The sequence below is a fragment of the Streptosporangium sp. G12 genome, from assembly GCF_052983175.1.
The window spans coordinates 56,240-170,881 of record NZ_JBRIQO010000005.1 but is presented as its reverse complement, the minus strand read 5'-3'; the positions used below and the strand labels follow the sequence as shown (position 1 = coordinate 170,881).

Annotated in this window: 99 protein-coding genes; 47 read left to right on the top strand and 52 right to left on the bottom strand. The window is 70.3% G+C overall.

What is annotated here, in order from left to right; genetic code table 11:
* Positions 1-207 precede the first annotated feature (207 nt).
* On the top strand, positions 208-2,199 hold the full coding sequence (locus tag ACVCAG_RS09840; protein WP_440085064.1) for a hypothetical protein: 1,992 nt from the start codon (positions 208-210) through the stop codon (positions 2,197-2,199).
* 258 nt (positions 2,200-2,457) lie between these two features.
* Here the strand turns inward: ACVCAG_RS09840 and ACVCAG_RS09835 are convergent, their stop codons facing one another.
* The 4 genes from ACVCAG_RS09835 to ACVCAG_RS09820 all read right to left on the bottom strand — a co-directional run bounded on the left by ACVCAG_RS09835 (position 2,458) and on the right by ACVCAG_RS09820 (position 8,213).
* The gene (locus ACVCAG_RS09835; RefSeq protein WP_440085063.1) at positions 2,458-2,736 is read right to left on the bottom strand and encodes a hypothetical protein; all 279 of its coding nucleotides are present in this window, start codon (positions 2,734-2,736) and stop codon (positions 2,458-2,460) included.
* Between the two features lie 183 nt (positions 2,737-2,919).
* The gene (locus ACVCAG_RS09830) at positions 2,920-3,858 is read right to left on the bottom strand and encodes a MerR family transcriptional regulator (RefSeq protein WP_440085062.1); all 939 of its coding nucleotides are present in this window, start codon (positions 3,856-3,858) and stop codon (positions 2,920-2,922) included.
* A 62-nt stretch (positions 3,859-3,920) separates the two neighbouring features.
* Positions 3,921-4,574 carry a LysE family transporter gene (locus ACVCAG_RS09825; RefSeq protein ID WP_440085061.1) on the bottom strand — a complete coding sequence of 218 codons (654 nt, stop codon included), beginning with the start codon at positions 4,572-4,574 and terminating at the stop codon, positions 3,921-3,923.
* 183 nt (positions 4,575-4,757) lie between these two features.
* The gene (locus ACVCAG_RS09820) at positions 4,758-8,213 is read right to left on the bottom strand and encodes a S8 family serine peptidase (RefSeq protein WP_447189752.1); all 3,456 of its coding nucleotides are present in this window, start codon (positions 8,211-8,213) and stop codon (positions 4,758-4,760) included.
* A gap of 173 nt (positions 8,214-8,386) precedes the next feature.
* Between ACVCAG_RS09820 and ACVCAG_RS09815 the strand changes: the two genes are divergently transcribed.
* Complete coding sequence (locus ACVCAG_RS09815; RefSeq protein ID WP_440085059.1) at positions 8,387-9,355, top strand: helix-turn-helix domain-containing protein; 969 nt, start codon at positions 8,387-8,389, stop codon at positions 9,353-9,355.
* 81 nt (positions 9,356-9,436) lie between these two features.
* Here the strand turns inward: ACVCAG_RS09815 and ACVCAG_RS09810 are convergent, their stop codons facing one another.
* The 3 genes from ACVCAG_RS09810 to ACVCAG_RS09800 form a co-directional block, all read right to left on the bottom strand.
* Positions 9,437-10,336, bottom strand: a complete 900-nt coding sequence (locus tag ACVCAG_RS09810; protein WP_447189751.1) for an NmrA family NAD(P)-binding protein — start codon at positions 10,334-10,336, stop codon at positions 9,437-9,439.
* A gap of 120 nt (positions 10,337-10,456) precedes the next feature.
* Positions 10,457-10,663, bottom strand: a complete 207-nt coding sequence (locus ACVCAG_RS09805; protein WP_440085057.1) for a DUF397 domain-containing protein — start codon at positions 10,661-10,663, stop codon at positions 10,457-10,459.
* Positions 10,654-11,481, bottom strand: a complete 828-nt coding sequence (locus tag ACVCAG_RS09800; RefSeq protein ID WP_440085056.1) for a Scr1 family TA system antitoxin-like transcriptional regulator — start codon at positions 11,479-11,481, stop codon at positions 10,654-10,656. The genes ACVCAG_RS09805 and ACVCAG_RS09800 overlap by 10 nt, the downstream gene beginning before the upstream one ends.
* 291 nt (positions 11,482-11,772) lie before the next feature.
* On the opposite strand from ACVCAG_RS09800, the gene ACVCAG_RS09795 reads away from it, so the two are divergent.
* Together ACVCAG_RS09795 and ACVCAG_RS09790 are read left to right on the top strand one after the other, a co-directional pair.
* On the top strand, positions 11,773-11,931 hold the full coding sequence (locus tag ACVCAG_RS09795) for a hypothetical protein (protein ID WP_440085055.1): 159 nt from the start codon (positions 11,773-11,775) through the stop codon (positions 11,929-11,931).
* Between the two features lie 42 nt (positions 11,932-11,973).
* Positions 11,974-12,450, top strand: coding sequence for a hypothetical protein (locus ACVCAG_RS09790; protein ID WP_440085054.1), 477 nt, complete (start codon positions 11,974-11,976; stop codon positions 12,448-12,450).
* A gap of 13 nt (positions 12,451-12,463) precedes the next feature.
* Here the strand turns inward: ACVCAG_RS09790 and ACVCAG_RS09785 are convergent, their stop codons facing one another.
* Positions 12,464-14,458, bottom strand: coding sequence for a hypothetical protein (locus ACVCAG_RS09785; RefSeq protein ID WP_440085053.1), 1,995 nt, complete (start codon positions 14,456-14,458; stop codon positions 12,464-12,466).
* A 19-nt stretch (positions 14,459-14,477) separates the two neighbouring features.
* On the bottom strand, positions 14,478-14,786 hold the full coding sequence (locus ACVCAG_RS09780) for a hypothetical protein (RefSeq protein WP_440085052.1): 309 nt from the start codon (positions 14,784-14,786) through the stop codon (positions 14,478-14,480).
* A gap of 210 nt (positions 14,787-14,996) precedes the next feature.
* Between ACVCAG_RS09780 and ACVCAG_RS09775 the strand changes: the two genes are divergently transcribed.
* The 6 genes from ACVCAG_RS09775 to ACVCAG_RS09750 all read left to right on the top strand — a co-directional run bounded on the left by ACVCAG_RS09775 (position 14,997) and on the right by ACVCAG_RS09750 (position 20,298).
* Positions 14,997-15,293, top strand: coding sequence for a hypothetical protein (locus tag ACVCAG_RS09775; protein WP_440085051.1), 297 nt, complete (start codon positions 14,997-14,999; stop codon positions 15,291-15,293).
* A 191-nt stretch (positions 15,294-15,484) separates the two neighbouring features.
* Positions 15,485-15,943 carry a helix-turn-helix domain-containing protein gene (locus ACVCAG_RS09770; protein WP_440085050.1) on the top strand — a complete coding sequence of 153 codons (459 nt, stop codon included), beginning with the start codon at positions 15,485-15,487 and terminating at the stop codon, positions 15,941-15,943.
* Between the two features lie 483 nt (positions 15,944-16,426).
* The gene (locus tag ACVCAG_RS09765) at positions 16,427-16,987 is read left to right on the top strand and encodes a hypothetical protein (RefSeq protein ID WP_440085049.1); all 561 of its coding nucleotides are present in this window, start codon (positions 16,427-16,429) and stop codon (positions 16,985-16,987) included.
* On the top strand, positions 16,984-17,595 hold the full coding sequence (locus ACVCAG_RS09760) for a hypothetical protein (protein ID WP_447189750.1): 612 nt from the start codon (positions 16,984-16,986) through the stop codon (positions 17,593-17,595). The genes ACVCAG_RS09765 and ACVCAG_RS09760 overlap by 4 nt, the downstream gene beginning before the upstream one ends.
* 247 nt (positions 17,596-17,842) lie before the next feature.
* Complete coding sequence (locus ACVCAG_RS09755) at positions 17,843-19,876, top strand: phosphocholine-specific phospholipase C (RefSeq protein WP_447189749.1); 2,034 nt, start codon at positions 17,843-17,845, stop codon at positions 19,874-19,876.
* Positions 19,877-19,932: 56 nt separating this feature from the next.
* A complete protein-coding gene (locus ACVCAG_RS09750) occupies positions 19,933-20,298 on the top strand; it encodes an MmcQ/YjbR family DNA-binding protein (protein ID WP_440085046.1) in 366 nt (121 codons plus the stop codon).
* 294 nt (positions 20,299-20,592) lie between these two features.
* Here the strand turns inward: ACVCAG_RS09750 and ACVCAG_RS09745 are convergent, their stop codons facing one another.
* Both ACVCAG_RS09745 and ACVCAG_RS09740 read right to left on the bottom strand, forming a co-directional pair.
* On the bottom strand, positions 20,593-21,045 hold the full coding sequence (locus ACVCAG_RS09745) for a hypothetical protein (RefSeq protein WP_440085045.1): 453 nt from the start codon (positions 21,043-21,045) through the stop codon (positions 20,593-20,595).
* Between the two features lie 615 nt (positions 21,046-21,660).
* A complete protein-coding gene (locus ACVCAG_RS09740; protein WP_440085044.1) occupies positions 21,661-22,911 on the bottom strand; it encodes an amidohydrolase family protein in 1,251 nt (416 codons plus the stop codon).
* 237 nt (positions 22,912-23,148) lie between these two features.
* Between ACVCAG_RS09740 and ACVCAG_RS09735 the strand changes: the two genes are divergently transcribed.
* The 3 genes from ACVCAG_RS09735 (at position 23,149) to ACVCAG_RS09725 (ending at position 25,415) form a co-directional block, all read left to right on the top strand.
* The gene (locus tag ACVCAG_RS09735; protein WP_447189748.1) at positions 23,149-24,720 is read left to right on the top strand and encodes an RICIN domain-containing protein; all 1,572 of its coding nucleotides are present in this window, start codon (positions 23,149-23,151) and stop codon (positions 24,718-24,720) included.
* A gap of 154 nt (positions 24,721-24,874) precedes the next feature.
* The gene (locus ACVCAG_RS09730) at positions 24,875-25,105 is read left to right on the top strand and encodes a hypothetical protein (RefSeq protein ID WP_440089815.1); all 231 of its coding nucleotides are present in this window, start codon (positions 24,875-24,877) and stop codon (positions 25,103-25,105) included.
* Positions 25,095-25,415, top strand: a complete 321-nt coding sequence (locus ACVCAG_RS09725; protein WP_440089817.1) for a type II toxin-antitoxin system PemK/MazF family toxin — start codon at positions 25,095-25,097, stop codon at positions 25,413-25,415. Before ACVCAG_RS09730 ends, ACVCAG_RS09725 begins: the two co-directional genes overlap by 11 nt.
* A 125-nt stretch (positions 25,416-25,540) precedes the next feature.
* Here the strand turns inward: ACVCAG_RS09725 and ACVCAG_RS09720 are convergent, their stop codons facing one another.
* Together ACVCAG_RS09720 and ACVCAG_RS09715 are read right to left on the bottom strand one after the other, a co-directional pair.
* Positions 25,541-27,031 (bottom strand): pyridoxal-dependent decarboxylase, encoded by a 1,491-nt coding sequence (locus tag ACVCAG_RS09720; protein ID WP_440089818.1) that lies wholly within the window; start codon positions 27,029-27,031, stop codon positions 25,541-25,543.
* Between the two features lie 114 nt (positions 27,032-27,145).
* Positions 27,146-27,403: a hypothetical protein gene (locus ACVCAG_RS09715; RefSeq protein WP_440089819.1), complete on the bottom strand. Its 258-nt coding sequence runs from the start codon at positions 27,401-27,403 to the stop codon at positions 27,146-27,148.
* A 366-nt stretch (positions 27,404-27,769) separates the two neighbouring features.
* Here ACVCAG_RS09715 and ACVCAG_RS09710 point away from each other — a divergent pair, with 366 nt between their 5' ends.
* Positions 27,770-29,035: a hypothetical protein gene (locus ACVCAG_RS09710; RefSeq protein WP_440089820.1), complete on the top strand. Its 1,266-nt coding sequence runs from the start codon at positions 27,770-27,772 to the stop codon at positions 29,033-29,035.
* Positions 29,036-29,100: 65 nt separating this feature from the next.
* On the opposite strand, the gene ACVCAG_RS09705 is transcribed toward ACVCAG_RS09710, so the two are convergent.
* From ACVCAG_RS09705 to ACVCAG_RS09690, 4 genes are read right to left on the bottom strand one after another with little or no spacing between them, the layout of a single operon-like run.
* Positions 29,101-30,102, bottom strand: coding sequence for a LacI family DNA-binding transcriptional regulator (locus tag ACVCAG_RS09705; RefSeq protein WP_362851128.1), 1,002 nt, complete (start codon positions 30,100-30,102; stop codon positions 29,101-29,103).
* A 43-nt stretch (positions 30,103-30,145) separates the two neighbouring features.
* On the bottom strand, positions 30,146-31,024 hold the full coding sequence (locus ACVCAG_RS09700; protein ID WP_440089821.1) for an ABC transporter permease subunit: 879 nt from the start codon (positions 31,022-31,024) through the stop codon (positions 30,146-30,148).
* Complete coding sequence (locus ACVCAG_RS09695) at positions 31,024-31,926, bottom strand: ABC transporter permease subunit (protein ID WP_440089823.1); 903 nt, start codon at positions 31,924-31,926, stop codon at positions 31,024-31,026. The genes ACVCAG_RS09700 and ACVCAG_RS09695 overlap by 1 nt, the downstream gene beginning before the upstream one ends.
* On the bottom strand, positions 31,923-33,233 hold the full coding sequence (locus tag ACVCAG_RS09690; protein ID WP_440089825.1) for an extracellular solute-binding protein: 1,311 nt from the start codon (positions 33,231-33,233) through the stop codon (positions 31,923-31,925). The genes ACVCAG_RS09695 and ACVCAG_RS09690 overlap by 4 nt, the downstream gene beginning before the upstream one ends.
* A 361-nt stretch (positions 33,234-33,594) precedes the next feature.
* On the opposite strand from ACVCAG_RS09690, the gene ACVCAG_RS09685 reads away from it, so the two are divergent.
* A complete protein-coding gene (locus ACVCAG_RS09685) occupies positions 33,595-35,616 on the top strand; it encodes a beta-galactosidase (protein WP_440089826.1) in 2,022 nt (673 codons plus the stop codon).
* Positions 35,617-35,708: 92 nt separating this feature from the next.
* Positions 35,709-37,235, top strand: a complete 1,527-nt coding sequence (locus ACVCAG_RS09680) for a glycosyl hydrolase 53 family protein (RefSeq protein WP_440089827.1) — start codon at positions 35,709-35,711, stop codon at positions 37,233-37,235.
* A 203-nt stretch (positions 37,236-37,438) separates the two neighbouring features.
* On the opposite strand, the gene ACVCAG_RS09675 is transcribed toward ACVCAG_RS09680, so the two are convergent.
* The 3 genes from ACVCAG_RS09675 to ACVCAG_RS09665 form a co-directional block, all read right to left on the bottom strand.
* The gene (locus ACVCAG_RS09675) at positions 37,439-38,878 is read right to left on the bottom strand and encodes a pectate lyase family protein (protein WP_447189747.1); all 1,440 of its coding nucleotides are present in this window, start codon (positions 38,876-38,878) and stop codon (positions 37,439-37,441) included.
* A gap of 268 nt (positions 38,879-39,146) precedes the next feature.
* Positions 39,147-40,010 carry an NAD(+)/NADH kinase gene (locus ACVCAG_RS09670; protein WP_440087697.1) on the bottom strand — a complete coding sequence of 288 codons (864 nt, stop codon included), beginning with the start codon at positions 40,008-40,010 and terminating at the stop codon, positions 39,147-39,149.
* Positions 40,011-40,171: 161 nt separating this feature from the next.
* Entirely contained in the window at positions 40,172-40,606 is a 435-nt protein-coding gene (locus tag ACVCAG_RS09665) for a hypothetical protein (RefSeq protein WP_440087696.1), read from the bottom strand.
* Positions 40,607-40,848: 242 nt separating this feature from the next.
* Between ACVCAG_RS09665 and ACVCAG_RS09660 the strand changes: the two genes are divergently transcribed.
* The 4 genes from ACVCAG_RS09660 (at position 40,849) to ACVCAG_RS09645 (ending at position 45,926) form a co-directional block, all read left to right on the top strand.
* A complete protein-coding gene (locus tag ACVCAG_RS09660) occupies positions 40,849-41,733 on the top strand; it encodes a sulfotransferase family protein (protein ID WP_447189746.1) in 885 nt (294 codons plus the stop codon).
* Positions 41,730-42,929 carry a glycosyltransferase gene (locus tag ACVCAG_RS09655; protein ID WP_440087694.1) on the top strand — a complete coding sequence of 400 codons (1,200 nt, stop codon included), beginning with the start codon at positions 41,730-41,732 and terminating at the stop codon, positions 42,927-42,929. The genes ACVCAG_RS09660 and ACVCAG_RS09655 overlap by 4 nt, the downstream gene beginning before the upstream one ends.
* Positions 42,930-43,417: 488 nt before the next feature.
* A complete protein-coding gene (locus ACVCAG_RS09650) occupies positions 43,418-44,803 on the top strand; it encodes a family 2B encapsulin nanocompartment shell protein (protein WP_440104321.1) in 1,386 nt (461 codons plus the stop codon).
* Between the two features lie 82 nt (positions 44,804-44,885).
* Positions 44,886-45,926: a family 2 encapsulin nanocompartment cargo protein polyprenyl transferase gene (locus ACVCAG_RS09645; protein ID WP_440087692.1), complete on the top strand. Its 1,041-nt coding sequence runs from the start codon at positions 44,886-44,888 to the stop codon at positions 45,924-45,926.
* 158 nt (positions 45,927-46,084) lie between these two features.
* On the opposite strand, the gene ACVCAG_RS09640 is transcribed toward ACVCAG_RS09645, so the two are convergent.
* Positions 46,085-47,236 (bottom strand): acyl-CoA dehydrogenase family protein, encoded by a 1,152-nt coding sequence (locus ACVCAG_RS09640; protein ID WP_440087691.1) that lies wholly within the window; start codon positions 47,234-47,236, stop codon positions 46,085-46,087.
* A gap of 178 nt (positions 47,237-47,414) precedes the next feature.
* On the bottom strand, positions 47,415-48,149 hold the full coding sequence (locus ACVCAG_RS09635) for a hypothetical protein (protein ID WP_440087690.1): 735 nt from the start codon (positions 48,147-48,149) through the stop codon (positions 47,415-47,417).
* Positions 48,150-48,485: 336 nt separating this feature from the next.
* Here ACVCAG_RS09635 and ACVCAG_RS09630 point away from each other — a divergent pair, with 336 nt between their 5' ends.
* The 4 genes from ACVCAG_RS09630 to ACVCAG_RS09615 all read left to right on the top strand — a co-directional run bounded on the left by ACVCAG_RS09630 (position 48,486) and on the right by ACVCAG_RS09615 (position 53,224).
* A complete protein-coding gene (locus tag ACVCAG_RS09630) occupies positions 48,486-50,123 on the top strand; it encodes an ATP-binding cassette domain-containing protein (RefSeq protein WP_440087689.1) in 1,638 nt (545 codons plus the stop codon).
* Positions 50,124-50,208: 85 nt separating this feature from the next.
* Positions 50,209-51,189: a LacI family DNA-binding transcriptional regulator gene (locus ACVCAG_RS09625; protein WP_362681620.1), complete on the top strand. Its 981-nt coding sequence runs from the start codon at positions 50,209-50,211 to the stop codon at positions 51,187-51,189.
* A 471-nt stretch (positions 51,190-51,660) separates the two neighbouring features.
* Complete coding sequence (locus tag ACVCAG_RS09620) at positions 51,661-52,212, top strand: hypothetical protein (RefSeq protein ID WP_440087688.1); 552 nt, start codon at positions 51,661-51,663, stop codon at positions 52,210-52,212.
* Positions 52,213-52,273: 61 nt separating this feature from the next.
* Positions 52,274-53,224: a hypothetical protein gene (locus ACVCAG_RS09615; protein WP_440087687.1), complete on the top strand. Its 951-nt coding sequence runs from the start codon at positions 52,274-52,276 to the stop codon at positions 53,222-53,224.
* Between the two features lie 63 nt (positions 53,225-53,287).
* Here ACVCAG_RS09615 and ACVCAG_RS09610 read toward each other — a convergent pair whose 3' ends face one another.
* Complete coding sequence (locus ACVCAG_RS09610) at positions 53,288-53,803, bottom strand: hypothetical protein (RefSeq protein ID WP_440087686.1); 516 nt, start codon at positions 53,801-53,803, stop codon at positions 53,288-53,290.
* A 130-nt stretch (positions 53,804-53,933) separates the two neighbouring features.
* On the opposite strand from ACVCAG_RS09610, the gene ppgK reads away from it, so the two are divergent.
* The 3 genes from ppgK to hrpA all read left to right on the top strand — a co-directional run bounded on the left by ppgK (position 53,934) and on the right by hrpA (position 61,498).
* On the top strand, positions 53,934-54,665 hold the full coding sequence (gene ppgK / locus ACVCAG_RS09605) for a polyphosphate--glucose phosphotransferase (protein WP_440087685.1): 732 nt from the start codon (positions 53,934-53,936) through the stop codon (positions 54,663-54,665).
* Between the two features lie 378 nt (positions 54,666-55,043).
* Positions 55,044-57,344 carry a glycoside hydrolase family 6 protein gene (locus ACVCAG_RS09600; RefSeq protein ID WP_440087684.1) on the top strand — a complete coding sequence of 767 codons (2,301 nt, stop codon included), beginning with the start codon at positions 55,044-55,046 and terminating at the stop codon, positions 57,342-57,344.
* Positions 57,345-57,601: 257 nt separating this feature from the next.
* Entirely contained in the window at positions 57,602-61,498 is a 3,897-nt protein-coding gene (gene hrpA, locus ACVCAG_RS09595; RefSeq protein ID WP_440087683.1) for an ATP-dependent RNA helicase HrpA, read from the top strand.
* 9 nt (positions 61,499-61,507) lie between these two features.
* On the opposite strand, the gene ACVCAG_RS09590 is transcribed toward hrpA, so the two are convergent.
* Positions 61,508-62,131 carry a Uma2 family endonuclease gene (locus tag ACVCAG_RS09590; RefSeq protein ID WP_447189745.1) on the bottom strand — a complete coding sequence of 208 codons (624 nt, stop codon included), beginning with the start codon at positions 62,129-62,131 and terminating at the stop codon, positions 61,508-61,510.
* 243 nt (positions 62,132-62,374) lie between these two features.
* Between ACVCAG_RS09590 and ACVCAG_RS09585 the strand changes: the two genes are divergently transcribed.
* Positions 62,375-63,022, top strand: a complete 648-nt coding sequence (locus ACVCAG_RS09585) for an HAD-IA family hydrolase (protein WP_440087704.1) — start codon at positions 62,375-62,377, stop codon at positions 63,020-63,022.
* A 61-nt stretch (positions 63,023-63,083) separates the two neighbouring features.
* Here ACVCAG_RS09585 and ACVCAG_RS09580 read toward each other — a convergent pair whose 3' ends face one another.
* From ACVCAG_RS09580 to ACVCAG_RS09545, 8 genes are all read right to left on the bottom strand, one after another.
* Positions 63,084-64,118, bottom strand: a complete 1,035-nt coding sequence (locus tag ACVCAG_RS09580) for a pectate lyase family protein (protein WP_440087681.1) — start codon at positions 64,116-64,118, stop codon at positions 63,084-63,086.
* 125 nt (positions 64,119-64,243) lie between these two features.
* A complete protein-coding gene (locus ACVCAG_RS09575; RefSeq protein WP_447189744.1) occupies positions 64,244-65,335 on the bottom strand; it encodes a pectate lyase family protein in 1,092 nt (363 codons plus the stop codon).
* A gap of 11 nt (positions 65,336-65,346) precedes the next feature.
* The gene (locus ACVCAG_RS09570; RefSeq protein ID WP_440087679.1) at positions 65,347-66,402 is read right to left on the bottom strand and encodes a pectate lyase family protein; all 1,056 of its coding nucleotides are present in this window, start codon (positions 66,400-66,402) and stop codon (positions 65,347-65,349) included.
* Positions 66,403-67,145: 743 nt separating this feature from the next.
* Complete coding sequence (locus tag ACVCAG_RS09565; protein WP_440087678.1) at positions 67,146-67,475, bottom strand: DUF5709 domain-containing protein; 330 nt, start codon at positions 67,473-67,475, stop codon at positions 67,146-67,148.
* 81 nt (positions 67,476-67,556) lie between these two features.
* Positions 67,557-68,051 (bottom strand): NUDIX domain-containing protein, encoded by a 495-nt coding sequence (locus tag ACVCAG_RS09560; protein WP_440087677.1) that lies wholly within the window; start codon positions 68,049-68,051, stop codon positions 67,557-67,559.
* A 100-nt stretch (positions 68,052-68,151) separates the two neighbouring features.
* Entirely contained in the window at positions 68,152-68,697 is a 546-nt protein-coding gene (locus tag ACVCAG_RS09555) for a GNAT family N-acetyltransferase (RefSeq protein WP_440087676.1), read from the bottom strand.
* A gap of 412 nt (positions 68,698-69,109) precedes the next feature.
* A complete protein-coding gene (locus tag ACVCAG_RS09550) occupies positions 69,110-69,667 on the bottom strand; it encodes an RICIN domain-containing protein (RefSeq protein WP_447189743.1) in 558 nt (185 codons plus the stop codon).
* 246 nt (positions 69,668-69,913) lie between these two features.
* Positions 69,914-71,356 (bottom strand): glycosyl hydrolase, encoded by a 1,443-nt coding sequence (locus ACVCAG_RS09545; protein WP_447189742.1) that lies wholly within the window; start codon positions 71,354-71,356, stop codon positions 69,914-69,916.
* Between the two features lie 247 nt (positions 71,357-71,603).
* Between ACVCAG_RS09545 and ACVCAG_RS09540 the strand changes: the two genes are divergently transcribed.
* Positions 71,604-72,725 carry a sensor histidine kinase gene (locus tag ACVCAG_RS09540; protein ID WP_447189741.1) on the top strand — a complete coding sequence of 374 codons (1,122 nt, stop codon included), beginning with the start codon at positions 71,604-71,606 and terminating at the stop codon, positions 72,723-72,725.
* Positions 72,726-72,803: 78 nt separating this feature from the next.
* Positions 72,804-73,466, top strand: coding sequence for a response regulator (locus ACVCAG_RS09535; RefSeq protein ID WP_440087672.1), 663 nt, complete (start codon positions 72,804-72,806; stop codon positions 73,464-73,466).
* A gap of 55 nt (positions 73,467-73,521) precedes the next feature.
* Here the strand turns inward: ACVCAG_RS09535 and ACVCAG_RS09530 are convergent, their stop codons facing one another.
* Both ACVCAG_RS09530 and ACVCAG_RS09525 read right to left on the bottom strand, forming a co-directional pair.
* A complete protein-coding gene (locus ACVCAG_RS09530) occupies positions 73,522-74,355 on the bottom strand; it encodes an MmyB family transcriptional regulator (protein ID WP_440087671.1) in 834 nt (277 codons plus the stop codon).
* Positions 74,356-74,397: 42 nt separating this feature from the next.
* Positions 74,398-75,330 carry an SDR family oxidoreductase gene (locus ACVCAG_RS09525; protein ID WP_447189740.1) on the bottom strand — a complete coding sequence of 311 codons (933 nt, stop codon included), beginning with the start codon at positions 75,328-75,330 and terminating at the stop codon, positions 74,398-74,400.
* Positions 75,331-75,722: 392 nt separating this feature from the next.
* Between ACVCAG_RS09525 and ACVCAG_RS09520 the strand changes: the two genes are divergently transcribed.
* Positions 75,723-76,724 (top strand): hypothetical protein, encoded by a 1,002-nt coding sequence (locus ACVCAG_RS09520; protein WP_440087669.1) that lies wholly within the window; start codon positions 75,723-75,725, stop codon positions 76,722-76,724.
* 62 nt (positions 76,725-76,786) lie between these two features.
* Here the strand turns inward: ACVCAG_RS09520 and ACVCAG_RS09515 are convergent, their stop codons facing one another.
* A complete protein-coding gene (locus ACVCAG_RS09515) occupies positions 76,787-77,941 on the bottom strand; it encodes an alkaline phosphatase PhoX (protein ID WP_440087668.1) in 1,155 nt (384 codons plus the stop codon).
* 198 nt (positions 77,942-78,139) lie between these two features.
* Between ACVCAG_RS09515 and ACVCAG_RS09510 the strand changes: the two genes are divergently transcribed.
* Entirely contained in the window at positions 78,140-78,736 is a 597-nt protein-coding gene (locus ACVCAG_RS09510; RefSeq protein ID WP_440087667.1) for a TetR/AcrR family transcriptional regulator C-terminal domain-containing protein, read from the top strand.
* Positions 78,737-78,816: 80 nt separating this feature from the next.
* Here ACVCAG_RS09510 and ACVCAG_RS09505 read toward each other — a convergent pair whose 3' ends face one another.
* A complete protein-coding gene (locus ACVCAG_RS09505; RefSeq protein WP_440087666.1) occupies positions 78,817-79,047 on the bottom strand; it encodes a hypothetical protein in 231 nt (76 codons plus the stop codon).
* 380 nt (positions 79,048-79,427) lie between these two features.
* Between ACVCAG_RS09505 and ACVCAG_RS09500 the strand changes: the two genes are divergently transcribed.
* Both ACVCAG_RS09500 and ACVCAG_RS09495 read left to right on the top strand, forming a co-directional pair.
* A complete protein-coding gene (locus ACVCAG_RS09500) occupies positions 79,428-80,285 on the top strand; it encodes a Scr1 family TA system antitoxin-like transcriptional regulator (protein ID WP_440087665.1) in 858 nt (285 codons plus the stop codon).
* 5 nt (positions 80,286-80,290) lie between these two features.
* A complete protein-coding gene (locus ACVCAG_RS09495; protein WP_447189791.1) occupies positions 80,291-80,533 on the top strand; it encodes a DUF397 domain-containing protein in 243 nt (80 codons plus the stop codon).
* A 165-nt stretch (positions 80,534-80,698) separates the two neighbouring features.
* On the opposite strand, the gene ACVCAG_RS09490 is transcribed toward ACVCAG_RS09495, so the two are convergent.
* Positions 80,699-81,523: a DUF6461 domain-containing protein gene (locus tag ACVCAG_RS09490; RefSeq protein WP_440087664.1), complete on the bottom strand. Its 825-nt coding sequence runs from the start codon at positions 81,521-81,523 to the stop codon at positions 80,699-80,701.
* 194 nt (positions 81,524-81,717) lie between these two features.
* Between ACVCAG_RS09490 and ACVCAG_RS09485 the strand changes: the two genes are divergently transcribed.
* Positions 81,718-82,218, top strand: coding sequence for a GyrI-like domain-containing protein (locus tag ACVCAG_RS09485; RefSeq protein WP_447189739.1), 501 nt, complete (start codon positions 81,718-81,720; stop codon positions 82,216-82,218).
* Between the two features lie 81 nt (positions 82,219-82,299).
* On the opposite strand, the gene ACVCAG_RS09480 is transcribed toward ACVCAG_RS09485, so the two are convergent.
* Positions 82,300-82,437, bottom strand: coding sequence for a hypothetical protein (locus tag ACVCAG_RS09480; protein WP_447189738.1), 138 nt, complete (start codon positions 82,435-82,437; stop codon positions 82,300-82,302).
* 203 nt (positions 82,438-82,640) lie between these two features.
* Between ACVCAG_RS09480 and ACVCAG_RS09475 the strand changes: the two genes are divergently transcribed.
* A complete protein-coding gene (locus ACVCAG_RS09475; RefSeq protein WP_447189737.1) occupies positions 82,641-83,870 on the top strand; it encodes a S1 family peptidase in 1,230 nt (409 codons plus the stop codon).
* A 52-nt stretch (positions 83,871-83,922) separates the two neighbouring features.
* On the opposite strand, the gene ACVCAG_RS09470 is transcribed toward ACVCAG_RS09475, so the two are convergent.
* Complete coding sequence (locus ACVCAG_RS09470; protein ID WP_440087661.1) at positions 83,923-84,729, bottom strand: hypothetical protein; 807 nt, start codon at positions 84,727-84,729, stop codon at positions 83,923-83,925.
* Between the two features lie 208 nt (positions 84,730-84,937).
* Between ACVCAG_RS09470 and ACVCAG_RS09465 the strand changes: the two genes are divergently transcribed.
* On the top strand, positions 84,938-85,717 hold the full coding sequence (locus ACVCAG_RS09465) for an arylamine N-acetyltransferase family protein (protein WP_447189736.1): 780 nt from the start codon (positions 84,938-84,940) through the stop codon (positions 85,715-85,717).
* Between the two features lie 56 nt (positions 85,718-85,773).
* On the opposite strand, the gene ACVCAG_RS09460 is transcribed toward ACVCAG_RS09465, so the two are convergent.
* Positions 85,774-85,935 (bottom strand): hypothetical protein, encoded by a 162-nt coding sequence (locus ACVCAG_RS09460; protein WP_447189735.1) that lies wholly within the window; start codon positions 85,933-85,935, stop codon positions 85,774-85,776.
* 171 nt (positions 85,936-86,106) lie between these two features.
* Positions 86,107-87,885: an ABC transporter ATP-binding protein gene (locus ACVCAG_RS09455; protein ID WP_447189734.1), complete on the bottom strand. Its 1,779-nt coding sequence runs from the start codon at positions 87,883-87,885 to the stop codon at positions 86,107-86,109.
* A gap of 78 nt (positions 87,886-87,963) precedes the next feature.
* Between ACVCAG_RS09455 and ACVCAG_RS09450 the strand changes: the two genes are divergently transcribed.
* Positions 87,964-88,386 (top strand): MarR family transcriptional regulator, encoded by a 423-nt coding sequence (locus ACVCAG_RS09450; RefSeq protein WP_440087657.1) that lies wholly within the window; start codon positions 87,964-87,966, stop codon positions 88,384-88,386.
* 325 nt (positions 88,387-88,711) lie between these two features.
* Here ACVCAG_RS09450 and ACVCAG_RS09445 read toward each other — a convergent pair whose 3' ends face one another.
* Positions 88,712-89,866, bottom strand: coding sequence for an amidohydrolase family protein (locus tag ACVCAG_RS09445; RefSeq protein WP_447189733.1), 1,155 nt, complete (start codon positions 89,864-89,866; stop codon positions 88,712-88,714).
* Positions 89,867-90,034: 168 nt separating this feature from the next.
* Here ACVCAG_RS09445 and ACVCAG_RS09440 point away from each other — a divergent pair, with 168 nt between their 5' ends.
* Positions 90,035-92,107 carry a M6 family metalloprotease domain-containing protein gene (locus ACVCAG_RS09440; protein WP_440087702.1) on the top strand — a complete coding sequence of 691 codons (2,073 nt, stop codon included), beginning with the start codon at positions 90,035-90,037 and terminating at the stop codon, positions 92,105-92,107.
* Positions 92,108-92,487: 380 nt separating this feature from the next.
* Positions 92,488-94,965, top strand: coding sequence for an NB-ARC domain-containing protein (locus tag ACVCAG_RS09435; protein WP_447189732.1), 2,478 nt, complete (start codon positions 92,488-92,490; stop codon positions 94,963-94,965).
* Positions 94,966-94,997: 32 nt separating this feature from the next.
* Here ACVCAG_RS09435 and ACVCAG_RS09430 read toward each other — a convergent pair whose 3' ends face one another.
* Entirely contained in the window at positions 94,998-95,870 is an 873-nt protein-coding gene (locus ACVCAG_RS09430) for a hypothetical protein (RefSeq protein ID WP_447189731.1), read from the bottom strand.
* Positions 95,871-96,030: 160 nt separating this feature from the next.
* Between ACVCAG_RS09430 and ACVCAG_RS09425 the strand changes: the two genes are divergently transcribed.
* Positions 96,031-96,828, top strand: coding sequence for a tyrosine-protein phosphatase (locus ACVCAG_RS09425; protein ID WP_440087653.1), 798 nt, complete (start codon positions 96,031-96,033; stop codon positions 96,826-96,828).
* A gap of 8 nt (positions 96,829-96,836) precedes the next feature.
* Here ACVCAG_RS09425 and ACVCAG_RS09420 read toward each other — a convergent pair whose 3' ends face one another.
* The 4 genes from ACVCAG_RS09420 to ACVCAG_RS09405 all read right to left on the bottom strand — a co-directional run bounded on the left by ACVCAG_RS09420 (position 96,837) and on the right by ACVCAG_RS09405 (position 100,340).
* Positions 96,837-97,181: a hypothetical protein gene (locus ACVCAG_RS09420; protein ID WP_447189730.1), complete on the bottom strand. Its 345-nt coding sequence runs from the start codon at positions 97,179-97,181 to the stop codon at positions 96,837-96,839.
* 77 nt (positions 97,182-97,258) lie between these two features.
* Positions 97,259-98,134 carry an IS5 family transposase gene (locus tag ACVCAG_RS09415; RefSeq protein WP_447189729.1) on the bottom strand — a complete coding sequence of 292 codons (876 nt, stop codon included), beginning with the start codon at positions 98,132-98,134 and terminating at the stop codon, positions 97,259-97,261.
* 157 nt (positions 98,135-98,291) lie between these two features.
* Positions 98,292-99,365, bottom strand: coding sequence for a Gfo/Idh/MocA family oxidoreductase (locus ACVCAG_RS09410; RefSeq protein WP_447189728.1), 1,074 nt, complete (start codon positions 99,363-99,365; stop codon positions 98,292-98,294).
* A gap of 66 nt (positions 99,366-99,431) precedes the next feature.
* Positions 99,432-100,340: a proteasome assembly chaperone family protein gene (locus ACVCAG_RS09405; RefSeq protein ID WP_440087651.1), complete on the bottom strand. Its 909-nt coding sequence runs from the start codon at positions 100,338-100,340 to the stop codon at positions 99,432-99,434.
* Positions 100,341-100,442: 102 nt separating this feature from the next.
* Here ACVCAG_RS09405 and ACVCAG_RS09400 point away from each other — a divergent pair, with 102 nt between their 5' ends.
* Entirely contained in the window at positions 100,443-100,835 is a 393-nt protein-coding gene (locus ACVCAG_RS09400; RefSeq protein WP_440087650.1) for an ankyrin repeat domain-containing protein, read from the top strand.
* Positions 100,836-100,906: 71 nt separating this feature from the next.
* Positions 100,907-101,902 (top strand): 4-epi-cubebol synthase, encoded by a 996-nt coding sequence (locus ACVCAG_RS09395; RefSeq protein WP_440087649.1) that lies wholly within the window; start codon positions 100,907-100,909, stop codon positions 101,900-101,902.
* 6 nt (positions 101,903-101,908) lie between these two features.
* Here the strand turns inward: ACVCAG_RS09395 and ACVCAG_RS09390 are convergent, their stop codons facing one another.
* Positions 101,909-104,023, bottom strand: a complete 2,115-nt coding sequence (locus tag ACVCAG_RS09390; RefSeq protein WP_440087648.1) for an ATP-binding protein — start codon at positions 104,021-104,023, stop codon at positions 101,909-101,911.
* A gap of 210 nt (positions 104,024-104,233) precedes the next feature.
* On the opposite strand from ACVCAG_RS09390, the gene ACVCAG_RS09385 reads away from it, so the two are divergent.
* Positions 104,234-104,401, top strand: a complete 168-nt coding sequence (locus ACVCAG_RS09385) for a hypothetical protein (protein WP_362682527.1) — start codon at positions 104,234-104,236, stop codon at positions 104,399-104,401.
* 72 nt (positions 104,402-104,473) lie between these two features.
* Here the strand turns inward: ACVCAG_RS09385 and ACVCAG_RS09380 are convergent, their stop codons facing one another.
* Positions 104,474-105,427: an ABC transporter permease subunit gene (locus ACVCAG_RS09380; RefSeq protein WP_440087647.1), complete on the bottom strand. Its 954-nt coding sequence runs from the start codon at positions 105,425-105,427 to the stop codon at positions 104,474-104,476.
* Positions 105,424-108,162 (bottom strand): CocE/NonD family hydrolase, encoded by a 2,739-nt coding sequence (locus ACVCAG_RS09375; protein ID WP_447189727.1) that lies wholly within the window; start codon positions 108,160-108,162, stop codon positions 105,424-105,426. The genes ACVCAG_RS09380 and ACVCAG_RS09375 overlap by 4 nt, the downstream gene beginning before the upstream one ends.
* A gap of 217 nt (positions 108,163-108,379) precedes the next feature.
* On the opposite strand from ACVCAG_RS09375, the gene ACVCAG_RS09370 reads away from it, so the two are divergent.
* Positions 108,380-109,540, top strand: a complete 1,161-nt coding sequence (locus ACVCAG_RS09370) for a hypothetical protein (protein WP_440064424.1) — start codon at positions 108,380-108,382, stop codon at positions 109,538-109,540.
* Here ACVCAG_RS09370 and ACVCAG_RS09365 read toward each other — a convergent pair.
* Together ACVCAG_RS09365 and ACVCAG_RS09360 are read right to left on the bottom strand one after the other, a co-directional pair.
* Positions 109,498-110,529, bottom strand: coding sequence for a copper resistance D family protein (locus tag ACVCAG_RS09365; RefSeq protein ID WP_440087645.1), 1,032 nt, complete (start codon positions 110,527-110,529; stop codon positions 109,498-109,500). The genes ACVCAG_RS09370 and ACVCAG_RS09365 overlap by 43 nt on opposite strands.
* Positions 110,526-111,113 (bottom strand): copper resistance CopC family protein, encoded by a 588-nt coding sequence (locus tag ACVCAG_RS09360; protein WP_447189726.1) that lies wholly within the window; start codon positions 111,111-111,113, stop codon positions 110,526-110,528. Before ACVCAG_RS09360 ends, ACVCAG_RS09365 begins: the two co-directional genes overlap by 4 nt.
* 628 nt (positions 111,114-111,741) lie before the next feature.
* Between ACVCAG_RS09360 and ACVCAG_RS09355 the strand changes: the two genes are divergently transcribed.
* On the top strand, positions 111,742-113,268 hold the full coding sequence (locus ACVCAG_RS09355; RefSeq protein WP_440087643.1) for a condensation domain-containing protein: 1,527 nt from the start codon (positions 111,742-111,744) through the stop codon (positions 113,266-113,268).
* Positions 113,255-114,532, top strand: coding sequence for an MFS transporter (locus ACVCAG_RS09350; protein ID WP_447189725.1), 1,278 nt, complete (start codon positions 113,255-113,257; stop codon positions 114,530-114,532). The genes ACVCAG_RS09355 and ACVCAG_RS09350 overlap by 14 nt, the downstream gene beginning before the upstream one ends.
* Positions 114,533-114,642 lie beyond the last annotated feature (110 nt).

Genomic DNA, 114,642 nt, shown 5'->3' with positions numbered 1-114,642 from the left:
GCACACCGATCCGAGGAGTCCCGACATGCCCGCCGCTGTGGAGATCGCCACGGACGCCGTCGACCGTGCGGCCCCCGCCTCGCCCGCCGGCCCGGCGGGGCATGCGTCCTGCCTCACCGAGAGCTGACGCCCGTCGTGGATCGCCGGCCACCGGTCCTGGTCCATGACCCGGCCCACGACAAAACGGACAGGGGGTGGCGAGGCCCCGTGTCCCGCCGGTCCCGTACCGGCGGCTGCCTGCCGTACCACGGGATGACGCCGGCGCCGGCGGAGGGCGACAGCGGGTCGCTGCTTCTCGCCGGGGCACACGCCCGGTGCGTCGAGGGTGACCTGAGGTCCAGCCGGGAGTGCTTCGACGCGGCGTACCGCGCGGCCGAGAGCGAGGGCGACGGTCAGGCGATGGCCCTCGCGGCGTTGGGACTGTCCGGCCTGTGGGTGCACGAACACCGTGGTGTCATGGCCGCCGCGTCGATCGAGGCGCGTCTGCGGCACGCGTTGTCGGTGGTGGACCCGCGGTCGTTACCGGCGCTTCGGCTCAGGGTACGGCTGGCCGCCGAGGCCGACTACCGGTCGGGCGGGCACACCGCCGTCCTCGCCGCGCTGGAGGAGGCCAGGCGGACGGGCGATCCGACGGCGTGGACCGAGGCGGTCAGCCTGGCCCACCACTGCCTGCTGGGTCCCGGTCAGAGCGAGATGCGGCACGAGCTCGCCCGGGAACTGATCGCCGCGGGCTTCCGGACCTCGTGCCGTGGCGATCTGCTGATGGGATTGCTGTGGCGCACCGTCGACCACGTTCTCGACGCGGACCCGCACGCGGAACGCCACCTGGCGGAACTGCGCGGCCTGCTGGCCCAGCAGGACCACCTGGCGATCGGGTTCGTGGTGCGCGCGATCGATGTGATGCTCGGCATCCGCGCGGGGCGGCTGGAACAGGCCGAGGCCGAGGCGGCCGCCTGCGCCGAACGGGGAAGGCGGGCCGGCGACGCGGACGCCGCCGGCTGGTACGGCGCGCAGATGGTGGCCATCCGCTGGTACCAGGGCCGCATCGCCGAGCTGGTTCCGATGCTGGCCGAGGAGGTGAACTCGCCGACGCTCAGCGCCGTGGACAACTCCTACCTGGCCGCGCTGGCGGTCGCCGCGGCCAACGCCGGAGACCACCGGCAGGCGGCCGGCGCGCTGGCGCGGCTGCGGGGCGGCGATCTGGCCCTGCTGCCCCGATCCAGCAGCTGGCTGGTGACCATGCACGGCGTCGTGGAGGCCGCGCACCTGCTGGGGGACACCGAGGCCTCGGCGGCGGCCTACGAGCTGCTCGGCCCGTTCGCCAGGCTTCCGATGGTGGCCAGTCTCGGCGTCGCGTGCTTCGGCTCCGCCCGGCACGCGCTGGGCGTGGCCGCGCTGACCATGGGCGACGCCCAGCGGGCGGCCGAGCATCTGCAGATGGCCGTACGGGGCAATCTGGCCATGGGGCACTGGCCGGCGGCGGTCCTGTCGCGCGTGCGGTGGGCGCAGGCGCTGGTGCTCCGGGCCGGGACCGGGGACGCCGCCGAGGCGGGCCGGCAACTGGAGGTCGCCACGAGCGAGGCGGCCGAGCTGGGCATGGTCCTGCCCGGTGGAAGGGGACCGCACGCCGCCGTCACCGCCGCCACCGCCGCCGGGCACGGCGGGCGGCGACCCCTCATGGAGTGCCGGCGCGAAGGCCGCCGGTGGAGGATCGGGCTGGGCTCGCGAAGCGCGCACGTCGAGCACAGCCTGGGGATGGCCTACCTCGCGATCCTGCTCGCCAACCCCCGATACGAGATTCCGGCCATCGAGCTGGCCGCGGGCCCGGTACCGCGCGACGGGGCGGCCGTGGACGCCGGCACCGCCCAGCCGGCCCTGGACGAGGAGGCCATCAGGGCCTACCGCAAGCGGCTGTCACTGTTGCAGGAGGAGATCGACGGATACGAGTCGGCCAACGACGTCGTCCGGGCCGAGCGGCTGCGGGACGAGCGCGACTGGCTGATCGACGAGCTGGCGTCCGCGACCGGTCTGGCCGGACGGACCCGGAACTTCACCGGCAACGAGGAACGCGCCCGCGTCTCGGTCGGCAAGGCCCTCCGGCGCGCCGTCAACCGCATCGCCGCCGCCGACCCGGTCCTCGGCGAGGAACTGCGCATGACACTGCGAACCGGACGGCTCTGCTGCTACCAGCCGGCATAGCCTCTGCGGGCACCGGCCGGTACGGTTCTGCGGGACGCCCGGCCGGGAGTGCGTCAGCCGTCGTCCCCATCCTCGACCAGCGAGGTGGTGAAGCATTCCGGGGACCGAGAATTCAAGGGCTACGCTCCCGGCGCGAATCCCGTGCCACTCTGATCAGGCATAGGAGCCGAAGGGAATTCCGGCCGGCCGCGGGAATGGCTGGAATGACATGGCGACCAGAACGGCGAAGCTGCGCGTCGTTCGGTGAGGAGCCCGGGGTCAGAGATCGCCGAGATCGCCGAGCGGTTTCGTCCAGTAATCCCGATCGCGGGACTCGTCCCCGAAGCGGGCGAGCGCGTCGGGGGCGGAATGGCCGGGGCCGATGACGATGTGCATGATCTCGTTGAAGGTCTTGAACGCGTCGTCGTCACCTGCCCGCATCTCCATGTGGTTCATGAGCCGATACCAGTGCTTCTGCTCGTGCTCGATCAGGGGCAGGAGCTGTTCGCGGCTGAGGGTGCGGGCTTCCTCGACGGTGAGCCGTTTGAAGCGTGCCATGCATTGATTGTTCCATCCGGAAATCTGGCATTCGCGGTCTCGCCCGTCTTCGTTCCGTCCCTGTCCGGTTCGCGTCTCATGTTCCGCCGACACAGCGGCGTCTCACGCAGCCTGCCGTCCGAACGCGACCCTGCGAGGCCGTGTGAGGCGAACCGGTCCGGTGACGCCGTCGTGAGCAGCTCGCTACGCCGGTGTCCGGACGCGCAGGGCCTGGATGAACCAGTCGAGCACCGGCGTCAGGCTTTCCGGGGCCGGCCAGCCGTTGATCACCGCGAGCAGCCGGAGGTACGACTCCCTGCGGGGGTCGTTCGCGCTCTCCAGCCGGACCAGCAACCGGCGCCTGAGGCCGGCGTCGTCGGGGAGGCCGACGACGTGCGCGTACCGTGCCGTGACCGCCGCGACGACCGGATCGCTCAGGGGCGAGGCCGGGGCGATACCGGCCGCCAGGGCGGGGCCCGCCTGGTCGCGGACCAGCGCGACGGGATCGCGGCGCGGGCCGGCGGCGTCGTCCCGGGCGCGCTCGGCCGCGTGCTGCTCGGCCAGGCGCCGCATGACACCGCGAAACCCCGGGTCCCGGGACAGCTCGGCCAGTTCCACCCAGGCCTCGACCTGCGCGGGTTCGGGGTCGTCGGGCAGTTCGGGGGTCATCGTGCGCCTGATCCCCGCGAATCCGGGGTCGGCGTCCAGGCCGCCAAAGGCGGCGTCGAGGAAGTCGCCGATCAGGCGCCGGCGTTCGTCCTCGGAGAGCTTTGCCAGTTTGTGCATGAGATCCATCTCCTCGGGGGTGGACCCGCGCCTGGTCACCGCCGTCAGCACCGCGCGCCGCAGGCGCAGCGTCCGGATCTGCACCGCCAGCGCCTCGGCGTGCGCCGCGGCCACCTCGGGAAGCGAGATCTCCCGGTCCACGACCCTGCGGATCGTGGGAAGGTCCACTCCCAGGTCGCGCAGCGTCCGTACGAGGTCCAGGCGTGCGACGGCGTCGATGCCGTAGAGGCGGTGACCGGCCGGGCTGCGGCCGGTCGGCGGCACGATCCCGCGGTCGGAGTAGAACCGAACGGTCTTGACCGTCAGCCCGGTCCGCCGGGCCAGGTCACCGATCGAGTAGAGCGTGTCGCCGTCCATGCCCCCACCCTGGCGCCTCCCTCCAGGGGAGGTGCAAGCAGGAGGTACGAGCCCGCGCGGCGTCAGCGGGTCGCGGCGGCCATACGCAGGCCCAGGACGATGAGAACGGTGCCGCTGACGGCCTCCAGCCGGCGACGGATCACGGGCCTGCGGAACCACGCGCCCGCGCGCCCCACCACCGCCGCCAGGGTGAGGTACAGGGCGATCTCGACGGCCACCTGCAGGAGCGCGAGGAGCGCGGTGGTGGAGAACAGCGGCCGGTCGGCCGGTACGAACTGGGGGTAGAAAGCGATCATGAAGGCCGCGGCCTTCGGGTTGGCGAGCATCACGAGGGCGCCCTCGCCGAAGGCTCTCCACCAGCCGCCCCGCCTCGGGCCGGGCGGCGTGTCTTCGGCGGACTCCCGCGCGGGCCCGGCCGCCCGGATCCGCCACGCGGTACGCCACGCCTTCAGCCCGAGGTAGAGCAGGAAGCCCGCACCGACCACGCGGAGAACGACGAAGGCCACTTCCGAAGCGGCCACCAGGGCGGCCAGGCCGGCGGCGGCGAACAGCGCCCAGGCGTACAGACCGGCCTCCAGGCCCAGCACCGTCGGCACCGCTCCCCGGAAACCGTGCAGCGCGGCACGGCGCAGGATCAACGCCATCGCGGGACCCGGTGACGCCGAGATCAGCACGACGGCGACGACGAAGGCGGGCAGGGACGCGACGAGATCCATGAGCCGATCATGCTCGTGGCCGTCGCTCCCGCTCAACCCCTTTTCCGGCGGGAGAATCCTCTTTCCGGCGGGAGAATCCTCGCCCCCGGCCGGTCGCGGGCTGGTGCGCCGCGACCGGCCGGGGGCGAGGTCACATGGCGGAGCGGTGTCACCCGCGTCCGGTCAGGGGCGGTTCACGGTCCGTCAGTGGCCCGCCACCACGAACCGGCCGGTGAGCGGGCCCAGTTCCACGGTGTACGTACCCGCGTCGCTCCGGCGCGCGTCGAACGAGAGCCGCACAGCCCTGTCGGCGCGGACCTGCACGGTCTGCCGCCGTTCGACCTCGCCGTCGACCCGCAGGACGGCGTCGTACCCGCCCGCCCTCTCTCCCACGTTCTTCACCCACGCGGTGATCCGCACCGGGCGGCCGGGGCGGGTGTGGTCCGGGCTGACGTCGAGGCCGGCCAGGGCGAAGCGCGGCTCGGGTCCCGGAGTCCGGTCGTGGACGAAGATGTCGGACTTCCGGTTGGTGTCGTCACCGACGAGGTTGGCGGAGTTGCTCTCGAAGGCGACGTACCGCCCGTCCCCGCTGATCGACGGTATGCCGGCCGAGCCGTCACCCTCGACGTCCTTGGGACCCGCGGAGACCCGCGTGGTGGTGCCCGCCTTGAGGTCGCGCACGTACACGTCCGTCCGCCCGTTGGTGTCACCGCCGGCGAGGTTGGTGGCGTAGGTGTAGAACGCCACGGTCTGCCCGTCGTCACTCAGTGACGGGGCGAAGGACCAGTCGTTGGCCATGCTCCCGTCGGACGCCGCCGACGCGAGCCTCCTCGTGCCGGTCTGCCGGTCGTGGACGTAGATCTGGTACCCCTCGAGCCCGCCGCTCGCGGTGAAGACCACCATCCGCCCGTCGGCACTGATCGACGGGCTGCTCGCCTCCCTCGCGTCCGGCGCGGGGATCAGCTCGGTCTTCCCGGTCTGCCGGTCGCGGACGAAGACGTCGCCGTGCCCGTTGATGTCTCCCGGCACGAGGTCGGTGGCCTGGCTCTCGAAGGCGACGAAGCGGCCGTCGGCGCTGATCGACTGCTCGCGCGAGTTCCCGTCACCCGTGGCGCCGCCGGTCCCGACCGAGACGGCCTCGGTCTTCCCGGTGCTCCGGTCGCGGACGAAGACGTCGGTCCGGCCGTTGACGTCCCCGGGCACGAGGTTGGTGGCGTCGCTGTTGAAGACGGCGAACCGGCCGTCGGCGCTGAACGAGGGGGACGAGGACAGCCCGTCGCTCTGGCCGCCGTCGGAGGCCACCGAGACCCGCTCGGTCTTCCCCGTCTCCCGGTCGTGCGCGAAGGCGTCGGTCTGCCCGTTGGTGTCCCCGGCCACGAGGTTGGTGGCCCCGCTGCCGAACCCGACGAGGCGCCCGTCCGCGCCGATGGTGGGACTCAGCGAGAAGCCGTCGCTCTGGGCGCCGTCGGAGGCCACCGAGACCCGCTCGACCGCCCGGGTACGCAGATCGGTCACGAAGATGTCGAGGTCGTTGTTGGTGTCGTCGGCGACGAAGCCGGACCCCGGGCTGGCGAACGTCACCACCTCGCCGTCGGCGCTCATCTTCGGCCACCACGCCTCGCCGTTGCCCTGGCGGCCGTCCGAGGTCACCGAGACGCGCTCGGTGGCCAGGGGCCGGGGGAGGGCGAAGTCGGCCCGCGCGGGCTTCGTCCCGCGTACGGTGACCTTCGCGGGCTCCGACCTCGACACGTCGGGAGCCGCCGCGGCGACCTGGTGGTCGCCCTCGGGCACGTCGTCGATCGTGTACCGGCCGTTGAGGTCCGTCGTCGCCACGAGGCTGTCGGGCACGCCGAGCACCGTGACCTTCGCGCCCGGCACCGTCGAGCCGGTCGGGCCGTAGCTCACCTGCCCCGAGATCCTCCCCCAGCGGGTCCGGTCAAGCGCGACGCGGACGTCGGAGAAGCGGTTCGCCGTGACGCTGACCCTGGCCGTCTCCTGCCGGTAGCCGAACCTGGACAGCGTCAGGTCGTACGACCCGGCGGCCAGCCGCACCTCGAACCGTCCGCGCTCGTCGGTCTCGACGGTCCGGCCGGTGTCCGTCCGGGTGACCGTCACGCCGGCGAGCGGCTCGCGCGTCCTCTCGTCGGTGACGACGCCCCGGACGCCGCTCGCGAGAGCCGCCTCCGCGACGGCGGCGTACGCGTCGATCCGTCCCGCGCCGAAGCGCGGGTTCGGGCGCTCGCCGTAGCGCTCGTCGAAGAAGGACGTACCGGCCAGGATGCCCAGCGCCTCGTCGACGCCGAGGTCACGGCGGGCCTCGACCATCAGCGCGACCGTGCCCGAGACGTGCGGGGTCGCCATCGAGGTGCCGCTCAGCGATCCGTACTCGCCGCCCGGCAGGGCCGAGAGCACGTCCACGCCGGGTGCCGAGACGTCGGGGACGACGTACGACTCGGGCCACTCGGCGGGCGCGTCGATCCAGTCGGTCCTGCGGACCACCCCGCCGCAGGAGAACTCCGGTACGTCGTCACCCGCGTCGGTGGCGCCGACGGACACGGCCTCGTAGACGTTGCCGGGACTGCCCGACCCTCCTTCGAGGCACTCGTTGCCGATGGCGAAGGACGGGAAGGCGCCGGCCAGGTAGATGTTCCTGGCCGGTTCGATCATCTCGTCGGAGTAGCCCTCCGCGCCCAGCGACATGCTGACGACGTCGGCGGGCTTCCCCGCGGGGGTGCCGTCGGCGGCGTACGGCGCGATCGCCCACTGCATGCCGGCGATCACCTGGGCGAGCGTTCCGTTGCCGCCGGGAATGACCAGGCCCGCCATCAGCTCGGCGCCGGGCGCGACACCGATCTGCGTGCCCGACGCGTTCCCGCCGGCGATCGTGCCCGCCACGTGCGTGCCGTGGTAGCTGCTGTCGTGGGGTGAGGAGGGCACCGGCTTCCCGTCCGGGCCGAACTCGATCCAGCCTCCCGGGTAGGACGGGTCCGAGGCGTTGTCGGTGACGAGCTTGCCGGTGAGGTCGGGGTGGGCGATGTCGACACCGGTGTCGAGGACCGCCACGCGCACGCCGTCACCGGTGAGCCCGCGCTCCTTTCGCACCCGGTCGGCGCCGATCTTCTCGATGCCCCAGGCCGATTCCCCTTCCTTGGCTTTCGCGGCGCTGCGCGGCGCGGGCGGGGCCTTGAGCTCGAAGTTGGGGATGATCCGGTCCACCAGGGCGAGCGCGGCCAGCGCCTCCAGGGTGGCGGGTTTAGCCCGGACGAGGACCATGTTCTTGATCCAGAACGTGTTGAGCACCTGGTCCCCGTGGGACTCGACCAGCCGGACGACGGGGGCCTGCACGGCATCGGCCGTCTCGGCCAGGGCCTTCCGCGCCTCGCCCGGCGAGGGGGCCGTCGACCGGAGGCCGGAGGCCGCGCCGAGCACGACGACGGCCTCGACGCGGTCGTCGGCACGCGCGCCGGCGGTCCTCGTCCGGTCGATCAGCTCAGGGGCGATCTTTCCTCGCCGGCCCGGCTCCGCGGGGGGCTTCTCAGCCGTGGCCGGGCTCGCTGCCGTGGCCGGGCTCGACGGCAGGACCGCGGCGAGTGATCCCAGGACGAGGAGTGCGGCGAGTGACAGGCGTTGCCCGCGAGATCGTAGGGCGGACAGCGACATGGGGGACTCCTTCGTTCAGGTGCGCGCTGTGGTGCCCCTGAACGCTGGCATCAGCTGTCATCCCCTGACAAGCTGGGTCAGAGGCGAGTTCCTGTCAGGTGACGTAAACACGACAGGCGAAGTGGCGGGCTGCTCCCGGTGCCGGAGCTCACCGTACAGGCAAGGAGAGTGTGATGCTTGAGGCGATCGGGTTGAGCCGGCAGGACGAGGCGGTGTACGACGCACTCGTCCGCAGAACGCAGGCGACGGTCTCCGAACTCGTCCATGACTGTCATCTCCCGGTGTCAGCCGCGAGGCGGACGTTGCGCTCGCTCGTCGACCTCGGCCTGGCCACCCGTTCCACGGGGCGCCCCGTTCGCTATGTCGTCGTCTCACCGGACAGCGGGCTGGAGGCCGTGCTGCGCGAGCGCGAGGCCGGGCTGCGCGACGTCCGCCTGCACATCGGGACGCTGGTCAAGATGTACCGCGCGGGCACCCGGTTCGCCCATCCGGGCGACCTGATCGAGATCGTCTCGGGACGCGACGAGGTCAACCACCACTGGGTGCAGATGCAGCAGAACACCCGGACCCAGATGCGGGGGTTCGACCGCCCGCCCTACGCCGCCCCGCAGGCGCACACGGAGCCGAACCACGTGGAACTCGCCCTGCTGAAGCGGGGGGTGAAGTACCGGGTCATCTACGACAGGAGCGCGCTCGCGCTTCCCGGCTGGCTGGACGACGTCACGGCCGGGATGCGGCACGGGGAACAGGCCAGGATCGCCGCGGACCTGCCGATGAAACTGGCCATCTCCGACGACCGGCTCGCCATCATCCCGCTGCTCCGGCCGGTGGACGACATGATCGCGGCGTCCTACGTGATTCACCCCTCCCCGCTCCTGGACGCGCTGGTGGCCCTCTTCGAGACGACGTGGACACGCAGCGTCCCGGTCCAGCTGAACTCACCCGACGCGGAGGTGCTGTCCGAGGAGGAGGCGAGACTGCTGACCCTGCTGGCGTCGGGGGCGACCGACAAGGCCGCCAGCCGGGCCCTGGGATGGAGCGAGCGCACCGTGCAGCGGCACGTCACCAAGCTGATGCAGCGCGTCGGGGCGCAGACCCGGTTCCAGGTCGCGATGGAGGCCACCCGGCGCGGCTGGATCTAGAACCTGCTCGAAGTGGCTCACCGACACTCGAAGTGGCTCACCGACACGACCCACTCCGGCACGGAGGCCCAGATTCAGGCCCTACGCCTTCGGGAACTCCGGGGCTTTCAGAGCCGCCGGGGCTTTCGCGGCCTCCGGGGCCTCCGGGGCTTTCGCGACCTCCGCGCCGAAGTGGGCGGCGTGCTCGGCGGCCCACTCCGCGAACGAACGCGGCTCGCGACCGGTGATCTCACGCACCGCGGGCGAGACGGAGGCGGACTCGGGAGGCGGGTCGCGCTGCCAGGAGACGAGAAGCTCGATGAGCTCCTCACCGTGTCCCGCCTGCCGCCAGCGCCGGCGCGCCTGCTCCTCGGTGAGCTCGACGAGGCGAAGCGGACGGCCTGTCGCCTCCGCGATCGCGGCCAGGCGCTGACGCCGGCTGAGCGGCTGAGGCCCCGTGAGCACATATGTCCTCCCCGCGTGGCCGCCGCGCACGAGCACCGCCGCCGAAACGGCGCCGACGTCCGCCTCGTCCACGACCCCGCCCGGAACGTCGGCGAACGGCTCACGCACCTCGCCCTCCGCCCTGATGGCCGACGCCCAGGCCAGCGTGTTGCCCATGAAGTCGACCGGCTGCAGCCTGGTCCACTCGACGCCACTCGCCGCGAAGGCCTCCTCCACCGGACCCACCTGACCGTTCCACAGCAGCGCGACCCGCCGCACTCCGGCCCTCTCCGCCAGCCTGGCCAACTCCGGTCCGGTCCGCAGCGTGGCGTAGTCGTCGCCGCCCACGGTCAGCAGGTGCACGCCCTCGACGCCGTCGAAGGCCGGCCCCAGCGTGCCGGGATCGGTGAGATCGCCCCGCACCACCTCCACGGACTCCGGCAGGCCGGCCCCGGCCGGATCCCTGGTGAGCGCACGCACCCTTTGACCCGCGCGGAGCAGGTGGCCGACCACGTGCCGACCGACCTTGCCCGTCGCTCCGGTCACCAGAAACGTCATTGGCTTACCTCTCTGTGGACGAGAGGCCGACGTTATGTCCCATCCCGCTCCTGCCGCATCGGACCATGGACCTAGGACCGGCCTGGAGGCGTGTCGGTCGACGGTCGAAGGGATGAAAGGTCAGGTCAGAGTGTCGAACTCGCCGGTCTTGACGCCACCGATGAACGACTTCCACTCGGCGGGGGCGAAGAGCAGCTTGGGGCCACCGGGGTTCTTACTGTCGCGAACGGCGACCACCCCGGACAGATTGGAGGCCACCTCGACACACTGGCCGCCGCTGTCTCCGGAACGAGACGACTTCCGCCACACGGCGCCGCTCAGGTCCATCCCCGCCTCGCCTTCTCGATCATTTTGAGGGATACATGCTCAGGATAGGCCCAGAGTCGTATCGCCTCATAACGCTTCCAAATCGATGTCACGGAATCAAGATCTGTCATGATCTGTCCTTCCGCCGAAGATTCCGCATGAAGGGCACCTGGTTGTCCGTCTGGAAGTTCGGCGATCGTGAAAGCGCCCATCAGACCCGTGAGGCACTCCGGGCTGACAATCTGGATGGAAACGGTTGGCCTCTGAGTGATTTCCAGCAGGTGGCCGAGTTGTTCGTGCATCACCTCGATTCCACCGACCTTGCGGCGCAGAACACCTGCGTCGACGAGTACAAGGAGGAGAGGGGGATTTTCCCGGCTGAGAATCCACTGCCGGTGCATGCGAGCTCTAACTCGTTCTTCCACCTCATCGAGGGTGATCTGAGGAGCCTGAGCGAACAGGTGACGGGCGTAGGACTCCGTTTGGAGAAGACCGGGGATGAGGAGGGGGTCCCAGGAGCGCAGGACGAGGGCGGTCGGCTCGATCTCCTCGACCCAGCTCTGGAACCAGATCGGGCCACCGGGTTGGGCCAGGATGCGCTGACGGAGGCGAGTGAAGGCGCTGCCGTCAGCGGTCCCGAAGAGCTGGTCCAGCTTTTCCGCGTCGGACTTCGATGGTGTGCGGCTGGCGCTCTCCAGGCGGCTGACCTGAGTCTGGGTGCAGCCGAGCCGCCTGGCCACGGCGGACTGCGAGAGCTGGGCTGCCTCCCGCAGCCGACGCATCTCGGCGCCGAACCGCACGCGAGGAGATCCAGGATCGAGAGACGGCACCTCATCCATTGCATTTCCTCCCGAATTAGAAAAAACGGACTTGATGGTCGGCCGGTGATATCAAATCCAGTCCAGGTAAACCAACGGCTGTCATCATCCGCTCTAGCCTGGATTGCCGATCTAGTAGTCGGTTGACTACCGATAAGGCATTCTAGGCACAGGAATCCTCCTCATGAAAGTGCTGATAAGAAAGCGGTAAACCAATTTCCTGGCCGGAGGTGAATCGGGCCGGATATGAATGATATAGCCCTCTTTTGGCCTCCCGTCGCGAGCGTCGAAAAGCATTCGAAAGGCGAAACCATGACGACGATCGAGCCGCCGGCCGAGCGGATCACGGCTTCAACCCGCGAGGACATGCTCCTGCCCTGGCTGACGACAGCGGTCGGCGTGACCTGGCAACTTCCCTTGGCCAACGAACGAGTATGGAAAGGGTGTGGCGAACGCGTGCCGAGTGGGTAAAGATTGATACGTCCTGGCGTCCACTACCCCCGGAGGTCCCAAATGCGCTCCACCCGGTTACTTGCCGTCGGTCTGGTGCTGGTGATAGTGGCCTCAGGATGTGCTTCCGATCCTTCCCTGAAGGACGCGGTGGCGGAGCTACAGAAAGACACGCGGCGCCTGGAAACCGACGATGTCTTCAAGAATCCGCTGAACAAGCTTCGTATCCTACAGCGTCCAGACAAGGATATTCCTTGCGACAAGGACAAGTTCAAACGAGTGCTGCGGGCCACTGCTGATGATGAACGTAATGCCCGAGATGTGGACAGTCATCTGGACCAGGCCGAAGGAATAATGGCTGGCACCCTCGTCAATGAACTTGGTTATAAGCTGAAAAACCCCTTTAGTGAGGTGGATGCCGAGGAAGGAAGATTCATCCACGCGTCAAAAAAGGGTGTAGGAATCATAGCTGCGGTGTATGTGGCTCCGGAGTCTCCCACATGGCGGCTACATGCGGAAACTCTCTGTCTGCCTCGGTGAGAAAAGAATTAATCTATTCCCATATGCGTATTTGCTCTCGGGCGGTTTCGTTGACTTGAACTCTGGATGAGTTCTCAAGTTTGAGATCGAGATCCTTGTTGCTATCCATCCACCGCTCATAGGCGATTAGCTTCTTACTGAGTGCTTGTTCCCATTTCGTATCGCTGCCATTGGTCTCGTGTTTGGCTTCGACAACGAACTCGTCATAGGTCTTGAGGCTGCCGGTAGTTTTGCTTATTAGCTCTGCGGGGGGCTCACTTGCTGGATAGTCAGCGCTATGGAGAAGATGCGCCATATCGTATTTCAGGCGCAGAGCGAATTCTGCCCGAGCTCCGGTCGCCTGCTCTACCTGTGTTTCAATTCGGTCGGCTGCGCCATCGAGTAAGTTGCTGACACCGTGTGCCTTGAATAATTCCCACCCTGCCACGACACCCCTACTCGCGGGGGAAATTCCGTCGATCCCGAAGGAGACGGTGTTCTTGACGACATTAAGGACCATTTCGTTGATGGCGTCCTGCTCTCCGCGCACGTCCAGCGTCGCTTTGAATTCCAGACCGCCCAGGTCTCCCAACATGGTCGAAGCGAGTTCGAAGTCACCGTTGTTTGTCTGCGCGTCCGAACGAGCCGCTGCCATCAACGTGTCATGACGGAACTGGGCTGCCGTCGCGTCGAAGTCGTCAGTGAGCTGTTTGTCTCCGACAAAGGTCTTCAGGAAGCGAAAGGTGTCGCCCGGACTGAGGTAGAACGCCGGGGTCACGGGAGGAAGATGGATCCAGTTCTCTGGAACTCCCATGCCGGAGTCGCGGTAGACGGCTTTGTCGAAGCGGGCACCCGAGGCCAGTTCGTGGATGTAGGACTTCGCGATCACGCTCATGGAATCCCAGCCGACCTTGGGCAGGTCGCTGCCCAAGGAGCCCGCGACCTTTATCGCGTCCAGGGCGAAGGCGGCGGCCTCCGGGCTGTGCCGGCCGGCCTTTTCGGTCTTGGCCTCGGTGCCCGCCTCCATCGCCCGGCCGAAGGCGTCGGCCACCTCGTCCCCGGTGCCCGCCGTCTTGGCGCGGTCGAGGAACAGCTTCATCTTGTCGACCTGGCTGAGCTTGACGTCGGCCCCGCCCATCTTGGCGAAGGTGTCCCGTACCGCCGCGCCGTCTCCGTCGAGCACCTCCAGCCCCATGGCGACCAGGTCTTCGGGCAGGCCGTACTCCTTCGTCTCGGTGGGTCCGCCGGCCCGCCAGTCCTGCTTGGGCTTCTTCGCGAACTCGTCCAGAACCAGTGCGCGGGCCGCCGCGCTGCGGACGGAGGAGGGGGCGTTGGCGCCGCTGAGCAGTGCGAGCCGGTTCCACGCGGCGACCTTGCTTCCGGCCGGTTTGACCAGGTCGTCTCTGACCTTGGCGAAGGCCGGGACGAGGGTGGGGGCGTTCAAAGCCGCGCCGAGGGCCTTGCTGAAGACGGCCAGGTCCTTCTTGGCGGTCTTGCTGCCGGTGACCGCGATGAGATTGGGCAGCGCGTCGCGGACCTTGGGGGAGAGCAGGGCGAAGAAGGCGGCGGCGGCCTGGGGGTTGTCGGCGAGTTTGGCGACGTCGTCGATGTGCTCGTGGATGAGCTTGGCCTGCAGGTCGCTGTGGAAGTTCACCAGGATGTCCTCGCCGTACATCCTGGCCAGGCCCTGGGCGAGGTCGAAGTCCTTCAGCTCGTCGGGGAGCCGGACGAGCCCCTGCCCGCCCGCCGCCATCGAGGCCGCGCCCCCCGCCCCGCCCAGCTCGGGGGCGCCGTCGCCCAGGGCGTTGATCAGGTCGATCCGGCCGTGGAGCATGGAGACCTGCCTCCCGCCCCAGTCCGCGATGTCGGTGATCTCCCGGAGCGCGGGGGTGTCGACCCCGTGCTGGCGGAGCTTGCCCTCGAACTCCCGGCTGAAAGCGGTCAACCGGTCCGCGGCGCCGCGCAGGGAGGTGGCGAGCTGCCCCATCTGTTCGGGGTCGATGCCGCAGAACTCGGAGGTGGGTGCCATGGAACGTTCCCCTTCACGGTCACGTGCGTCCGGCCATCTCCCGGCGCATGGCGTTCGCCTCGGCCTCGGTCACCAGCGGAGGAGAGCGGCGCAGTTCCTCCTCGACCGCGTCCACCACGCGCTGGGCAAGCGTTCCCAGCCGTTGGTGCCGGTCTTCCAGCTCGGTGGTCCAGGTGGCGGCCGTCGGCCCCGTCCACACCTGTCCCGACCGCATCGCCGAGGAGGCGCGCTGGTATGCCTGCCGCACCTCATCGGCCCTGTATTCGGCTTCGGCGAGCAATTGCCTCAGCCTTTCGTGCCGGGGACTGGGCACCATCCGCTCGGCCACGCCACCCCCGTCCTTTTCATGACCCCGTGATGAAGGAGAAAGTCGCATACCAGAGTAGGTATTGATCGTCTAAGTCGGCAAGTCCCGTACCCGCTCGGCATCGCGCTTCCGCCGGTGAAGCGATGACCCCGCGAGCGGACGGAACTGGTATTTCGGTCATTCCCTCTCATGCCGGAGCGGCTACTCCACCCAACACCGTCGGAGTAACGCATGACGCTGTTCGAAAAGCACATAGACACGATAGAAATCGCCGTCAAGACCGCGTACCGGGTGTATTTCGTCGCTGGTTTCGTGCTGTTTCTCGCCGGTCACGTGACCATCCTCATGGCCATCGTGATCGGCATCATCTGGCTGTCCCGCGTCGCCCTGTACGAGATCCGGCGGACCCGGGCGCGCTGGGACCGCGAGAGCGCCGAGGAATCGGAACTACGCCGTGAGCAACGGCGCGAGCACCGCGAACGAGAGCTGCGCCTCCAGATCCGGCGCCTCCAGCAACCAGACCGCTGACCACACCCTGCTGCCTCGATCATCCATGCCGACAAGGCCCATCGCGTTCCCGCCACTGCGGCGGTGAGAGCGGACGGGACGGTCTCGCGGCCGAACAGCGGGTTCCGCTGCGAGGCCGCCGACACCTCGGCCACCTCTGTTACATCTATTTCGTTTGTTTCGGATAATGCGATGAGGAGAGGGAGGTGGACATGACCGGCATCCACGTCCAGCACTCGATCGAGCCAGGAGCGATAGACGTTCAGGTCGCGGTACGTGCCGTCAGACGGATCAAGGACCATCTCGTGCGGTGTCCCGGCAAGGAGGTCATCCCGGTCACCGGCGAACTCGGTGACGAAGACGCCCTGATCCTCCCGCGCGAGGCGGTGAGCCTGCTCGCCTGCATTTTGACCCAGGCCGCGGAGAGGCGTGGTGTCTCGGTCATTCCTTCCCGTGCCGAACTGACCACCCAGCAGGCGGCGGACATGCTGAACGTGTCCCGCCCCTACCTGATCGGATTGCTGGAGTCCGGGGCGATCCCCTACCGGATGGTGAAAAAGCACCGTCGCATCACCGCTGAAGATCTCATGGACTACAAGCGGCGCGATGATCTTAAGCGGCGGACCGCCGCCGACGATCTCGCCGTGCTCGGCCAAGAACTGGGGCTTTGACCGTGGCCTTCGTCGCGGTCTACGACGCCAACGTCCTCTACGGCAACACGCTTTGAGACCTGCTCATCCGCATCGCCCAGGCAGGCATGGTGCAGGCGAGATGGACGAACGAGATCCTGAACGAGACGCTCGCAAACCTCGCGGCCGACCGTCCCGACATCCCGGCGGACAGGCTGTCACGACTGCGCGATCTCATGAACGCCGCTGTGCGGGACTGTCTGGTCGAGGGATACGAGCCCCTGGTGGAAGGTCTGAAACTTCCCCATCCAGATGACCGGCACGTGCTCGCAGCCGCGATCAAGGTGGGTGCGCGGGTCATCGTCACATCCAACCTCAAGGACTTCCCTGCGGAGGAACTGGCCGTATGGAACCTGGAAGCCAAATCACCGGATGACTTCGTGCTCGACCAGATCGACGCATTCGGTGGCCGTCGGCTTCGCCAGCGGCCACCTCGCCCATCCGATCCCCCGCAATCGGAGCATCGTGACGAGTCGCAACAAATTAGACCAGTGGTCGTATTTCGAGGAGCGAGGCCTGGCGGAGAGGTTCGAGTGCTCGTGGGTCGAGGCGCCCGACTACCGCACGGTGGTCGCCGCGCTGCGGGCGGAGGAGGAGACACTCGCCTGCGACCTGGACCAGGCGCGGCGATGGTATCGCACCTACTCGGAAGAGGACCTCGTCTGGGTGGCCGAGCAGAGCCCCGGCTGGGTCAAGATATTCGCCGTGTCCGGACTATCCCCGTGGCGCGCCCTCGATTCGCTCCCGCAGCCGGGGGGGCGGGCCTACCATCTGTCCTACTACGCGGGCGAAATCACCGAACCGATCTATTTCAACGGGGACGAGTGGGAGGACACCATCCCCGCAGATCACTGGGACCTTCCCAGACAGGAGGGAGCAGATCTCGTCGGCTCCCCTGTCATCGCCCAGGAGATGAACTTCTACCTCGCCGCGATGGCGTACACGACCGGCCGGTTCATCGACGACACCTGGTTCACCACGCCGGGACTGCTCTGCCGCATCCCGAAAGGGACCTGGCCCCGGTGACTGACCAGTGGAGGTACCTGCTCGGCGCGGGACTGGGCCGCGGATTCACCGGCACCTGGGTCGAGTCGGGCGACGCCGAGGCGGTGGCCGCCCTGCTCGGCGCCGATCTCACCTCCCGCCAGGACTGCGACCTCGCGAGCGCCATGGCCCACTACCGGCCGATGGCCTTCACCGAACGCATCTGGACCGGCCCCCACGCCGACGGCTGGACCCACGCCCTCACCATCAGCGGCCCACCCCCGGTCACCACCGGCCTGACGGAAGCGGGCCTGCGTTTCCTTCAGATCCGCACCTTGGACGCCCTTGTCTACGACCTCCTCTACGGCGATGGCGTCACGACCGCCTGGGCGACTCAACGCTGGTACGGCGAGGTCATCGCCGACCCCGGCTCCGTGGTCGAACCGTACCTCCGGGAAGCCGGGCCGCCCGCGAACATCCCGGAGACCGTGCACTCCGGATCCTGGGTCACCGAACCCGAGGACCACGGACGGGTCTGCCTGGAGACCTATCTTTTCCTCGCCGGGCGCATGAGCGGCCGCTTCATCGACAGCGAATGGCTGGCCGAGAAGAGGGCCCTTTACACGATCCCGTTGTCAACGGTGATGTAGCGGAGCACGTCGCCTCGGAAGTGCTCCGCCCGTCGATCACGTTCTGAGCCTGGGCGGGCAGGGCGAAGGCCGGCGGCTCGGTTTCCGTGCTGCACGCGAAGGTCGTCGCCGCGGACGAGAATGTGCGGCAGGGTGACGGTCCGCTGCGTCCTGTCGGGGGCTACGAGGCCGGATCCCGGGTGTGGGAAGGACCGGCCCGGGTTGTTAGGTTGAGGCTTGCCCGAAATGCCGTTAAAGGGATGCGTCAATGTCGGCAAGGTCCGCACTTCCCCCTTCTCTCGTGCGCCTGCTGGCGCGGCCCGCACCGCCCGGAACCCTCTCCGACCTCAAGCACGTCGTCTTCGTCATGCAGGAGAACCGGTCGTTCGACCACTACTTCGGCCGGATGCGCGGGGTGCGCGGCTACGGGGACCGCAACGCGGTGTCCACCCGTGCCCTCCGTCCGGTCTTCGAACAGGACGGGATCCTGCCCTTTTCGGTACGGGAGGCCGCCGGGCGCGCGGGAGCCGACCCGATGCTGCTCGACACCCACGACCACAGCTGGCTCGGCACCCAGAACGCCTGGGCGATGGGCTGGAACGACGCCTGGGTGCCCAACAAGGGCCCGTCCACCATGGCGTACTACGACCGCGAGGACCTCCCGTTCCACTACGGGCTGGCGGACGCGTTCACGATCTGCGACGCGTACCACTGCTCGGTGCTGAGCTCCACGACGCCGAACCGCAACTACCACGTCTCCGGCCACACGGGTCACGAGCCCGGTACCGAACAGAGGGCCGTCGACAACGGTGCCTGCGAGGAGGACGGGCACCCCGGCTACTCCTGGACCACGGTGCCCGAGCTGCTGACCCGGGCCGGGCACTCCTGGCAGGTCTACCAGGAGTGGGACAACTACCAGTGCAACAACCTGGAGTTCTTCGCCGCGTTCAAGGCGGTCATGGCGAAACTGGGGCAGAGCAGCATGCACTCCTTCTACGAGAAGGTGCGCGCGTCCGAGGACCCCGCGCCGATGCTCGCCGAGCTGGAGGAGAGGGTGGCTCGCCTCGACCCGGCCGACCGGCTGCTCTACGACCGGGCGCTGCGCCGCACCCGGACGGGCGGGCTGGGGGACTGGTTCGCCGCCGACGTGGCGGCCGGACGCCTCCCCGCGGTCTCGTACGTCGTGACCTCGCTCGCCGACTCCGAGCACCCCGAGGGATCCTCGGCCGTGGAGAGCGGGAAGGTCGTCTACCGGATCCTCGACGCGCTGGCCTCGAGTCCGGAGGTGTGGGCGAGTACCGCGGTCTTCGTCACCTACGACGAGAACGACGGCTTCTTCGACCACGTCCCCCCGCCCGTCCCGCCGGACGGAACCCCGGGGGAGTTCGTCGGCGGGCGGCCCATCGGGCTGGGCATGCGCGTTCCGATGATCGTCGTGTCGCCGTGGAGCGTGGGGGGCCACGTCTGTTCCCAGACGTTCGACCACAGCTCGACGGTCCGGTTCCTGGAGACCTGGCTCGGCATCAGGGCCCCCGACATCAGCGACTGGCGGCGGACCGTCGCCGGGGATCTCACCTCCGCCTTCGACTTCGCCCGCCCGGAGGCGTGGCCCACGCCGGAAACACCAGAAAAACCGGAAACCTCGGGAGCGCTGGAAGTGCCGAAAACGCCGGCGGTACCGGCAGCCGCCCAGGGAGTCCCGACCGGCCGCTGGTACCCCGACGCCCCCGCCGAGCAGCGGATGCCCGGCGGGGAACCGGGCGTCAGGCCCGCCCGCGCGCTGCCGTACCGGCCCGACGCCTCGGCGCGGACCAGCGGTCGCGCCGTCGAGATCGCGATGAGCAACACCGGTACGGAGAGCGCGCACCTGGCGCTGTACGGCTACATGGGGGAGCTCGTCCGGCCGCTGCACTTCGACGTGCTCGGCCACGCCCGCGAGGTGGTCTACTTCCCGTGTCCCACGTACGCCCTCGTCCTCACCGGGCCGAACGGCTTCCGCAGGGAGTTCCGGGGCGGGACGGACGACCCGGTGGAGACGTCCAGCGTGATCGACGCGGCCACGCGGACGATCGAGATCGTCGTCGTCAACACCGGTGACGAACCGGCCGACGTGACGATCTCCCCCCTGGCCTACGGCGGGGCGGCGCGCACGCTGCGGCTCGCGGCCGGGGAGACCGCGCGGGTGCCGTGGCGGGCCGCGACCGGATGGTACGACCTGTGGATCACCGTCGCAGGGGACACCGGCTTCGCCCGCCGCCTGATGGGACACATCGAGAACGGCGAGCCGGGCGTCACGGGCTGACGGCCGCCGGTGGCGACAGGGGATAAATGTCGGTGCGCTCTGGTAGACCGTGGGCCATGGGTGTGAGCGTGGATGAATTCCTGGACATGGTGAAGCAACTGCCCGAGACCAAGCAGGGCGACGGCGGCGAGTGGGTCTCGCTGAAGGTGCGGGGCAAGGGCTTCGGCTACCTGTGGGAGAAGACGGAGACCGTGGGGCTCAAGTCGACGATCGACGAGCAGCTCGCGCTGGTGGCGGAGCGGCCGGAGGTGTTCGAGATCCAGTTCACCGCGGGCCGGTTCGGCTGGGTCGTGGTGCACCTCGCGAAGATCGACGCGGATGAGCTGTTCGAGCTGGTCACCGAGGCGTGGTGCCTGACGGCTCCCAAACAGCTCGTCGACGCTCACGAAGCCGCCGCGCCCGTGCACACGTACGAGCGCTGACCCCGTACACGCACGAGGGGCGCGGGGCATTCCACGGCCTGGACGTACGAGCCGGGGATTCCGCGATGATCGGTTTCGTTTCGCGTCGGGCGCACGCGGGCGAGCTCGCCGGGCACGGGGCGACGAGCGGCCCGCCCCCGAACGCTCGGTGGGTCGGGCCGCCCGTCGCGGGACGGTCTTTCATGAGCCTGGCCGAGCCTGCCTCACGAGGAGGTGAGCGTGCGGCTCGCGGTCACGGCGGCCTTTCTGCCTCCTGGCCGCCGGTGACCGCGTCAGCCGCCCGCCGGCCGCCTGTCAGTTGTCGATCCCGCGGCCGGTGCCCCGGCCGCTGTCGCTGATGCCGCCGCCGATACCGGCGCCCCTGCCGGTGCCGACGCGCTCGCGCCTACGCTCGCTCATGCCCTCGCGGCGACGTTCGCCCCTGTACTCGCTCATGCCCTCGCGCCGACGTTCGCCCCTGTACTCGCTCATGCCCTCGCGGCGACGTTCGCCCCTGTACTCGCGCCGGTCCTCACGTCCGCGCTCGCGCCGGTAGTCCCGCCCGCTCTCGCGCCGGTACTCGCGCCGGGCGCGACACCTGTCGGGGTTCTTGTGCTCGCGGCAGGGCTTCAGGACGGAGGTGGCGCTGGCCGGGGTGGTCACGGCCACGGTGCCCGCGGTGGCGGACGAGGCCGGCATCGCCATGGGGACGATGAGAGCGGAGGCCATCATGGCTCCGGCTGCGAGGGCGTTCCTGATCATGGTCATGGCAGATCACTCCACGTCGAATCGGTGTCGAATCGGTCGAGCCCTGGGCGATGCCCGGGCTGGCGGAGCGCCGTGCCGCGTCAAGGAGGACGCCGACACGATGCGTAACCTACTCTCACGGTAAGTGGGGGAGCCGCGGGAGTCTGCTAGCGGAACCCCAAGCCTTGGGGCGGTCGGATTACCCGGAGGTAGCAGAAAGGCACAGAAAGGGAGCAATCGGTAACGCTCGGCTACCGGCTCCCGCCGAAGGGTCGTGCCCCGAAAGGATGTCATCCGCGGCGGAACCGCCAGAGTTCAGTAGATCGTCCCCGTCCGAACACCTGTTTTCGCGGGAAGAATCCCACCGATCCGGAGCCGCCACGGTGTCCGGGCGCCGGTTTCCCGGCTTCGCGCGTCCGTCGCCCCGCCGGTTTTTCCGGCTTCGCGGGTTCGTCATCGTGCTGGTTTCCCTTGCCTTGCCCGTTCGCCGCCCTGCCGGCTTTCCCGCCTCACTCGTTTGCCGCCGTGCCGGTCTCTTCGCCTCGGCCGTACGGTGCCGTGCAGGTCTCTCCGCCGCCCGCTTTCCGCCGTGCCGGTCTCTTCGCCTGGCCGTACGGCCTCCGGCGGCCGCGCCCGTCAGCGCGGAACACCCGGCCCGAAGGAGGTGCGCAGGACGGACGAGGCCACGACCCGGCCCGCGACGACGACGTGCCGGGGCGGCGCGTGCCGGGTCAGGGCCTCGCGGACGGTCCGCCCCTCCAGGATCACCAGATCGGCGGGGGCACCGGGCTCCAGGCGGTGGGCGGGCAGGCCGATGACCCGCGCGGCGTCGACGGTCACCATGTCGTACAACCGTTCCAGGGCGGCGTCGGTGCGGGCGTCGAGCAGGTGTGCCGCGAGGAAGGCCACCTCCAGGAGGTTGTGCCGCCCGAACGGGTAGTAGGCGTCCTCGATGTCGTCCTGGCCGAGCGCGACCGGGACACCGGCGCCGGCCAGCCGGAAGACCGGCAGGTGGAGCGGCCCGGTGTGCGGATCGCTGACGAAACCGAGTCCCGCGGCGCGGCACAGCCCGGCCAGGCGGCGCAGGTACGGCTCGGGGTAGAGCGCCATCGCCCTGGCGTGCTGGGCGCTGCCGCGTCCGATCATGTTCCGCGCCAGCAGTTCCCGCGCCAGCATCTCGGCCGTGCGCAGCCCCGGGTCTCCCGCGTCGTCGACCAGCATGGCGACGCGCAGGCCGTGCCGCCGGGCGAGGTCGACCATACGCCTCACGTGCTCGGCGGCGTCGGCGTCGGTCCACTCGATCCAGGGGATGCCGCCCACCACGTCCGCGCCGCGCCGTACGGCCTCGGCGACGAGTTCCCCGGTTCCGGGTTCGCGGAGCAGGCCGTCCTGCGGGAACGCCACCACCCGCACGTCGACCACGCCGCGGAACTCCTCGCGCAGCGCCAGCAGCGCCTCCAGTCCGGTGAGTCCCGCCCGCGGGTCGATGTCGGCGAAGGCCTGTACCGCCCGGACGCCGTGCCGTACGGATTCCAGGAGCACCGGACGGGCGCGTTCGAGGACGGATCGCGCGGTCTGGCCGGCCTTGACGGCGGCGGCCGTCTCGATGGCGCCCATCGCGGCTCCCATCGCACCCCCGGTGTACTCCGAGAGCGCGGCGGGCCCGGCCCTGTCGAGGGTGTGGACCTTGCACAGGTGCAGGTGGGCGTCCACGAACGGCTCGGTGACCAGGGCGCCGTCGGCGTCGAGGGTCACTCCGGTCGCCGGGCCGAGATCGGGGTCGTCCTCGGCGACGAGGCTGATGAGCCCGCCCGTGGCGGCCAGCGACCACCTGCCGGGACGGCCGCGCAGGGTGGCGTTCCTGATGAGGAGGTCCGGAGTGTCCATGACAGCACGGTAGAAGCACGCCGCGAGGATCGTGATGGCCAGACCTGCCAAGCCGCCGTCCGGCGAGCGGCCGTCCATGTGAAAGTCTCCGGGTTCATTGACAGTTGGAAAGCGCTTTCCTATGGTGTTGCTTGTCCGCTGACACGGACGTGTTCACTCATGTGAGCGGTGCGCACTCGCTGGGGGGATCCGGAACGCAGGCCGCACGGGCCTGCCGGACCAGCAAGGAGTTCGGCTGTGAAGAGCAGATTCGTCAGGAGGGTCGCGGCCGTCGTCATCGTCGGCGCGGTCGCCGCGTCCGGATGGGCGTTCGGCACCTCCGCCGCCGCGGCCGATCCGGCACCCGGCGCCTACACCCTCGTCAACGCGGGCAGCGGCCTGTGCCTGACCGTCCCCGGCGCCAGTGGCTCCGACGGCGTGCAGCTCACGCAGTCCGGCTGCGGCGCCACCGGCCAGACCTGGAACCTGACCGCCGCCGGCGGCGGGTTCCAGGTCAGGGCCGCGCACAGCGGCCTGTGCGCGGGCGTCAAGGACGCGAGCACCTCCGCGGGCAAGGCCGTCCAGCAGGAGAACTGCACCGGCGCCTCCTCCCAGACCTGGAACCTGACCGAGTCGGGCTCCAACTACCGGGTGGTCAACGCCAACGGCGGCAAGTGCCTCAACACCAAGGACAACTCCACCTCCTCCGGCGCCCTCGTCCAGCAGAACTCCTGCGACTCGGTGGCCACCAAGCAGTGGCGGCTCGTCCCCGCGGGCGGCGGCAACCCCGACCCGACCCTCACCCCCACCCCCGACCCGACACCCACCGTCACCCCCACCACCGGCAACCCGGGCAACGCCGCCGGCCTGGTGGGTTTCGCGACCCTCGACAAGTACGGCCGCGGCGGCACGAACGGCGGCACGGGCGGCCAGACGGTGACCGTCGGCACCTACGCGCAGCTGGCGGCGGCCGTCGCCGACGACACCCCCCGGATCGTCCGGGTGTCGGGCACGATCACCGGTAACGGCGCGGACATGCTGGACGTCGGGTCGAACAAGACCGTCATCGGCGTCGGGACGAACGCGACGATCAGCGGTTTCGGGCTCGACGTCAACGGCTGGGGCCCCGAGGAGGTCGCCTGGGGCGGCGACCTCTGCGACCCCGCCGAGCGGGACAGGTTCACCCACGTGCAGAACGTGATCATCCGGAACCTGTCGTTCAGGAACTCCCCGGACGACTCCGTCAACGTGCAGTGCTACTCCCACCACGTGTGGATCGACCACAACACGTTCCACCCGTCCGCAGACGGCTCGGTGGACATCAAACGCGGGTCGGACCTGGTGACGGTCTCGTACAACCGTTATGTCGGCACGGACAAGTCGATGTTGCTCGGCCACAGTGACAGCAACGGCTCCCAGGACACCGGCTACCTGAACGTCACCTACCACCACAACTGGTTCGACGGGTCGAACACCCGCCACCCGAGGGTGCGGTTCGGGTACGCCCACGTGTTCGCCAACTACGTGGACGTCGACGACTACTTCATCGGCCTGGGCGTGAACGGCAGGATCTACGCCGAGAGCAACCACGTGAAGGGCGCCAAGACGATCACCGAGGACTTCGGCAACGCGAGCCTCACCTGGGCGAGCAGCAACCACTACGACATCGCCACGATCCGGCGGGCGCAGAGCAGCGGCAGCACCATGAGCGACTGGCTGCGCGCCGACGGCGCCGTCTCGCGGCCGTCGTACTCCTACTCGGCCGGATCCGCCTCCTCCACCCCGCCGTCCGCGGGCGCCGGTGTCGGCGGCGCGGACACGATTCCTTAGCGGTCCTGTCCCGCGGGGATCACATTGCCGCGTGATCCCCGCGGGACGAGACCGCCCTGCCGTCCGACTTATCTGACTGCTGTTACGTTAAGTAGCCGAATGTTCACTGAATTCGATCGAAAGCCGGTGAGACGCCTCGTCGTACAGTGAAGATATGGCCATGCTGACTGTTGACCTCGACGCCAGAGCGGAAAAGGCTCTGCACGAGCTGACCGCCGACGGCCGTTCCGTGACCGAAGCGGTTCGCGAAGCACTTGTCGTCGCCCAACGGCTCCACCGAATGGAAGAGGCTCGGATCGCGGCCGAGAGGCTGGCGAAGGATCCCGCTGACAGGGCCGAAGCCGAAGCGATCATGAAGGACACGAAGCACCTGCGTGCGTGGTGACGTCTACCGGCTGCGCGCTCCTCGTGACGCGATGGCCCATGAGCAACGTGGTGAGCGCTTCGCCGTGATCCTCCAGTCGGATTTCCTCTCCCACCTCTCCACCGTTCTCATCGCACCGACCTCGGCCAGCGCACCTCCCGCCCCCTTCAGGCCCGAAGTCGAGCTGCTCGGCAAACAGAGCCGGGTCATGGTCGAGCAGACCACGGCCGTCACCCCGCACCGTCTGGGCGACTTCGCCGGTCGTCTGGATCCCGCCGAGATCGAAGAGGTCGACGAGGCCCTTCACACCGTCCTTGGACTGCTCAGATGAGCTAAGGCACGAACCGGATCCACCTTCTGCCGTGATCCCCTGCCCTACGGGAAACGGAACCGTGGCAGAAGGCGGAAACCACGCGCTCCGGAGCCGTTCGATCCTCGTAGCCAGGGGGATCGGGTTCACGGCCTGAACACGACCTCCTGAAGGACCTTCGCGACCCGCTCCACATCTGCCTCGGTGGTACGCCAGTTGCTGAACGCGGCGCGCAGCGCGGGCACCCCCTCGTGGACGGTCGGCGTGAGGAAGGCCTCGCCGGACGCGGTGATCGCGTCGACGACCTCGCCGATCCGGGCCTGGGTGGGGGAGGAGGCGAGGGTGAAGCAGACCACGTTGAGCCGTACGGGGGCGAGCAGCCGGTAGCCGGGCATCGCGGCGATCCGCTCGCCGAGCCCGGCGGCGAGGGCGGCGTCGCGCCGGACGATCTCCGCGTGCCCCTCGCGCCCGTACGCGGCCAGGGTGAACCAGGCCGGCAGCGCGCGCAGGCGCCGGGAGTTCTCCGGGGTCAGGTGCACGAAGTCGGGGTCGTCGCCCACCGGGCCGAGGTAGGCGGCGGAGTTCCGGAAGACGCGGGTCTGCAGGTCGCGGCGGCGGGTGAACTGGATCGCGCTGTCGTAGGGCACGTTCAGCCACTTGTGCAGGTCCACGCAGACCGAGTCGGCCTCGCCGAGGCCCGCGACGAGGTGGGCGTGCTCGGGGGAGAGCGCGGCGAATGCCCCGAACGCGGCGTCCACGTGCAGCCAGAACGGGTGGTGCTCGCGCAGGGCCGCGATGGCGCGCAGGTCGTCGAAGTCGACGGTGTTCACCGTGCCGGAGTTGGCGACCACGATCGCCGGCGTGCCGTCCAGCCGGTCGAGTTCCTCGGCGAGCCGGGCCACGTCCACCGCCTCCCGCCCCGGCAGCAGGCCGACCCGCCGGATCGCCGACCGTCCCAGCCCGAGCATGGACAGCGACTTGACGACGCTGGAGTGCGGGCTTCCCGACAGCACCGTCACCGGCCCGAGCGCGGCCGCGCCCTCCTCGGCCACCGACACGCCGCGCAGCTCGCCCAGCCACTCCCTGGCGATCGCCAGGCCCGCGAAGGTGGACATGGTCGCGCCGCTGACGAACGTCCCCTCGTGCTCGGGCGGCAGGCCGAAGAGGTCGCGCAGCCAGGCGGCCGTCTCCCGCTCGAGGTCCGGGGCGAGCGAGTCCAGTCCCGACGTGGGGTTCTGGTCGAGGGTGCCGGTCAGCCAGTCGCCCGCCAGCGCCGCGGGCGTCACGCCGCCCGTGACGAAGCCCAGGTAGCGGGGGCCCGCGCCGGCCGCGAAGCCCGGCTCCCACCGCCGCGCGAACTCCTCCAGCGCCCCTTCCAGGCCGATCCCCGCCTCCGGCAGGGACGCGGGCGCGGGTCTCGCCGGCGTCCGCGCCACCGGCCGGTCGTCGAGCCCGCCGAGCAGGCGCACCGCGTACGCGCGGGTGGCCTCCAGCAGCTCGGGGACGCGGGCGTGGTCGGCCCCGAGCGACCCGCGAACGCGACCGGACCTCGTCTCCCCCGGTGCGCCCGGCAGCCGGCCGCCGGTGGGCGATGGTTCGGGGATGCGCGGGGTGCCCGCTTCGTCTCTGGCGTCCATCCTCCGACGCTACGACGCCGCTCGGCCGCTGGCGAGCAGCCTGTCCGGGCACGGCATGGTGAGGTGGCGGAGGAGTCGTGGTGAGGTCGTCAAGTCGTTGGAGAGGAGTCGTGGTCAGGTCGCCAAGGAGAGGGACGGGCGGACCCGGCCGGCCTCGCACAGCGCCCAGCGCATCCGGCTCGCGTACGCCTCCGGATGGTCTCCGGCCTCCTGGGCGACGAGGGCGGCGCAATCGGAGAGATCGGCGTGGCAGGCACGGATCCGACCTTCGATGATCATGCGCACCTGGTCCGGGGAGGGGTGGTCCGAAGCCTGCAGAGTGGAGACGAAGAGAACCTGTGCCAGGTCGGACACGTTCATCGGGGTCGTCATCACGTGATCCTTTCCCGGGAGGCGCGGAGGTCCTGCGGAACTTCGATCGCGTCCCCGTCGGTAGTTCGGCCCGTGTTCACCTTCTATCGTCTCTCCCGGGACTGACATTTTCGCCCCGTAGCCGGCCCCTGCCACCCCTATTTCCCGGCGAACGACGAGACTTTCCCGGCGAACGGCGAGGCGTGATGTGCCGGCCCGGCGGGTGCCCGGCCGGCCCGGGTGGTCTCCGTGATCTTTACTCGCCTTCATCGCAACTGTGTTCACATCTGTCACGCGAGTGAGCGTCCGTTTCACGAACAAGCCGCCGACATTCTGGAATGATCGCTGGATATCCTGTCGGACATCGAGACTGACGGACAGTGACTGATGCCCCCCATCGATCAAATCACCGCCTTCGCATCGGACCAGCCGGTTCTCACGGTCATCATCGGCGTGTTCGCCCTCGTCCTCCTGGTCGTGGCGTACTTCGTGCTGCGCGCGACCCAGCGCCTGGCGGTCCGCTTCTACCAGCGGCACATCGCGCCCCGTCCGGCCGAGGACATCCTCACCATCGTCGCCGCCAGCATCGCGACGGGCGTCTCCGCCCAGGGCATGTGGCGTTTCTCCGGTGACGTGCTCGGCTTCGACGGTCCCCTGCGGCTGCTGCTCTTCGCCTTCATCGAGGTCGCCGTCATCACCAGCGCCGTCCGGGCGCGCCGCAACATGCGGGAGAACTTCTCCGCCGGCATCGACGGCGTCGCCGTGTGGGCGCTCACCGGCCTGACGGCCGTGCTGTCGAGCATGGACGCCCGCAGTGTCGCCGAGGCCGTCTTCCGGCTCGCCGCCCCCCTGGTGGCGGCCTGGCTGTGGGAGCGCGGCATGGCGATCGAACGCCACCGCATCACGGGGCGCTCCCGCATCAACTGGCGGATCACTCCGGAACGCGCGCTGGTCCGCGTCGGGCTGGCCGAGGTCAGCGACCGTACGGCGAGCGAGGTGGACGCCCACCGCAGGCTCACCCGGGTCGCGCTGGCGGCCAAGCGCGCCCGCGCGCTGCGGGCCTCGGGGGCGTCCGACAGGAAGATGCGCGCGGCCCTCACCAAGCTGGACCGTGCCATGGACCGGGCGGTGGAGCACAGCGGCCTGGCGGTCGACTCCGCGCGCCAGGAGGCCCTGCTCTCCCAGATCGGGGCTCTCTACAACACCTCCGCGCTGATCGACCTGACCCCGCCCGTGCCGTGGGCCCCGGAGCCCGGAGAGCCGGCGGGGCCGTCCGGGCGCCCCGCGGTGGCCGCGGGTCCCGCGGCGCTGCGGCCCCCGATCGACGATGACGACGACGAGCTCCACGTGCTGGACGTCCCGCCGCCGATCGTCGACACGGCGCAGCGCGCGGCCCTGATGCGCGCCGCGCGGGAATACTGGGACAAGCAGATCGAGCGGAAGTTCGTGCCCCGTGCGGCCGACATCGCCCACGAGACCGGCGTCTCCCTGGCCACCGCCCGCGAGTACCGAGCCCTGTGGAAGCTGGAGCCCAAGGCTCACGCGCTGCTGGAGGCCGCCTTCCACGAGCACGGGATCGTCGACACCGGCACCTTCCCCGCCATCGAGACCGAGCACGTCCTGACCGTGAACGGGTCCTCACCCGGTCGCTGACCCCGCCGCCGATCCCGCTCGATCCCGCCGCTCGCCCGGTCGGGCCGCCCAGGCGGCCCGACCGGTCAGGTCGACTCGCGCACGATGAGGGTCGTGGGCAGTATCACCGGCTCCAGGTGCTCGGCGCCGTCGATCAGGGCGAGCAGCAGGCGGACGGTCTCCTCGGCGACCCGTTCCAGGGGCTGCCGGACGGTGGTGAGCGGCGGGTGGGTGGTGAGCGCCACCGCCGAGTCGTCGAAGCCGCCCACCGCGACGTCCTCGGGCACCCGCCGCCCGGCGGCGCGCAGGGCGGAGAGCGCGCCCGCGGCCATCAGGTCGGAGGCGACGAACACCGCGTCGATGTCGGGGGCACGTTCCAGCAGCCTGGCCATCGCGCTCTCCCCGCCCAGCTGGGTGTAGTCGCCGTGCTCGATGAGCCTCCTGCTCGCCTTCCTGCCGAGGATGTCGGCGAAGCCCTCCAGCCGCAGCGCGCCGCCGGGGGTGTCGAGCGGGCCGGTGATGGTGGCGATCCGTTTGCGGCCCCGCTCCACCAGGTAGCGCGTCATCTGCCGGGCGCCCTCGCGGTCGTCGGCCGCCGCGTAGGGGATCACGTTCTCCCGCCCGATGACGGCTCCCTGGGCGACGGCGGCCACCGGGATGTCCACCAGCGCGTCCACCAGCCTGTCGCCGGCGTGAGTGGAGACCAGGAAGGCCCCGTCGGCGTGGCCGCCGCGCAGGTAGCGGATCACCCGGTCGCGGTCGCCGTCGTTCCCGGCGATCATCATCACCAGCGACACGTCCCGCTCGGCGAGCCGCCGGGTGGCGGTGCGCAGCAGCACGCTGTAGGTGGGATCCTCGAACAGCTTCTCCTGCGGCTCCGACAGGACCATCACCACCGAGCCGGTCCGCTGGGTGACCAGGCTGCGGGCGGCCCGGTTGAGCACGTAGCCCGTCTCGGCGATGGCCCGCTTGACGGCGGCGTGCGCGGCGGGGCTGACGTACCGGTCGTCGTTGAGCACCCGGGACACCGTTCCCCGGGACACCCCCGCCACCGCCGCGACGTCGTGGATGGTCGGACGCTTCGCCATGCTCCTCATTGTCCCCTCGACCGGCCGCCGATCAGCCCGGCCGCTAGCTTTTCACGGCTCCGCCGGCCAGGTCGGTCCGCCAGTGGCGCTGCATCGTGAGGAACAGCGCGATCAGCGGAACGATCGACAGCAGCGTGCCGGTGAGGATCAGGTTGTAGAGCGAGGGCTGGTTCGCCCCCGCGGCGAGCAGGGTGTAGAGCCCGACGGTCAGCGGGAACCTCTGGTCGTCGCCCAGCATGATGAAGGGCAGCAGGAAGTTGTTCCAGATCGCGACGAACTGGAACAGGAAGATGGTCACCATGCCCGGGAGCATGAGCGGCAGGGCCACCCGGCGCAGCAGCAGCCAGTGCCCGGCGCCGTCGATGCGCCCGGCCTCCAGCAGGGCGTCGGGGACGGCGGCGGTGGCGTAGACGCGCGCGAGATAGATGCTGTACGGGTGCAGGATCTGCGGGAGCAGGACCGACCAGTAGGTGTCGGCCAGCCCGATCCGCGAGAACAGCAGATACTGCGGGACGGCCAGCACGACGGCGGGCACCAGGATGCCGCCGATCAGCAGGTTGAAGATCAGGTTCCGGCCGGGGAAGCGATACTTGGCCAGGGTGTAACCGGAGACGGCCGAGACGGCCGTGGACAGCAGGGCGCCGCCGCCCGCGTACAGCAGCGTGTTCAGCGTCCACAGCCAGAACACGCCGTCGCGGTAGGCGAGCAGGTCCGAGAGGTTGGACAGCAGGCCGGTGCCGGGGGCGAAGGTCGAGGTGGAGAACAGCTCCGCCTTCGACTTGGTCGCGGCCACCAGCACCCAGCTGACCGGCAGCAGGCAGTAGAGCGCGCCCAGCAGCAGGATCGCGGTCGGCATGATCCCGGCCGGGCGGCGTCCCCGGGAAGACCCCCGAGAGGCTCCGGTGAGGGTCGTGGTGGCCATCAGCCCTCCCCGAAGGCGCGGTCGCGGACGACGCGCAGGAAACCGAACGACAGGACGAGGGAGACCGCCGCGATGACGATCGAGGTGGCGGCGGCCGAGTAGAGGTCGCCGGTGACGAAGGCGTCGCGGTAGACCTTCATGAGCGGGCTCCAGGTCGAGCTGATCGTGTTGGTCAGCGGCCGCAGGGTGGTCGGTTCGGTGAACACCTGGATCGTGGCGATGATGGAGAACACCGTGGTCAGGATGATCGCGGGCAGCAGGATCGGGATCTTGATCCGCAGCGCTATCTGGATCTCGCTCGCCCCGTCGATCCTGGCGGCCTCGTAGTAGGTCCTGGGCACGGCGCGCAGGGCGGTGTAGAGCACCAGCATGTTGAAGCCGACGCCGCCCCAGACCGCCACGTTCGCCATGGACAGGACCACCGTGCCCGCGCCGAGCAGGTCGACGTCGAGCACCTGGCGGAACGGGCTGAGGCTCGGCAGGTAGAGGAAGCCCCACAGCAGGGTGGCCGCCACGCCCGGCACCGCGTACGGCAGGAAGAGGGCGATCCTGGAGAAGCGCGCGAGCCGCACGTGCGCCGAGTCCAGCAGCAGCGCGAACAGCAGGGCGAGCCCGAGCATGACCGTCAGCACCAGCAGGCCGTAGCCCAGGACGCGGAGCCAGCCGGCCCACAGCTCGCCGTCGGCGAGCGTCGCCGCGTAGTTGTCGAGGCCGGCGAAGACCTCGCGCCGGGAGTTCTTGCCCAGGCCCAGTCCGGAGACCTTCGTGCGCCGCAGGCTGAGGTAGGCCGTGTAGGCGATGGGAATGGCCATGAAGAGCGTGAACAGCGTCATGGCCGGTGCGAGGAAGAGGTAGGGGACGGCGCTCGCGGTGCGGGCGCCGCCGCCGGGGCGTCGTGTCATGGGGTGAGCTGGAATCCGGATTTCCGCATGTCGGCGACCGTCGCGTCCTGCATCTTCGCGACGGCGCCGGAGAACGCCGACCCGTCCTGCAGGGCCTTGTCGAAGGCGTCCTTGAAGGCGTTGTAGGTCACGTTGACGTTCGGCCCGAAGGTGAAGCCCCGCGCGGTGGCGGAGATCGCGGCGGCCTGCTGCCAGAAGTCGGGCTGGTTGGAGAAGTAGTCGGGGGCCTCGCCGAGCATGGCGCCGCCCTTGGTGGCGGCCGGGTAGACCGCCCCTTCCTTGACGAGCAGGCCGAGCGCCTCGGGGTCGGTGTTGAGCCAGGTCGCGAACTTCGCGGCGGCGGCCCGGTTGGGGGACTTGGCGGCGACCGCGGTGGAGGAGCCGCCCCAGAAGCCGCTGGAGCTCTCGCCGGCGTTCCACTGCGGCAGCGGGGCGATCGCCCACTTTCCCTTGGCCTTGGGGGCGTTGCTGGACAGCACTCCGGGTGCCCAGACCGCCGAGGGCCAGGTCAGCAGCCTGCCGTCGTTCAGGGCCTTGTTCCACTCGGGGGTGAAGTACGGCTGGTCGTCGATGGCGCCCTCCTTGACGAGGCCGCCCCAGTAGTCGGCGACCTTCGTGGTGGCCGCGTCGTTGACCGCGACCTTCCACGACTCGCCGCTGATCGACCACCACTGGGCGCCCGCCTGCTGGGCGAGCCCGACGAAGGAGCCGGGGTCCTTGCTGGAGAAGGTCCCCAGGAAGACCTTGGGGTCCTTCTTCCGTACGGTGCGGGCGGCCTCGGCGTACTCGTCCCAGGTCTTGGGCACCTCAATGCCGTACTTGTCGAACAGGTCCTTGCGGTAGTAGAGCATCATCGGGCCGCTGTCCTGGGGGAGCGCGTAGACGGCGTCGGTGCCGAGCGTGACCAGTCCCCAGACGCCCTCGCCGAACTCGCCCTTCGCCTGCCCGACCTCGGCCGTGAGGTCGGCCACCGCGTCGGCGGCGACGAAGGAGGGCAGCATCTGGTACTCGGCCTGGACCAGGTCGGGAGGGTTGCCGGCCTTGGCGGCGGTCAGGAACTTGGTGGCCGCGTCGTCGCCGCCGGCCTGCTTGCTGACCGTGACCTGGATGTCGGGGTTGGCCTTGTTCCAGACCGCCGTGATCTTGTCCATGTTGGGGACCCAGGTCCAGTAGGTGAGCTTGACCGGCCCGGCGGGGGCCGAGTTCCGCGATTCCGGGGCGGCCGGCTCCTGGGGAGTGCCGGAGCACCCGGCCAGGGCGGTGGCGAGGATCGCGGCCGCCACCGCTACGAGCCGGTTTGTCTGCATGTGTTCCTCCGGGTGGGGGTTCCGTGTGGGAGTTTCATGTCAGGGGGTCGGCCGCTGGGAGGCCGCTGCGGGGCCACCGGCGAGACCACCGGCGAGCCCCGGCGAGGTCGCCGGGGAGGCCGGGGGAGACCGTGGGGAGGCCTCCGGCGGGGCTCCGGCCTGGTCGCCGGGGGGATACGGCGGGAGGACCGCCGGAAGTATCTGTGAACGTTCACAGACTGAAATCCATCGGCGGGTGCTGTCAATGCCCGTTACGTTCTTGTTAACCCCCAGAAGCGTCGGGCATCTCGCGGGTGGTCTTCCGTGGCCGCCGGTCGTACATTACTGTGCACGTTCACAGAAGTTATTCGAGGGGGAGTCGTTGCCCGGATATCCCGCCCTGCCAGGGGGCATCGCGTACGGCGGGGACTACAACCCCGAGCAGTGGCCGGAGGAGGTCTGGCGCGAGGACGTCCGGCTGATGCGCGAGGCCGGGGTGAACCTGGTCAGTCTCGGCATGTTCAACTGGAGCCTGCTGGAGCCCGCCGAGGGGGTGTACGACTTCGGCAGGCTGGACAGGATCGTCGACCTGCTGGACTCCGCCGGAGTCATGATCGACCTCGCGACGCCGACCTCGTCCCCGCCCACCTGGTTCAGGACGGCCCACCCCGGCGCCCGCCTGGTCGACCGCGAGGGCCACGTCATCGCCGGCGGCTCCCGGCACAGCTTCTGTCCCAGTTCCCCGGAGTACGCCGCCGCCTCCGAGCGGATCGCCGAGCGGCTCGCCGCCCGCTACGCCGGGCACCCGGCGGTCGCCATGTGGCACGTCCACAACGAGTACGGCTGGGCCAACGCGCGCTGCTACTGCGAGACCTCGGCCGAGGCGTTCCGCGACTGGCTGCGCGAGCGGCACGGGGACGTGGCGGCGCTCAACGCGGCCTGGGGGACCACGTTCTGGGGGCTGACCTACGGCTCGTTCGAGGAGGTGGAACCGCCGAGGATCGCACCGGCCGGCCAGCTGACGGCCCTGCAGCTCGACTACGCGCGCTTCTCCGTCGACGCGCACATCGCCAACTTCCGCCGCGAGCGCGACGCCATCCGCCGCTTCTGCGACCTGCCGGTCACCACCAACTTCATGATCCCCAACTGTGAGCCGATGGACTACTGGCGGTGGGCGGGCGAGGTCGACGTCGTCTCCAACGACCACTACCTCGACGCCGGGCGGGCCGACAACCACATCGAGCTGGCCATGGCGGCCGACCTCACCCGCTCGGTGGCGGGCGGGCGGCCGTGGATGCTCATGGAGCACTCGACCGGCGCCGTCAACTGGCAGCCGCGCAACCTCGCCAAGCGGCCGGGGGAGATGCGGCGCAACAGCCTCGCCCACGTCGCCCGCGGATCGGACTCGGTGCTGTTCTTCCAGTGGCGCGCCTCCCGCCACGGCGCGGAGAAGTTCCACTCGGCGATGCTGCCGCACGCCGGGACGGACTCCGGCCTCTGGCGCGACGTGGTCGCCCTCGGCGCCGACCTGCGCGGGCTGGCCGGGGTGCGCGGTTCCCGCGTCGAGGCCGAGGTCGCGCTGGTGTGGGACTGGGAGTCGTACTGGGCGCTGGAGCTGGAGTGGCGCCCCTCGGTCGACCTGCGCTTCCGCGAGCGCGTGGAGGCCTACTACCAGGCACTCTGGCGCGAGCACGTGACCACCGACTTCGCCCACCCCCGCGCCGACCTCTCGGCGTACCGGATGGTCGTCGTCCCCAGCTCCTACCTGCTCACGGAGGCGGCGGGCAAGAATCTGCGCCGCTACGTCGAGGCGGGCGGGCACCTGGTCGTCTCCTGCTTCTCCGGGATCGTCGACGAGAACGACACCATCCACCCCGGAGCCCACCCCGGCGCGCTGCGCGACGTGCTCGGCCTGTCGGTGGAGGAGTTCCACCCGCTGCCCGAGAGCGGCACGGTGCCCGTCGGCGACGGCGGCCTGACCGGCCGGATCTGGTCCGAGCGGATCCGCCTCGCCGGGGCGCGCGCCGTCCACGCCTTCACCGGCGGGCCGGACGCGGGCCACCCCGCGGTGACCCGCCACGAGCTGGGGGCGGGCACGGCCTGGTACGTCGCCACCGCCCTCGACCCGTCCCCCGACTCCGACTCCCATGGAAACGGCCGGGATCTGCGCGCGGTCCTGCGCGAGGTCCTCGACCTGGCGGGCGTGTCCCGCCCGAGGGGCCTGCCGGACACGCTGGAGCTCGTACGCCGGGGCCGGCACCTCTTCCTTCTCAACCACGGCGACGAGCCGGTCACCGTCCGGGGGGTGAACGGGACCGGGGTGTTCGACGGCGCCGCGCACACCGGGTCGGCGACCGTGCCCGCCGGCGGCGTCACGGTCGTCGAGCTCGCCGGGAACACATGATCGTCCCCGGGGCCGCGCCGGCCACCTGACCGCGGCGCGTCACCCGGGGTCTTCGGGGATCGTCCACATCACTCCTGACCAAGTGAGGACCCATGAAGAAGATCCTGGTGGCACTGCTGGCATGTGCCGCCGCCGTCCTGGTGCCGTTACCGGCCCGAGCCGCCCCCGCGGTCGCCAACGGCGGCTTCGAGACCGGGGGCGGCGTCGCCGCACCGTCCTCATGGAACACCGCGGGCACCGCCGCCGCCGACTTCACCGAGGCCGGCGGCCACGCGGGCTCCTACCGCCTGTCGCACTGGTCCACCGCCGCGTACACCGTCGAGACCCACCAGACGCTGACCGGACTGGCCTCGGGCACCTACACGCTCCGCGCCTGGGTCAGGTCCGGAACCATGAACCAGAGCTGGATCGCGCTGAGGAACTGCGGCTCCGCCGAGAGGCGGACCCACGTGCCGGTCAGCTCGTCCGAGTGGATCCAGATCGCCGTCACCCAGACCGTGACGGGCGGCCGGTGCACGATCGCCCTCGGCTCCGCCGCCGCGGCGGGCGGCTGGGCCAACTTCGACGACGTCACCTTCGCGGCCGGGTCGGCGACGCTGGCGGTCAAGGGCGCCGACACCTCGAGCCTGCCCAAGTCGGAGGCGTACGGAGGCAGGTACCACGACGCCTGGGGCACGCGGGGCGACGCCCTCGCGATCCTGGCGGCGGCCGGAGCCAACCACGTCCGGCTGAAGGTGTGGGTGAACCCGGCCGACGGCTACAACAACAAGGCGCGGGTGCTGGCCATGGCGCAGCGGGTCAAGGCCCGGGGGATGCGCCTGCTGGTCGACTTCCACTACTCCGACACCTGGGCCGACCCCGGCAAGCAGTACAAGCCCGCGGCGTGGACCGGATACTCGTTCGCGCAGCTCAAGACGGCCGTCTACGACCACACCTACGACGTGCTGAACGCGCTGAAGGCGCAGGGCACCACCGCCGACATGGTCCAGGTCGGGAACGAGATCAACGACGGCATGCTCTGGGAGGAGGGCCGCAGCTCCAACTTCGGCAACCTCGCCCAGCTGCTCAACGCGGGCTACAGCGCGGTCAAGGCCGTCTCCTCCTCGACCAAGGTCGTGCTGCACCTGGCCGAGGGCGGCGACAACGGGCTCTTTCGCTGGTGGTTCGACAGCGCCGCGGCCAACGGCGTGAACTACGACGTGATCGGCGTCTCCTACTACCCCTACTGGCACGGCACGCTCGGCGCGTTCCAGGCCAACCTCAACGACATCGCGTCCCGCTACGGCAGGCCCGTCCTGCTCGCCGAGACCGCCTACCCCTTCACCACAGGCAACGACGACGGCCTCACCAACATCATCACCGCGGCGACCCCGTACCCCGGGTACCCGGCCTCGCCGGCGGGCCAGTCGGCGATGCTGCGCGACGTGATGAGCATCGTGCAGGCCGTGCCCGGCGGGCGCGGGCTCGGCGCCGTCTACTGGGAGCCCGCCTGGACCGCGGTGGCCGGCAACGGCTGGGACCCGGCCGACCCGTCCTCGGGCAACGGCTGGGAGAACCAGGCGCTGTTCGACTTCGCCGACAGGGCGCTGCCCGCGCTCGCCCAGTTCGCCCACCAGTGATCCCCGCGACCGCGCGGCAGGACGCTCCTTCCTCGCGGTCGCCGTGAAAGCCGTCGGCCGGACCCCACGGGGTCCGGCCGGAAAGCTTGTGGCCGGGCCCCGCCGGGGCCCGGCCACGCTCGGCTGTCGCCGCCTTCCGGATCCGGATCGGATCCGGATCGGACCCGGTTCAGGCGCGGGTCGGGCGCGGGGCGGAGTCCGCGTCAGATGGAGATCCGGCCGGCACCTGCGCCGCCGGTCACGATCGACTTGACGCTGGAGGCGGTGTCGAGGGAGTAGGAGTAGGGGATGGAGGCCACGCTGCCGCCGGCCTGGCCGCTGCCGGAGTTGACGAAGTGGTTGTTGCGGGCGACCAGGGTGCCCGGTCCCGAGTCCCCCTCGCCGAGGTGGTAGGGGTCGTCGGTGTTCTCGAAGTAGTTGCCCTCGACCAGGACGCCCGCGCCCTCGGTGGAGGCCACGCCGTAGCCGCCGACGCTCCCGTAGTAGTTGTTGTAGACGTGTACCGGGTTGCCGAAGCGCACGCGCGGGTGGCGCTGGGTGGTGCCGTCGAACCAGTTGTGGTGGTAGGTGACGCGCAGCTTCCCGCGGTCCTCGCCGCCGTTGCCGTCGTCGTGGCCGAGCAGCATGGACTTGTCGTGGTTGGTGACCTTGTTCCAGGAGATGGTCACGTAGTCGCTGGCCCGCTTGACGTCCACGGCGCCGTCGTAGCCGTTGCTGAAGGTGTTGTGGTCGATCCAGACCCGGGTCGAGTACTGGACCTGGATGCCGTCGTCGTTCCAGTCACGGAAGGACAGGTTGCGGACGATGACGTTGGACGCCCGGGAGATGTTGAATCCGCAGCCCGCGATGGTGGCGCCGGAGTTGCCGATGATCGTCTTGTTGGAGCCGACCGTGAGCATCCCGGAGCAGGAGATCGTGCCCGACACCCGGATGACGGCCGCGCCGCTCGACGAGAGCGCGCTGCTCAGCGCCGAGGAGGTGCTGACCGTGGTGGGCGAGGCGTTGCCGCCGCCGGTGGTGCCGCCGCCCTGGGTCGCCCAGCCGACGAGGCCGCCCGGGTTGCCGGTGGTGGGGGTGACGGTGGGTGTCGGGTCGGGGGTGGGGGTGAGGGTCGGGTCGGGGTTGCCGCCGCCCGCGGGGACGAGCCGCCACTGCTTGGTGGCCACCGAGTCGCAGGAGTTCTGCTGGACGAGGGCGCCGGAGGAGGTGGAGTTGTCCTTGGTGTTGAGGCACTTGCCGCCGTTGGCGTTGACCACCCGGTAGTTGGAGCCCGACTCGGTCAGGTTCCAGGTCTGGGAGGAGGCGCCGGTGCAGTTCTCCTGCTGGACGGCCTTGCCCGCGGAGGTGCTCGCGTCCTTGACGCCCGCGCACAGGCCGCTGTGGACGGCCTTGAGCTGGGTGCCGCTCCCGGTCACGGTCCATGCCTGTCCCGCGCCGCCGCAGCCGTTCTGGGTGAGCTGGACGCCGGCCGAAGAGCCGGTGCCGGTCAGGCACAGGCCGCTGCCGTTGTTCACCAGGTTGTAGTTTCCCGGGGCGGGTGCGGCGGCGGAGGCGGCGGAGACGCCGGCCACCGTTCCCGACAGGGCGAGGGCGGCGACGGCGACGAGGACGCCGGCCGCCTTCCCGTTGGTTCTGTACAGCACAGTCGAGCTCCTTGCTGGTCCGGCAGGCAGGTACGACCTGCGGTTCGGAATCCCCCCAGCGAGCACTCGCCGTTCACATGTGCGATCCGCGTACATGTGAGCGAACAACCCACAAGCTAGGTAAGCGCTTTCCCGCTGTCAAGCGGGGCATGAAAGTTTCATGACGAACGCTGTCACCTGACCGCTCCCGGCGCGCTCCTGCCGGCGGAGAGGGCGTGAGAGAGCCCGCCCCGGCGGGCGCCCGGGCGGTGCGAGGATTCCGGGAGGTCTAGTCGACCTCGGCGCTGCCGTTGACGCGGAGCTTGCGGCGGGCGCGGTCGTAGAAGCTCTTCGGGCCGAGCCGGACCACCCAGGCGGCGGCGCGGATCGCGGTGACGCCGAGCCCGTCCCCGGGCGTGAGGTGCGCGGCCACCGTGCCGTCCACCTCCACGGCGAGACGGCCGCTCGTCGGCAGCAGGTCGAGCATGACCCGCTCGTCGGCCGACAGCACGATGGCCCGGTTGAACGACGAGTGCGCCGCCGCGGGGACCACGAGGAACCCCTCGACCGTCGGCGACACGATGGGACCGCCCGCGGAGAAGCTGTAGGCGGTCGACCCGGTGGGAGTGGCCACGATCACCGCGTCGGCCGCGTAGCGCACGAAGGGGTGCCCCTCCACGGTGATCGACACCGCCGACAGGCCGTCCCCCGGTATCCGCACCAGGGCGATGTCGTTGAACGCGGTCACCGCCGTGCCGTCGGGCAGGGCCGCCCGCACCGCCATGCGCGGTTCGACCGTGTAGTCGTGGTTGTCGATGGCCGACAGCGCGGGGGGCAGCTCGTCGACGTCGATCTCCGCGAGGAACCCCAGCTTGCCGAGGTTGACGCCGAGGACGGGGGTCTTGCGCCCCGAGATGAGGCGCATGGTGCGCAGCATCGTGCCGTCGCCGCCGAGGCTGACGAGCAGGTCGGCGCGGTCGACCAGGGTGGCGCCGTCGACCGGGACCGCGCTGCAGTCGATGCGCCCGACCTCGTCGGGCAGCCCCAGCACCGTGACGTCGCGGGCACGGGCCCACTCCACGATCGTGTCGATGGCCACCTTCGAATCGCGCTGCGGGTGCAGAACCAGCCCCACGGTCTTGACCATCCCCATGCCTCACACTGTACGGGGCCCGCCGCCGATCCCGTACGCCGCGATCCCCGGCGGGTGGGAACGAGGCCCGGCGAGAGGCCCGTCGACGGGCGGGAGCACGTGCCCGGCACCGGGGGCCGGGGCGGGGAGCGGGAGGCCGGGGACCGGGAGTGCGGGACGGATCAGCTCTGGCGCCGTTCCTTCATCCGCGCCTCGTGGAGGTGGCGGCGCCCGCCCGCCAGCCGTTCCCTGATCCGCCTCTCCACGTCGGTGAAGACGCTGTGGTAGCCGTCCTCGTACTCCTCCACGACCTGGAAGGTCCACCGGCCGGGGATGACGTCGAGGCCGATCAGCTCGCGGGTCACCATGTCGGCCATCTCGGGGTGGCCCGCGGCGCGCAGCAGCTCCACCGCCTCGTCGAGCTGCAGGTCGGCGTGACCGGTCAGCTGGTGGAAGGAGTAGAGGTGCCCGCGGGCCCGCTCGGTCGTCTCCAGCGCCTCGGAGAGCTTTCCCAGGGCCTCGGCGGTGGCGTCGTCGACGTCGTGGGACGCGGCCCGGGGCGAGGTGCCCGGCGAGGTCGGGGAGGAGGCCGGATCCGGCCGTACGTCGTGGGTCACTCGATCTCCTCCTCAAAGGGCGCGGTAGATCAGGGGTCGCGCGCCGGAGCATGATCGCTGACCGGCCGCACGCCGTCTGAGCTTTGGGAACGTGTCACTACCCCGCATGGGGAGGGTGAATCGCCGGCTCGTTCCGCCCTTCCCCCGGGGACGGGAAAGGCGCGGGCACACCCGCGGACAGGGAGGTGTTCTTGAGTGAACACACAGTTAAATGCCAGGAAAGGTGACTACCCTCCCTGGGCATGGACTGGCAGCGCAAGGCCAACGACGCCCTTGTCAGGCTCACCGGATTCCAGATCAACCGAGTAGGGAAAGTTGGTCCAGCGGCCACCGTGAAGCCCCCCGCGGTCGCGGAGGAGTCGTTCAGGCCGCCCGCGGACCCGAAGGTCGACCGGTTGCTGGTCGCCCCGATCTTCATCCTCTCGCCGGTCAGGTCCGGCTCCACGCTCCTGAGGGCACTGCTCAACGCCCACTCCATGCTGCACGCCCCGCACGAGCTGCACGTGCGCAGGCTCCGGGTGGAGTTCGGCACCTCGCTGGCGGAGAAGGCGATGGAGGCCCTCGGGCACGAGCGGGCCGACCTGGAACACCTGCTGTGGGATCGCGTGCTCCACCGCGAGCTGGTCAAGAGCGGCAAGACGTTCGTCGTGGACAAGACACCGGCCAACGCCTTCGCCCACCGGCGCATCGCCGCGTGCTGGCCGGACGCCCGGTTCGTCTTCCTGCTGCGCCACCCGGCGTCCGTCGCGAGTTCGTGGTACGAGGCCGGCGCCGGCAAGAGGACGCCGGAGGAGGCGGCGCTCGACGCCCTGCGCTACATGAAGGCCGTGCAGCGGGCGCGGGGGGCGCTCAGCGGGTGCACCGTGCGGTACGAGGACCTGACCGCCGACCCCGCGGCCGAGGCGCGCCGCCTCTGCGACTTCCTCGGCATCCCCTGGGAACCGGAGATGCTGGCGTACGGCGAGCAGGCCGTGCTGGAGAAGGGGCTCGGCGACTGGAAGGACAAGATCCGCTCGGGGAGCGTGCAGCCCGCACGCGACCTGCCGAGGGCCGAGGAGACCCCCGAGTCGCTCAGGCCGATGTGCGAGAGCTGGGGATACCTGCCGCGCGCCGCGGAGCCCACGTGACGGCGCCCGGAGCGCCCGGGGCCCCCGAGGCCATGAAGATCCGCTACATGCTCCTGCACGCGTACGGCATGGGCGGGACGATCCGCACGGTGATCAACCAGGCGAACGCGATGGCCGCCGCCGGGCACGACGTCGAGATCGTCAGCGTGGTGCGCCGCAGGGAGAGACCCCAGTTCCCGATCGACGCCCGCGTCCGTCTGCTGGCACTGTCGGACCAGCGGGACGGCAGGCCCTCGGACTCGGTGGGGCGCAGGGCCTGGCGGCGGATCCGCGGCAAGATCGTGCCTGCCGGGGAGTTCGCGGCCTCCTACTTCACCGAGCGCGTGGAGCGGGCCGTCATCGACTACGTCTCCGCGCTCCAGGACGGCATCCTGGTCACCACCCGCCCCGCGCTGAACCTCATCTCCGCCCGGCGCACTCCCGCGAGCGTCGTCAGGATCGCCCAGGAGCACATGAACCTGGCCACCCACCCCGAGGCGGTCCGGGCGGCGATCGCCCGTCACTACGGCGGCCTGGACGCGGTGGCCGTGCTCACCGGGACCGACAGGAGGGAGTACCAGGAGCTCCTTCCCGGCACCCCCGTCGTGCGCATCCCCAACGCGGTCGGCCCCGTGCGGCGGCCGCTCTCCTGGCAGGAGGACAGGCTCGTGGTCGCGGCCGGGCGGCTTGTCGGGCAGAAGGGCTTCGACCTGCTGATCCCCGCGTTCCGGCAGGTCGTCGACCACCACCCCGACTGGCGGCTGCGCATCTACGGCACCGGCCCGAAGAAGGACGCGCTGCGCGGGCTCCTGAAGGAGCACGGACTGCGTGACAACGTCACCCTGATGGGACGGACCGACCATCTCGACGAGGAGCTGGCCAAGGCCTCCTTCTACGTGCTCAGCTCACGGTTCGAGGGCCTGCCGATGGTGATGATCGAGGCGATGACCCAGGCGCTGCCCGTCGTCGCCTTCGACTGCCCGACCGGTCCGGCCGACGTGCTGACCCCCGGGGTCGACGGGCTGCTCGTCCCTCCCCGGGACGTTGACGCGCTGGCGGCGGCGATGATCCGGCTCATCGAGGACCGGGGGCTGCGGGAGCGGATGGGGGCCGCCGCCGCCGTCACCGCGCGTGACTACACGCCCGAAGCGATCATGCCGCTCTGGGAGAACCTCTTCGCCGAACTCCTGGGCCGAGCACCGGAACGGCCACGCTGACCGGTTCTGCCTGATTTTCATCTTTTATGGGAGATGCCGCCCAGGACGGTACTTCGCCTTTCTCGCTGTTGTCGCGCCGTTCCCTACCGGCGGGGTGTTTCGCGGGTTTTCCGATGCCGCGCGAAGGGGGATTTCCGCTGTGCCGTGCCGGCCGCCGGGGATACGCGGCGCGATGTCTGGCATGACGGATATTCCCAGCTCACAAAGCCCTTGATATGAGCCGGACCGCTGATATGAATAAGACATTCAATCTTTTTCGGGCATTTGATGATAGCGACTTTTTTAATTGTTGGCCGGATCGTATCCAATGCTTGACAAGATATTTAAGGGCAACCCAAAATTGAGGCGTCCACGATGGCGGGCCATATCCGGCTCCGCGCATCGGGGGGTCAACGATTCTGCCGTTTCTGTCGCGGGTAATTGGCGTTCCCCCTGGTTGTTTCATGTCTTCTTTCCCTGTCGGTACGAGTACGGATCGGTGGTGTGTTGTGACGGAGTTCGAGGCTGGCCGGTCGCAGCTGAGTCTGAGTACGGACGCCGCGCGTAACCTGGCGACGACGACCAAGTCGACTCCCCAGATGCAGGAGATCACCTCACGGTGGCTGCTGCGGATGCTCCCCTGGACGCAGGTCTCGGGCGGCACCTACCGCGTCAACCGGCGGCTGACCTACACGATCGGCGACGGGCGGGTGAGCTTCACCAACTCCGGGTCGCAGGTGGCGGTCATCCCGGCCGAGCTGTGCGAGCTGCCCCTGCTGCGCGGGTTCGACGACTCCGACGTCCTCGACGCGCTGGCGGGCCGGTTCGTCCAGCGGGAGTTCCAGGCCGGTGACGTGCTCGTGGAGGCGGGGCGACCGGCCGACGAGGTCGTGCTCATCGCGCACGGCAAGGTCAACAAGGTCGGCACCGGGCCGTACGGTGACGAGATCGTGCTGACCGTGCTGGCCGCGGGCGACCACTTCGGCGACGACACCCTGGTCGGCGACGAGGGCGAGTGGCCGTTCACCGCCAAGGCGGTCACCAGCGGCACGGCGATGGTCCTGCCCCGGCAGGCCTTCCTGGAGCTGACCGAGCAGGCGGAGCCGCTCCAGGCCCATCTGCGGCAGCGGGAGACGGCCTCTCGCGGGCCGCAGAACAAGTACGGCGAGGCCGCCGTCGAGGTGGCCGCCGGCCATGAGGGAGAGGCCGACCTGCCGGGCACGTTTGTCGACTACGAGCTCTCCCCGCGCGAATACCAGCTGAGCGTCGCGCAGACGGTCCTGCGGGTGCACAGCCGGGTGGCCGACCTCTACAACGACCCGATGGACCAGATCGAGCAGCAGCTCCGGCTCACGATCGAGGTGCTGCGCGAGCGGCAGGAGCACGAGCTGATCAACAACCGCGAGTTCGGGCTGCTGCACAACGCCGACCTCAAGCAGCGGATCCACACCCGCACCGGTCCGCCCACCCCCGACGATCTCGACGAGCTGCTCAGCCGCCGCAGGAGCACGAGTTTCTTCCTGGCCCACCCGCACGCCATCGCCGCCTTCGGCCGCGAGTGCAACGCGCGCGGGCTCTACCCGCAGGGCGTCGACATCGGCGGCAGCGGGGTGCCCGCCTGGCGTGGCGTCCCCATCTTCTCCTGCAGCAAGATTCCCATCACCGAGACCCGCACCACCTCGATCCTGGCCATGCGCGTCGGCGAGGACAACCAGGGGGTCATCGGCCTGCACCAGACCGGCATCCCCGACGAGTACCAGCCCAGCCTGTCGGTCCGCTTCATGGGCATCAGCGAGAAGGCGATCATCTCCTACCTGGTCAGCGCCTACTACTCCGCCGCCGTCCTGGTGCCCGACGCGCTCGGCATCCTGGAAGACGTCGAGATCGGTCACTGAAGACAGGCGAGGACAGGCGAGGACAGGCGAGGACAGGCGAGGACAGGGCTTCGGACCGGCCGCTGAGCGAGGGAGAGCGATCATGACGACCATCGAGACGTCGACGGACGGGCGGTCCGCGGGTGAGGTGCTGGCCTGGAGCCGGGACATGGTCGAGGCGACCCTGCGCCCGGCGGCCGACACGCTGCCCGCGTCGATGAGGCGCATCGCCGGATACCACTTCGGCTGGTGGGACGAGCAGGGCCGGCCGTCCACGACCGGCGGGGGCAAGGCGATCCGCCCCGCGCTGGCCCTGCTGTCGGCGGAGGCCGTCGGTGGCACCGCTGTCTCGGCGCTCCGGCCGGCGGCCGCCGTCGAGCTGGTGCACGACTTCTCCCTCCTGCACGACGACGTGATGGACGGTGACCGGACCCGCCGTCACCGCCCCACGGCCTGGGCCGTCTTCGGGGTCAGCCCGGCCATCCTGGCCGGTGACGCGCTGCTGACGCTCGCCTTCGACGTGCTCGCGACCGGAGGACACCCGGGCACCGCCGAGGCGACCCGGATTTTCAGCACCGCGGTCCAGGAGCTGCTCGACGGCCAGAGCGCGGACGTCGCCTTCGAGGAACGCCGGGATGTCGGGCCGGCCGAGTGCATGAGCATGGCGGTCGGCAAGACCGGTGCCCTGCTGGGCTGCGCCTGCGGGCTCGGCGCCCTGTTCGGCGGTGGTGGTCCCGAGCAGGTCGAGCACTTCGTCGCCTTCGGCCGGGACCTGGGGCTGGCGTTCCAGCTCGTCGACGACCTGCTGGGCATCTGGGGAGACCCCGAGGCGACCGGCAAGCCGGTCCACTCGGATCTGCGCAGTCGCAAGAAGTCCGTCCCGGTCGTCGCCGCCCTGGCCTCCGGCACCTCGGCCGGACAGGAGCTGGCCCGCCTCTACCACCGGGAGCAGCCGCTCTCCGACGCCGAGCTGGTCCGCGCGGCCGAGCTCGTCGAGGCCGCGGGCGGGCGGGCCTGGACCCAGGTGGAGGCCGACGAGCTGCTCGCACGGGCTCTGCGCCACCTGGCGGCCGCGGGCGCGCTGTCCCGGCCCGCCGCCGAGCTGACCACACTCGCCCGTATCGTCACCCGTCGCGACCACTGATCGGAGCGTCGTACGCCTGTCGCCGACGACGCTCCGGCGAGGGAGCTCAGGCGGCGACAGGCGTACGACGCTCCGGCTGCCCGTCGGGAACCCCGACGAGGGCGCCTGGGGACGTTTGGGAACAGAGCGCTCAGGCGAGGGCGCCCAGGGTGGCGTGCTCAGACGAAGGCGCTCGTACCGGTGATCGCCCGTCCCACGATCAGGGTGTTGATCTCGCGCGTCCCCTCGTAGGAGTAGATCGCCTCGGAGTCGGCCACGAAGCGGCCGACGTCGTAGTCGAGGACGATGCCGTTGCCGCCCAGGATCTCCCTGGCCCATCCCACGGCCTCGCGCATCCGCGCCGTGCAGAAGGCCTTGGCCATGGCCGAGTGCTCGTCCTTGTAGACGCCCGCGTCCTGGAGCTGTGCCAGCCGCACCACCATGCCCAGCGAGCAGGTGACGTTGCCCAGCATCCGCACGAGCAGGTCCTGCACGAGCTGGAAGCCCGCGATCGGCCGCCCGAACTGCTCGCGCGTCCTGGCGTACTCCAGTGCGAGCTCGTAGGCGCCCGTCATGCAGCCCACCGCCTGCCAGGCCACGCCTCCCCGGGTCTGCCGCAGGATGGTGCCGGTGTCGCGGAAGCCGTTGGCCTTCTGCAGCCGGTTGATCTCCGGCACCAGGCAGTTGGTGAGCGTGATGTCGGCGTTCTGGACCGTCCGCAGGGCTATCTTGTTCTCGATCTTCGTGGCGGCGAAGCCGGGCGTGCCCTTCTCCACCACGAATCCCTTGACCTGGCCGTCGGCCTCGTCCTTGGCCCACACCACGATCAGATCGGCGAAGGTCGCGTTGCCGATCCAGCGCTTGGCCCCGTTGAGCACCCACACGTCGCCCTCGCGCCGGGCCGTCGTGCGCAGCCCCGCCGCGACGTCGGAACCTCCCTCCGGCTCCGTCAGCGCGAACGCCCCGATCTTCTCCATCGCCGCCATCGGCGGCAGCCATCGCTCCCGCTGCTCCTCCGAGCCCAGCCGGTCGACGCTGCCCATCGCCAGACCGTTGTGGACACCGAAGAACGTGCCCATCGACGGGTCCACCCGGTTCATCTCCAGGACCACGAACCCGGTCAGCAGGCTCCGTGCCCCCCGATAGGCCAGGCCCGCGATGTCGAGCTTGGCGAACTCGGGAATCAGCTGGTGGGGGAAGCGCGCGTTGGTCCACGCCTCGTTCGCGATGGGCGCGACCTCCCGCGCCATGAACTCCCGTACCCGGAGCACGATCTCCTTCTCGTGCTCCTCCAGCAGCTCGGAGTAGTCGTAGAAATCACCCGTCGTCATCGGCGCGGCTTCCCTCCGGTCGTCGTCCCCCTCCGCTGCCCGAAAGCCGGGGGATCAAGCGGAAGACCTCACCGGGAACGACGGGAACCACGGGAAACGCCGGAAACGACGGAAGCCCGGGTCGCCCCGGGCTTCCGCGTCGACTGCCGGCCGGTCGCGGCGCGACCGTCAGGCGGGACTACCAGCGGCGGGTGTAAACGCGCACCCAGTCGGACCGGCTGCGGCTCTCGGAGAGCTCGTCGTTGCCGTCGAAGATCGCGCGGTACTCACCGCTGCTGTACGCGCGGGCCTTGGCGCGGAAGGTGCCCTTCCAGCCGGTGTCGGGGGAGGCCACGAACTTCCACGTGTTGGTACCGCGCTTGCGGAAGTAGATCTCCACCTCCTCGCCCCGCACGCCCTTCCAGCGGTCGTCGTCGACCTGGAGACGGCCGGTGAAGTAGACCGAGCGACCCTTGCGGACGGTCCCGGGGTTCGCGGAGAACCGGTAGATCCGGGTCTCGGCCTTCTCGGCCTTCTCGTGTACGACGGAGAAGTTGACCTCGTCGGTCACCTTCTTGCCGTCCTTGTCGTACGCGTCGGCGATCGCGACCCAGCGACCCTCGAAGTCGTTCTCGTCGAAGCTGGTCGTGAAGCGCCACAGGTCACCCTGGTGCAGGAGCCTGGGCTCCGGCGCCGCCAGGGTGCGGGCCTGGTCGGAGACCGGCCTGAGGCGAAGTTCGACACGGGTGGCCTCTGTGGTGCGGACCTCGATGCTGACCCTCGTGTCGTCGTCTCCCTTCACGACGATCGGGTTCGGGTTCACGCTGTCGATGCGCACGCTGAGAGCGACTCGCTCCGCGGAGGCCGTTCCGGCGGACAGGAGCAGCGAGCTGCTCACCGCCGCTGACAGCAGACCGATGGCGATTCGTTTCATCAAGATGCTTCCTCTTCTCCCCGTTTCGGGGGCGACCTGTTGACCGTCCCCGTCCATAAGACGGCACAGAAGCGGCTGATGTTGCCTGAAGTGTCGAAAAAAGAGGGTTTAGATCTCCGTAAGGTAACGTTTCCCGGTAAGGACGGCCAGGTCAACCGCCGGTTGTCGGACCCCAGAAATTTTTTCTGCGATAAGCGCGATATGTCTGATTTGCCGGGAATAGGGTTCGGCGGGTGGGGTCGGGATGCGCGGCTGGGGGATTCGAGACCCCTAATCGGTCATAACGGACATATCAGACATGGCGCCGCGGTGCCGGCGGGCGGATAGCGTTTGCGTATGAGTGCCACCATCGTCGCCAAGGACCTGGCCGCCGGACACGGCGACCGAGCGCTTTTCACCGGGCTCGACCTGGTGGTCGCCCCCGGCGACGTCGTCGGCCTGGTCGGCGTGAACGGCGCGGGCAAGTCCACCCTGATGCGGATCCTCGCGGGGCTGCTCCCGCCCGAGCACGGCTCCGTGCGGCTCAGCCCGCCTTCGGCGTCGGTCGGCTACCTGCCCCAGGAGCGTGAGCGCCGCGCGGACGAGACGATCGCGGACTTCCTGGCCCGCCGTACCGGGGTGGCCGCCGCGCAGCGCGCGCTGGACGCCGCGACCCAGGGGCTGGTGGAGGGAACCCCGGGGGCGGACGACGCCTACGCCACCGGCCTGGAGCGCTGGCTCGCCCTGGGCGGTGCCGACCTGGAGGACCGGGCCGCCGAGGTCGTCGCCGAGCTCGGCCTCGCCGTGGAGCTCGACCGGCCGATGACGGCGCTCTCCGGCGGCCAGGCCGCGCGGGCGGGCATGGCCTCCCTGCTGCTCAGCCGCTACGACGTCTTCCTGCTCGACGAGCCCACCAACGACCTCGACCTGGAGGGGCTGGAGCGGCTCGAGCGCTTCGTCACCGGCCTGCGGGCCGGGACCGTCCTGGTCAGCCACGACCGCGAGTTCCTGGCCAGGACCGTGAACCGGGTCGTCGAACTCGACCTCGTCCAGCAGCTGGTGAGGGTGCACGGCGGCGGCTACGAGGCCTATCTCGCCGAGCGCGAGGTCGCCCGCCGGCACGCCCGCGACGAGTACGAGGAGTACGCCGGCACCGTCGCCTCCCTCAAGCAGCGCGCGGGGATGCAGCGCGCCTGGATGGAGAAGGGCGTCAAGAACGCGCGGCGCAAGGCGTCCGACAACGACAAGATCGGCCGCAACTTCCGTACCGAGGCGACCGAGAAGCAGGCCGCGAAGGCCCGTCAGACCGAGCGGCTGATCGAGCGGCTGGACGAGGTCGAGGAGCCCCGCAAGGAGTGGGAGCTCCGCATGGAGATCGCGGTGGCCCCGAGATCGGGGGCCGTCGTCGCGACGCTGCGCGATGCCGTGGTCCGGCGCGGCGCGTTCACCCTCGGCCCGGTGAACCTGGAGGTCGGCTGGGCCGAGCGGGTGGCGGTCACCGGCGCCAACGGCTCCGGCAAGTCGACCCTGCTGGCCGCGCTCCTGGGCCGGCTCCCGCTGGACGAGGGCAACGCCTCGCTGGGCCCCGGGGTGGTCGTCGGCGAGGTGGACCAGGCGCGGGGGCTGTTCCTCGGCGACGAACCCCTGGTGGAGGCCTTCGGCGCCGCGGTGCCCGACATGGTTCCCGGCGACGTGCGCACGTTGCTCGCCAAGTTCGGGCTCCGGGCCGCGCACGTGCCGCGCCCGGCCGCCACCCTGTCGCCGGGGGAGCGGACCCGGGCGGCGCTGGCGCTGCTCCAGGCGCGCGGGGTGAACCTCCTCGTGCTCGACGAGCCGACCAACCACCTGGACCTGGCCGCGATCGAGCAGCTGGAGTCCGCGCTCGCCTCCTATCCCGGTACGCTGCTGCTGGTCACTCACGACCGCCGGATGCTGGAGGCGGTGCACACCACCCGGCGCGTCCACGTCGACGGCGGCAGGATCACCGAAAGCTGACCGGGACGACCCGCCGGACCTGACTGTTGACGCAACTTTCGCAAGCAGCCGCAAGTAATTGCTTCTATTGCCTTATAGTTTCATCATGACGCGACGGCTTGCAGAAGTGGCCAAGAAGGTCGGGATGAGCGAGGCGACGGTCAGTCGCGTGCTCAACGGGAAGCCCGGGGTGTCCGAGGCGACCCGTGAGGCCGTCCTGACGGCGCTCGACGTGCTGGGCTACGAGCGGCCGACCCAGCTGCGCGGCGACAGGGCGCGGCTGGTCGGGCTCGTCCTGCCCGAGCTGCAGAACCCCATCTTCCCTGCTTTCGCCGAGGTTGTCGGGGGTGCGCTGGCCCAGCAGGGGTTCACCTCCGTGTTGTGCACCCGCACCCTGGGCGGCGTCTCCGAGGCGGAGTACGTCGATCTGCTGCTCCAGCAGCAGGTGTCCGGCGTGGTCTTCGCCGGAGGCCTGTTCGCCCAGGCGGACGCCTCCCACGAGCACTACGAGCTGCTGCGGGAGCGGCGCCTGCCGACCGTGCTGGTGAACGCCGCGGTCGCGCACCTCGCCTTCCCCCAGGTCTCCTGCGACGACGTGGCCGCCGCCGAGATGGCGCTCGGCCACCTGCGGTCGCTGGGCCACGAGCGGATCGGCATGGTGCTCGGCCCTCCCGACCACGTGCCCTCCCGGCGCAAGCTGGACGCGGCGGACCTCGACCCCGAGTTCGTGGAACACACCATGTTCTCCCTGGAAGGGGGGCACGCGGCGGCCGCGCGGCTGATACGCAAGGGGGTGACCGGCGTCATCTGCGCCAGCGACGTGATGGCCCTGGGCGCGATAAGGGCGGCCCGCAGGGCGGGGCTCTCCGTGCCCGACGACGTCTCGGTGATCGGCTACGACGACTCCGCGCTGATGAACTGCACCGATCCGCCGCTGACGACGCTGCGCCAGCCGATCGACGCGATGGGCCGCGCGGTCGTCGACCTGCTCGCCGCCCAGATCGACAAGGCCCTGGTGCCGGCCGACGAGCTGCTCTTCGAGCCCGAGCTGGTGGTCAGGGCCTCGACCGGCCCGGTCAGGCGCTGAAGGGGCCCCGCCGGTCTCCCCGTGCTCCGAGCCGGACCCGTTCGGGCCGCCCGCCCCTGATCCCGTTCACGGACGATCCAGCATGCTGATGTCGTTATCTTCCGGTTTAGCATTCGCCTGTTACGAATATACGTCGTGAACAAGAAAGAAAAATGTTCACAGTTTTCTGGAAGTGACCCCCTGCGACTGGAGGCGGCACCGGGTGACCTCGCGTCGGCCCGCGTGTTCCCCGGCCCGGGGTGGCTCACGCGACCGGTCTGTACCCTCCGCGGATTCGCCGGCGGGCCACCATGCGCCCCTTTCGCCGAGGTTCGGCGCTTTGGCTCGCGCCGGAACATCTTGGGACCTCCCGTTTGCCGTTTTCGTTACGCTGAGTAGTTGTTGATCTCTTAAAGTTATCGCGACAAGTATGGAAGATCCATCGCTTGCCGCCCCCCGAAGACATGCCTCGTCATTCGGAAGGAAGAGATCTTGCGTAAGAGATTTGCCGCGCTCACCTCGGCGGGCGTGGGCGCTTTGATGGTCATCCTGGCGGCACCGGCGGTGGCCGACCCCACCGCCAACACCATCGTCACGTTCTCGGTGGAGGCGGGAAGCCTGGACATCGCCGCGCCCGCCGGCCCGATCGACCTCGGCTCCGCTCCCCCCGGTGGCACGCTCACCGGGGAGATCGGTCCCGTGTCGGTCTCCGACACCCGCGGTGGGGCCGACTCGGCCTGGACCGCGACGGTGTTCGCGACGGACTTCACCGACGCCGCGCTGACGATTCCCTTCGCCTCCGTGGAGTACTGGTCCGGGTCGGAGACCGCCACCACCGGCGGCGGCACCTTCGTTCCGGGACAGCTCACGGTGGACGACGCGGTCCCCCTGACGGGCACGACGCTGACCGCCATCCCGGCCATGGCCCACACGGGAGGCACGGGAGGCAGCACGGCGACGTGGAACCCCACGCTGATCGTCAACATTCCCATCACGGCTCAGGTCGGCGACTACACCGGGACGGTGACACATCAGGTGGCATAGCCGGATCGCTGGACCCTTCACGCTGACGCTGCTGGTCGCGCTGTGTTCCAGCGTGACCGGCGTGTCGGCCGGTGTGTCGGCCGGCGAGAGCCTGGTCGCCGCCGACCCCCGGGGCACGATCGGCATCCGCCTTCTCGAGGCACCGGTCAGCCGCCGCGGCGATCCTCGCGCGCTCTCCTACATCGTCGACCATCTCCATCCGGGCACCACCATCCGGCGGAAGGTGGAGATCTCCAACACGTCCAGGAGACCGCAGCACGTCAGCCTGTATCCGGCCGCGGCCGACGTCGTGCGGAACGGTTTCCACGCACCGGCGGGGCGCCCCAGGAACGAGCTGGTGAGCTGGATCTCGCTCGACCGCGACTCGGTCGACCTGCCGCCGGGGGGCACGGCGACCGCCCAGGTAACGATCAAGGTGCCGCTCGTCGCCTCGCGTGGCGAGCGGTTCGCCGTGGTCTGGGCGGAGGTCGCCGCCGAAGCCAACGACTCCCACCCCGTGCGCGTCGTCAACCGGGTCGGGATCCGCGTCTACCTCGATGTCGGGCCGGGCGGGGAGCCGCCGTCGGACTTCCGCATCGAGGAACTGACGCCCAAGCGCACCGCGGACGGCAACCCGCAACTGCTGACACTGATCCGTAACACCGGAGGGCGCACCCTGGACATGAACGGGGCGCTGTCGCTGACGGACGGCCCCGGCGGCCTGCAGGCCGGGCCTTTCCCCGCCGACCTGGGGGTCACGCTGCTTCCCGGCGTCGTCGCTCCGGTGACCGTGACCATGGACCGGCGCATGCCCGAAGGCCCGTGGAGGGGCAGGGTCACCCTGGCGAGCGGCATGGTGAAACGGGCGGTCTCCGCCACCTTCACCTTCCCGGCGGCGGGCCAGGGCTTCTCCGTCGAGCCCGACGAGAACCACCTGCCCCTGGTGGGGCTGGTGGCCGGGGTGGTCGTGCCCGTCACCGCCCTCGGCCTCATGGTGCGCCGCAGGCGCCGGGCCGCCGCCCCGACGAGCTGACGCTCCGCGTCGGGGCGGCGGCCCGGTGGCCGTGCCGGACGGGCGGGGCGACCCGCCCGCCGCTCACTTCGAGACGTAGAGGACCTTCCAGCTGCCCGCGTACAGGCAGTTCAGGGAGGGCTTGGCGGCCTTGGCCTCGGAGCAGACCTTGAGCTCGACCTGGTAGAGGTCGCGCTGGGTGAACGTGAACGGCTTCGGGGTGCCGTACGAGCAGTCGACGATGCTGCGGTGCTTGAACGGCAGGTTCTTGCCGTCGGCGGTCCGGTAGGTGAGGCGGAAGACCGCCCAGCCGCAGGAGGAACCCCTCGTCAGGTCGTAGACCTTGCCGGAGATCCTGCCTCTCTCGGCGGCGGGGATGACCGCGTGGTCCTCGCCGGAGACGGTCAGCGAGCCGTTCGCCTTCGCCCTCCTGCCGGGGGCGTAGTAGGTGCCCCACGGACCGGCGCCCTGCGCCGCCGTCGTGCCGGTGGCAGCCGGTCCGGTCGGGGCCTGCGCGGTCGCCGCCTGGGCGGTCGCCGGGGCGATGGAGACGAGGGCGGTGGCGAGGGCGAGTCCTGTGAGGAGGCGACTGATCGTCATGGGAGGGGTTCCTTTCCGGCTGTTGTGCCCACAGTGTGTGACGGACCGCTTTCAGCCGGGTTGACCGCTCACTGCAAACGAGTATCAGCCACCTATCGGGGGGAAGGGGGAGTCAACAGGAGGTAGGTACATGGAAGCGCTGGGAATCGACATCGGCGGGTCGGGGATCAAGGGCGCGCCGGTGGACGTCGCGAAGGGGCGGCTGACGCGAGAGCGGCTGCGCATCCCCACTCCGGACCCCGCCAAGCCCGAAGCCGTGGCCGCGGTGGTGGCGGAGATCGTCGAGCACTTCGCCTGGGACGGGCCGATAGGGGTGACCTTTCCGGGGATCGTGGTCGACGGGGTCGCCAGGTCGGCCGCCAACGTGGACAAGGACTGGATCGGCACGGACGCGCGGCAGCTGTTCACCAAGGCGACGGGGCTGCCGACGGCCGTGCTGAACGACGCCGACGCGGCCGGCCTGGCCGAGGTGGCGGCGGGCGCCGCCAAGGGCAGAACGGGCGTGGTGATGCTGCTGACCTTCGGCACCGGGATCGGCAGCGCCCTGCTCATCGACGGCCGCCTGGTGCCCAACACCGAGCTCGGCCACCTGGAGATCAGGGGCAAGGAGGCCGAGAAGCGCGCCTCCGACCAGGCCCGCGAGGCGCACGACCTCGACTGGGACGAGTGGGCCGAGAAGGTGCAGGAGTATCTGGAACACGTCGAGGCGCTGTTCTCCCCGTCGCTGTTCATCATCGGGGGTGGGGTCAGCAAGAAGGCCGACAGGTTCCTGCCCCACATCAAGCTGCGCACCCCGATCGTCCCGGCGGGTCTTCAGAACGAGGCGGGCATCGTGGGCGCCGCCATGGCGGCCGTGGGGTAGCGGCGGCCCCACCCGGGTGCGCGCTTCACGCAGGCGGCCCGGGGAGGTCGGCGTATGCCACGGGCGAGCGGCGGGGATCGGGAACGGGAACGGCGGGGAACGGCGGGGATCGGGAACGGCGGAGAGCGCCCGGCGGGGGCCGGGGAGTCTCGGGGGTCTCCGGCGTCCGCCGGAGGGTTCGGCGGCGGCCGTCGCGCACCGCCCGGGAGAGGCTCCGGAGAGGAGTATGAAACTTTCATCGCGCTAGAAATCTGTTCGGTGAGGTCAGAGGCTGGGACGGCCCTATTCGAGGGCCTCCGACGTGCAACAAGCTGTACACATCCGTGAAACATCCGGAACATGGGAGCGCTCCCACCATCCCCCTGGAGATGATCACGAATGACAGTCAATCCGCGCCGCCAAGCCTGGCGCAACCGGTTTGCGGCCACGGCGGCCATGCTCGTGGCCGCCGCCGGCCTCGCCACCGGGCAAGCCGCCACGGCGCACGCCGCAGTCGCCTGCGACGTCGCCTACACCACCACTGACTGGCAGGGCGGATTCACCGCCAGCGTCACCCTCAAGAACCTCGGTGACCCGCTTACCAACTGGACCCTGGGCTTCGCCTTCACCGCCGGGCAGACCGTCCAGCAGGGCTGGTCGGCGACCTGGGCCCAGTCGGGCACCCAGGTCACCGCGAAGAACCTCGCCTGGAACGGCGCCCTCGCCACCGGCGCCTCCACCAGCATCGGCTTCAACGGGTCGTGGAACGGGAGCAACCCCAAGCCCGCCGCCTTCACGGTCAACGGCGTCACCTGCGGCGGGCAGAACCCGGTCAACCAGCCCCCCACGGTCAGCCTGACCAGCCCCGCCTCCGGCTCCTCCCACCAGGCCGGCGCCGCGGTGCCGCTCGCGGCGACCGCGAGCGACGACGGCTCCGTCAGCAAGGTGGAGTTCTACGTCGACGGCGCGCTGGTGAACACCGACACCAGCGCCCCCTACTCCTACTCCGCCACCGGCCTGTCGTCCGGCTCCCACACGGCCAGCGCCAAGGCCTTCGACAACGCCTCCCCGGCGCTGTCCACCCAGACCGCCGCGGTTCCCTTCACCGTGGGCGGCGCCCCGACGCCGTCGATCGTCGCCTCCCCGACCTCCCTCAGCGTTCCCGAGGGCGCCTCCAGGACGGCCGGCTTCAGGCTCAGCCAGGCGCCGAGCGGCAACGTCACGGTCAACCTGACCAAGACGGGTGACGCGGACCTCACCATCTCGCCCTCCACGCTGGCCTTCACCGCCGCCAACTGGAACACGGCGCAGAACGTGACGGTCTCGGCGGCCCAGGACGCCGACGAGGCGAACGGCACCGCCACCGTCGCGGCCGCCGCCACCGGCCACACCGGTGCCTCCGTCGCGGTGACCGAGGCCGACGACGACGGCGACACGCCGCCGATCACGCACGTCGACAACCCGTACGACGGAGCCGACGGCTACGTGAACCCCGACTGGTCGACCAAGGCCGCCGCCGAGCCCGGTGGCGACGCGATCGCCGACATCTCCACCGGCGTGTGGCTGGACCGCATCGCCGCCATCGCGGGCTCCTCCTCGGCCAGGGGCCTGCGCGCCCACCTGGACGAGGCCCTGGTGCAGGACGCCGCCAACGGCAGCAGGCCGCTGACGATCCAGGTCGTCATCTACAACCTGCCCAACCGCGACTGCTCGGCGCTCTCCTCCAACGGTGAGCTGCTCATCGCCGAGAACGGCCTGAACCGCTACAAGACCGAGTACATCGACCCGATCGCCGCGATCATGGGCGAGTCGAAGTACGCCGGCCTGCGGATCTCGACGATCATCGAGATCGACTCGCTGCCGAACCTGGTCACCAACCTCAACCTGGCGAAGTGCCAGGAGGCCAAGGACAGCGGCGCCTACGTCAACGGCGTCCGCTACGCCCTGGACAAGCTGCACGCGATCAAGAACGTCTACACCTACATCGACGCCGGGCACCACGGCTGGCTCGGCTGGGACTCTAACTTCGGTCCGTCCGCCGACCTGTTCGCGAGCACCGTCGCCGGCACCGCCGCGGGCTTCGACAGCGTGGACGGCTTCATCACCAACACCGCCAACTACTCGCCGCTGCGCGAGCCGCACTTCACCATCAACACCACCGTCAACAACCAGAACATCCGCCAGTCCGAATGGGTCGACTGGAACTTCTACGTCGACGAGCTCTCCTTCGCCCAGGCCTTCAGGAACACGCTGATCCAGAAGGGCTTCAAGTCCAACATCGGCATGCTGGTCGACACCTCCCGCAACGGCTGGGGAGGCGCGGCCCGCCCGGCCGCTCCCAGCACCTCGACGGACCTGAACACCTTCGTCGACCAGTCGCGCGTCGACCGCAGGTACCACGCCGGCAACTGGTGCAACCAGAGCGGTGCCGGACTGGGCGAGCGCCCGCGTGCCAACCCCGCCACCGGTCTGGACGCCTACGTCTGGATCAAGCCCCCGGGCGAGTCCGACGGCTCCAGCAAGCCGATCCCGAACAACGAGGGCAAGGGCTTCGACGAGATGTGCGACCCGGCCTACGAGGGCAACGAGCGCAACGGCCACAACAAGAGCGGTGCCCTGGCCGACGCGCCGATCTCCGGCCAGTGGTTCTCCGCCCAGTTCCGCCAGCTGCTCCAGAACGCCTACCCGGCGCTCCCGTAGCCCGCTGATCCCGGGTCCCGCTCCAGCGGGGCCCGGGTGGGTCCCGAACACGACGGCCCCGTCACCCCGGCCCCGGGGGGCGGGGCCGTCTCCCTGTAAGGGGCCGCCTCCTTTTATTGAGATGCGGTGGAGCGGCGGCTCGGGCAGCATGGTCGGTCGGGCCTTCGCACAGGGGCCTTCAGGTGTGGAGCCTCACACGCGCCCTCGCGGCGACGGGTGGGCCTGCACACGTGGGCCGAAAGTATCCTGGGTTCAGTATGGGAACGCCTCCTTTGACATCGCCTCTCTCCGACCTGCACGCACGCCTGCCCGAGCTCACGCTGCGTGACCAGCGGCGACTTCGCCGCAGGCTCGACGGGGCCCGCAGGGTCAGAAACCGTGCCGCGCAGCAGAAGATCGCCGCGGAGATCACCTCCGACATCGAGCGGGCCGAGCGACGGGTCGCCCAGCGCCGCGCCGGTGTCCCCGCGATCACCTATCCGGAGGCGCTGCCGGTCAGCCAGCGCAGGGACGACATCCTGGAGGCGATCCGCGACAACCAGGTCGTGATCGTCGCCGGAGAGACCGGTTCCGGCAAGACCACCCAGCTGCCGAAGATCTGCCTTGAGCTGGGCCGGGGCGTCAAGGGCCTGATCGGGCACACCCAGCCCCGCCGCATCGCCGCCCGTACCGTGGCCGAGCGCGTCGCCGAGGAACTCGACACCCCGCTCGGCGACGCCGTGGGCTACAAGGTGCGCTTCACCGACCAGGTGAGCGACGGCACCCTCGTCAAGGTCATGACGGACGGCATCCTGCTGGCCGAGTTGCAGAACGACCGCGACCTCGACCAGTACGACACGCTGATCGTCGACGAGGCGCACGAGCGCAGCCTCAACATCGACTTCATCCTCGGCTATCTCAAGCAGCTCCTCCCGCGCCGCCCCGACCTGAAGGTGATCATCACCTCGGCGACCATCGACCCCGAGCGCTTCTCCAAGCACTTCGGCGACGCGCCGATCGTGGAGGTCTCCGGCCGGACCTACCCCGTCGAGGTGCGTTACCGGCCGATCGCCGAGGACGACGACCAGATCCAGGCGATCGGCAACGCCGTCGACGAGCTGTGCGCGGAGGGACCCGGCGACATCCTGGTCTTCCTCAGCGGCGAACGGGAGATCCGCGACACCGCCGAGGCGCTGTCGAAGCGCAAGGACGCCGAGATCCTGCCGCTGTACGCCAGGCTGTCCGCCGCCGAGCAGCACCGGGTCTTCCAGCGGCACACCAACCGCCGGGTCGTGCTGGCCACCAACGTGGCCGAGACCTCGCTGACCGTGCCGGGCATCAAGTACGTGGTCGACCCCGGCTTCGCCAGGATCTCCCGCTACAGCCACCGGACCAAGGTCCAGCGCCTGCCCATCGAGGCGATCTCCCAGGCCTCGGCCAACCAGCGCAAGGGCCGCTGCGGCCGTGTCTCCGAGGGCATCTGCATCCGGCTGTACGAGGAGGACGACTTCGTCACCCGGCCGGAGTTCACCGACCCGGAGATCCTGCGCACCAACCTCGCCTCGGTCATCCTGCAGATGACCTCGATCGGCCTGGGCGACATCGGGGCCTTCCCGTTCGTCGAGCCGCCCGACCAGCGCCAGGTCAGGGACGGCTACGACCTGCTGCTCGAACTGGGCGCCTTCGACCAGGCCAGGCAGATGACCCCGCTCGGCCGCAAGCTGGCCGGGCTCCCGGTCGACCCGCGCCTGGCCCGCATGGTGCTGGAGGCCGACCACAACGGCTGCGTACGCGAGGTCATGGTCATCGCCTCCGCCCTGTCGATCCAGGACCCGCGCGAGCGACCGGCCGACAAGCAGCAGGCCGCCGACGAGAAGCACCGCCGCTTCGCGGACAAGGAGTCCGACTTCGTCTCGTACCTGAACCTGTGGGAATACCTGCAGGAGCAGCAGAAGGAGCTGTCGTCCAGCGCGTTCCGGCGATTGTGCAAGGCCGAGTTCCTCAACTACCTGCGCGTCCGCGAGTGGCAGGACGTCTACAGCCAGCTCCGCCAGATGTCGAAGAGCCTGGGTGTCACCCTCAACGGCACCCCCGGTGACGAGCAGAAGATCCACGTCTCCCTGCTGTCGGGCCTGCTGTCCCACGTAGGCGTCAAGGACATCGACAAGAAGACCGCCGACGCCGGTGGCGGCCGCCGTCCCCCGAACGAGCCGCGCAGGCCCATGACGGAGTACGTCGGCGCCCGCAACGCCCGGTTCGCGATCTTCCCGGGCTCCGCGCTCGCCAAGAAGCAGCCGCTCTGGGTGATGTCCGCCGAGCTGGTGGAGACCTCCCGGCTCTGGGCCCGGGTCAACGCCAAAATCGAACCCGAGTGGGTCGAGCCGCTCGCCCAGCACCTGATCAAGCGCACCTACTCCGAGCCGCACTGGGAGAAGAAGCAGGGCTCGGTGATGGCCTACGAGAAGGTCACCCTGTACGGCGTCCCGATCGTGGTCCAGCGCAAGGTCAACTACGGTCGCATCGACCCCGAGCTGAGCCGGGAGCTGTTCATCCGGCACGCCCTGGTCGAGGGTGACTGGGAGACCCACCACGCCTTCTTCAGGGAGAACCGCAAGCTGCTCGAAGAGGTCGAGGAGCTGGAGGAGCGGGCCCGGCGCCGCGACATCCTCGTCGACGACGAGACGCTGTTCGACTTCTACGACCAGCGCGTCCCCGCCGACGTCGTCTCCGGGCGCCACTTCGACTCCTGGTGGAAGAAGGCCAGGGCCGACCAGCCCGACCTGCTCAGCTTCGAGAAGTCGATGCTGATCAGCGAGACGGCGGGTGACGTCAGCCAGCGCGACTACCCCGACGTGTGGCGCCAGGGCGGCCTGCGCTTCCCCCTGACGTACCAGTTCGAGCCCGGCACCGACGCCGACGGCGTCACCGCGCACATCCCGCTCGCGCTGCTCAACCAGGTCAACGTCGAGGGCTTCGACTGGCAGATCCCCGGGCTGCGCGAGGAACTGCTCACCGCGCTCATCCGGAGCCTGCCCAAGCAGATCCGGCGTAACTTCGTCCCCGCTCCCAACTACGCCAAGAAGGCCCTGGAACGGGCCGAACCCACCCAGGAGCCGCTGCTCGCGGTGCTGGAACGCGAGCTGCTGAACCTGACCGGCGTCCAGGTGCCGCGCGAGGCCTGGCAGCCCGACCTGGTCCCCGACCACCTCAAGATCACCTTCCGGGTGATCGACGGTCGCAAGCAGAAGCTGGCCGAGAGCAAGGACCTGGCCGGGCTGAAACGGCGGCTCGCTCCCAAGCTCCGCCAGACCCTGTCCAAGGCCGCCGACGGCCTGGAGAAGACCGGCCTGACGGGATGGACCGTGGGCGCGCTGCCCAAGACGTTCGAGCAGCGCAGGATGAAGGCCTACCCGGCGCTCGCCGACGAGGGCGCCACCGTGGCCGTACGGATGTTCGAGACCGAGGCCGAGCAGCGCCGGGCGATGTGGGAGGGTACCCGCAGGCTGCTGCTGCTCAACACACCGTCACCGGCCAAGTGGGTGCTCGGCCGCCTCGGCAACCAGTCCAAGCTCGCCCTGAGCCGCAGCCCGCACGCCGGGGCCACCGCCCTGTTCGACGACTGCATCGCCTGCGCCGCCGACCACCTCATGACCGAGCACGGCGGTCCGGTCTGGGACGAATCGGCCTTCGCCGCGCTCCACGACAGGGTCCGGGCCGAGCTGTTCGACACCACCGCCGAGGTGGTCGCCAGGGTCGAGAGCATCCTCAAGGTCTGGCACACCGTCTCGAACCTGCTGCCGGGGTCCCGCTCAACCCCCGCGATCGAGGACATCCGCGACCAGGTGGCCAACCTCGTCTACCCGGGTTTCGTCACCGAGACCGGCTACAAACGCCTGCCCGACCTGCTCCGCTATCTGAAGGGGGCCGAACGGCGGCTGGAGAAGGTCCACGAGGACGCGTTCCGCGACGGGGAGCGGATGGACAGGGTGCACGACATCGAGGACGACTATCACGAGCTGGTCGAGAAGCTCCCCCCGGCCCGCCGCTCCGACGACGACGTCCGCCAGATCCGCTGGATGATCGAGGAGCTCAGGGTCAGCTACTTCGCCCAGACCCTCGGCACCCCGTACTCGATCTCCGACAAGCGCATCCGCAAGGCGATGGAGAAGCTCTGAACTCCGTAATCACAGGAAGATCGAGGTGTCGAGGTCGAAGTCGACGGGGGAGGGGATCCGGAGCGGCTTGCCCATCTCGGTGTGGGTCATGGTCCGGTAGCTGCCGTCCTCGGGGTCGCTGAGGACCGTGACCGCCGGAGGAGAGGCGACCGGATCGACGATCAGCATGATCGGGACGCCGCAGCCCGCGTAGATCCGGGGCTTCGTGGCGCGGTCCATTTCCATGCTCCCGGGTGAGACGATCTCCGCCACCAGGACGAGCCCCGAGGAGAGGATCTCGCGGTCTCCCCAGAGGGGCGCGTTCACGGGAAGCAGGCAGTAGTCGGGGACGATGGTGTCACGAGGGCCTTCGACGCAGATGCCGACGTCGCCGGAGAAGCTTTCCCAGCCGTTCTCGCCCTCCACGGGGATCAGAGCCCTGCTGAGACATCTGGCTATGCGCGCGTGCCGGGGGGTCGCGGAAGGACTCACGATCAGGTTCCCGTCGATGACTTCGGCCCGAAGGCCGCGGATGGGGGGAAGGGACTCGAAGATCTCCCTCGGGGTCCGAGGGAGTGGCCGGTCCTCCGGAGTGGTGTGCTGGGCGGGTGGCTGGGGCGCGGTGCGCTGGGTGGATCGCTGAGACGCTGTCATCACCATCGGCCTGTATCCCTCCGTGTCCGAACAAGCACTCTAAGTGTCGCATGGCGGCCCGGCCGGACGTGGGGCGTATGCCGCGTGATTATGGATCAGCTCGGCGGTGACGCGGCGAAGGCGTGGAAGCGATGCGGGTATGCGGGCACGCCTGTGTGAGGGGCTCGCTCCGCCGTGGTCCCGGCCGGTGTCGCCTCGGTCGGCCGGGCTACGATCGTGAGCTTGAACGGAAAGGGAGGCACCGTGGTCCGGGCGCTGGTGTTCGACGTGGGCGAGACGCTGATCGACGAGACGCGCATCTGGTCGCGCTGGGCCGACCGGCTGGGCGTCACCCGGTTCACCATGCTCGGCGTGCTCGGCGGCATGGCCGCGCTCGACAGGTCGTTCGAGGACGCCTTCCGGCTGCTACGGCCCGGCTTCGACGTCGAGGCCGAGCAGGAGGCGTGGAAGCGTGACGATCCGGACGGGCTACGGGTCAACTTCGACGCCGACGACCTCTACCCGGACGTGCGGCCCGCCCTGGCGGCGCTGCGCGACCTCGGCCACGAGCTGATCATCGCGGGCAACCAGCCGCCGCAGGCGCGCGACGCGCTCGTCGCGATGGACCTGCCCGTCGACGCGGTGCACACCTCCGACGGCTGGGGCGTCTCCAAGCCGGCCCCGGAGTTCTTCGCCAGGGTCGCCGCGGTGTCGGGACGCGAGCCCGGCGAGATCCTCTACGTGGGCGACCGGCTGGACAACGACGTGCTCCCCGCGCGGGCGGCGGGCATGCGGACCGCCCTGATCCGCCGGGGACCCTGGGGGCACCTGCACGCGGAGCGCCCCCGGGCCGCCGAGGCGGACCACGTCGTCGACGACCTGCACGCCCTGGTCGCCGCGCTCGCCCGCTGACCGTCGTACGCCGCACCTTGTCCGGGGAAGCCCCGTCCGGGGAAGCCCCGTCCGGGGAAGGTCAGGGAGTCCCCCACTGCGTGCCGACGCCGGCGCCGGCGCGCACCGCCGACGGGACACCGGCGGGGGCGTCGACCGTGTACGCGTAGAAGGTGCGCGGCTCGACGACGGTGCCCGAGGTCTCCGGGGTTCCCGAGTTCACGTAGACGTTGTTGCGCTGCACCGCCCGTCCCGGGCCGCTGTCGGCGTAGCCGCTCGCGGAGAAGAGCGGGTGGGGCACGTCCTGGAAGTAGTTGCCCTCCACGACCACCCCGGCGTTCTCCGTCGAGGCCACCCCGTACAGCTCGTTGCCCAGGAAGTAGTTGTTGAAGACGTGCACCGGCTCGCCGAAGCGGATGCGCGGGTGGCGCTGCCGGCTGTTGTCGAAGAAGTTGTGGTGGATCGTCACCTTGAGGTGGCCGATGTCGGTGCCCGCGGCGCCGTCGGAGTGGCTGATCAGCATGCTCTTGTCGGAGTGGTCGAAGTGGTTCCACGACACGGTGACGTAGTCGGCGCCGCGCACCACGTCGATCGAGCCGTCGACCGCGCCGGAGAAGGTGTTGTGGTCGATCCAGATGTGGTGCGACTGCTGGCCGACGTTGATCGCGTCGTCCTCGGCCTCGGTGAACCGGATGTTGCGCACGATCACGTTGTACGACCGGTAGAAGTCCAGGCCGCCGCCGGTGATGTGACCCGAGGTGCCCACCCCGATGATGGTCTTGTTCGGCCGGACCCCCTGCTTGCTGGTGATCGCGATGGTGCCCGCCACCCGGATGACGAGCGTCTCCTTGCTGTCGATGTACTCCAGGAACGCGTCGGCGTCGGTCACGGTGACGGTCCGCCCGCCCGCGCCGCCGGTGGTGCCGTTCTGGCCGAGGGCGTTGACCGACGCGAAACCGACCGGGGTGCCCACCGCCGCGGCGGTCCCGGTCGCGGCACCCGCGCCGGCCGGGGTCACGGAGAGGGCGGTGGCCAGCAGGGCCGTGGCGACGGCGGCGGTGGCGGCGCGGAGGGCCGTACCCCGCCGGGTCGCGTGATCGGCGGTGATCTGGGGCATGGTGGTCGCCTTCCTGATGGAGAAGCCTTCACGGGCGTTCCGGGGAGGCTCCGGGGGAGTTTCGGGAGAGGAGGCCGCCGCCCGCCGGTGGGGGGAGTCCGGCGGGCGGCGATCGGGGGAGGGAGCTAGCAGCCGATCTTCCCGACACCCGCGCCGGCGGACACGGTCGCCGGGACGGTCGCGGGGTCGTCGACGGTGTACGGGTAGTACGTGCGCGGCTCGACGACGGTGCCGGCCGTCTGGGGGGTGCCGGAGCCGACGTAGCGGTTGTTCCGCTCCACCACCCGGCCGGGACCGCTCTTGTCGTAGCCCACGTAGATCGGGTGGGCGACGTTCTCGAAGTAGTTGCCCTCGACGAGCACGCCGGCGTTCTCCGTGGACGCGACGCCGTAGAGCGCGTTGTCGCGGTAGTAGTTGTTGAGGACGTGGACCGGTTCGGCGAAGCGCACCCGGGGGTGCCGCTGGTCGGTGCCGTCGAAGAAGTTGTGGTGGTAGGTGACGCGCAGCTTCCCGACGTCGGCGGTGTAGCTGTCCGAGTGGCCCAGCAGTGCCGACTTGCTGTGGTGGTGGAAGTGGTTCCACGAGACCGTGACGAAGTCCGACTCCCGCTTGATGTCGAGCAGGCCGTCGTAGCCGTCCGAGAGGTCGTTGTGGTCGATCCACACGTGGTGCGCCTTGTTCGTGACGCTGATCGAGTCGTCCTCGGCGCCGGTGAACCGGATGTTCCTGATGATCACGTTGTTGCCCGGCCGGGTCGTCGAGCCGAGCTGGAGGCCGCCACCGGTGATCTCGGCGGTCGTGCCCACGCCCAGGATGCTCTTGTTCGCGACCACGGTGAGCATGCCGGACACCTGGATGCGGCCGGACACCTGGATCACGTACGGGCCGGGCCGGCCGACGTAGTCCTTCAGGGCCGCGGCCGTGGTCACGGTGACGACGGGCCCTCCGGCACCGCCGGTGGTGCCGTTCTGGCCGAGGGCGTTGACGGTGGCGAAGCCGGTCGGCGTGCCGGTGCAGGCCGCGGCGAGTTTCCCCGCCGCCTGCCCTGTCACGGAGCCCGTCCTCGCGGTGGCCGTACCCGAGGCGGTGGTGTCGGCGCTCGCGGCGCCACCCGCGCCGGCGCTCGCGGCGCCACCCGCGCCGGCGAGCGCGGCGACCAGGAGCGCCGCGGCGGCGGCCGAGCGGAGGCGGGGGCGGGGGCGGTGTTCGGCGTTCATCGTCGTCTCCCTCAGATCTTCCCGACGCCGGCACCGGCGGGCACGATGGTCGGCACCGCGGAGGCCGGATCCGCGCCGTAGGAGTAGTAGGTGCGCGGCTCGGTCACGGTGCCCCGGGTCTCGATGGCGTGGTTGCAGTCGACCAGGATGTTGCCGCGCTCGACCAGGCGCCCGAGGTCCCCGCTGAACTCCACCCGTCCGGGGTTGTTGACGCTGTAGAAGTAGTTGTTCTCGACCAGCACCCCGGCGTCGTAGGTGGACGCGATGCCGTAGCTGTTGTCCCGGTAGTAGTTGTTGTAGACGTGCACGACGTTCGCGAAGCGCACCCGGGGGTGCCGCTGGTCGGAGGCGTCGAAGAAGTTGTGGTGGTAGGTGACGCGCAGCCGGCCGATGTCCTGCGGGCCCGCGTCCTCGTCGTGGGAGAGCAGCAGCGTCTTGTCGTGGTCGTGGAACCTGTTCCAGGAGACGGTCACGAAGTCCGAGCCGCGCTTGATGTCGACCGCGCCGTCGTCCCCGTTGGAGAAGTCGTTGTGGTCGATCCAGACGTGGTGGCTGAACATCTGCACGTTGATCATGTCGTCGGTGGCGCCGGAGAACGCGATGTTGCGGATGATGATGTTGTGCACGGCGTTCGCGGGCGGCGAGGTGACGGAGTCGCTGACCGGCAGGCCGATGTTCAGCCCGCCGCCGACCAGCGCGGCGTTCGCGCCGACCCCGATGATCGTCTTGTCCGACGTGACGTTGTGCATGCCGTCGCTGGAGCCGGTGGGCAGGGTGATCCGGCCGGTGACCTGGATGACGTACGGCCCGGGGCGGGCGATGTAGTCGAGGAACTGCGCGGTCGTGGCCGCGGTGACCGTGGGGCCTCCGGCACCGCCGGTGGTGCCGTTCTGGCCGAGGGCGTTGACGGTGGAGAAGCCGATCTGGGCGTTGACCGGGTCCGCGTACCGCGCGGTTCCGGTCTCCGCCACAGCGGGGCCGATCAGGGCGGAGATCAGGAGGGCGACGGCCGTGAGGATGAGTGCCGTGCGCGGGGTGGTTCCGGGTGCGGGACGCGGCGGCTCCATGGGTTCCGAGGGAAGGGGCCGTGGTGGCGGAGGGGGGGTGGGTCTGGGGGACACGTGTTCTCTGCTCTCTGCGCGCGGTCGCGGTCGCGGCGGCGTGCGGTCAGGCGGCAGCGTGAAGCCGGGAGAGGAGTACGGGATGTCCGCGGTGCGCGGCTCGTCGGCGCGCCGGCCCCGGTCTCCGGTAAGGAGACGGTGCGCCGGTCGCGCGGGAGGCGGTGCGTTCCCACAGCGCGGCGGTCGTCGTCTCGCCGGGCCGGTCCGCCCGTGGGGTGAGGCCGCGCGGCGCGCCGTGGGAGGTGAGGCGGGAGTGGTCACCGCACTCGGGAAAAGGGAGGGCTCGGGTCAGTGCGCGGTTATGGCATCACCACCTTTCAGAGGGCGGGCGCTTCCCGGCGGGGCGCTAGGAAAGCGCTTTCCAGACGGGCCCGAGTTTATGTTTCCAACAAGTTTCTGTCAATGCTCCCGGCCTGCCCTCGGGAGGCGCGGGTGGCGGGCCCGGGTTCACGGAGGTGGCGGAGGGTGCGCGGAGGGTGCGCGGAGGGTGCGCGGAGGGTGCGCGGAGGGTGCGCGGCGCGGAGGGAGAACCGTTCCGGCGTATGGGGCTCGGGCGGGAGGCGGTTCCGGCGCACGAGGTGCGCGGGCGGGAAACCGTTCGCCCCGGGCCTCGTCGTGTCGATGAGGCCCGGGGGCGCGTCCGGTGATTCGTGCCCGGTTCGCGAGCGCCGGGATTTCCGCGGCGATTCTCAGGTGTCGCGGTACTCGATGTCGGGCTCGATGTGGACGGCGCGCTCCTCGGCGGACAGGTCGCCGTCGTCGAGACCCGCCTCCGAGGCGTACTCCTCCGAGGTCTCGTCGGGGCTCAGCCCCTCGTCCGGCGCCACCAGGCGGGTCCCGTCACGCGGGCTCCGCTCGCGGTCCGGTGCCTCGCGCCGGAGGCGCTCGTCGAGGGTGTCCTGGTGCTCGTCGTCGTGTTCGACGATCTCGTGGTTGAGGCCGAGGTCGTCGGTCCACTCCTCGACCTCGATCGCCTGCTCGTCGCTCAGACCCTCGCGGTCTGGGGGTGTTTCGGTCATACCGCGGCCCTACCCGTTTTATCGCCTTAAATCCCAGGTCAGCTCTCCGTCGCGCCTCCGCCGAGCCCGTGAGCGGCTTTCTCAGCCTTCGGCGCCCGGAGGGTCGTCCGGCAGGTAGACGGGGTGCTGGTTCTCGCGGGCCAGGCGTCCGGCGGCGAGACGGGGCGCGACGTGCGCCGGCAGGAGGGGGGCGGCGGCGTCCCAGGGGAGGAACGCCGCCTCGTCGAGCTCCGCGACCTGCAGCCGTATGCGGGCGGGGTCGTCCAGGACGCCGCCGTCGAACATGAAGTTGATCATTGCGCGGGGGCGGTCCCTCGCCGGCGGAATCCACTGGACCACGAGCAGCTCGCCCGCCTTGACGGACACGCCGAGCTCCTCGGCCACCTCGCGCGTGGCGCCGTCGTGGGGTGCCTCGCCCTCCTCGACGATCCCGCCGGGAAAGTTCCAGCCGGGCCGGTAGTTGGGCTTGACCAGCAGGACGCGGTCCTCCGCGTCGGTGAGCAGCATGCAGGCCGAGACGAACACGCTGGGCAGGGTGGCGTACCAGTCGGCGGGGTCGGGATAGGGCTCGCTCATCCCTGCCACGCTACCTCCGTGACCGGCCGGTCACGGATGGATCCGCCGATCCGTCCGCTGCGAGGGAGCCCTTCCCGCCTGGCGGGTCGCCGCCTCTCGCTCAGCCGAGTTTCCTGACCAGGAGTTCCATTTCCAGGTCGTCCCGGGTCGGCACGCCGACGCTCTCGTCGTCGTAGGGGAAGGGGATCATCTCGCCGGTGCGGGTGTAGCCGCGGCGCACGTACCAGGCCAGGAGTTCCTCGCGTGCCGAGATCACCGTCATGCGCATCTCGCCCACGCCCCAGGCGTCGCGGGCGAAGCGCTCGGCCTCGGCGAGGACCGCCTTGCCGAAGCCGCCGCCCTGCAGGGTGGGGCGTACGGCGAACATCCCGAAGTACGCGTACCCGCCCCGGTGCTCCACCTGGCAGCAGGCGACGATCTCGCCTTCCACCTCCATGACGATCATGTGACTTTCCGGCTTCTCGATCTCGGCGGTCACGCTCTCGGCGTTCGTCCGCCGCCCGCTCAGCAGGTTCGCCTCGGTCGTCCATCCGGCGCGGCTCGACTCGCCCCGGTACGCCGAATCGACCAGGAGCACCAGGGCGGGCACGTCCGCGACGGTGGCCGCGCGGAACGTCGGTGGCGCGGTCCGGAAGGGGCTGTTCATGCGGATGATCCTCTCAACAGATGTGAGACGTATGCGAACACCGAGTCGCCGATCATGCGAATCATACCTAAATAGGGCTTTTATCCTTTCTTTTCGTGTAGAGAGTTCTTCGTGTGGAGAATCCTTTATGCCGAGCGGAGAGCGCCGAGCGGAGAGCGCGGCGGCCGTGTCACCCCTGGTGGAGTCGCCGGGAAACGGCTCGGCGCCGGAAGCGCGGGAGGTGTCCCGCGATCCCGGCGCCCGGACTCCCGGGAAGGTGGCGTTCCCCTCCTGCTCGCCACCTTCCTGTCCGTCCCCTGCAGGCGGGGCGCCCCGGCTTCCCCCGAAGCCTTTCCCCGGGCCCCCGGCCGGGGCGTCGCGCTCGAACGTCCGTTCAGGCGATCTGCTGAGACGGCCCGCTCGGACGTCTCGCTCAGACCCCGAAGATCGACCAGCGCTGGTTGAAGTCCCCGTTGTCGGACCGCTGGGTGATCCTGGTTCCACTGCCGCTCCCGTCGGCGGTGGCGACCAGGCCGCTGTTGCGGTTCTCCAGCTTCAGGAAGGTCGCGTTGACACTGAAGTCACGGATCCACTGCTGGCTGAGGCTGCCGTCACACGCCTTGGTGATCACGGCCGCGCCGCTGCTCTTGGACTTGCCGTTGACGTCCAGGCAGCCGCCCTGCTGGTTGGCGAAGGTGAAGGCGATCCTGCCGCCTCCCAGGACCTGGACCTGCTCCATGGTCCACCGCTGGTTGAGGAAGGGGCCGTCGTTCTGCAGGACCGCGATGCCGAGGGCGGCGGTGGCCGGGCTCTTGGCCAGCGCGGTCTGCGGGGCGTTCTGCGGTGAGATGTTCACCAGCGTGCCCGCGCTCGCCGACGCGGCCGGTGAGGTGGCCAGGACCCCGGCGACGACCGCCGCCGCGGCGAGCGCCGAGGCGGCGATCGAGGACCTGCGCCCGAGGGCGCCGGAACGGGGATGGACAGGCGACATGAGATGCTCCGTTTTCTGAATGGCGGGCGAAGGCCGCACCTGACGATCGGAACGCCCCGTCTGTTCGGTGGCGTCCGTACAACCGGCAAGGTAGCGCCCTGCCGAACGCGCCCACCATGGAGAAATACGCGCTCGTCCGGACTTCGGCCGGAGGAGAAACGGGTCTGGCCCGCGCGAGACAGGACTCGCGCGGGCCAGACGTGGGGAGGCCGCGGACCCGGCCCGGGTCCTCGGCGATGATCTAGGTCACTCGGCCGCCTGGAAGGCGCGGCCCGCGAGGGTGGGGACGCCGTTGCTCCGGAACAGCCCGCTGTTGGGCTCGGTGTCGGAGGAGGGCAGGCCGAACCAGGCGTAGCGCTGCACGTACGGCAGGGAGGCCAGCATCTTGGTGGACGCGGTGACGAAGGCGGCCTGCTGCGCGTCCGTGGGGAAGCGGACGCCGTTCGAGAAGTCGATCAGGGCGTACTCGGTGAGCCAGATCGGCTTGCGGTAGCGCTCGTACACGGCCTGGATGTACGACTTGAGCTGGCCGACCGCCGCCTCGGCGCGGAAGTCGCCGCCGTACCAGTGCAGCGTGACGAAGTCGACGCGGTAGTTCTTCTGGGCCGCCCCGGTCATGAACCGGTCCAGCCAGCCGCCCGCCCGGTCACCGCCCCAGGCGACGGCGGGGCTGCCGACCTTCAGGCCGGTCGCGGTGAGCCTCGGCCACAGCGACAGCGCCTTGTCCACGGTCATGTTGGACTGCTCGGCGAAGTCCGGCTCGTTGAAACCGAGCAGGTAGGGAGAGCCGGCGTTCTTCGCCTGGGCGAGGTTCTGGTCGGTGACGCTGTCGGCCCCCCAGATCATCGGGACGAACTCCGTCCCCTTGGGTGTGGTGACGCCGTTGTGGTTCGTGGACCACGTGTAGTACCAGCTCGCGCCGGAGGCTTCGAGCGCCGCGCTGACGTTGGGCGCCTGCCACACGCCCACGCCCTTCTTGCCGGAGGTTCCCGTGGGGGGGACCTCCGGGACCGGCGTGGTCGGGGTCTTGCTGGGAGTGGAGCTCGGGGTGGAGCTCGGCGTCGGCTTGGTCGGCGTGGCGCTGGGGGTGGAACTCGGGGTGCGGCTCGGGCTCGAACTCGGCGCCGGCCTGGTCGGGGTGGCGCTGGGCACCGGGGTGGCCGAGCCCTTGCCGAAGACCTGGAACTCCCAGAGCGAGACGCCGTACTGGCTGGACCGCTTGGTGGTGTGGAGCCGCACGTACCGGCCGGTGGCCGACACGTTGAGGGTCTGCACGCCGCCCTTGCCCGCGGTCGTGCTGTGGATCGTCTTCCACCGGCCGCCGCCGGAGGACGTCTGGATCCGGAACGCGGTGGCGTGGGCGCGCTCCCAGTTCAGCACGATCTTGTTGATCGCGGTGGACCTGCCCAGGTCCACCTGCAGCCACTGCGGGTCGGTGAACTTGCTGGACCAGCGGGTGCCGCTGTCACCGTCGACCGCGGCCGCGGCGGACAGGTCGCCTCGCTCGACCGAGGAGGCGACGGCCGCCCGGCCCTGCGACAGGGGGGCTTCGGCCGCGCCCGCGGGAAGGGCGCCGTTCACCGCGGAGGCGCCCACGACGGCCACGAGCGCACTTACGAGCGCGGCGCGGCGTACCTGACGAACAGCCGTGCGACCTGCTGCGATACCACGCGGAACAGTCTCACTCATATGGATGAGGTCCTTCGTACGGGGAGTAGAGATCGGACATTGTCGGCGTATCGGGAGGCGTGCCGGATGGGCCGGACCGCGGATTTCCTGTCGGTCGTGTCCGGTGCCGGACGTGTTCGCTCCTGTACAGGAGACCGGCGGGCGGGCCGGGGACAACGGAAATCCGGAAAGGGATTCCGCGCCCTTCCCGTCGCCCGCGCCGTCCGGGCTCGCGATGGGGCGGTGACCGATCTGCGATACTCCGGAAGTGCGCCGTTCGTCCCGCAGCCCGCTCCGGTTGGTCGCCGACGTCGCCGTCTCGCTCGTCGTGGGGCTGTATCTGGTCGCCCTAGTGATGGACGAGGTGGTGCCGCGCGCCGGTCCGCTGGTGATCCTCGGGACGATCGCGGGTGCGGCGCAGGGCGTGGCGCTGTGGTGGCGGCGTTCCCATCCGGTGCCGGTGATGGCGATCGCGCTCGCCGGAGGGGCCCTCGTCCACTTCCTCGCGCCGCAGGGGATCTTTCCGTTCGCGGGCCTCATCGCACTCGGCTCGCTGGCCGCCGCCCGGCCGCCCCGCGTGTCGCTGCCCGCGCTCGCGGCGCTGCTCGCGCTGACCGCGTCGAACTTCCTCACCGCCTCCAGCGAGGAGGCGCAGTTCGCGATGGCGTTCCCGGTCGTCGCCTGGGCGCTCGGCGAGGTCGTGCGCAACCGGCGCGTGGCGATCGACCAGGAGTCGCGCAGGGCGGTCGGCGAGGAGCAGGCGCGGATCGCCCGGGAGGTGCACGACGTGATCGCGCACAGCGTCTCGGTCATCGTCGTGCAGGCGGCGGCCGCCGACGACGTCTTCGACGAGCGCCCCGACCAGGCGCGCGCCGCGCTGCGCTCGATCGAGGCGGCGGGGCGCGACGCGCTCGGGGAACTGCGCCGGCTGCTGGCCGTGGTACGGCCGGAGACGGGCGAGGAGTCGCTCCGGCGGCCGGGACTCGACCGGCTCGGGGAGCTCGTGGAGCCGTTCCGCGCCGCCGGTCTGGAGGTCGCGGTGCGCAGGGAGGGAACCGGCGCCGGTACCGGTGGTGCGCTGCCGGCCGGGGTCGACCTCTCCGCCTACCGGATCGTCCAGGAGGCGCTCACCAACACGCTGCGTCACGCGGGCGCCGGCCGCGCGGAGGTGACCGTCAGGGCCGCCGCGGGGATGCTCGAACTGGACATCCTCGACGACGGGCGCGGGAGCGGCACGGGTGACGAGGGGGGTGGCGACGGCGGCACCGGCCACGGGATCGCGGGGATGCGCGAGCGCGCCGCGATGCTCGGCGGCACCCTCGACGCGGGCCCGCTGCCCGGCGGCGGGTTCCGCGTCCACGCTCGCCTGCCGTTGGGGGCGGTGCGATGAACGTTCGTGTCCGTCTGCCGTTGAGGGCGCCGCGATGAACGTCCGTACCCGCGCTCGCCTGCCGTTGGAGGCGGTGCGATGAGCATCCGGGTGGTGATCGCCGATGACCAGGCGCTGGTCCGCGGCGGCTTCCGGATGATCCTGGAGGCGAGGGCGGATCTCGAGGTGGTCGGCGAGGCAGGGGACGGCGGGGAGGCCGCGATTCTGGTCGAGCGGCTGAGGCCCGACGTCGTCCTGATGGACGTGCGGATGCCCGGCGTCGACGGGCTGGAGGCGACCCGGCGGATCGTCGCCTCGGGGAGTCCGGTCCGGGTCATCGTCCTGACCACCTACGACGTCGACGAGTCCGTGTTCGCCGCCCTGCGCGCCGGGGCGAGCGCGTTCCTGCTCAAGGACGTGCGGCCCGCCGAGCTGGTGGAGGCGATCCGCGTGGTGGCGCGCGGCGACGCGCTGCTCGCGCCGTCGGTCACCCGCAGGCTGCTCGACCGTTTCGTCACCGTTCTGCCTGATCCCGGTGGCTCGCCGCCCGATCTCGGCTCGCTGACCGGGCGGGAGGTCGAGGTGCTGCGGCTGGTCGCGCTCGCGCTGTCCAACGCCGAGATCGCCGAGCGGCTCGTGCTCACCGAGGCCACGGTCAAGACGCACGTCTCCTCGGTGCTGCGCAAGCTCGGCCTGCGCGACCGGGTCCAGGCCGTCGTCCTCGCCTACGACGTGGGACTCGTGCGCCCGCGCTCCACCTGAACGAGGAGCCGGTCCTCCGGGAGCCGCGCTCCGGACGACCCCGACGGGTACGGATTCAGACGCGCAGATCGCCGAGGGCCGGGAGCAGCTGGAGCTTCTCCTGGCTCTCGCTGCCCGGCACGGCGGTGAAGACCAGCAGCATCTGGGACTGGTCGGGGTCGACCAGGGTCTGGCAGTGCAGCTCCAGCAGGCCGAGCCGCGGGTGCAGGATGCGCTTCGTCCCGCAGAACGGGCCCAGGACGGGGTGCTCGTGCCAGAGCGCGGCGAACTCCGGGCTCGCCGCCAGCAGCGCGTCGACCAGCGCGGCCGCGCGCGAGCCCCTGCCGTCCCGCGTGTACGCGTCGCGCAGGCTGGCCGTGAAGAGGCGGTCGTGCGTCGGGTGGTCGTCCTCGGGATAGATCAGCCGCGCGGCCGGGTCGGTGAACCAGCGGTAGTGCATGCTGCGCGCCATCCCGGTGTGGACGCTCTCGTCGCCCATCAGCGCCACCGCGAGCCGGGTCTGCCTGAGCGTCTCGCCGAGATGGCTCATCACCTGCGCGGGGGTGTCCTCCAGCCGGTCGAAGATGCGCATCATCCCGGGGTTGATGTGGTCGCCGCGGAAGACCCGCCGCGGGGTGGCGTGGCCGGCGAGGCGGAACAGGTGGTCGCGCTCCTCAAGGGAGAGGTGCAGTCCCCGGGCGATCGCGGCGAGCATCTGCTCGGACGGGTTGGGCCCGCGCCGCTGCTCGATCCGGCTGTAGTAGTCGGCGGACATGCCGCACAGCGCGGCGACCTCCTCGCGCCGCAGCCCGCCGGTGCGCCGCCGCCGCCCGCGAGGCAGCCCGACGTCCTCGGGCTGCAGCGCCTCCCGCCGGGTGCGCAGGAACTCGGCCAGCTCGGCCCTGTCCATGTGGTGAGTCTCCCCTTTCCGGGAACGGCCGCCGTGAGGATCTCAGGCGGAGGCGAATTCGACCCTGGCCAGCCGCTCGGAGACGTCCCAGAGCCGGGTCGCGGCGGCCTCGTCACGGGCCGGCCTGTAGACGGCCAGCTCGGTCGGGCCCCCGGTGAACTGGCCGAAGCCGTCGGGCCCGTAGAGGCGGCCTCCCCGTGCCCGCGGGTCGGTGGCCGCGTACAGGGCGGGGAGCGCGCCCTTGTCGACGGTCTGCACGAACAGGCCCACGCGGGAGAGCCGCGTCATGATCGCCTCAAGCGGCGAGGGGCGCTTGCGGCCCAGGTTGGGGCCGGACGCGTAGAGGTTCGTCAGGGTCGTGCCGGGGTGCGCGACGTTGCTGACGACGCCCCAGCCGCCGGCCCGGCTGCGCCGGTCGAGCTCGAGGCCGAACAGCAGGTTGGCCAGCTTCGACAGCCCGTACGAACGGATCGGGGAGTATTTCCGCTCGCTCTGCAGGTCGTCCCAGTCGATCTTGGCGGTGCGGGCGGCACTGCTCGACATGGTGGTGACACGGGCCCGGCCGGCGCGCAGCAGCGGCAGGATCCCGCCGACCAGCGCGACGTGGCCGATGTGGTTCGTGCCGAACTGCAGCTCCAGGCCGTCGGCCGTGGTGTGCCGGGTGGCGGGCGACATGACGCCCGCGTTGTTGATCAGGATGTCGACCGGCCGGTCCTCGGCGTTCAGCCTCTTCGCGAAGGCGGCCACGGAGTCCAGCGAGGCCAGATCGAGCTCACGGAGGGAGACCGTCGCTCCGGGAGCCGCCGCGCGGACACGCGCGACGGCCGCCTCGCCCTTGACGGGGTTGCGGACCGGCAGCACGAGCTCGGCGCCCGCCCGGGCCAGGCGTACGGCCAGACCGAGGCCGACGCCGTCGCTCGCACCGGTCACCACGGCGAGTTTCCCGGTCAGATCGGGCACAGACACGTCTTTCATGATAACTCCCTGGTCAGAGGCTGTTTACGGTTGAAGTAAGCGTCGCAAACGCCACGGGGCCGGTCCATGTCGCGCTTATCCACGGATCACCTGTCCGTGGATGAGCGGATGAGCGACCCGGTGCGTGCCGCCGTCTCCGTCCCAGGAGGGAGAGGCGTGGGCGGGCTCGGTCCGGAGGAGGGGGCGAAGGCCGCTCCCGCGTTCGATGCGCGCGGAGGCCGTCCGGACCTAGCGTCACCGCCATGACCGGAAACCCTCCCGACGACCGACGGCTCGCGACCCAGGCGGACCGGACGACCCGGATGTCCGAGACAGCCCGGACATCTCATGCGTCCCAGACGCCTCAGGCGGATCAAGCAGCTGAGGCGGCTGAGGCGGCTCGAACGGCTCCGGTGGCTCCCGGCGGGCGTCCGGGGACGTTACGGCGTATCGCGCCCGCCCTCGGGCTGTTCCTTCTCTCCCCGCTGGTCGCCGAGTACCTGCTCGGCAACGTCCCCTCGTCCGACATCTGGGGCCTGGTCATCCTCGCGCCGATGTACGGCGGCGGCGCGATCATCATTCGCGAGGTGGTCCGGCGCACCGGGCGCGGCTGGCCGGCGATCATCCTGCTGGGGTGCGCGTACGGCGTGCTCGAGGCGACCCTGATCGACCAGACCCTCTTCAACCCCGCCCCGCTGTTCGAGGGGGACGTCTCCCGCGCCGCCACCCTCATCCCGGCACCGGGTCTCAGCGCGACCAACGCCGTGGGGTTCACCGCCGGACACGTGATCTGGAGCATCGGCGTCCCGATCGCCCTCGTCGAGATCCTGGTGCCCCGCCGGGCCACCACCCCCTGGCTGGGCGTACCCGGCCTGATCGTCACCTGCGTCGTGTTCGTCCTCGGCTCCCTCGTTCTCTTCAGCGGCATCTACGACGACAGCGGATTCATGGCCTCGCCGCCGCAGCGGATCGGCGCCGCCGTCGTGGTCGCGCTCCTGGTCGTCGCCGCGTTCCTCGTCGGGCGGCGCCCCCGTCCGGTGACGGGCGGGCGGACGCCGGGGCCCTGGCCGGTGGGCGCGCTGGGGTTCGTCGCGTCCGCGGCGTTCTTCTTCCGTCCCGAGGACTGGTGGGGGGTCGCCGCGGGCATCGCGCTGCTCGCCGCGACGACGATCGTGATCAGCCGGTGGTCGCGACGCGAAGGCTGGGGCGCCGCGCACCGGCTCGCGCTGGCGGGCGGCGCGCTGCTGACCTACGCGCTCGGCGGCTTCCTCCTGCTCATGCTGCACGGCACCGCGAACACCGCCAACCTGATCGGCCAGGTGATCCTCGTCCTCGGCGCGCTCGCCCTCTTCCTCGTGGCCCGCCGGACCGTGCGCGGGACGTCCGGCACGCGAGGAACGGCCGGGGTGGGGTGACCCCGGGGCGTTCCGCGAGCGGCGCCCGGTGCCCGGCCCGGACGCCGTTCGGGGAGGAACCGTCAGGGCTGGGCGCGGAAGGGGCCGGTCACCTCGTAGGTGATGCCGCCGCTGCCGGTCGACGATCCCGAGGTGCCGCGCTGGGAGGAGAAGTACAGGCGCGAGCCGTCCGGCGAGAACGCGGGGCCGGTGACCTCGGAGGAGGACTGGCCGAGGACCCGCAGGAACGGCGCCACGACGCCCTCGGAGGTGATGACGTTGATCTCCATGTCGCCGCCGTCCTCGGCGACGAACAGGTCGCGGCTGTTGGGCGCTCCGGTGATGTTGTCCACGCCGGTCAGCGGGGCGGCGCCGCCGGTCACCAGCGAGTCGTCGTAGGCCAGGTCGAGGGTGGAGGCGGCGGTGTCGTACGCCCAGACCCGGTTGTCGCCCTTGGTGGTGAAGTAGCAGACGCCGCGGTCGTACCAGCAGCCCTCGCCGCCGTCGAAGTGCTTGGCCGCGCCGACCTGGCGCCGCGTCGCGGTCGGGAAGCCGTCGCGGTCGGGGATGTCCTGCCAGGTCACCGGGCCGGTGACCTGACCGGCCGGGGCGCAGAGCACCTGGAGCCTTCCGGTACGCAGGTCACCCCAGGTGTCGGGGACGAAGCGGTAGAAGCAGCCGTCGTCCTCGTCCTCGGTGAGGTAGACGACCTGCCGTACGGGGTCGCAGGCGGCGGCCTCGTGCTTGAAGCGGCCCATCCGGGTGCGCTCCTCGCCGGAGCGCCCGCCGGCGGGCCAGGTCTCGAAGACCCGGCCGAGCGCGATCTCCTCGCACGACAGCCAGGTGCCCCACGGGGTCGCGCCACCGGCGCAGTTGAGGTTGGTGCCGGACAGGATGCGGTACGCCGACGTGATGGAGCCGTCGGCGGCGAAGCGGACCGCGGAGGCCCCTCCGGCGAGCGGGATCTCGGAGTTGGACACGTAGATCCAGCCGGCGCCGTCGGGGAAGCACGCCCCGCCGTCCGGCGCCCAGTGCCAGGTGTGGCCGGCGACCCGCTGCCCGGATCGGGCGATCACCCGGCTGGTGAACCCCGGCGGGAGCTGGATGCCGTTCGCGTCCGCGGCGAGCAGGCCGCCGTACGGGCTGGGTCCTGGCTGGGCGACGGCGCCGAAGGCCTGCCCCCACAGCGCTCCGGAGAACGCCGCGCCCCCGCCTCCGATGACAGCAGCGCGTAACACGGTCCGACGATCCATCGTTGCCTCCGGGTTGGCCGATACATGGTCATCAGCCGGAACGTAAATCGCTCAGGCGACCTTCGCCACCCCTTGGCGTGAACACGAGGTGATCTTCTGGAGCCCGGCTCGCGAGGATCCGCGGTCCGAGCGCCTCTGGCCAGGTGAAGTTATCGTCGATAACAAGACGTGGGGAGGCAACGGATGCGACACACGCGCGCCACGGTGATGCGTACGGCGCTGCGGCTGCTCAACGAGGTCGGGCTCGACGGGCTGACCACCAGGCGGCTGGCGCAGGAGCTCGACGTGCAGTCACCGGCCCTGTACCGCCACTTCGGCAGCAAGCGGGAGCTGCTCGACCACATGGCCGCGGCCATGGTCGAGGACGCGTTCGCGCACCTGGCCCGCCCGGGACCGGGCCAGGACTGGGCCGGCTGGCTCGCCGAACGGGCGCGGGCACTGCGCCGGAGCCTGCTGACCTACCGCGACGGCGCGCGGCTGCACATCGGCACCCGGCCCGTCGGGAACCAGGTCGCGACCTCCAACCTCGTGATCGACGTGCTCGGTGAGGCGGGCTTCCCCCCGGCGGACGCCCGGCGGGCCGTCCTGGTCATCAGCCGCTACACCGTCGGGTGGGCCGTCGAGGAGCAGGCGGGCGCCGACCGCCCGGCACCGGGGGAGTCCCGCGAGGCGGCCGACGCCGACTTCGAGTACGGGCTGAGCGCGATCCTGGCCGGTCTTGGCGCGAGCCTGGACGGTGTCAGCGCTGTTCGCGTGAGCCCGGACGGTGAGGCCCGCTGACGCGGTCCTCGTTCAGGCTTACGCGGCGCCGGGCGACCACCTGGCGCGGCCAGGCCGTCGCCGCACAAGGACGTGGCCGATCAGTTGTCGGCCTCTCCGAGCCAGACGAGATCGGAGCGGAGCCGGTACGCGGCGCTGTCGGCGCTCCGCCAGCTGCCGAACCCCCGAGCGGTCACCCCGACGGTGGCCGCCTCCCCGCCCGGCAGGGCCAGCCCGTACGCCACCACCTCCGCGACGCCCTCTCCGTCGTGGTCGCCGAACTCCTGGACCAGCGCGAACACGCGGGGCAGGCCACCGGCCAGCGCCCGCACGTCATCTCTGGTAGGACCGGCATTCTCGGGAAAGGCGTCTCCTCCGCTTTCGTTTGCCGCCTCCGGCGAGCTCGTGCCGTGGTAAACAATCGGGTGGTCGGAACCGTTGAAGTGCTCCATCTCGGGTGTTTCCTTTCCGGCCGCCGGGACCGGGGCGGGCGTGGCCTCCAAGCGAAGCCCACCCCGGTCCCTTTTCTGTTTCTCGACGTTGACGTAACCCCATAACTCGTAATTGGTCGTCAACTGCCGTTTTTGTGTACTTACTGTGATCACTTGATTACTTTCGGTATAGTGGCACAACTGTAAGGGCTCGACAAGTTGTCCGACCTCATCGATTGGATCGCGCCTCGATGTGCGCGCCCAGCTCGGAAGGAATGGGTATGGCTGCTCCGAAGTGGATCACGTTGCGTTCCCAGTGGCTCGGTCAGCAGCTTCGGGAACTGAGGGAGGCCAACGATCTCCTCCTCAAGGATGTGGCCGAGTATCTGCAACGTGATCCGGGCACCATCAGCCGCTTCGAGTCCGGCGGATATCCCATTCGCAGACCCGACCTGTTCGCGCTCCTCGACCTGTATGGCGTCGCGGACGGTCATCGCCGTGAGGCGTTGCTGAAGCTGAGCCAGGAGGTCTGGCAGAAGGGCTGGTGGGACGGTTATGCCGGAGAGGTCGTCGGCTGGCTCATCGACTACGTCTGGCTGGAGTCACGAGCCAGGAGGATTCACACGTTCGACAACACGCTGCTACCTGGTTTGTTGCAAACCGAGGCTTATGCGCGTGCAGTGATCGCTGCGGCTGATTTCGACGTCGACGTCGAGCAGAGAATGCGCTGGCTCGAACTTCGCATGGCCCGTCAGGGGATCCTCAAGGGTGACGCTCCGCCGCGACTGTCGGTGATCGTCGACGAGGGGGTACTCCGGCGTCAGGTTGGCGGCTCGGAATGCATGGCGACACAACTCCGGCATCTGGCTGGATGTGCCGCCCAGCCGAACATCGAGGTTCGTGTACTCCCGTTCAGCGCCGGAGCGCATGCCAGTCCAACCGGTGCGTTCCGGATTCTCAAGGTTGAGGATCCTTTTCCCGAGGTCGCTTACGCGGATACCGCGAAGGGTGCCATATATGTCGAATCGCCAGATACGGAACGCTTGGTGCAGACATACGATGAATTGCAGAAGCTCGCTCTCACATGTGAGGAGTCGGCCAAGCTGATCTCCGCGACGGCAGAGGAGTTGTTGAGGTGAACGTGATGAAAGGGCGTGAGGTGCCCGCCCCCGGTGAGCTGGCCGGTGTCGTTTGGCATGTCAGTACGCGAAGTGAGAACGGCGGCGGGAACTGCGTCGAGGCCGGGCCGCTGGGCGACGGCAGCGGGCGGGTCGCCGTACGTCACAGTCACCGGCCCGACGGCGAGGTGATCGTCTACACCCGCGCCGAGTGGAAGGCGTTCATCGGCGGCGTCAAGGACGGGGAGTTCGACTTCTCCGCCACGTGAGATACGTGACGGAGGCCTGGGTACGTCGTGGTGCGGGCGGCGTCACGAGCTGCCGCATGAACGTCTCCATGTCTCACGCCAACAAGCGATCATCGACCAAGACACGCTCGAACGGTCACGGGAGATGACCGGATACCGGGGCCGGAATAGGTGTCCGGTGGATGGTCAGACCGCGAGCGGGGTGGTGATGCGCCCGCCGAGAAGAGGCCCTTCGAGGTGGGCGGGAGTGAGCATGACACCGCTGACCCTCGATGCCAGGGCCAGGGCGGCGGGCAGGTGGTTGTCGATCTGATCGTCGGCCGCGGGGTCGATGCCGAGCTCACGCAGGTGATCGTCTAGGTGGCCGGGGTCGGCGCCCTCACGGGTACCTGGAAATCCCGGGTCGAAGGAGGTGTGGACCTGCCCGTCGGCGGCATGGGCGAAGCGGTGGTGGCCGTAGTCCTGGCGGCTGACCGCGATGGCCTGCCCGCCGTCTCGTGACAGCTCTCGGAGCATCTCGGGGCGCACCCCCTGCCAGCCCGACCTCTCCACCGCGACGGTCCACGCTCCGAGAGCGACCACCATGACGAGGTCACCCTGGCCGCCGGTCACCTCAAGACGCTCGTACACATCCTCGTCGGTGAGCGGCCCGACGTCCTGCGGTGCGACTCCGAACCGGCGCAGGACCTCACCTTCGTCCAGGCCCTCGACGAAGGTGAGCGTGTAGTTGGGGCCCAGCGTCCCGGAGTCGTCCTGCCAGGCGTAGTCGTCGGGGGTCGCGCGCCCGTCACCCGGTTCCCGGACGGTGGCGCGGACCAGCTCGACCCGGTCCGCGGCCGCGAGCGCGTCGGGATCGGCCACGAAGAAGGCGTCGATGACCTGGGAGTCGATACGACCACGCTCGCTGACGCTCAGCCCCTGGGTCTTTCCCCATTCGCGGACGCGTTGGCTCAGCTCCCGGTTGAGGACGAAGTACGACACGCGTAACGGGGAGACATCACGATCCGGCACGGAAGAGAACCTATCGGCGGGCGGGCGGGGCTTGTGGCGCTGCCTGCACAGCTCGCGTTCAGACCCTGTGAAGGGCTCGACCGAGGAGATGTGTTCACGCGCATCCGGAACGTCGACCCGGCACCGCCCGATGCGGCATAGTGATGCCGCCCGTGAGTAGCGGATGAGCGGCCGGCGTCGCAACGGAGGTACGGGTGGAGATCCTCGAGGGCCCCTCGGTCGACGTCAAGCCGGATCGGCACTGCGCCGGCATTCGGGTGGTCACGCCGTTCCGCGGCATGTTCGCCGTCCGGGACAGGCTCATGGAGGAGCTGTACGGCCGACTCGACGAGCGGGGCGTCGATTTCGGCCCCGCCTTCTTCCGCCTGCACGTGATCGACATGGCCGGCTCGATGGACGTCGAGGTCGGTGTCGTCACAGAGAAGCCGGTCGAGGGCGAAGGCAGGGTGTGCCCCGATGTGCTGCCGGCGGGCCGGTATGCGACGCTGACCTACGTCAACCACGGTCGCCGGGCGAACCGTACCCTGATCGAGTGGGCGCGGGGACAGGGCCTGACGTTCGACTGCGTGGAGGACCCGGCCGGTGACCGGTTCGGCTGCCGGTACGAGGCCTATCTCACCGACCCGAGGTCCGAGCCGATGAAGACCCGCTGGCGCATCGAGCTCGCCATCCGCCTGGCCGATCAGCCTTCTTAGGAAAGCGTCACGATCGCTGCGAGGATCACCCGATCGGCAACGCGTCGCCACCCGTCGCCTCGCGGCCCAGCAGGCGCCGCTTCACCACGGCCCTGCACCGTCCATGAAAGCGCCGACCTGCTGGCCGCGCTCGCCGACGACGTGTGAAACCCCGGTGCCGAGCTTCGCGGTGACCGGATCTGATTTTGGGATCAGATTTACCGGGACAATCAGATCCAAATCTTAAGAAAGAATCTATGATCTCGTAACCTTCTCGGCGTCATCGCGACACTCGGCCATTCTTTTGGGGACAAATAAAAAGTTGCCTAGGTTGCCGCAGGAAACAATGGTGTCAATCTGTTGATAATCTCTGCGAAGTGTGATCGACTCGGCATTCATATCTCCATGAGATGAGGTTTACGATGCGATTATACGAACTTCCGATGCTGCTGCTCGTCCTCACACTCGTGGTCAGCAATACGGCCACCTCGGCGCATGCGCTCACGCTCTCGTCGGAAGATCCGCCAAAGCCTGGCGAACAGGTTGAGAAGGAGCCCTTCAGCTACCTCTCGCCCGAGACAAAAGAAAGGATGAACGCGCAGGAACTACTTCGGCGGGCAGCCGATCCGGTCATGGACGCCGTGCATTCCAGCACCAAAGACCTGGGATTCGCCGGACTCAAGCTGGAAGACGGCTTCGTTCGGCTCTGGTGGAAGGGGGACGTTCCCGCTCAGGTGGAGCCGGTTCTTGCCCAGGCGCGTCTGAGCGCTCCGGTGAAGGTGGATTCGGCCCGCTTCTCGCGGGAGGAACTCAGGAAAACCGCGGAGGCGATCAGGAAAGACCTTGTCGACAACCCCGGCGGGCCACTTCATGCCGTCGGCATAGAGTCCGACGGCAGCGGGGTCTACGTCGAGGCCGAGACCTCATACGCCAAGAGGGACCTCAGTAAGACATACGGCTCGCTTGACTCTTCCGTGCCCGTTGAGGTCAAGATCGCCAAGCGGGCGGTTCCTGCTGGACGCATGAACGACACCGCGCCGTTCTATGGAGGAATGCGTATTGTCAGTGACGACGGTCTGGCCTGCACCGCAGGATGGCCGGTGGCGGCGACGAGCAATCCCAGCTTTCAATATCTGCTCACAGCGGCTCACTGTACCGGCATGTATACGCACTGGCGAAACGGCGATCGCTCCGTGTACGTTGGTCAAACGCTCCTCGAAAGAACCGACCATGATTTGGCGCTGATTCATGTTCCAAACGGCGCGGCAAGGCACATGTGGGACGGTGGAGTGGTGGGAGGGTGGAACACCTCGGCCGAGTTCTCAAAGCGAATCGCGAGCTGGGGTCACGTATACGAAGGACAGTGGCTCTGCCACTCCGGGCAGAGGAGCGGTGCGGTCTGTGACTTCGAGGTCGTGACCAGCGGCGATTACGCCTACTGCGGTAACGATCCATACGGCAACTACGCGTGCCACTACGACCTGTTCCGTGCCAATCAGCTCTACGGGCAGGGGTCGCTGTCTGGTGACAGTGGAGGGCCGGTTTTCTACCCGGACACGGCCGGGTACGTTCACCCGGTCGGTGTGACATCCGGATCGACCTCGGGCAGCCTGATATTCCAGGATGTATATACCGCGCTGGCGGACTTCCCGATACAGCTGCGAGCCTACTGACGATTCGAGAGCGTGTGCGACCGGTAGTGAAACTCTGCCGGAAGCGGTGATCTCACGGTATTTCAACCGGCACGGGGTTACCTTGCTGATCGACAACGACCCTTCCCTCTAGCGGTCGATCGATTCGTACGGTTCCGCTCCTCAGTATTGCGAAAGCCGGCTGATCGCAGTCGGACTGCGCGGTACTCGATTCACCGGTAAAGATCACCACAGCGGACTGGAGCTGACCGGCTTCGAAATGATCGCCACCCGTCGAGCTGCCGCAGGCATTCGGACCGGCGATCATTTCGAAGGAAAGCGAAGTTTTCGACGTGTCCAGAGACACACTGACGATCGCCGATGATCGCCTTGTCTGACCAAGGCGCCAAAACGCGTCAGGGCTCACCGCCGGCCAGCTTACCGATCCTCCGTTGTCCGTATGGAAGCTCCACGAGGGAAGTGACAGCGAGCCCCTGTCTGTCATCCATTCCAATGGGTTCAGGCGCGCTTCGACGACGGTCATGGTCTCGCCGGGTAATTGTCGAAGCCGCTCAGAGAGGCGATCGAAAGCATCCGCTGCCGATATCTGAGTTAGGCTCACCCTGTCTCCGTGGAGGAGGATCTCCTGGCTCTTCGGCGGATCGTCGGATAGCTTCTCCCGCAAAGTGAACCGCGTTCCCGGCCTGGCGTTACCCACGGACTTGGGGAGATCGTCAACGATGACTATCGGGCGTGGATCTCGTGCGTACGGAAAATCACGCCATCGATCCGCTGCCGCGCGAGATTCACCACCCATTCCTGCCTGTCCGGAACAGGCCGTCACGAGCACAATCGCGGAGGACAACAGAATTATTTTTTTGATGGTATTGATGTCGCCCATGCTTGAAACGCTACTTCATGGTATGACATCACGCCAGTGTCAGATAAGTCATGACGTGCATCTCAAGGTGCGGATGGTGTCCTGCGGCAACGAGCCTTTTAGTCCTGAGCGACGGCTTCTTTCGTCCGGTCGGGGCTCTCCGTCCGCGGGGTGGGCGTTTGCCGATGGCGGGATTCCGGCGGGCACCGGTACGTGGTTTGCTTGCCCCATGGACGAGTCGCAGATCACTCATTATCTGGACAGATTAGGTGTCACCCGGCCCGCGAAGCCGGATGTTGGGAGCCTGCGGGCCCTGCAGCTCGCGCACCTGAGAGCGGTGCCGTTCGAGAATCTGAGCATCCATCTCGGTGAGGCGGTCTCCCTCGAATCCGACGCGCTGTTCGACAAGGTCGTCGGCCGTCGTCGCGGAGGCTTCTGCTACGAGTTGAACGGGTTGCTCGCCGAGTTGCTGACCGGCCTCGGTTACCGGGTGACGCTGCTGGCCGCCAGGGGCTTCAGCGGCAGCGTGCCGGGGCCGCTCTTCGACCACCTGGTGCTCCGCGTCGATCTCGACGAGCCGTGGCTGGTCGACGTCGGGTTCGGCGACTTCGCCGACGAGCCGCTGCGGCTCGACGAGCGTGCGGAGCAGAAGGACGGCGGTGGCGTGTTCCGGATCGCGCCCGCTCCCGGTGACCACGGCGACCGCGGCGATCTCGACATCACGCACAACGGCGACCCGGCCTACCGGCTGACCGCCCGGCCCTACGAGCTGGCGGACTTCGTCCCGATGTGCTGGTGGCAGACGACCTCCCCGCGGTCGCACTTCACCAAGGCGCCGGTCTGCTCGATGCGTACGGCCCGGGGCAGGACCACGCTCCGCGACCGCAGGCTGATCCAGACCGTGGACGGCGAGCGCACCGAACGCGTCCTGGACGAGAGCGAGCTCCTGCCCGCCTACCTCGACCACTTCGGGATCACACTCGACCGGATCCCGTCCGCCGGGGCGTGACCCTCCGTTCCCGGCCCGCTCGGTGGCGAGCGGGAGAGGCGGTGGGCAGCGCGGTGTCAGGCGCTCTGGCGGTCTTCGCTCCTGCCCGTGCGGATCTGCTGGATCCGCTGCTTGCTCAGCCCCAGCAACTCCCCGATGTCGGGGTCCGACAGGCCGAGCCCTGCCGGCTGGTCGACGCGGGCCCTCGCCGTTCTGGTGTAGTCGTCTCGTTCCACCACGCGCGGCAGACTATATCCCTTGCTTACCAGCGACAATGCCCCTTGTCGCCATGTTCGTTATGGTGTGTCGCCCTTTTACGGCCGGTGATTCTGGGAAACCAGGTCATTTCTGCCGCGAGGCTCCCGTCGAGTTGAGCCGGCAGGCCCATGGACGGTGGAACGTGACCTCGGTCAGGCGGAGGCGAGGGAGCGGTCGCGGTTGACGAGGGCGGCGTAGGGGCCGCCGGCCACGAGGAGCTCGTCGTGGGTGCCGCGTTCGACGACGCGGCCGTGGTCGAGGACCGCGATCTGGTCGGCGTCGCGGATCGTCGACAGGCGGTGGGCGATCGTGATGGTGGTACGGCCGCGCGACAGGGCGTCCAGGGCCTCCTGGACGGCGCGCTCGGTCTGGGTGTCGAGGGCGCTGGTGGCCTCGTCGAGGATGAGCACGGGCGGGTCGCGCAGCAGGGTCCTGGCGATGGCCAGGCGCTGCTTCTCGCCGCCGGAGAAGCGGTAGCCGCGCTCGCCGACCACGGTGTCGTACCCGTCGGGCAGTGACGCGATGTGGTCGTGGATCCGGGCGGCCCGCGCGGCGGCGACGATCTCCTCGTCGGTGGCGGAGGGCTTGGCGAACCGCAGATTGTCGGCGATCGAGGAGTGGAACAGGTAGGTCTCCTGCGAGACGACGCCGACCGTCTCGGCCAGGGCCTCGAAGGTGAGGTCGCGCACGTCCACCCCGTCGATCGTGACCCGGCCGCTCGTCACGTCGTACAGGCGGGGCAGCAGGTAGCTCAGCGTGGTCTTGCCCGAGCCGGTCTCGCCGACCACGGCCAGGGTGGTGCCCGCGGGAACGGTCAGGTCGACGTCCGAGAGGGTCGGGGCCTCGCCGTAGGAGAAGCCGACGTGCTCGAAGCGGATCTCGCCGCGTACGGTCTCCGGCGTGCGGGTGCCGGGGTGGATGTCCACCGGCAGGTCCAGATACTCGAAGATCCGGCCGAACAGCGCCAGGGAGCTCTGCACGTCGACGCCGAGCCGCAGCAGTGACACGGCGGGCCGGAACAGGTTCATCTGGAGCGTGGTGAAGGCGACGACGGTGCCGATGGAGACGGCCGAGGTCAGCCCGGTGGCCCAGTAGATCACCGCGGGCATGGCCGCCATGATGATCTGGATGGTGGACTGCCGCCAGCGCCCGGCCATGCTGGAGCGGACCTCCAGGTCGGCCAGCTCGTCCGAGGCGGTGGAGAACCGGCCGGTGAGCTCGGGGCCGCGGCCCATCGTCCGGCCCAGCAGGATGCCGCTGATCGACAGCGACTCCTGGACCATCGACGACAGGGCGGCCATCTTCTGCTGCCGCTCGGAGGTGATCTTCCTGCGTTCCCGGCCGACCCTGCGGCTGATCGCGACGAAGACGGGGAGCAGCAGCAGCGACACGATGGTCAGCCGCCAGTCCAGCACGAGCATCGCGATGATCGTCGCCACCACGGTGGTCAGGTTGGAGACCATCGAGGCCGCGGTGGAGGTGACCACCAGCTGCATGCCGCCGATGTCGCTGGCGATGCGCGACTGCACCTCGCCGGTCCGGGTGCGGGTGAAGAAGGCCATGGACATGCGCTGCAGGTGGCCGTAGACGCTGGTGCGCAGGTCGTGCATGACGCGCTGGCCGACCCCGGTGGAGATCAGCGTCTGGACGACGTCGAGCACGCTGGTGACGACGGCGACCGCGACCATGCCGAGCGCGAGCAGCGTCAGCAGGCCGGTCCTGCCGTGCGGGATGGCGTCGTCGAGCACCGAGCGGAGCATGAACGGCGAGGCGAGCGAGACGAGCGAGGACAGCCCGATGAGGGCGCCCACGACGGCGAGGCGGCCCCGGTAGGGGCTGAACAGGCCGACGACGCGTCGCAGGGGCGCGCGGGGTTCGTCGTTCATGTCGGGTGTTTCGTGCCGTACGGCACTTCCGGTTTGTTCGGTCATGGAACTCCTTTGTGATGTTTACTCAAACAGAGGTTACCTCACATTCATTCCGGGCGGCACTGGGATAAGTTCGGCGCTGTGGAGACGGAACTGGCCGACCTGGTGCACGGTGTCGGCCATCGACTGCGGCGGGGGTACGGCGAGCGGCTCGGCCCGCTCGGCCTGAGCCCCGGCCAGGCGCGGGCGCTCAGGGTCATCGTCGACTCCGAGCCGCCGCTGAAGATGGTGCAGCTCGCCGAGAGGCTGCGGATCGTGCCGCGCTCGGTGACCCCGGTGGTCGACGCCCTGGAGGAGGCCGGACTGGTCCGCCGCGAGGTCGACCCCGCCAACCGCCGCTCCACCCTGCTCGTGGTCACCGGCGAGGGCCGTGAGCGGTACGAGCGGGTGCGCGAGGCGCGCAGGCGGGTGGCCGAGGAACTGTTCTCGGTGCTCACCGCCGAGCAGCAGGACCGGCTCAGGGAACTGCTGGGCACGGTCGACGCCAGTCCTCCTGGCCACTGACCCACTGACCCACTGACCCGCCGACCGCCCAGGACTCGGGCGGCGGCCCGGTGCCCGGTGCGGGGGCGAACGCCGCAGGCCGTTCGGGGACGGAGCGCGAGGCCGTCGAGGTCCTTCTCCGATTTTCTTGTACGGGGAGAACGGGACCCGTTGAATCAGTCCGATTTCATCACGACGGGTGTTTCCTTAATGATCACCGCATGATATGTGTTTTCCGCCATGTCCCATTGTCTAATCCTCGCGGGAATTCGAAGAGGGGACGCGGCGGATTCGCCGGACGGCGCCGGGCGAATCACGAACCGTGAACGGCGGGGGCGGGCGGCGGTCAGGCCGGACGTCTGCTCTTCGCGTCACCGGTGTTCACGGTGTTCACGGTGTTCACGGCGTCACCGGCGCCACTGGTGTCCGCGGTGTCCGCGGTGTCCCCGGCGTCCCCGGTGTCCCCGGCGTTCGCGGTCTCGTCGAGGCGCCAGCGCGGCCGGCCGCCCACGAACGTGGCCACGCACCGGCCCGGCCCCTCGTGCAGCAGGAGGGTGTAGGCGTCCCGCTCGCCGGCCTCGCCGGCCTCCACGGCGAAGACGGCGAAGTCCGCGCGGCCGCCCCGGTCCAGGGAGCCCAGGCGGCCGGGGCCCTCGGCCATGCCCAGTGCCCGCGCGCCGCCCAGCGTCACCGCCTCGACCAGGAGCCGGTCGTGGCCCGGCGCGTGGGAGAGCGCGCGGGCGACCGACAGCGGGTCGCCGCCTGTACGGGTGCCGACGGCGATCGCGCTCCCGCCGTCGAGGAGACCCTCGGCGGCGAACGGCGACGAGATGGCGATCACCGTGCCGCGGGCTCCGAGGAGCTTGCGGTCGGCCTCGTCCAGCGGGCCGGAGATCGCGACGTGGCAGCCCGCGCCGAGCACTCCCACCTCGTCGAGGAACCCGACCGGGTGGCGACCGGGCTCGGCGTGCAGGCGGAGCCCGAACGTCCGTGACAGGACGGCCAGGTCCTCCATGACGTGAGGGTCGGGGGAGTGGGCGGCGATGCCGATGACGCCCGGGTGGTCGACCTCGCGGATCGCGGTGATCAGCCGGTCGCGCCCCTCGTCCTCCCAGCTCTCCTCGTCCTCGCAGCGGGTCTCCAGGTAGGTCACGCCGCCCAGCCCGGCCTCGCCGAGGGTGGAGGCGGCGTCGAGGTCCGCGGCGACGCCTCCCGCCGCGGTGACGCCGTGCGCGGACGGCGTGGCGGAGGCCCTGTCGAGGCGGAGATGCGCGTCGATCAGCCCCGGCACGATCATGCCCGGCCAGCGGGTCGGGGACAGGAGGGGGTGGGCGGCCTCGATCTCGGCGCGCGGCCCGACCCGGACGATCCGGTCGCCCCTGACGACGATCGCCCCGTCCCTGATGGGAGGGCTCGCGACGGGCAGGACGAGGGGGGCGCAGTGAACGGAGACGATTCCCCGGGGGCGCGTGCCGATGATCCGCCCGGCACGCGTCGACATAGGCACTCCTGTAAGTTCGTCCCCTTTGGAGAGGTTAAGGGGAGTGACGGTAGATCTCAAATGCATCTCCGGCCAAGGACTCCCCACCTTCTGACAGAAGAATGTTGATCTATCTGAAAACGGTCTATACCGTCTTTTAACGTGATAGGACCCCCCAGGTTGCTGAAAGTGTTGCTCGCCGCGATCGTGCTGATCCCCATCGGGCTCACCTCCGTTCCCGCCTCCGCCGACCCCGCCCCCGAGCCCGAACACCCCTGGCGCCTGGACCACTGGCCCCGGACCCAGCCCTGGCAGAAGGACGCCCCCGAGGCCGGGACCGCGCGGCGCGCCGACCCCGGCGGCCCGGCACCGATCGACCCGCAGAACTGGAAGAACCCGGACCACATGACGTGGGCCGACTACCGCAAGCCCCCCGGCACCAACTGGGCCGACCCCGCGGTCAAGGGGTCCAAGCGCACCTTCCGCGGCGCGCTCGTCCTGGCGGACTATCCCAACCAGCCGTTCGTGGTCACCCAGCCCCAGGGCTCGACCGTCTTCAGGAACCCCAGCGCCGAGGCCCACGACATCCCCCGCGACCAGGTCGCCCAGTTCTACAAGGACTTCCTCAACACCCCCAACGAGCTCAACCGGGGCCACACCATCCACGAGTACTGGATGGAGGACTCGGGAGGCCGCTACGGCGTGGAGCTGACCGCGTTCGGCCCGTTCCGGATGCCGGGCAAGTCGCACGAGTACGCCATGGAGTTCCAGGGGGGCACGGCCTGCCCGGCCGGCGACACCTGCACCCGGAACATCAGGACCGACGCGCGGGCGGCGTGGGTCGGCTCCGTCGGCCAGGAGATCCCGGCCGGCTTCGACTTCGTCTTCTACCTGAGCGCGGGCCAGGACGAGTCGGCCACCTGGCAGGAGTTCGGCCCGATCAAGTTCCCGACCAAGGAGGCGGTGACCGACGACTTCGGCCCGCCCGACCCGGCCCTGCCCAACTGGGCCAGGACCCGCTACGTGGAGTGGACGTCCTGGGCCTCGGCCTCGTCCATCTGGCCCAACGCCGGGGGCGGCTCCTCCACCCAGGCCGAGAGCTCCGGGCAGGGCGTCTACGCCCACGAGCTCAGCCACATCCTCGGCATCGGCGACAACTACAACAACCCGTTCGGGGTGCCACCGCGCCGGGCGTACACCGGCATCTGGGAGATGCTCAGCCGGGGCAGCTTCAACGGCCCAGGCGGCCCGCACAGCCGCTGGCTGATCCCGCCCACCTCGGGCGGCTCGATGGGCGCCCAGCACATGCTCCGCAACAAGATCAAGCTGGAGATGGTGGACGAGGCCAACGTGCTGCGCCTGTCCAGGGAGGCGCTGGCCGAGTCGGGGCTCGTCGTGGCCAAGGTGACGGCCCGGGTGGCCCAGCCGGGACCCACCGGCCTGTCGGGGGTCAATATCGCCTTCGGGGACGGCGACCGCGCCCCGGCCTGTGACACGAACACCGACCCGTTCTGCGACGGCGGCGGCTACGACAACTACACCGTCGAGGTCGTGGACAGGATGGGCGCCGACTCCTTCACCCCCGACTCCGGCGTGCTGCTGGCCAAGACCAAGAACGAGGACCGGGCGCCGTTCGAGTGGGTCGTCGACGCCAACCCGCAGGACATCGGCATGACCGACTACGTGCTGCCGGACGGTACCGCCGTGCCCATCACGGTCGGCGACTACCGCCAGCTGTCGGACGCGCTGTTCCACGCGGGCACCGGCTCGGGCTCGGAGTTCGAGTACGTGGACCAGGCCAACCGGCTCCACTTCTACGTCCTCGACCTCAAGCGCGACCGCAAGGGCATCCTGTCGTACACGGTGGCGATCCGCTCCCTGGACGGCGCCGGGCCGAACAAGCGCGGCGTGAAGGTGCTCCCGTCCGTCGGCGTCCCGTCAGGAAAGGACCTGACGTCCTGCCGCTTCCCGCTGTTCAACACCGGCAGGGCCGCGCAGGCGCGGGGGCAGCACCCCGAGGACGTGAGCGCCTATCTCAAGGGTGACGTCTACCGGCTCTCGGCGACCGTCGACGGCCGCGGCTGGACGGCCTCGCTGCCCAACGAGCTCGCGACCGCCGACTCCGGCGAGAACACCGTGGTCACCGTGAACGCCCGGCGCGGGTCGGGAGGCGCCCACCTCGCCAAGGTGACCCTGACCGCCACCTCCGAGAGCGACCCGTCCAAGACCGCCAAGGCGACCTGCCTCGCGCTGGGGCGGTAGGGCGGCGAAAGGCCGGACACGTCACCCGGGCGCCGTGGCAGGGCCCGGGTGACGTGAAGGGCACTTCGCGCGAGGGCGCCCGCGACCCCCGTGAGAGGCGCGCCCGCGCGGAGGACGCCCCGGAAAGAGGCGTCCGGGAGAAGCGGGTCCACCCGCCGGCGGCCGTGGAGGCACGCGGCCACCGGCATTGCATCTGGTTGAATCAATCATGGGAGAACGCGCCGGCCGGGACGGGGACCGCGGCGTGCCGTGGTCTTCGCCGAGGGGTGTGGATGGCCGGGCCGTCGAACGTACCTGACCAGCATGGTTCGAAACCGCCGAAACCGCCGAGACGCAGGATCCCGCTGGCGGCGCCCGCCGCGGCCGGCCTCACCGCGGCCGTGGCCAGTATCCTGGCGACCTCGCTGGACGTGTGGGACCTGCCCACCGAGGCCAAGGTCGGCGTCACCGCGGTCGCCGGTCTCCTGGTCGGCCTGCTCACCTGGGCGACGGCCGGTTCGCGGTCCGGGGAGCGGGACGCCGGTGCCGCCGGGACGCCGTGGCGCCCGCCCGACCAGTGGCCGCCGGTCTCCGCGCACTTCACCGGCCGTACCGAGTCGCTGGCCGAGCTGCGCGAGGTCTTCGCCGAGCGCCGCCGCGCCCGGGACCAGGCGGGGAGCGCCTCGCCGCTGGTCGTCTCGGTGTACGGCAGGGGCGGGGTGGGCAAGTCCATGCTCATCGCGAGGTTCGGGCACGAGATCGCCGGCAGCTTCCCCGACGGGCGTCTCTACGCCGACCTGCGCGGCGAGGTGGAGGCCCCGGTCGTTCCCGAGGAGGTGCTGATCGGCTTCCTGCGCGCGCTCGGCGTGCGGCTCACCACCGACCCGGGCGGCCTGGCCGAGCTGCGCACGCTCTGGCTGACCTGGACCAAGGGCAGGCGCATCCTGATCTGCCTGGACAACGCCCACGACGGCGACCAGGTCAAGGACCTGATCCCGGCCGAGGCCGGCTGCGCGGTGATGGTCACGTCGAGGCAGCCGCTGTTCCTGCTCAACACCTACGACAAGCGGCTGTCGGTGTTCAGCGAGGCGCAGGGCGTCGAGCTGCTGGCGCGGCTGGCCGGGGACGACAGGGTCGCCGCCGACCTGGAGTCGGCCCAGGAGATCGTACGGATGTGCGACCACCTGCCGCTGGCCATCAGCATCTGCGGCGGGCGCCTGGCCACCCGGGAGAACTGGACCCTGCGCCGCCTCGCCGACCGGCTGAGGGACGAGCGCAGCCGCCTCGGCCAGCTGGAGATCGGCCGCAGGCTGGACAAGAGCGTGCGCGCCTCCCTGCAGCTGAGCTACGACGACTGCACCGGGCTCCAGCGCCGCCTGCTGCGGCTGCTCAGCATGGTCAGCGCCCCCGACGTGCCCGGCTGGGTGGCGGGGGAACTGCTCGCCACCTCCGAACCCGAGGGCGCCGACCAGCTGGAGGCGCTCATCGACGCCCAGCTCGCCGAGTGCTCGGGCATCGACCTGTCCGGGGTGATGCGCTACCGGCTGCACGACCTCGTCAAGATCTTCGCCCGCGAGCTGGCACTCTCCGACGACGACGAGAACCACCGCAGGGCGGCCGTCGAGCGGGTCCTGTCCGGCTACCGCCGCCGCGCGGAGGCCGCGGCCGTGGCCCGCTGGCCCCAGGACTGGGGACGCAGGGCCAGGCCCACCGGCGCGGAGCCCGCCCCGGCGGCGACGCGTGAGCAGACCTCGGCGGCCGACTGGCTCAACGCCGAGCGGCTCACCCTGGTCGCCGCGATCGGCCAGGCCAGGAGCATGGAGATGTGGGAGCTGGCCTGGGGGCTCGGCCGGGCCTTCTGCTCGCTCTGCCACTCCCTGCGGGCCTACTGGTCCGACTGGCGGGCGGTCGCCGAGATCCTGTGCGAGGCCGCGGACCACATGGGCGACCCGCGGGCGGTGGGCATCGCGCTGCTGGACCGGTCGGCGGTGGCGGGCGGGCAGGGCGGCCACCGCAGCGCCATGAAGGACGCGGAACGGGCACTGGAGATCTTCATCGACCTCGGCGAGACCTGGTGGGCGGCGCGGGCGATGCGCGCGGTCGGCATGGCCCTGTTCAACGACGGCCACCTCGACCGCGGGCAGGGCCACCTGATCGGCGCCATCACCGCCTTCAAGGGTGAGGACGACCGCTGGTGGGTGGCCAGGACCCAGCGCAACCTCGCCGAACTCCGGCTCGCCCAGCGCAGGCCGAAGGAGGCGCGGGAGCTGCTGGAGGACGCCCTGTCGGTGTTCGAGCGCGACCGCAACCGCTACTCCGAGGCGCAGACGCTGCGCGCGTACGGCGAGGTGCTCGGCGCGACGGCCAGGGAACTGCACGCCGCCGGCGACGTCCGCGCTGCGGGTGAGGACTTCGCGAGGGCCGGGTTCAGCCTGGACCGGGCCGCCGAGATGTTCCGGATGCGGGGGGAGCTGTGGGAGGAGGCCAGGTGCCTGCGCGCGGCCGGGGAGGTCGGCAACCCGGCCAACGCGCTGCGCGAGCTCACCTACGTGCGCCGGGCCACCGAGATGCTCACCGCGCTCGGCGACTCCTGGGGCGTCGCCAGGTCCGAGCTGTCGGCGGGGCGCGCCCACGGGCGGCTCGGCCGCACGCGCGAGGCGCAGGAGTCGCTCCTGCGGGCGGTGCACGACTTCGGGGAGCTGGGCGACCGCTGGTGGATGGCGAGGAGCCTGCGCTACCTGGGGGAGGCCCACCTGGAGGCGGGGGACCGGGAGGCCTCGGTCTCCGTCCTGCGGCAGGCCCGGAGTATCTACCGCAGCCTCGGCAACCAGGCGGGGATGGACAGCACCCTGGAACTCCTGCGCCGCGCGGACGGCTGAGGCGTACGCGGGGCCGGGCGGGGCCGGGGGCGTCAGGACTCGGCGGCCGTCAGCAGGTGCCGGGCGGCGTCGCGCGCCTCGTCGATGCTCTCGTGGAACAGCTTCCTGACCTGCTGGGCCTGCTCGGTCAGGTGTTCCAGCCCGGGGAGGGCGAGCGCGTCCTCCGCGGTCTCCGCGATCAGCGCCTCGTACTGCGGGGTCCGCTCGGCGAGCACCTGGAGCTGCCGGTAGGCGCGGTAGACGCCGTCGGCCTTGCGGACCTGCCTGGCGTACTCCTCCAGCGCGCGGACCCGCCTGGTCAGTGAGATCTCGGCGATCTCCAGGGCCTTGACGTAGGGGGTGAAGGCCTCGGCCACCTCGGGCGGGGGCGCGCCCGGTACGAGCCGGTCGTGCTCGGCCTTCATGTCCGACAGCCGCACCAGTTTCCTGGCGATCTGCCAGGTCTGGTCGGGCAGGGTCACCGCGTTGTCGATCGTGTCGAGCAGGCGGGCTCGGTTGATCTCGGAGTTGAGGACCGTCTCGGTGGCGTCCTGCGTGCGGCGCAGCAGGTCACCGCAGTCGCCGTCGAGGTCCTCCGGCAGGATGAACCGGTCCTTGTGCTCCATGGCCACCCGGACGCGCCGCCGCTCCCGCCGGTTCTCGGGGTCGTCGCTCAGGCCGCGCAGCGCGGAGAAGGAGATCAGGACGAGGGCGGCGATGAAGCCTCCCGTGGCGCTCAGGCTCGCCATGAGCAGCAGGAGCCCGGCGATCGCGATGAGTTTGACGGGGTCGGGCCCGCCGCGGCGGGGGACCCGTCCCAGCCGGGCCGCGCGAAGTGCCTGCGGGCTGGCGCGTAAGACAGAGGAGACCGGGTCGGGCAGGGCCGGATCGATCAGCAGGTGCGGGGGGCGTCTCCTCGGATCCACGCGACCTCCTCGTGGCGGGGTACAGGCGGGTCCTTCCACTGTCCCTCATAGATAGAGATATGGCGCATTTACGGATGGCATATGAGGACATCGGTAATTACGGAAACCGGCGCCGGGTGTTAACTGCCCGGGCGTAAAGCGACGTATAAACTCGAAGGCGATGAACGACTTGACGCGTTGGATCGATCTTGAAGGTGCCGCCAACGTCCGCGACCTCGGCGGGCTCGCCACGGTGGACGGCGGGACCACACGCTTCGGCCGGATCTACCGGTCGGACAACCTGCAGGGGCTGACCGGGCGGGACGTCCGGCAACTCGTCACCGACCTGAAACTCCGCAACGTCGTCGACCTGCGCTCGGGCGCCGAGGTGCGCCTGGAGGGACCGGGACCGCTCACCGAGGTGCCGGAGGTGAACATCCACCACCACACCCTGTTCGCCGAGGGCGGCGTGTACACCGACGTCGAAGCCGACACCATCGAGGGCGACAAGGTGCTGCCCTGGACCGAGCGGGACGAGGAGGATCTCGCCGAACTCCGGGTGACCGGGTTCTACTACGGCTACCTCCGCGACCGCCCCGACTCGGTGCTGGCCGCGCTGCGCGCCATGACCCGCGACGAGGGGGCCGCCCTTGTCCACTGCGCCGCGGGCAAGGACCGCACCGGTGTCCTCTGCGCCCTCGCGCTCGAGGTCGCCGGCGCCACCCGCGAGGCGATCGTCGACGACTACGTCGCCACGGCCGACCGCATCGAGGGCATTCTGGTGCGGCTGCGCTCCAGCAACACCTACCGCACCGACCTCGACACCCGCCCGGCCGACGACCACCGCCCGAGGCCGGAGTACATGGAGCAGTTCCTGAGCGTCCTCGACGACCGGTTCGGCGGCCCGCTGGAGTGGCTCGCCTCGCACGGCTGGACCGAGGCCGACTCGCGGACCCTCCGCGCCCGCCTGCGCGACTAGGGTCTGTTTCAGAAGTCGGCTGAGGGCTGGTTTCGGTTGAGAGCTCTGTGTGCTCGGGCGGTTGCAGCGGTCCAGCAGGTCACGTCGTTGGCGATGCGGCTGGGGTCGGTCTCGACGCTGAGGTGGTGACGGCTACGGACGGCATCGCGGTATTCGACCTCGTAGGTGCTGTTATCAAGGCGGGAGACCGAGGCGAACCAGAGCGGGTCGTCCTCGTCGGGCTCAACGATGACGAAGGTGTTGTCGGGCGCGGACAACTCAAGGATCATCTCGTGCAGAGCGTCCTCGGACGGTTCCACGATGAGTTCGCCGCCCTCGGTCTCGGCTTTCAGCTGGATGTCGTCGCTCTTCATCGCTTCGTCCTTTCTGTCGCATCCTGCGCCTGCCGCAACGGCCGGTTTTAGGATCCCAGCCTGGGTCGTGGGCGTGGTCACAGCCACTCACCGATCACGGCGACCTGGACGGTGGCCTCGAAGCGGACGGCGAGCTTGTCATAGCGGGTGGCCACCGCCCGGTGGCGCTTAAGCCGGTTGATGCCGCACTCCGCCGCGTGCCTGGCCTTGTAGTCCTCGGCGTCGAAGGCGGGCGGGCGGCCACCGGCCGAGCCGCGCTTTTTGCGGTGAGCGATCTGGTCGGCGGGCTCAGGGATGGTGGCACGGATCCCGCGGCGGCGCAGGTAGGCGCGGTTGGCCCGGGAGGAGTAGGCCTTGTCGCCGCGCACCCGCTCGGGTCGGCTGCGGGGCCGGCCCGGACCCAGCCGGGCCACCTTGATCGCCTCCAGTACCGCCGCGAACTGCGGAGAGTCTCCACGCTGACCAGCGGTAAGGAGGATGGACAACGGCTTTTGCCGCTGCTCGCAGGCCAGGTGGATCTTCGTGGTGAACCCACCGCGAGAACGACCGAGCGCGTGATCAGCAGGCTCCGGCCCGCCGATACCGCCCGGTGGCTGTCGTTGCGCGTTGCCATCGCGGCGGGCGCCGGCCGCGTGCTGATGCGCGCGGCAGACGGTGGAATCCACGTTGACCTGCCAGCAGATCAACCCTGCGACATCCGCCCTGGCCTGCAGCCTGGACAGGATCTGCTCCCAGACTCCTTCGCGCTGCCAGCGGCGAAACAAGCCATAGACGGTCTGCCAGGGCCCGTAAACAGCGGGCATGTCCCGCCATGGGGCGCCGGTCCGCACCCGCCACCTGATCCCGTTGATGAGCTGGCGTTTCGGCCATACAACCGGGCGACCACGCTTGGCCGTGCCCGGCAGCACCGGCTCCAACACCTGCCATTGCTCATCGGTCAGATCCCCACGCACGCAGCGATCATCTCGACGAGAAGTAACACAAAGATCAACTTATGAAACAGGTCCTAGCGGTTCTCCAGGACGAGCTCGCCCGCGCGTGGCGGTTCTCCGGCAGGACGGGCCCGCCCGTGCGAACCAGGGGTTCTCCGGGACGAGCCCGTCCGCTCGGCTAGCGGTTCTCCAGGACGACGACCCGGCGCTCCGCGGCCGAGCGCCGGGCGGCCTCCAGCACGGTGAGAGCCTCGACGACCTCCCCGGGGGCGACCGGCGGCGGGGCGCCCTCGCGCAGGCACGCCAGCACGGCCCGGTAGAAGCCGGCGTAGGCGCCGGGCTCCGTGGGGACGGCACGTACATCGCCACCGGGGCCACCGGAACCCGCGCCGCCGTCCGCGCCGAGGGTGCCCCACCGCTCGGCCGGCTCCTCGCCGAAGCCGGGGGAGGCGGGGGTCAGACCGGCGCGCAGCTGCTCCTCCTGCACGTCCAGGCCGTACTTCAGGTAGCCCGCCCGCGAGCCGAGCACCCGGAAGCGGGGTCCCAGCCGGGGAGTGACCGCGCTGACCCACAGGTGCGAGCGGGCCCCGCTCGCGTGGGAGACGGCGATGAAGGTGTCGTCGTCGGCGTTCACCCCGGAGCGGCGCACGTCCGACTCGGCGTAGACGTCGACGGCCGGGCCGAGCAGCCGCAGGGCCTGGTCGACCAGGTGGCTGCCGAGGTCGTACAGCAGCCCGGCGACCTCCTCGGTCCCGCCCGTCTCGCGCCAGCCGCCCTTCGGCACCGGCCGCCAGCGCTCGAACCGCGACTCGAACCGGGTGACCTCGCCCAGCTCGCCCGCCGCGACCAGGCGTCCGAGCGTGAGGAAGTCGCCGTCCCAGCGCCGGTTCTGGAACACGGTCAGCATCAGGCCCAGATCGCGCGCCAGCTCCGCCAGGGCACGCGCCTCCGCGGCGGTCGCGGCCAGCGGCTTGTCCACCACCACCGGCAGGCCCGCCTTCAGCGCGGCCTCCGCCAGCGGGACGTGCGTGCGGTTGGGGGAGGCGATCACGACCAGGTCGACGGAGTCCCACAGCTCGGCCGCGTCCCGGACCGCTCGCGCGCCGTACTTCCCCGAAACCTCGGCGGCCCGCTCCGGGTCACCGGTGACGACCGCGGACAGTCTCAGGCCGGGCGTCGCGGAGATCAGCGGGGCGTGGAAGAACGCCCCGGCCACCCCGTACCCGACGAGGCCCACGCGCAGATCGGTCATCGCGCGGCCGAGGAGCCGACGGTCAGGGTCTCGTACGGGCGCCCGGTCCCGTCCCCGGCGTGGAGGTCAGTCACCGCGCTGCTCGTCACGTTCGGCCAGGAACGCCTCGAACTGGGCGGCGAGCTCGTCGCCGGTCGGCATCTCCGAGGACTCGGCCATCAGGCTCTCGCGCTCGGAGCCCGCCGCGAACGCGTCGTACTGCTGCTCCAGGCCGGTGATGGCGGTGGACAGCTCCTGGGAGGCCTGGATCTGCTCGGCGATCTCGGCGTCGGTCTTCTCCGCGGCCTCGCGCAGGCCCTCCAGCGGGAACACCAGCCCGGTGCTCCTGGTGACCGCCTCCAGCGCGGTCACCGCGGCCGACGGGTATTCGGCCTGGGCCAGGTAGTGCGGCACGTGCACGGCGTAGCCGAGGGCGTCGTGCCCCTTGGCGCCGAGCCGGAACTCGATCAGCGAGGCCACGCTGCCGGGCACCTGGACCTTGCCGAAGGCGCTGGTCTGGCCGGTGACCAGCTCGGGGCGGCTGGCGTGGCCGGTGACGCCCAGCGGGCGGGTGTGCGGGACGGCCATCGGGATGCCGTGGATGGTCACCAGCCTGCCGACGTTCAGCCGGGTGACCAGCGTGCCGACGGCGGCGGTGAACAGCTCCCACTCCCGGTCCGGCTCGGGGCCGCTGAGCAGCAGGAACGGGGTTCCGGTGGTGTCGTGCAGGAGGTGCAGCGACAGCTCGGGGCTCTCCAGGTCCACCCAGTGGTCGGTGTCGAAGGTCATGGTGGGCCGCCGGGAGCGGTAGTCCAGCAGACGGTCCACGTCAAAGGTCGCGACGACCCGGTGCTCCAGCTCGTCGAGCAAGTGGGTGATGGCGAGCCGCCCGGCGCCGCCCGCGTCCACGAACCCGTCGAAGTGGTAGAGCAGCACCGGATCGGTCAGCTCAGGGACGTCTCCGCTGAGCCGGTAGAGATCCGTCGGGTCGAACACCGTTTTCCAGCCTTTCGTCGGTCGTCTCTTCAGCTCAACCCGCGGGGGGTCCGCTGAATTCCGCCTACCCTCGGCGATCACACGGCACCCTACCGGGGCACAATGGGTCACATGCAGTCTGACCCTGAGCTGGAGGAGTTCGCGACCCGTCTGTTCAACCTGGCGAGGACCGGCGAGACGGAGCGACTCCGAGCCTACGTCGGAGCAGGGGTTCCGGTCGATCTCACCAACGACAGGGGCGACACCCTGCTGATGCTCGCCGCCTACCACGGCCACGCGGAAACGGTCCGGGCACTGACCGAGCTGGGCGCCGACCCCGGCAGGGCCAACGACCGCGGGCAGACGCCGCTGGCGGGCGCGGTCTTCAAGAAGGAACCCGACGTGATCAGGGCACTTCTGGAGGCCGGGGCCGATCCGCACGCCGGAACCCCCTCGGCGGCGGACGCGGCCCGCATGTTCGGCCAGCATGAATACCTGGAATGGTTCGCGCGATAACTCAGAAACCACGATATCCAGGTGTTTCCTGACGTATAGGAAAACGGGCCACCTTCAGCCATCCTGGGGGAGTGGGAACTACTACTAAGCGTAGGTCAGGCCTATCTCTCCGCATCCCCCCGTTACCCTGTCCCTTCCCCAGTGAGGTCAACCCCCATGTCGAGAGGGTCAACGCCGAGACCCTCGACTGGCTCGTCGACAGGGGCATCCTGGAGGACGCCGAGACCGTCGAGCGCTACCGTCAAGCCAAGTACGGCTGGCTGGGAGCCCGCACGTACCCCTATGCCGAACACCACACGCTCCGCCTGGCGACCGACTGGTGCGTGTGGCTGTTCGCCTTCGACGACGCCTTCTGCGAGTCGGGCCGCGGCGCCGGTGAGATAACCCGCGCCCTGCCCCGGCTCTTCACCGTCCTCGACGACCTGGAGGCAGGCCAGGAGGTCGACGACGTCTTCGCCGGGGCGCTCCTGGAGATCAAGACCAGGATCTCCACGTACGGCGACGACGACCAGCTCGACCGCTGGCGCGCCGTCACCAAGGACTACCTCTTCGCCCAGGTGTGGGAGGCCGCCAATCGCGAGGCCGACGTCGTGCCGAAGGTGGACGACTACATCTTCATGCGGCGCCGCACCGGCGCCATGCTCACCGTCTTCGCCCTCATCGACCTCGCCAGCGGATGCAGCCTCACCCCCGAGGAGTGGCGCCACCCCGACGTCAAGGCGATCACCGAGAGCGCCAACGACGTCGTCGTCTGGGACAACGACCTCATCTCGTACGCCAAGGAGAGCGACGGCGCCAACTCCCGCAACAACCTGGTGAGCGTGCTCGCCAGGCACCGGGGCTACTCGCGGCAGCAGGCCATGGAGGCGATCGGCGCCATGCGCAACCGGGCCATCGCCGACATGGTGGCGCTGCGCCCCTCGCTGGAGGCGCTCGGCTCCGAGGCGGTGCTCGCCTACGTGCGCGGCCTGGAGTTCTGGATCAGCGGCAGCGTCGACTACTCGCTGACCAGCTCCCGCTACACGGGCGCCTGGCAGCAGGAGGCGCCGAAGCCCCCCGCGGGATGAACGAACTCAACCCCGGAGGACCTGGCCGTCCTCGTGGTCTCCGAGCGCGAGGACGATCAGCTCCTCCAGGTTCAGCTTCCTGCCCTGGGCGAAGGCCTTCTCGTGAGCCTCCTCGCCGAGGACGCGCTTGCACTCCTTGACGCAGCGGTCGTGCTCGGAGTTGAAGAACGGGGAGCCCAGCTGCGGCATCCCGAAGGTCCGCCAGTTGGCCTGGCCGCCGCCCATCAGCCGGGCGGCGAGCGCCGCCTGGCCGTCCTCCAGCGCCTGCTTGGCCACCACCTCGATCGCCAGGCCGATCCCGAGCACGTCGTGGAAGTAGCGCTTGAGCCGGAGCGCCTCGCGCGCGTTCGACATGGCCTCGGGGGAGCGGCCCATCGCCTGGTACACGCTGGCGAGCGCGTAGATGGCGTACGAGCGCAACCACAGCTCGCCGCGCTGGGTGCAGACCGCGATGCAGTCGCGCAGCAGCACCTCGGCCTCGGCCGGCTCGTTCTGGATGAGCAGCACCATGGACAGCTCGACGATCGAGGGCAGCAGGCCCGGGTTGAGCTCGCGCCCGCTCTTGTGGAACTCGATCGCCACGCCCAGCAGCGCGCTCGCCTTCTGCAGGTCGTTCTGCAGGAACGCGGCCGTGCCGAGCATCTTGGTGGCCAGGATGACCGCGCCCGAGTCGCCGACCCTGACGGCGTCGGAGCTGCACTGCTCCGCCGCCTCGATGGCGCCGGTGATGTTTCCCTGCGCGCTGTTGATGTAGGACAGCACCCACAGGGCCTTGCACCGGTCGGGGCTCGGCTGGCGCGCCAGCTCCAGGGTCTTCTCCAGGTAGAGCCTGCCCTCGCGGGCCAGCCCGCAGGCCACCCACATGAACCACAGGGAGGACAGGAGCTTCAGCCCCGCCTGCACCTCGCCGGGGGTGCGCAGGCAGTGGTCGAGCGCGACGCGGATGTTGTCGTGCTCGTGGCGCATCCTGACGTACCAGTAGACCTGCCGGGCGCCCGACCAGGCTTCCTCGCTCCGCTTGGCCAGCTGCAGGTAGTAGTCGCGGTGCTTCTGCCTGATCGCGGCCGTCTCGCCGAGCTTGTCCAGCCACTCCTCGCCGTACTGCCGCAGGGTGTCGATCAGCCGGTAGCGGTGCCCCGAGGGCGTGCCGTCGCTCAGCAGGATCGACTTCTCCACCAGGCTGGAGATGAGCTCCATGATGTCCTCGGACGGGAGGTTGTCGCCCGAGCAGACGTAGCGGGCGGCGTCGAGCTCGAAGTCTCCGGCGAAGACCGACAGCCGCGCCCACAGCAGCCGCTCGGCCGGCTCGCACAGCTCGTGGCTCCAGCCGATCGCGGCCCGCAGCGTCTGGTGCCTGGGCAGCGCCGTGCGGCTGGCCCCCGCGAGCAGGCTGAACCGGTCGGCCAGCAGGCCGAGGATCTGCTCCACCGACAGGGCGCGCATCCGGACCGCGGCCAGCTCGATGGCGAGCGGGATGCCGTCGAGGCGGCGGCAGAGCTCGGCCACCGGGCCGACGTTGTACTCGTCCAGCATGAAGTTGGGCACCACCGCGCTGGCCCGCGCGACGAAGAGCTGCACCGCCTCGTTGGTGAAGACGTCCTCGCCCGGGGAGTCGCCGGGAACGGCCAGCGGCGGGATGGTGACCGTGTGCTCGCCCCTGGCGTTCAGCGACTGGCGGCTGGTCGCCAGGATGGTCAGCCCCGCGGCGTTGCCGAGCAGGTCCTCGAAGAGGGCGGCGCACGCGTCGACCAGGTGCTCGCAGGTGTCGATGATCAGGAGGATCTCGCGGTCGCCCAGCCACTCGACCAGCGTCTCGTCCGCCGAGCGGGCGGACTGGTCGGCGATCCCGAGGGCCGAGGTGATCGTGTGGCGGACCATGCCCGAGTCCTGGAGGCGGGCCAGGTCGGCGAACCAGACGCCGTCCTTGAAGTCGCCCCGCATCTGGTGCGCGATCCGCAGGGCGGTGCGGGACTTGCCGACGCCCCCGATGCCGGTCACCGTGACCAGGCGGTGCTCGCCCAGCCGCTGCCGGAGTGTGGTGAGCAACCTGGTGCGCCCCACGAAGCTGGTCAGCTCGTTGGGCAGATTGCCGTCTCGCCGCCATCCTGCTGGCGTTGTCATGGCGCCTCACGGGGGGATAGCCGGAACCTGCCACCGCATCGTACCGTCTGGGCTCCCGCCTGTCCCCGGCGTCGCGGGGTACGGGGCCGGGCTTTCAGGACGGCCGGGGAGGAAACGGATCCTCTCGGGGCCGGGCTTTCTCCGAGGGCGAAGGGCGACCTTTCCGCGAGAGGGAGGGCGCGGGCGGCGCGGGTGGCTAGCATGGAGCGCGTGACAGTGCGCGAACCCGATGACCTGCGTCCCGTCGATCTCGCCGACGACGGGCTGCCGATCCTGCCCGACCAGACCGCCGACGACACCGATCTCGGCTGGAGCGAGTGGCGCGAGGCCGACGACGACGCCCGACTGATCGAGGACCGCCCTCCCCACTGGGGATGATCCCGCGGGCGGGGTCCCGCCGTGGGAACCCCGCCGTGAGCCGCTCCGCCGGGAGCGGCGCCGGGAGACGGGCTAGGAGACGACGTCCTTGACGCGGAAGCGGCGGAAGGCGAACGCGATCAGGATCGCCGAGTAGGTCACGGAGACGGCCACCCCCTTGAGCATGCCGTCGTACTCCGGCTGCGGGGCCAGGGCGTCCAGCCACGCGGTGTTCCAGAACGTCGGCAGAAACTCCCTGAGCCGGCCGAGCGCCTCGACCGCCTGCAGGATGTTGCTGACGATCACCAGGCCGACCGCCCCGCCGACCGCTCCCAGCGGGGAGTCGGTGCTGACGGAGAGCAGGAAGGCCAGGGCCGCGACCACGAACTGGCTGACCAGGGCGTAGCCGATCACCACCCCGAACCGGGGCAGCACGTCCAGGGCGGCGATCGTCTCACCGGTCCCCGGCACCCGGACGTCGTTCCACCCGAAGGCGAGGGTCCCGGCCAGCAGGGCCATCACCGGCAGGCAGATCACCGCCGCCGCCGAGTAGCCCATCGCGACGACCAGCTTCTGCCGCAGCAGGCGGTCGCGCGGGATCGGGGCGGCCAGCAGGTAACGCAGCGACGACCAGCTGGCCTCGCTGGCCACGGTGTCGCCGCAGAACAGCGCCACCGCGACGACCAGCAGGAAGCTCGCCGACACCGACAGGGCGAAGGCCGCGAAGTTCAGCCCGCCCTCGGTGGCCAGGTCGGAGATGCGCAGCGTGGTGGTGGGCTGCCCGGACCCGGCGCCGACCTTGAAGGCGATCACCAGGATCCACGGCAGCGCGAGCAGCAGGCCGAACATCACCAGCGTGCGGCGCCGCTTGAACTGCCGGACGATCTCCACGGCGAGCGGCAGCGTGCGCCCCGGCGCGTATCCGCGCGCCGAACCGTTCTCCGCGACGCCGTTCTCCGGGGCGCCGTTTCGCGCGGCGCCGTTTCGCGCGGGGCCGTCGCCCGTCGCGCCGGTCATGGTGCCACGGGCACCGTCGGTGTCGCTCACGCCTTCTCTCCGATCAGGTCCAGGAAGACGTCTTCCAGGCGGGTGCCGGAGCCGTTGACCGGGGTGCGGCTGCTCAGCAGCTCGGCCACGGTCCCGGCCGTGACGAGGCGCCCGCGGTGCATGACCACCACGTGACTGCAGGTCTGTTCCACCTCGGCGAGCAGGTGGCTGGAGACGATGACCGTGCGGCCCCCTCTGGCGTAGCGGATCAGGACCTCGCGCATCTCGCGGATCTGGGGCGGGTCGAGACCGTTGGTGGGTTCGTCCAGGACGAGCAGGTCGGGCAGGCCGAGCATGGCCTGCGCGATGGCCAGGCGCTGGCGCATGCCCTGCGAGTAGGTGCGGACGGCGCGGTCCAGGGCCTTGCCGAGGTCGGCGATCTCCAGGGCCTCGGCGAACCTGGCGTCCTCGGCGGGCCGGCCGGTCGCCTTCCAGTACAGCTCCAGGTTGTCGCGGCCGTTGAGGTGCGGCAGGAAACCCGGGCCCTCGACGAACGAGCCGAGCCTGGACAGGACCGGGGCGCCGGGCACCACCCGGTGCCCGAAGATCCGCACCTCGCCGCCGTCGGGTTTGATCAGGCCCATCAGCATGCGCAGGGTGGTGGTCTTGCCGGCCCCGTTGGGGCCGAGCAGGCCGAGCACCTGGCCGTGCTCGACGGTGAACGACAGGTCGTTCACCGCGAGCTCGCCGTTCCGGTACGCCTTGGTCAGGCCGTGGATCCGCAGCGGCACGGAGTCCAGCTCCGGGTCGTGCTCGTCGGCGGCGCGGCGGCGCCCGGCGAGCAGCAGGGCCGCCGCGAGGGCGAGGGAGAGCAGCGGCAGCGCCCAGATCCACCAGGCGGGGCCGGTCGAGGGGGTGCGCAGGGTGGCGTGGGTGGGGACGGTCACGGCCGGTGAGGCCAGGGCGACCTTGTAGACGGCCGGGGGCGCGGGGGTGCTGTAGCCGAGGTCGGTGGTGGTGAACGCGACGCGCAGCCGGTGCCCGGCCTCGAACCTGTGGTCGATGGCCGGCAGGGTCACGGTGGCCTCGCCGGAGCCGCCTTCGGGGATCGCGATCCTGACCGGGGCGACGAGCCCTTCGGGCAGGATCGGTGCCTGCGTCGCACCCGCGACGTCGTAGAGCTTGGCGAACAGCGTCACCTCGCCCGCCGCGCGCGTCCCGCCGCCTCCGGCCCGCGCCTCGGCGGCCCCCGCTTCCGCCTCGCCGGTGTCCGGGCCGCTCCCCGCGGCGTCACCCGCCGCGGGGGCGGACGGTTCGGGCGTCACCCGCACCCGTACGGTCGAGCTGCCGGTGACCTGGAGCGGGGCGGCCAGCGGAGCGGAGTCGAAGGTGGCGCTCTGGCCCGCCATGTCGATCGACAGGTTCGCGGTGGCACCTCCGCCGAGACCGCCGAAGCCGGGGACCGCGGAGATCGAGGCGGGGGATCCGCCGGGCGGGTTGGCCACCTGCTGGTCGGGCCCGCTGAGCGGTACGGAGGTCTGGCCGGTGCCGGACAGTCCCGGATAGCCGTCGGCGACGGCGTGCAGCTGGACCGGGCGCCGGGTGCCGGGGTCGCGTCCGCCGTCGCGGGTGACGGTGAAGGCGCCGCCCGCCTGGCCGGCCCCTCCGTCCTCCTTCAGGTGGCGGTCGAACCAGCCGAGCGTCCTGTCGTGCAGCCAGTCGACCTCGCCGTTGCCGCCGTCGTGGCCGCCGTCGAACCAGGCGACCTCCACCGGGGCGCCGGTGGCGGCGATCGCCCTGGCGTTGGCGTCCGCCTGGCCCAGGGTGAACAGCGAGTCGCGCTGTCCCTGCAGCAGCAGCGTCGGAACCTTGATCCTGCCGGGCACCGAGATCGGGCTGGACCTGCGCAGCGTCGCCACCGCGTCCGCCGTCGCCCGGCCGCTCTCCGCCACCTTCTGGTACATGTCACAGATCTCCGGCAGGAACCGGCCGCACCGGACCTCCTCCGCGGTGAGCGGCCGGGGCGGCGCGGACGGAGCCCCGGCCCCGTCCTCCCCGTCCTCCCCGTCCTCCCCGTCCGCCTCACGGCCCGCGCCGCTCCCGCCGCCGAGGGCGGCCAGCCCGGCCGCGCCCGGCGCGGGACCGCCGCGGCTGAAGAACAGCCCGGCCCACATGCGCTTGAACACCCCGCTCTCCGGGCCCTGCCCGGTGGCGTTCGGGAACAGCGCGTCGGCCAGGTCGTACCAGGTGATCTGCGGGACGATCGCGTCGATCCTGGGGTCGTGGGCGGCGGCCATCAGCGCGATGGCCCCGCCGTAGGAGCCGCCCGCGACGCCCACCCGCGGGTCGCCCGCCGCGTCGAGCCGGACCTCGGGCCGCCTGGCGACCCAGTCGACCAGCTGGCGCACGTCCTTGACCTCGTAGTCGGGGGAGTTCAGCGCGATCTGCCCCGAGGAGCGGCCGAAGCCCCGCGCGGACCAGGTCAGCACGGCGTAGCCGTCCCGCGCCAGCCGTACGGCGGCGTCCCTGACGCTCTGCTTGCTGCCGCCGAAGCCGTGCGCGAGCAGCACGGCCGGAGCCCTGCCGCCTCCGGCCGGAGGGAAGAAGCTCGTGTCCAGCGTGACCCGCTGGTCGTCGCCCGGCCCGTCGACCACCGTGATCATCTGGTTCCGGGCCCGTACGTCCGGTTCGGACGGCCACACCAGCCAGACCGCGACACCGGCGACCAGCACGGCGATCACGGCGACCACGGTGATTCCCGGGCCCCGGACGGCCCGTTTTCCCCCACGTTGCATGACGAGAGCCTACTGATCGGAGCTGAGAGCCTCCTGAGACCGCTCTCAGGAGCGTTCCCGCCGGTCAGGCACGGGCGAACCGCCGGCGGGCCGCCGCGGCCGGCGGCGGAACCGAACGCGGGTGATCACCTGCGGGGCAGGAGGGAGGGAGTGGTCCCGATGCTCAGGGTTGTCCCCGATTGCGGAGCGAGGTAAAGGAGCGGCATCATTTCGACGCGTGAAGCCAGTAGAGAGCCTTCGAAGAAGAGCCACTCCCGTCCTTGAGTGGGCTCTGCCGTATTGGACGCGTGGGAAGGCCGGCAGGGAGACCCCGGAGGACCTGTTCAGGCTCCTCTATCTCGGGTGGCTGGTGGCTTTCTCGTTCAAGGTGCTCGGAGCGTCCTGGGACGTCTCCTGGCACTTCAAGTGGCTCCGCGACGACCTGGCCCCGCCGCACCTGCTCAACAGCGTCGGCACCGCCCTCGTCCTCGCCCTCACGATCATCCACGTCTACACCGGCTACGGCGTGGACAAACTCGCGCAGCGCCTCATCACCTGGGGCACGGGCGTCTTCCTGGTCGCGGTCCCGCTGGACCTGATCAACCACCGGATCAACGGGCTCGACATCACCTCGTGGAGCCCGTCCCACCTGATGCTCTACATCGGCACGCTCTTCATGGTCTGCGGCGTGATCCGGGGCTGGTTCGTCCGGGCGGTCCCGGGGCGGACGCGCACGCTGGTCCTCGGCGGGCTCTTCGTGTTCCTCTTCGAGAACGTCTGGTTCCCGGCCCAGCACCAGGAGTACGGCGTGTACGCCATCGCCGCCTGGGACCGGGGGGCGCCGGAGGCCGAGCCGATCCTGATCCAGTTCGCCGCCGAGCAGATCGGGCTGCCGGTGAGCGACAGGGCCGTGGCGCTCCACTTCGCGCTGCCCGTCCCCGACCAGCTCTACCCGCTCTACGCGGCGATGGCCGCCGTCATGGTGGCCGTCTACGCCCGCGCGATGATCGGCCGGATGTTCTCCGCCACCGCCGTGATCGGCGCCTACATCGTCTTCCGCACCCTGATCTGGCCGCTCCTGGCCGTGGCCGACTTCCCGCGCTCGGCGATCCCGGTCTTCCTGATCGCCGGGGCGCTCGCCGTCGACCTGGCGTTCCTGATCAGGATGCCCGTGGTGAGGGCGCTGGTCGGCTCCGTCGGCGCCACCCTCCTCATCGACCAGGCACTGCGCTTCCAGCACTCGATGTTCATGGCGCCGCCGCTGGTGCCCCCCACGACCATGCTGGTCGGGGGGGCCGGGCTCGCCGTCCTGTGGCTGGCCGCCGAATGGTCGTTCAGCCGTCACACGCTGCGGGCTCAGGACAGGGAGGCGCTGGTCAGCGCGACCGCGACCCCGTAGGCCAGCCCCATCACGGTGATCTCGGCCGCCGCCCACGCGACGACCGCCGTCGCCCGCCGCTCGGCGATGTGCGGCAGCAGGCGGAAGCGGATGTGGGCGGCGAACGGGATCAGCAGCGCCACGCACGCGACCTTGGCCACGACCAGCAGGCCGTACTCGTTGGTCAGCAGGGCCCCGGGCAGCTCGACCCCCGGGGTGAGGGCCATCGTGGCCAGGCCGTTCACCAGGCCGGAGAGCCCGACCACGACCAGGGCCAGGGTCGCCAGCCTGGAGAACGCCGGCAGCACCCGGGCCAGCAGCTCCCGGTCCGCGGCGACCAGCAGGACGACCGCGAGCAGGCCGCCGGTCCACGCCGCCGCGCCCATCACGTGCAGCTCCATCGAGATCATGATGGGGTCGTGCCAGGCCGAGTCGACCGCGTGGCCGGTGACCGGGATCGGCAGCAGCCCGAAGAGGGCGATCACGATCCGCAGCTCGGCCGGGACCTTCTCGCCGTACCGCACGGCCAGCAGCCCGATCCCGGCGTAGGACAGCGCGCAGGCGGCGCTGAAGAGCATGCCCTGCCCGGCGCCGACGCTGTCGACGTACTCGGCGATCATCCCGGGGGTGGGGACCGGCCCGGGGTTCAGCTCGGCCGTCTGGAACACGATGACCGCCAGAGCCAGCAGCGCCCACGCCCAGGCGAAGGTGACGGCCATCGGCCGGGCCCGGCGCATCACCGGCTCGGTGCCGTCCGGGTCGTCGAACCCGAGCAGCTTCGGCAGCAGGCTGAGCCCGACCACCGCCACCGCCGCCAGGTCCAGCAGCACCCGCAGCACCGGCAGCCCGTACTCCACCAGCGGTCCGGGGATCGCGATCCCCGGCACCGCCTCCTGGGGGGCGAGCGCCGTCGCGGCCAGCACGGCCAGCAGGGCCGCGGAGACGAACCCGCCGATCACGAGCCTCCTGGCGGTGCCGGCCTCGGCGACCCGCTCGGTGGTCACGGTCATCCCGTGCCCCCCTGCTCCCTCGTACGGCGCATCGCCACGACGGTGGCCCCGCCCAGCAGGACGATGGAGCCCGCGATCCACAGCACGGCCATCCCGGCCCCGCCGTTCTGCGCGGCCTCGGCGGCCTGGGCACCCAGATCGGGCTCCTGCGGCGCGGCGGCGGAGACCACCGGGGCGGAGGCGGCGGGCGCCTGAGCGGAGCCGCCGGAGCCGCCCCGGCCGGGGGCGGTCAGGGTGAACGTGATCTTGCTGGAGACCGGGTGGCCGTCGGAGGAGAGGATCCGGTAGCCGATCGCGTACACCCCGGCGGGGCCGAGGGGTTTCACGGCGACGCTGACCTTCGCCCTGTCGACGGCGGTCTTCCCGGCCTCCCACCGCGTGCCGTCCGGGCCGATCACGCTGATCTGTGCGAAGCCCTGCCGGACGGGCTGGTCGAAGGTGAGTGTGATCTTCTCGGGTCCGGTGGCCAGCTCGGTACCGTCCTTGGGGTCGCTGCTGATCAGCACGTTGTGGGCCTGCGCCGGGGCGACCGCGCCGAGCAGCGCGGCGGACGCGAGCAGCAGGACCGTGAGTAGCCGCCTCACCGGTCGTGGCCTTCCTTTGGGATCGTCATGACGAAGGACATGCTCCCACCCCGGCCTCCCGCCCGGGAATCGCGCTCGCGCGGGTCAGCCGCGCCCCTGCCCCGGGTCACGTCCCGGCGAGAGGGCCCGGGGACCTCCCGGCGGAGGGTAGGAGCCCGGGGGAACGGAGTCAATGACTAACAGGATGACAAACATTCAAAAAACGAAGAATATGCGGAGTTATCTGGTAAAAGCCCTTGAGGGATGGTTTGTTTGGATTTATCGGGATGGAAAACAACCGTGAAACCTTGACGAATTCGGCACGTGATCCTTAGCCTCGCTTCGAGCAGCGTCACCGATTCGCCGCGCTCGCGCGCGGCAGAGAAGGCGCCATTCGCCCACGCCGGTGTCGGGCCGCGGGCCTTCCCGATGGAAACGCCGCGCCGGGCACGAGATCCCTGGACGGATGCTCGTCGTCGACGCCCTGCTCGGGAACCGGTCGGGAAAAGTCAGCACAAGGGAGCCGCGGGGCCATTTGGAGGCCGCCGCGACAGGCCGGACGGAAGGCGTCTGAAATGTCGATGTCGCTGGTACACGGATGGGAAAGGGCGTCCCGCGCGGACGTCGTCGAAGAGATCGGCCGGACCCGATGACGGCCGGCCCCGCGCGGATCGGTGCGACGTCCGTGGAGTTCACCGGGGCGCGCGGCGGCGAGTCGCCGCTCAGCTGGGGCCAGCTGGCCATCTGGCGGCTCACCCGGTGGCTGGACGACGACGACCCGTACTTCAACATGCCCTGGGTGCTGCCCGTCTACGGCAGACGCGACCTCGACACCGTCCTGCGGGCGCTGCGCGCGCTCGTCGAGCGGCACGAGACGCTGCGGACGACGTACGAGGAGACGCCCGGCGGACTGGTCCAGCGCGTGGCGCGCCAGGGCCGGTTCACCGTCGAGACGTACGACGCCGGGGAGGCCAGACCGCTCGCCGCCGCCAGGGAGCTCTCCGTCCGGCTGGCCGCCACCGCGTTCGACTACGCGGCCGACCTGCCGTTCCGCTGCGCCGTCGTGACCGTCGACGGCCGTCCCAGGACGGTGGCCCTCACCCTGTCCCACCTGGCCGTGGACGGTGGGGCCCTGGAGGTGCTGGCGCGCGACTGGCGGGACCTGCTCGCCGGTGGCGAGATGGCAGCCCCCGGCTGGCAGCCGATGGACCAGGCCGCCTTCGAGCGCGAGGGGGCCGGCGCCGCCCGCGGCGAGCGGACGCTGCGTCACTGGCGCGCGATCCTGGAGCGGGCGCCCCTGAGCATGTTCGACTTCCCCCGCACGACGCCGGAGGAGCCGCGGTTCGTCAAGGTCGGCATGGAGTCGGCCGCCACCGCGGCGGCGGCCGAGGTGCTGGCGGCGCGCTGGTCGGTCAGCACGGCCAGCGTGCTGACCACGGCGAGCGCGGTGCTGCTGAGCGCGCTCACCGGCCACCGCGAGGTGGTCATGCAGCTCATCGTGGCCAACCGGCACGACCCCCGGGTCGCCGCCATGGCGGGCAGCGCCGTACAGGACGGGATCTTCGTCCTCGGCCTGCCGGGTGGAACGTTCGCGGACGCCGCCCGCGCCGGGCACCGGCAGGCGCTGACCGCCTACCGGAACGCGCACTACGACCCGTACCGGATGATGGCGCTGCGCGAGGAGATCGGCCGCGAGCGCGGGCGGCCCGTGGACCTGTCGGCCTACTTCAACGACGCGAGGACCGTCGGCCACTGGCCCCACCTGCCCGCGGTCGAGCCACCGGGCGACCCCGCCGCGATCGCCGCCCTCACCGAGCGGACCAGGACCTTCCACGTCGGATCCTGGCCCGAGGTGGACGCCACGGCCCTGTTCGCCACCGGCACCGCCACCAACACCTGCGAGCTGTACCTGATGGCCGACACCGCCTACCTGCCGCGTCCCACGGCCTACGCGCTGCTGCGCGGGCTGGAGACCCTGCTGGTCGCCTCCGTGGCCGGGGACGTCCCGCTCGACGAGGTCGCCGGGCTGTGCGGCATCGTCCCGGCCGAGCGCCCCGTCACCCGGCCCGGCGGCGGGGACGGGTCCTCCGGCGGCGCGCCCGGCACCGGCGCGGCGAAGGCCGCGAGGGACCCCGGAGCGCAGGGACCGAGGACGGTGGCCGGTGACCACGTCTGACCGCCACGTCGCGCCGGACGGCCGCGCGGCGCTCGCCGAGCCGACACGCAGGGTGGGGCCATGGTGGGTGGCCGGCATCTCGCTGGCCAACCTGGCGCTCTGGATGGCCTATTTCGGGCCGCTCCAGGTGCTGCTGCCCTCGCAGGTGGCGTCGATCGACCCGGTGGGCAAGGAGGGGTCGCTGGCGCTGGTGACCGGGGCGGGGGCCGCCGTCGCGATGCTCCTCAACCCTGTCGCCGGAGCGTTGTCCGACCGTACGGCCGGGCGGTTCGGACGCAGGCATCCGTGGTCGCTGGGCGGGGCGCTGGTCGGAGCCGGGGCGCTGGTCCTGCTGGCGGGTCAGGAGTCGATCCTCGGCGTGGCGGCCGGATGGTGTCTCGCGCAGGCCGGGCTCAACGCGATGCAGGCCGCGCTCGGCGCGGGGGTGCCCGACCACGTTCCGGTCGGCCAGCGGGGTGAGGTCTCGGGCTGGATCGGGATTCCCCAGTCGCTCGGGGTGGTGCTCGCCGTGGTCCTGGTCACCATGGTCGCCACTACCACCGAATCCGGATATTTCTTGATAGCGGCGCTGGTCCCGCTCTGTGTGCTCCCCTTCGTCCTCACCACCCACGACCCCCGCCTGGCGGCCAGGCCGCCCTTCGAGCCCCGGGCCTTCCTGAGGGGGTTCTGGATCAGCCCTCGCAGCCACCCCGACTTCTTCTGGGCCTGGCTGACACGCTTCCTGATGCAGCTGGGCAACGCCGTCGCCACCCTCTACCTGCTGTACTTCCTCACCGACGCGGTCGGCTACGAGCGGCTCTTCCCCGGCGAGAAGGCCGAGGACGGCCTGCTCGTGCTGATCCTGATCTACACCGCGGCCGTCGTGCTCACCACCGTCGTCGCGGGTGTGATCTCCGACAGGCTCGGCCGCCGCAGGGCGCTCGTCACGGTCTCCGGCCTGATCAGCGTGGTCCCCGCGGTGATGCTCGCGTTCTGGCCCCAGTGGCCGGTGGCGACGGCCGGTGCCGCGATCATGGGGGTCGGCTTCGGCATCTACCTGTCGGTCGACAACGCCCTGGTCACCCAGGTCCTGCCCGCCGCCGAGGGGCGCGCCAAGGACCTCGGCGTCATCAACATCGCCAACTCCGGCCCCCAGGTGCTCGGCCCCGTCGTCGCCGGTCCCATCGTGGCCGGTCTCGGCGGCTATCCCGTCCTCTACCTGACCTCGGCGGCCCTCGCCCTCCTGGGCGCCGGCCTCGTCTGGAAGATCCGCTCGGTCCCCTGAGCGTCCGGCTCCCAGCGCCCACCCCGCGGAAAGGTCGGCGGAGGAGCCGGTGAGGGTATGAGGTCCCTCGTGCCGGTGTGGCGTCCTTCACTCAGCGTTGTATCCATGCC

Bases quoted from the DNA above. Each gene is read 5' to 3' on its own strand.
- ACVCAG_RS09800 (WP_440085056.1), bottom strand. From the start codon at position 11,481: ATGGATGAGGTGCCGTCTCTCGATCCTGGATCTCCTCGCGTGCGGTTC.
- ACVCAG_RS09355 (WP_440087643.1), top strand. From the start codon at position 111,742: ATGACGGCCGGCCCCGCGCGGATCGGTGCGACGTCCGTGGAGTTCACC.
- ACVCAG_RS09390 (WP_440087648.1), bottom strand. From the start codon at position 104,023: ATGACAACGCCAGCAGGATGGCGGCGAGACGGCAATCTGCCCAACGAG.
- ACVCAG_RS09785 (WP_440085053.1), bottom strand. From the start codon at position 14,458: ATGGCACCCACCTCCGAGTTCTGCGGCATCGACCCCGAACAGATGGGG.
- ACVCAG_RS09730 (WP_440089815.1), top strand. From the start codon at position 24,875: ATGGCCATGCTGACTGTTGACCTCGACGCCAGAGCGGAAAAGGCTCTG.
- ACVCAG_RS09600 (WP_440087684.1), top strand. From the start codon at position 55,044: ATGACAGTCAATCCGCGCCGCCAAGCCTGGCGCAACCGGTTTGCGGCC.
- ACVCAG_RS09525 (WP_447189740.1), bottom strand. From the start codon at position 75,330: ATGAAAGACGTGTCTGTGCCCGATCTGACCGGGAAACTCGCCGTGGTG.
- ACVCAG_RS09690 (WP_440089825.1), bottom strand. From the start codon at position 33,233: ATGCAGACAAACCGGCTCGTAGCGGTGGCGGCCGCGATCCTCGCCACC.
- ACVCAG_RS09835 (WP_440085063.1), bottom strand. From the start codon at position 2,736: ATGGCACGCTTCAAACGGCTCACCGTCGAGGAAGCCCGCACCCTCAGC.
- ACVCAG_RS09680 (WP_440089827.1), top strand. From the start codon at position 35,709: ATGAAGAAGATCCTGGTGGCACTGCTGGCATGTGCCGCCGCCGTCCTG.
- ACVCAG_RS09705 (WP_362851128.1), bottom strand. From the start codon at position 30,102: ATGGCGAAGCGTCCGACCATCCACGACGTCGCGGCGGTGGCGGGGGTG.
- ACVCAG_RS09625 (WP_362681620.1), top strand. From the start codon at position 50,209: ATGACGCGACGGCTTGCAGAAGTGGCCAAGAAGGTCGGGATGAGCGAG.
- ACVCAG_RS09660 (WP_447189746.1), top strand. From the start codon at position 40,849: ATGGACTGGCAGCGCAAGGCCAACGACGCCCTTGTCAGGCTCACCGGA.
- ACVCAG_RS09745 (WP_440085045.1), bottom strand. From the start codon at position 21,045: ATGACCATGATCAGGAACGCCCTCGCAGCCGGAGCCATGATGGCCTCC.
- ACVCAG_RS09555 (WP_440087676.1), bottom strand. From the start codon at position 68,697: ATGAACAGCCCCTTCCGGACCGCGCCACCGACGTTCCGCGCGGCCACC.
- ACVCAG_RS09570 (WP_440087679.1), bottom strand. From the start codon at position 66,402: ATGGAGCCGCCGCGTCCCGCACCCGGAACCACCCCGCGCACGGCACTC.
- ACVCAG_RS09580 (WP_440087681.1), bottom strand. From the start codon at position 64,118: ATGCCCCAGATCACCGCCGATCACGCGACCCGGCGGGGTACGGCCCTC.
- ACVCAG_RS09420 (WP_447189730.1), bottom strand. From the start codon at position 97,181: ATGAAGAGCGACGACATCCAGCTGAAAGCCGAGACCGAGGGCGGCGAA.
- ACVCAG_RS09560 (WP_440087677.1), bottom strand. From the start codon at position 68,051: ATGAGCGAGCCCTATCCCGACCCCGCCGACTGGTACGCCACCCTGCCC.
- ACVCAG_RS09565 (WP_440087678.1), bottom strand. From the start codon at position 67,475: ATGACCGAAACACCCCCAGACCGCGAGGGTCTGAGCGACGAGCAGGCG.
- ACVCAG_RS09830 (WP_440085062.1), bottom strand. From the start codon at position 3,858: ATGGACGGCGACACGCTCTACTCGATCGGTGACCTGGCCCGGCGGACC.
- ppgK (WP_440087685.1), top strand. From the start codon at position 53,934: ATGGAAGCGCTGGGAATCGACATCGGCGGGTCGGGGATCAAGGGCGCG.
- ACVCAG_RS09770 (WP_440085050.1), top strand. From the start codon at position 15,485: ATGACCGGCATCCACGTCCAGCACTCGATCGAGCCAGGAGCGATAGAC.
- ACVCAG_RS09455 (WP_447189734.1), bottom strand. From the start codon at position 87,885: ATGACCGAACAAACCGGAAGTGCCGTACGGCACGAAACACCCGACATG.
- ACVCAG_RS09530 (WP_440087671.1), bottom strand. From the start codon at position 74,355: ATGGACAGGGCCGAGCTGGCCGAGTTCCTGCGCACCCGGCGGGAGGCG.
- ACVCAG_RS09805 (WP_440085057.1), bottom strand. From the start codon at position 10,663: ATGGACCTGAGCGGCGCCGTGTGGCGGAAGTCGTCTCGTTCCGGAGAC.
- ACVCAG_RS09375 (WP_447189727.1), bottom strand. From the start codon at position 108,162: ATGCAACGTGGGGGAAAACGGGCCGTCCGGGGCCCGGGAATCACCGTG.
- ACVCAG_RS09695 (WP_440089823.1), bottom strand. From the start codon at position 31,926: ATGACACGACGCCCCGGCGGCGGCGCCCGCACCGCGAGCGCCGTCCCC.
- ACVCAG_RS09590 (WP_447189745.1), bottom strand. From the start codon at position 62,131: ATGACAGCGTCTCAGCGATCCACCCAGCGCACCGCGCCCCAGCCACCC.
- ACVCAG_RS09470 (WP_440087661.1), bottom strand. From the start codon at position 84,729: ATGGGCGACATCAATACCATCAAAAAAATAATTCTGTTGTCCTCCGCG.
- ACVCAG_RS09640 (WP_440087691.1), bottom strand. From the start codon at position 47,236: ATGACGACGGGTGATTTCTACGACTACTCCGAGCTGCTGGAGGAGCAC.
- ACVCAG_RS09400 (WP_440087650.1), top strand. From the start codon at position 100,443: ATGGGTCACATGCAGTCTGACCCTGAGCTGGAGGAGTTCGCGACCCGT.
- ACVCAG_RS09410 (WP_447189728.1), bottom strand. From the start codon at position 99,365: ATGACCGATCTGCGCGTGGGCCTCGTCGGGTACGGGGTGGCCGGGGCG.
- ACVCAG_RS09550 (WP_447189743.1), bottom strand. From the start codon at position 69,667: ATGTCGCCTGTCCATCCCCGTTCCGGCGCCCTCGGGCGCAGGTCCTCG.
- ACVCAG_RS09465 (WP_447189736.1), top strand. From the start codon at position 84,938: ATGGACGAGTCGCAGATCACTCATTATCTGGACAGATTAGGTGTCACC.
- ACVCAG_RS09445 (WP_447189733.1), bottom strand. From the start codon at position 89,866: ATGTCGACGCGTGCCGGGCGGATCATCGGCACGCGCCCCCGGGGAATC.
- ACVCAG_RS09775 (WP_440085051.1), top strand. From the start codon at position 14,997: ATGACGCTGTTCGAAAAGCACATAGACACGATAGAAATCGCCGTCAAG.
- ACVCAG_RS09535 (WP_440087672.1), top strand. From the start codon at position 72,804: ATGAGCATCCGGGTGGTGATCGCCGATGACCAGGCGCTGGTCCGCGGC.
- ACVCAG_RS09720 (WP_440089818.1), bottom strand. From the start codon at position 27,031: ATGGACGCCAGAGACGAAGCGGGCACCCCGCGCATCCCCGAACCATCG.
- ACVCAG_RS09710 (WP_440089820.1), top strand. From the start codon at position 27,770: ATGCCCCCCATCGATCAAATCACCGCCTTCGCATCGGACCAGCCGGTT.
- ACVCAG_RS09610 (WP_440087686.1), bottom strand. From the start codon at position 53,803: ATGACGATCAGTCGCCTCCTCACAGGACTCGCCCTCGCCACCGCCCTC.
- ACVCAG_RS09790 (WP_440085054.1), top strand. From the start codon at position 11,974: ATGCGCTCCACCCGGTTACTTGCCGTCGGTCTGGTGCTGGTGATAGTG.
- ACVCAG_RS09365 (WP_440087645.1), bottom strand. From the start codon at position 110,529: ATGACCGTGACCACCGAGCGGGTCGCCGAGGCCGGCACCGCCAGGAGG.
- ACVCAG_RS09825 (WP_440085061.1), bottom strand. From the start codon at position 4,574: ATGGATCTCGTCGCGTCCCTGCCCGCCTTCGTCGTCGCCGTCGTGCTG.
- ACVCAG_RS09820 (WP_447189752.1), bottom strand. From the start codon at position 8,213: ATGTCGCTGTCCGCCCTACGATCTCGCGGGCAACGCCTGTCACTCGCC.
- ACVCAG_RS09795 (WP_440085055.1), top strand. From the start codon at position 11,773: ATGACGACGATCGAGCCGCCGGCCGAGCGGATCACGGCTTCAACCCGC.
- hrpA (WP_440087683.1), top strand. From the start codon at position 57,602: ATGGGAACGCCTCCTTTGACATCGCCTCTCTCCGACCTGCACGCACGC.
- ACVCAG_RS09740 (WP_440085044.1), bottom strand. From the start codon at position 22,911: ATGGACACTCCGGACCTCCTCATCAGGAACGCCACCCTGCGCGGCCGT.
- ACVCAG_RS09700 (WP_440089821.1), bottom strand. From the start codon at position 31,024: ATGGCCACCACGACCCTCACCGGAGCCTCTCGGGGGTCTTCCCGGGGA.
- ACVCAG_RS09645 (WP_440087692.1), top strand. From the start codon at position 44,886: ATGACGACCATCGAGACGTCGACGGACGGGCGGTCCGCGGGTGAGGTG.
- ACVCAG_RS09635 (WP_440087690.1), bottom strand. From the start codon at position 48,149: ATGAAACGAATCGCCATCGGTCTGCTGTCAGCGGCGGTGAGCAGCTCG.
- ACVCAG_RS09475 (WP_447189737.1), top strand. From the start codon at position 82,641: ATGCTGCTGCTCGTCCTCACACTCGTGGTCAGCAATACGGCCACCTCG.
- ACVCAG_RS09755 (WP_447189749.1), top strand. From the start codon at position 17,843: ATGTCGGCAAGGTCCGCACTTCCCCCTTCTCTCGTGCGCCTGCTGGCG.
- ACVCAG_RS09810 (WP_447189751.1), bottom strand. From the start codon at position 10,336: ATGACGTTTCTGGTGACCGGAGCGACGGGCAAGGTCGGTCGGCACGTG.
- ACVCAG_RS09750 (WP_440085046.1), top strand. From the start codon at position 19,933: ATGGGTGTGAGCGTGGATGAATTCCTGGACATGGTGAAGCAACTGCCC.
- ACVCAG_RS09500 (WP_440087665.1), top strand. From the start codon at position 79,428: ATGGCTGCTCCGAAGTGGATCACGTTGCGTTCCCAGTGGCTCGGTCAG.
- ACVCAG_RS09425 (WP_440087653.1), top strand. From the start codon at position 96,031: ATGAACGACTTGACGCGTTGGATCGATCTTGAAGGTGCCGCCAACGTC.
- ACVCAG_RS09575 (WP_447189744.1), bottom strand. From the start codon at position 65,335: ATGAACGCCGAACACCGCCCCCGCCCCCGCCTCCGCTCGGCCGCCGCC.
- ACVCAG_RS09510 (WP_440087667.1), top strand. From the start codon at position 78,140: ATGCGACACACGCGCGCCACGGTGATGCGTACGGCGCTGCGGCTGCTC.
- ACVCAG_RS09715 (WP_440089819.1), bottom strand. From the start codon at position 27,403: ATGACGACCCCGATGAACGTGTCCGACCTGGCACAGGTTCTCTTCGTC.
- ACVCAG_RS09670 (WP_440087697.1), bottom strand. From the start codon at position 40,010: ATGGGGATGGTCAAGACCGTGGGGCTGGTTCTGCACCCGCAGCGCGAT.
- ACVCAG_RS09815 (WP_440085059.1), top strand. From the start codon at position 8,387: ATGCTTGAGGCGATCGGGTTGAGCCGGCAGGACGAGGCGGTGTACGAC.
- ACVCAG_RS09495 (WP_447189791.1), top strand. From the start codon at position 80,291: ATGAAAGGGCGTGAGGTGCCCGCCCCCGGTGAGCTGGCCGGTGTCGTT.
- ACVCAG_RS09630 (WP_440087689.1), top strand. From the start codon at position 48,486: ATGAGTGCCACCATCGTCGCCAAGGACCTGGCCGCCGGACACGGCGAC.
- ACVCAG_RS09545 (WP_447189742.1), bottom strand. From the start codon at position 71,356: ATGAGTGAGACTGTTCCGCGTGGTATCGCAGCAGGTCGCACGGCTGTT.